We start from the raw sequence: 115,343 nt of genomic DNA, 5'->3' as shown, positions 1-115,343 counted from the left end.
GCCCGTCGATGGTGGTTGGCCTGCTGGGCATCCTCAAGGCTGGTGGCGCCTATGTGCCAGTGGACCCGAGCTACCCGGCCGAGCGCATCCGCCACATGCTCGTCGACAGCGCGCCACTGGCAGTGCTGGTGCACGCGGCCACCCGCGAGGTGCCGGGCGCGCTGGCCGTGCCGCAGATAGACCTCGACCAGGCGGGCTGGGAAAGCCTGCCAGCGACCGACCCACGGGTGGCCGGGCTGACCTCGCGCCACCTCGCCTATGTGATCTACACCTCCGGTTCCACCGGGCTGCCCAAGGGCGTGATGGTCGAGCACCGCAGCGTGGTCAACCTGGTGCACTGGAGCGCCGGGCTGTGCCCCGCGACTGCGGACGGCGCGGTGCTGCACAAGACTCCGATCAGTTTCGACGCCTCCGTATGGGAGCTGTTCTGGCCGCTGGGCAGCGGCCTGCGCCTGGTGCTGGCGCGGCCGGACGGCCAGCGTGACGCGGACTATGTGGCGCGGCGAATCATCGAGTCCAGGGTCAGCGTGGTGCAGTTCGTGCCGGCGCTGTTGCAGCAGTTCCTCGAACAGGCGCGCAGCGCGCAGTGCAGCAGCCTCACCGACATCGTCTGCGGCGGGGGCGAGCTGACCGAAGCCCTGGTGCGCCAGGTGCGCGAGCGCCTGCCGCAAGTGCGCCTGCACAACGTCTACGGCCCCACCGAAACCACGGTCGATTGCAGCGTCTGCACCCTGGAGCCTGATCAGCCCGTGCCGGAAGGCGCGCTGCCGATTGGCCGGCCGATCGACAACACCCGCCTGTACGTACTGGACGGCACGGACCAGCCGCTGCCCTGGGGCGTGGCCGGGCACCTGCACATCGGTGGCGTGGGCGTGGCGCGTGGCTACCTGGGCTTGGCCGGGCAACAGGCCGAACGCTTCATCGACAGCCCGTTCGTGCGCGGCGAGCGCCTGTACCGCAGCGGTGACCTGGTGCGCCAGCGCGCCGACGGTTCGTTGCAGTTCCTCGGCCGCAATGATCATCAGGTCAAGCTGCGCGGCCTGCGTATCGAACCGGGCGAGATCGAAGCCTGCCTGAACCGCGTGGACGGCGTGCGCGAGGCGCTGGTGCTGGTCCACGAGCACCCGCACAGCGGCCAGCGCCTGGTGGCTTACCACACTGGCCAGGATCACGCCGCGCAGTACCTGCGCGAGCGTCTGCTGGAGCAGTTGCCGGAGTACATGGTGCCGGCACTGTTCATCCACCTCGATGGCATGCCGCTGACGCCCAACGGCAAGGTCGACCGCAAGGCCCTGCCGACCCCCGAAGCGCCGGTGCGCCAGTACCAGGCGCCCCAGGGCCCGATCGAGACCGCCCTGGCGGCGATCTGGGCGGACCTGCTGGGTGTCGGGCCCGTGGGGCGTGACGACAACTTCTTCGAACTGGGCGGCCATTCGCTGCTGGCGGTCCGCCTGGTGGAGCGCATGCGCCAGCAGGCGCTGGAGGCCGATGTGCGGGTACTGTTCAGCCAGCCCACGCTGGCCGCGCTGGCGGCCTCGGTGGGGGGGCGGGCCGCTGTCGACGTGCCGGCCAACCGTATCCCGGCAGGCTGCACAAGGATCACCCCGGACCTGCTGCCCCTGGCCGACCTCGGCCAGGACGCCATCGACACGCTGGTGCGGCAGGTCCCCGGTGGCGTGGCCAACGTCCAGGACATCTACGGCCTGGCCCCGCTGCAGCAGGGCATTCTTTATCATCACCTGGCCAGCGAAGGCGCCGACCCCTATGTGGTGCAGGCGCGTTTCGCCTTTGCCGGGCAGGCCGAACTGGACGCCTTCGTCGCCGCGCTGAACCAGGTCATCGCCCGTCACGACATCCTGCGCACCAGCCTGCATTGGCAGGGCCTGGACGAGGCAGTGCAGGTGGTCTGGCGCGAGGCGCCGCTGCTGCTGAGCCCGGCGCTCGAAACACCGCGCCTCGACCTGGGCCAGGCGCCGTTGCTGCGCCTGAGCAGCCAGCGCCAGGCAGGGCGGCTGGAGGCGACCCTGCTGCTGCATCATATTCTTGTCGACCACACCGCCGTGGAGCAGCTGATGCTCGAGGTGGGGGCGTTGCTGCAAGGCTCCGCAGAGCTGCCTGCCAGCATCCCGTATCGCAACTACGTGGCCCAGGCACGTCTTGGCGCGGACCCGCAGGCCGACGAGGCCCTGTTCCGCGAGCTGCTGGGCGATATCGACGAACCGACCGAGGCGTTCGGCCTGCGCGAGGCCATGGCCGACACCCATTCGGTGGGTGAAAGCCGTTGGCCCTTGGAGCCGGCGCTGGTCGCACGCCTGCGCGGGCAGGCCAGGGCGCTGGGGGTCAGTGTCGCCAGCCTGGTGCACCAGGCCTGGGGCCAGGTGCTGGCGCAGATGTCCGGGCGCGAAGAGGTGGTGTTCGGCACCGTGCTGCTCGGTCGCCTGCTGGGCGGCGAGGGTGCCGATCGGGCGTTGGGCATGTTCATCAACACCCTGCCGCTGCGGGTCAGCGTGGGCAGCGGCGGTGTGGCCGAAGGCGTGCGCCTGACCCATCAGCGCCTGGCGCGCCTGCTGGCCCATGAACAGGCCTCCCTGGCCCTGGCCCAGCGCTGCAGCGGCGTGCCGGCGTCCCAGGCGCTGTTCAGCAGCCTGCTGAACTACCGCCACAGTGCCGGCCAGCCCGCGCAGGGGCCCGTCTGGCCGGGGATCGAACTGTTGGCCGCGCAGGAGCGCAGCAATTACCCGCTGGTGGTCAGCGTCGACGACTATGGGGATGATTTCCGGTTGACGGTGCAGGCCGTGGCGTCGGTCGATGGCGAGCGCGTCTGCCGCTTGCTGCAGTGGGCCTTGACGCAGTTGGTCACGGCGCTGGAGCAGACCCCGCAGGTCGCGCTGCACAGTCTGCATGGATTGCCCAGGGTCGAACGCGATTGCGTGCTGGGTCGTTTCAATGCCACGGCATGCGACTACCCGCGCGACTTGGCCGCCCACCGCCTGTTCGAAGCCCACGCCGCGAGCACGCCAGAGGCACTCGCGGTGATCCACGGTGAACGCCAGTGGAGCTATGCCCAGCTCGATGACCAGGCCAATCGCCTGGCCGTCTACCTGCTCGAGCAGGGCCTACGTGCCGGTGATCGCGTGGCCTTGTTGCTGCCACGCTCCTTCGACCTGTTGGCGGCCCAACTGGCGGTGAGCAAGTGCGCGGCGGTGTTCGTACCGCTGGACGGCAATGCCCCGGCTGAGCGCCAGGCGTTCATGGTCGGCGACAGCGGGGCGACGCTGCTGCTGACCCACAGCGATCAGCCTGAAGTGGCGGGAGCGCGCCGGGTCGAACTCGACCGGCTCGACCTGAGCACCTATGCGGCTGCGCCGCTGGGGCTGGCGGTGGACGCCGGCAGCGCGGCGTACATCATGTACACCTCCGGCTCCACCGGCATGCCGAAAGGCGTGCAGGTGCCGCACCGGGCCATCGTGCGCCTGGTGATCAACAACGGTTTTGCCGACTTCAATAGCCAGGACCGCGTGGCCTTTGCCTCCAACCCGGCGTTCGACGCCAGCACGCTGGAAGTCTGGGCGCCGCTGCTCAACGGTGGCGCGGTGGTGGTGATCGACCAGGACCAGGTGCTGTCGCGCCAGGGCCTGTGCGAAACGCTGCTGGAGCAGGGCGTCACGGTGCTGTGGCTGACTGCCGGGCTGTTCCACCAGTTCGCCGACGACCTGCTGCCGGCGTTCCGTGGCCTGCGCTACCTGATGGTCGGTGGCGACGTGCTGGACCCGGCGGTGATCGCCCGGGTACTGCGTGACGGCGCGCCGCAACACCTGCTCAATGGCTACGGCCCGACCGAGGCCACCACCTTCAGCACCACCCACGAGATCACCGCGGTGGGCGAGGGCAGCATCCCGATCGGCAAACCGATCGGCAACAGCCGCTGCTACGTGCTCGACGCCCGCCAGCAACTGCTGCCGGTGGGGGCGGTGGGCGAGCTGTATATCGCCGGTGACGGCGTGGCCCTGGGTTACCTGGGCCAGCCGGAGCTGACGGCCGAGCGCTTCCTGCCGGATCCGTTCAATAGCGGCACGATGTACCGTAGTGGCGACCTGGTCAGTTGGCAGGCCGACGGCACCCTGCGTTACCTGGGCCGCGCCGACCAGCAGATCAAGCTGCGCGGTTTCCGCATCGAACTGGGTGAAATCGAGGCGTGCCTGGGCGAATGCCCGGGCGTGCGCGACGCGGCGGTGATCGTGCGCGAGGACGCGCCGGGGGACAAACGCCTGGTGGCGTACTTCACCGGCGAGGCCCCGGCCATCGGCGAACTGCACGAGCGCCTGCAAGGCGTGCTGCCGGACTACATGCTGCCGTCGGCTTATGTACGTCTGGACGCGTTGCCCCTGACCGCCAACGGCAAGCTCGACCGCCGCGCCTTGCCGCAGCCGGGCAGCGAGGCCGTGGTCAGCCGCGCCTTCGAGGCGCCGCAGGGCGAGGTGGAGAGGGCACTGGCCGCGATCTGGGCCGAGGTGCTCAAGGTCGAGCAGGTCGGTCGCCACGACCACTTCTTCGAACTGGGCGGCCACTCGCTGCTGGCGGTGAGCCTGGTCGAGCGCATGCGCAAGGCCGGCCTGGCTGCCGACGTGCGTGTGCTGTTCGCCCAGCCGACCCTGGCCGCGCTGGCAGCGGCGGTGGGCGCTGGACGAGAAGTGGCCGTACCCGAGAACCGTGTCCCCCACGATGCGACCCGTATCACCCCAGAGATGCTCAGCCTGATCGAACTGGACCAGGCCAGCATCGACCGCATCGTCGCCAGCGTGCCGGGCGGCGCCGCCAACGTGCAGGAGATCTACCCGCTGGCACCGTTGCAGGCGGGCATCCTTTATCACCACCTGAGCGCCGAGCAGGGCGATCCGTACCTGCTGCAGTCGCGTCTGGCCTTTGACAGCCTCGAGCGCCTGCGTAGCTGGGCAGCGGCCTTGCAACAGGTCATCGACCGCCACGACATCCTGCGCACTTCGGTGGTCTGGGAAGGCCTGGCGGAGCCGGTGCAGGTGGTCTGGCGCCAGGCCAACCTGGCGCTCAGCGAAGTCACCGGCCTGGGTGAGGAGTCAGTGATCGAGCAGTTGCTGGCGCGTTTCGATGCCCGCCAGCAGCGTCTGGACCTGACCCGGGCACCCTTGCTGCGGCTGGTCTATGCCGAGGATCCGCGCCAGGGCGAGTGGGTGGCGCTGTTGCAGTTCCACCACCTGACCCTCGACCACGCCGCGATGGCCGTGGTCGGCGAGGAGATGCAGGTGCTGCTGGACGGGCGTGGCGCCACGCTGCCTGCCGCGGTGCCGTATCGCAATTATGTCGCCCAGGTCTGCCTGGGCGACGATCAGGCCAGCCATGAGGCGTTCTTCCGCGCCCAGTTGGGGGATGTCGAAGAACCGACCCTGCCCTTTGGCCTGGCCGATGTGCAGGGCGATGGCGGACGGGTCGAGCATGCCGCCCTGATGCTGCCTGAGGCCCTGGCCCAAGGCCTGCGCGAGCAGGCCCGGCAGCGTGGCGTCAGCGCCGCGAGCCTGGTGCACCTGGCCTGGGCGCGGGTAGTGGGCGTGCTGGCAGGGCGTCGCGATGTGGTGTTCGGCACCGTATTGATGGGTCGCCTGCAGGCCGGCGAGGGCGCCGACCGCGCCCTGGGCATGTTCATCAACACCCTGCCACTGCGGGTGGACACCGCCCTGCCGGTGGAGCAGGCCGTGCGCGTCACTCATCAGCGCTTGTCGGCCCTGCTCGGTCACGAGCATGCGCCCTTGGCGCTGGCCCAGCGTTGCAGCGGCGTGGCGGCTTCGGCGCCGTTGTTCAGTGCCTTGCTCAACTACCGGCACAGCGCCGAGGCGGCCCGGGACGGTGAAGGTATTTGGCAGGGTGTGCGCCTGCTGGGCGGCGAGGAGCGCAGCAACTACCCGTTGACCCTGAGCGTCGATGACCTGGGCGAGGGTTTCTCGCTGAGCGTGCTGGCCGCCGAGGGATTGCCTGCGGCGCAGGTCGGCACGTGGATGGTCAATACGCTAGGCCAACTGTTGCAGGCGCTGGAGCGGGCGCCGGGCCAGGGACTCGATCATCTGCCGATGCTGGATGACGAGGCTATGCGCCAGGTGGTGGAGGGCTTCAACGCCACTGCCGTCAATTATCCGCAAGGGCACACCGTGCATGCGCTGGTCGAGGCCCAGGCGCCCGAGGCGCTGGCCGTGGTGCAGGGCGAGGTGAGCCTGAGCCATGGCGAGCTGAACCAGCGCGCCAATCGTCTGGCCCATTACCTGATCAAGCGTGGCGTGGCACTGGGCGACCGCGTGGCGCTGTGCCTGCCGCGCGGTCCGCAGCGGCTGGTGGCGATGCTGGCCGTGCTCAAGGCCGGCGCGGCCTATGTGCCGGTCGATCCGGGTTATCCGGCGGAGCGTATTGCCTATCTGCTCAGTGACAGTGCGCCGACGCTGGTGCTGGTCGAATCGAGCACTGAGTCGCTGGTGGGCGAGGTGGCCAAGGTTGCGCTGGATGGCGATGACTGGGCTTATGAAGCCGACAGCAACCCCGTCGTTACCGGCCTGGACGAGCATCAGCTGGCCTATGTGATCTACACCTCCGGTTCCACCGGCCAGCCCAAGGGCGTGATGGTCGAGCACCGCACCCTGGCCAACCTGGTCCACTGGCATTGCCAGGCCTTCGACCTGGGCGCCGGCAGCCACACCTCCAGCGTCGCCGGCTTCGGCTTCGACGCCATGGCCTGGGAGGCCTGGCCGGCGCTGTGCGCCGGGGCGGTGCTGCACCTGCCGCCGGCGCACATTGGCGGCGAGCACGTGGACGAACTGCTCGACTGGTGGCTGCAGCAGCCGCTGCAGGTCAGCTTCCTGCCGACGCCGGTGGCCGAGCAGGCGCTGCGCCGCGAACGCCAGCACCCGACCCTGCGCACCTTGCTGGTGGGCGGCGACCGTTTGCGCCAGTTCGACCGCGATCCGGGCTTCGTGCTGGTCAACAACTACGGCCCGACCGAGACCACGGTGGTCGCGACGTCCGGTCAACTTCAGCCGGGTGGCGCGCTGCATATCGGCAAGCCGACCGCCAATACCCGCGTCTATGTGCTGGATGCGCAGCGCCAGCCGGTACCGGTCGGCGTGACCGGCGAGCTGTACATCGGTGGCGCGCAGGTCGCCCGTGGCTACTTCAACCGCCCCGACCTTACCGCCGAGCGTTTCCTCGACGACCCGTTCGCCGCTGGCCGGATGTACCGCAGCGGCGACCTGGTGCGCTGGAACGCCGACGGCACCCTGGAGTACCAGGGGCGCAACGATGACCAGGTGAAGATTCGCGGTGTGCGGGTCGAACTGGGCGAGATCGAGGCCGCGCTCAAGGCCCAGCCGGGCATCGCCGATGCCGTGGTGCTGGTGCGCGACGAGCGCCTGCTGGCGTGGTTCACCGAAGCGGCAACGGTCGATATCGAGCGCTTGCGCGAGGGCTTGCAGGCCAGCCTGCCGGCGCATCTGCTGCCGCAAGCCTTGGTCCGCCTGGACGCACTGCCACTGACCAGCCACGGCAAGCTGGATCGCAAGGCGCTGCCGCAACCGGCCATGCTCGCCGCCCAGGACTACGTCATGCCGCAAGGTCCTGTGGAAACCGCCATCGCCGGGCTCTGGGCCGAAGTGCTGGGTATCGAGCAGGTCGGTCGCCACGACAACTTCTTCGAACTCGGCGGCCACTCGCTGCTGGCGGTGACCCTCACCGCGCGCCTGCGCCAGGCCGGCCTGCAGGCCGACGTACGCACCTTGTTCGGCCAGCCGACGGTGGCGGCGCTGGCGGCGACCCTGGGCCAGGGCCGTCAGGTCGAGGTCCCGGCCAACCGGATCCCGAGCGGCTGCACCCGGATCACCCCGGACATGCTGTCATTGGTGGATCTTGAACCGGCCGCTATCGCGCGCATCGTCGCCACGGTGCCGGGCGGCGCGGCCAACGTGCAGGACATCTACCCGCTGGCGCCGTTGCAGGAAGGCATCCTCTACCACCACCTCAGCTCGCCGCAGCACGACCCCTATGTGCTGCAGTCGCCCATGGCCTTCGACAGCCTGGCGCGGCTCGAAGCCTTCGCCGCTGCGTTGCGCCAGGCCATCGCACGCCACGATGTGCTGCGTACCGCCGTGCTCTGGGAGGGCCTGGCGCAACCGCTGCAGGTGGTCTGGCGCGAGGCGCCGCTGCTGGTCGCACCGCTCGAAGAGCAGGACCTGCAACGCCTGGACCTGAGCCAGGCACCGCTGATTCGCCTGCTGTACAGCGCCGATGCCGGCAGCCAGCGGGTCGAGGCACTGCTGCAGTTCCACCATATCGTCCTCGACCACACCGCCCTGGAGATCATCGGCGCGGAACTGCTGGGCTACCTGCAAGGCACCACGGCACCGCTGCAGGCCCCAGTGCCTTACCGCAACTACGTGGCCCAGGCGCGCCTGGGCGTCAGCCAGGCCGAGCACGAGGCGTTCTTCCGCGAGCTGCTGGGCGATATCGACGAGCCGACGCTGCCCTACGGCCTGAGCGACGTGCAGGGCGATGGCCAGGCTATCGAGGAAGCCCAGCTGTGGCTGGACGAGACCTTGGCTGCGCGCCTGCGCCAACAGGCCCGGCAACTGGGCAGCAGCCCCGCGAGCCTGTTCCACCTGGCCTTCGCCCGCCTGCTGGCCGCCACCAGTGGCCGCGACAGCGTGGTGTTCGGCACCGTGCTGCTGGGCCGGCTGGAGGCCGGCGAGGGCGCCGAGCGGGCGCTGGGCATGTTCATCAACACGCTGCCGCTGCGCCTGGACCTGCAGGGCGCGGCCCTGCCCGAAGCGGTGCGCCAGACCCAGCAGCGCCTGAGCGCCTTGCTGGTCCACGAGCACGCGTCGCTGGCGCTGGCCCAGCGTTGCAGCGGCGTACCGGCGCCGGCGCCGCTGTTCAGCGCCATGCTCAACTACCGCCACGGCCAGGAGGCCAGCGAAGCCCGGCGCCTGGACTGGCAGGGCATCGAGTTCCTCGACGGCCAGGAGCGCAGCAACTACCCGTTGAGCCTCAGCGTGGACGACATGGGCCAAGGATTCCGCCTGGTGGCCATGACCCCGGCGACGGTTGGCGCCCAGCGGGTCTGCGGGCAGCTGCGGCAGGTACTGCTGGCGTTGGTCGAAGGCCTGGAGGCACAAACCGGGCAGACGGTGCTGCAACTGCCGGTGCTGCAGGACGAGGAACGCGCCTACCTGTTGCAGGGCTGCAACGCCACGGCGCGGGCCAATGATTCCGAGCAGCCGATCCAGGCACTGTTCGAGCGGCAGGCAGCACGCGCCCCGGAAGCGATTGCGGTGCACGCCGAGGCGGGGCAACTGAGCTACCGCGAGCTCAACATCCAGGCCAACCGCCTGGCCCATTACCTGATCGAACTGGGTGTGAAACCCGATGACCGGGTGGCGATCTGCGTCGAGCGCGGCCTGCCGTTGCTGGTCGGCCTGCTGGCGATCCTCAAGGCCGGTGGCGCCTACGTGCCGCTCGACCCGGACTATCCGGCCGAGCGCCTCGGCCACATGCTCGCCGACAGCCAACCGCGGGCGTTGCTGGTGCAACAGGCCACCCGCGCCCTGGTGAGTTCGTCGGCGACATTGGTCGACCTCGATCAGCCGACTTGGGGCGACCTGCCGGACAGCAATCCGCAGGTGCCTGGCCTGACCTCGCAGCACCTGGCCTATGTGATCTACACCTCCGGTTCCACTGGCGTGCCCAAGGGGGTGATGGTCGAGCACCGCAACGTGGTCAACCTGGTGCACTGGAGCGCCGGGCTGTTCCCGAGCGAAGGCGCGGTGCTGCACAAGACCCCGGTGAGCTTCGACGCCTCGGTGTGGGAGCTGTTCTGGCCGCTGTGCAGCGGGTTGCGCCTGGTATTGGCACGCCCGGATGGCCAGCGCGATCCGCAGTACCTGGCCGAGCTGATTGAGCGGCAACAAGTCGGCGTCGTGCAGTTCGTGCCGGCGTTGCTGCAGCAGTTCCTCGACGAGGACGCCAGCGCCGCCTGCGCCAGCCTCACCGACATCGTCTGCGGTGGTGGCGAGCTGACCGAAGCCCTGGCCCGCCAGGTGCGCGAGCGCTTGCCGCAGGTGCGCCTGCACAACGTCTATGGCCCCACCGAGACCACGGTGGATTGCAGCGTCTGGACCCTGGAGGCACGGGACCCGCTGCCGTCGGGCGCATTGCCGATTGGCCGGCCGATCGACAACACCCGCCTGTACGTCCTCGACGCCCACGACCAGCCCGTGCCGTACGGCGTTGCCGGTCAGTTGCACATCGGCGGGGCCGGGGTGACGCGGGGCTACCTGGGCTTGCCGGAGCAACAGGCCGAGCGTTTCATCGCCAGCCCGTTCGTCGACGGTGAGCGCCTGTACCGCAGCGGCGACCTGGTGCGCCAGCGTCCCGACGGCGTACTGGAGTTCCTCGGGCGCACCGACCACCAGATCAAGCTGCGCGGCCTACGTATCGAGCCGGGCGAGATCGAGGCCTGCTTGAACCGCGTGGCTGGCGTGCGTGAGGCGTTGGTGCTGGTGCACGAGCATCCGTACAGCGGTGCGCGCCTGGTCGCCTATCACCGGGGTGAACCGCAACAGGCCGACGCGCTGCGCCGGGCCTTGCTGGCACAGCTGCCGGAGTACATGGTGCCGGCGCTGTTCATCCATCTCGACAGCTGGCCACTGACCCCGAACGGCAAGCTGCAGCGCAAGGCACTGCCGCTGCCGGATCTGCAGGCGGGCGGCTACGAAGCGCCACAGGGCGACACGGAAACCCTGCTAGCCGAAATCTGGGCGCAGTTGCTGGGTGTCGAGCGGGTAGGGCGTCACGACAACTTCTTCGAACTGGGCGGCCATTCGCTGCTGGCCGTGAGCCTGACCGCGCGGCTGCGCCAGGCCGGCCTGCAAGCCGATGTGCGCACGCTGTTCGGCCAGCCGACGGTGGCGGCGCTGGCAACCACCCTGGGGCACAGCCGCCAGGTGCCGGTTGCGGCCAACCTGATCCCGGCCGATTGCACCCGTATAACCCCGGACATGCTGCCTTTGGTGGCGCTGGAGCAGGCCGCCATCGACCGTATCATCGCCACGGTGCCGGGCGGCGCGGCCAACGTGCAGGACATCTACCCGCTGGCACCGTTGCAGGAAGGCATCCTCTACCTGCACCTGAGCAGCGCGGACGCCGATCCATATGCCTTGCGCGCGCAATTGCGCTTCGACAGCCCGGCGCGCTTGCAGGCGTTCGCCCAGGCCCTGGAGCAGGTCATCGCCCGGCATGACATCCTGCGCACCGCGGTGCTCTGGGACGGCCTGGCGCAACCGGTGCAGGTGGTCTGGCGCCAGGCGCCGCTGCAACTGGCGCCGCTCGACGCGCAGCACCTGGCACGCCTGGACCTGGGCCAGGCGCCGCTGATCAGGCTGCTGCACCGCACCGTGCCGGGCAGCCAGCGGATCGAGGCGGTGCTGCAGTTCCACCATATCGTGCTCGACCACATCGCCATGCAGGCGGTGCAGGCCGAGCTGCGCGGCTATCTGTCGGGCCACGACGAGCCGCTGCCGCCGTCGGTGCCGTACCGCAACTATGTGGTGCAGGCGCGCCAGGGCGTCAGCGAGGCCGAGCATGAAGCGTTCTTCCGCGCCCGCCTGGGCGATATCGACGAGCCGAGCCTGCCGTTCGGCCTGCGCGAGGTACAAGGCGAAGGGCTGGCGCTCGATGAGGCCGAGGTCGAGTTCGAGGGGGCCCGCTATGGCCGCCTGCGTGACCAGGCTCGCCAGCTGGGGGTGAGCACCGCGAGCCTGGTGCACCTGGCCTGGGCGCGCCTGCTGGGCAGTGCCTGCGGCAAGGACCAGGTGGTATTCGGTACCGTGCTGTTGGGCCGTCTGCAGGGCGGCGAGGGCAGCGAACGGGCGTTGGGCATGTTCATCAATACCTTGCCGCTGCGGGTCGACCTGGGTGAGCTCGGCGTGCGCGAAGGCGTGCTGGCCACGCACCGCGAGCTTTCGGCGCTGTTGCTCCACGAGCACGCCTCGCTGGCCCTGGCCCAGCGCTGCAGCCAGGTGGCGGCGCCGCTGCCGCTGTTCAGCGCCTTGCTCAACTACCGCCAGAGCAGCCGGGCCGCGCCGCAGGCGCAAGCCTGGGAAGGTATCGAGGCGCTGGGCAGCGAGGGGCGCACCAACTATCCGCTGAGCCTGAACGTGGATGATTTCGGCGACGGCCTGCGCCTGGGCGTGCAGGTGTCTGCCCAGGTTGGCGCGCAAAGAGTCTGCACGCAGATGCTGCAGGTGCTCGACGGTCTGCTGCTGGCGCTTGAACAGCACCCCGAGGAGCAACTGCAGCGTCTGCCCGTGCTGAGCGCCGATGAACGGCGCCAGGTGCTGGGCGCTTTCAACGACACGACCCAGGCCTACGACCTCGACCAGACCCTTCACGGAATGATCGAGGCCCAGGTGCGGCGCACCCCTGATGCCGTGGCGGTAAAAGCAGAGGAGGGCGAGCTGAGCTATCGCCAGCTGGATGAACAGGCCAACCGCCTGGCCCATCACCTGATCGCCCTGGGCGTGAAACCCGACGACCGGGTGGCGATCTGCGTCGAGCGGGGCCTGGCGATGGTGGTCGGCCTGCTGGCCACCCTCAAGGCCGGTGGCGCCTATGTGCCGGTGGACCCGGAGTACCCGGCCGAGCGCATCCGGCACATGCTCGGCGACAGCGCCCCGCTGGCGGTGCTGGTGCACGCGGCCACACGCCATGTGCCGGCGGCCGGCGCGGTGCCGGTGATCGACCTCGACCTGCCGACCTGGCTGGAGCAACCGGCACAGGCGCCACAGGTGGCCGGGTTGACCCCGCGCCACCTGGCCTACGTGATCTACACCTCCGGTTCCACCGGCCTGCCCAAGGGGGTGATGAACGAGCACGCCGCAGTGGTCAACCGCCTGCTGTGGATGCAGGACGCCTATCGCTTGGGCGCTGACGACGTGGTACTGCAGAAGACCCTGTTCAGTTTCGACGTGTCGGTGTGGGAGTTCCTCTGGCCGCTGCAGACCGGGGCACGGCTGGTGATGGCGCGCCCTGGCGGGCACCGCGACCCCGAGTACCTGCGCGAGGTGATCCGCGCCGAGCAGGTCAGCACCTTGCACTTCGTGCCGTCGATGCTCGATGTGTTCCTCGCCCATGGCGATGTCCTGCCGCACCGCCTCAAGCGCGTGCTGTGCAGCGGCGAAGCCTTGCCCGGCAGCCTGGTGCGGCGCTTCCAGGCACAGCTGCCGACGGTCGAGCTGCACAACCTGTACGGCCCGACCGAAGCGGCGGTGGACGTCAGCGCCTGGCACTGTGTGACGGCGCCGGACAACACGCCGATCGGCAAGCCGATCGCCAATACCACGCTGTACGTGCTCGATGCCCACGGCCAGCCCGTGCCGCGGGGCGTGGCCGGCGAGCTGTATATCGGCGGCGTGCAGGTGGCGCGTGGCTACCTCAACCGCGAGCAACTGACTGCCGAGCGCTTCCTCGACGATCCGTTCGCCAGCCAGGCCGGTGGTCGGCTGTACCGCACGGGCGACCTGGCCCGGCATCTGCCCGACGGCAACCTGGAGTACCTCGGGCGCAACGACGACCAGGTGAAGCTGCGCGGCCTGCGCATCGAGCTGGGCGAGATCCAGGCCTGCCTGACCCGCGTCGACGGGGTCAAGGAAGCCGTGGTGCTGGCCCGCGACCAGCGCCTGCTGGCCTACTACACCGGCGCCCGGCAGGCGCCGGAGGCCTTGCGCGCGGCACTGCTCGGCCAATTGCCGGAGTTCATGGTGCCAGCCTCGTTCACCTACCTCGAGGCGCTGCCGCTGAGCCCCAACGGCAAGCTGGACCGCAAGGCGCTGCCGCAGCCAGAGGCGACGCAGCAGGTCTACGAGGCGCCGCAAGGCGAGGTCGAGACCCTGTTGGCGCAACTCTGGCGTGAGTTGCTGGGTGTCGAACCGGTCGGTCGCCACGACAACTTCTTCGAGCTCGGCGGCCACTCGCTGCTGGCCGTTACCCTGACCGCGCGCATGCGCCAGGCGGGCCTCGCGGCGGATGTGCGGGTGCTGTTCGGCCAGCCGACCCTGGCGGCGCTGGCGGCGGCGGTGGGTGGCGAAGTGGTGGTGGAGGTGCCGGCCAACCGCATTCCGGCCGATTGTCAGCGCATCACTGTCGATATGCTGCCACTGGCGAAACTGGACCAGGCGGCGCTCGACCAGGTCGTGCGGCAGATCCCCGGCGGCGCGGCGAATGTCCAGGATCTCTATGCCCTGGCGCCGTTGCAGCAGGGCATTCTCTACCACCACCTGGCCAGCGCCGAGGTCGACCCCTATGTGCTGCAACTGGGCTTCGCCTTCGCCGGCCAGGCCGAGCTGGACGCCTTCGTTTCCGCGCTGAACCAGGTCATCGCCCGTCACGACATCCTGCGCACCAGCGTGCACTGGCAGGGGCTCGATGAGGCCGTGCAGGTGGTCTGGCGCCAAGCGCGCCTGGACATCCAGCCGGCACTGGACAGCGTGCGCCTGGACCTGGGGCGCGCACCCCTGATGCACCTGAGCAGCAGTGTGGAGCATGGTCGATTGCAGGCAACCCTGCTGCTGCACCATATCCTCCTCGACCATGCCGCCATGGAGCTGCTGGTGGCGGAGGTCGGCGATGTGCTGCTGGGCCGCGAGCCTCAGGGCGACAGCGTGCCGTACCGCAACTATGTGGCCCATGCGCGACTGCGCGATGACAATCAGGCGCAGGAGGCAATGTTCCGCGAGCTGCTGGGCGATATCGACGAACCGACCGAGGTGTTCGGCCTGCGTGACGCGCTGGGCGATGGCAGCCATGTGCTCGACCATCGCCAGTACCTGGACGACAGCCTGGCGCAACGCTTGCGCGGTCAGGCGCGGGCGCTGGGGATCAGTGTCGCCAGCCTGGTGCACCAGGCCTGGGGGCAGGTGCTGGCGCAGCTGTCCGGCCGTGAGGAGGTGGTGTTCGGCACCGTGCTGCTTGGCCGCCTGCAAGGCGGCGAAGGGTCCGAACGGGCGCTGGGCATGTTCATCAACACCCTGCCGTTGCGGGTCAGTGTGGGTGACATGGACGTGGTCGCAGGCGTGCGCCTGACCCACCAGCGCCTGGCGCGCCTGCTGGCCCATGAACAGGCCTCCCTGGCCCTGGCCCAGCGCTGCAGCGGTGTTCCGGCCTCACAGGCACTGTTCACCAGCCTGCTGAACTACCGCCACAGCGCGGCTGGCGGCACGGAGCAGGCCCAGGCCTGGCAGGGGATCGAACTGCTGGCCGCCCATGAGCGCAGCAACTATCCGCTGGTGGTCAGCGTCGACGACCTGGGGGATGGGTTCGCCCTGACAGTGCAAGCGGTGTCGGCCGTGGACGGCGGCTTGGTCTGCCAGCTGTTGCAGGAGGCCCTGGCTCGCTTGGTCGAGGCATTGGCGGATACGCCGGCAACGCCACTGAGCCGGCTGCATGGCTTGCCGGCAGCCGAGCGCGAGCGGGTGCTGCGCCAATTCAACGCCAGCGGGCGCGACTACCCACGTGAGCTGCCCGTGCATGTGTTGTTCGAGGCGCAGGCCAAGGCCAGCCCGGATGCGCTGGCGGTGGCCCATGGCACAAGGCGCTGGAGTTACCAGGCCCTCGACCAGCAGGCCAATCGGCTGGCCGGGTATCTGCTGGAACTGGGCGTGCGTGCCGGTGATCGCGTGGCCTTGTTGCTGCCACGCTCCTTCGACCTGCTGGCGGCCCAGCTGGCGGTGAGCAAGTGCGCGGCGGTGTTCGTGCCGCTGGACGGCAATGCCCCGGCCGAGCGCCAGGCGTTCATGGTCGGCGACAGCGGGGCGGCGTTGCTGCTGACCCACCGCGACCAGCCCGAAGTGGCGGCGGTGCGCCGGGTCGAACTCGACCGGCTCGACCTGAGCACCTATGCGGCTGCGCCGCTGGGGCTGGCGGTGGACGCCGGCAGCGCGGCGTACATCATGTACACCTCCGGCTCCACCGGCATGCCGAAAGGCGTGCAGGTGCCGCACCGGGCCATCGTGCGCCTGGTGATCAACAACGGTTTTGCCGACTTCAATAGCCAGGACCGCGTGGCGTTCGCCTCCAACCCGGCGTTCGACGCCAGCACGCTGGAAGTCTGGGCGCCGCTGCTCAACGGCGGCGCGGTGGTGGTGATCGACCAGGACCAGGTGCTGTCGCGCCAGGGCCTGCGCGACACACTGCTGGAGCAGGGCGTGACGGTGCTGTGGCTGACTGCCGGGCTGTTCCACCAGTTCGCCGACGACCTGCTGCCGGCGTTCCGTGGCCTGCGTTACCTGATGGTCGGTGGCGATGTGCTGGACCCGGCGGTGATCGCCCGGGTACTGCGTGACGGCGCGCCGCAGCACCTGCTCAATGGCTACGGCCCGACCGAGGCCACCACCTTCAGCACCACCCACGAAATCACTGCGGTGGGCGAGGGCAGCATCCCGATCGGCAAACCGATCGGCAACAGCCGCTGCTACGTGCTCGATGCCCGCCAGCAACTGCTGCCGGTGGGGGCGGTGGGCGAGCTGTATATCGCCGGCGACGGCGTGGCCCTGGGTTACCTGGGCCAGCCGGAGCTGACGGCCGAGCGCTTCCTGCCGGATCCGTTCAATGGCGGCCCGATGTACCGCAGTGGCGACCTGGTCAGCTGGCAGGCCGACGGCACCCTGCGTTACCTGGGCCGCGCCGACCAGCAGATCAAGCTGCGCGGTTTCCGCATCGAACTGGGCGAAATCGAGGCGTGCCTGGGCGAGTGCCTGGGTGTGCGCGATGCGGCGGTGATCGTGCGCGAGGACGCGCCGGGGGACAAACGCCTGGTGGCGTACTTCACCGGCGAGGCCCCGGCCATCGGCGAACTGCACGAGCGCCTGCAAGGTGTGCTGCCGGACTACATGCTGCCGTCGGCTTATGTACGTCTGGACGCGTTGCCCCTGACCGCCAACGGCAAGCTCGACCGCCGTGCGCTGCTGCAGCCAGGCAGCGAGGCCGTGGTCAGCCGCGCCTTCGAGGCGCCGCAGGGCGAGGTGGAGACGGCACTGGCCGCGATCTGGGCCGAGGTGCTCAAGGTCGAGCAGGTCGGCCGCCACGACCACTTCTTCGAACTGGGCGGCCACTCGCTGCTGGCGGTGAGCCTGGTCGAGCGCATGCGCAAGGCCGGCCTGGCTGCCGACGTGCGCGTGCTGTTCGCCCAGCCGACCCTGGCCGCGCTGGCAGCGGCGGTGGGCGCTGGACGAGAGGTGGCCGTACCCGAGAACCGTGTCCCCCACGATGCGACCCGTATCACCCCAGAGATGCTCAGCCTGATCGAACTGGACCAGGCCCGCATCGACCGCATCGTCGCCGGCGTGCCGGGCGGCGCCGCCAACGTGCAGGAGATCTATCCGCTGGCGCCGTTGCAGGAAGGCATCCTCTATCACCACCTGAGTGCGGAGCAGGGTGATCCCTATCTGCTGCAGACCCGCCTGGCTTTCGACAGCCTGGAGCGGCTGCAAGCCTGTGCCGGTGCCTTGCAACAGGTCATCGACCGCCACGATATCTTGCGCACTTCGGTGGTCTGGGAAGGTTTGGCGGAGCCGGTGCAGGTGGTCTGGCGCCAAGCCCGCCTGGACGTGCACGAAGTCACTGGGCTGGGCGAGGAGGCGGTGATCGAGCGCCTGCACGATCATTTCGACGCACGTTCGCAGCGCCTGGACCTGACCCAGGCGCCACTGCTGCGCCTGACCTACGCCATGGACCCGGCCGGGCAGCGCGTGGTCGCCGTCCTGCACTTCCATCACCTGGCCCTGGACCACACGGCGATGGAGGTCATTGTCCATGAACTGCAGGCGTTGCTGTCTGGGCGCCAGCACCTGCTGAGTCCTCCTGTGCCGTACCGCACCTACGTGGCCCAGGTGCGCCTGGGCGCCGCGCAGGCGGGGCACGAAACGTTCTTCCGCGACATGCTCGGCGATGTCGAGGAGCCGACCCTGCCCATGGGCCTGGCCGATGTGCAGGGCGACGGGCGTGATATCGAGGAAGCCCGCCTGCCACTGGACCTGGCCTTGTCGCGCCGGGTGCGCGAACAGGCGCGGGCGCAGGGTGTCAGCGCCGCGAGCCTGATGCACCTGGCCTGGGCCCGCGTGGTGGGCGTGCTGGCGGGGCGTCACGACGTGGTGTTCGGCACCGTGCTGATGGGCCGCCTGCAGGGCGGCGAGGGCGCCGACCGTGCGTTGGGCGTGTTCATCAATACCTTGCCGTTGCGCATCGACACGGCCAAGGGGGCCAGTGACGCGGTGCGGCTTACCCACCAGCGGCTGTCGGCGCTGCTTGGCCATGAGCACGCGTCGCTGGCCTTGGCCCAGCGTTGCAGTGGCGTGGCGGCCTCGTCGCCGTTGTTCAGTGCGTTGCTCAACTACCGTCACAGCCCGGTTGATGTGACCGCGGCTGATAGCGACAGCTTCCAGGGCATGCATCAGCTGGGCGGCGAGGAGCGCAGCAACTATCCGTTGACCCTGAGCGTGGATGACCACGGCGAAGGCTTCACCTTCAGTGTGCTGGCCCTGTTGGGTATCGGCGCCGAGCGGGTCGCGGGCTGGATGAACTCGGCGGTGGCCGGGCTGGTCCTGGCGTTGGAGCAAGGTGGCGCGGTGCAGGTCGACACATTGCCCATCCTCGATCACACAGCGCAGGTCCAAGTGCTCGAAGGCTTCAATGCCACGGCTGCGAGCTACCCGAAAGGCCACACCGTGCATGCGTTGGTCGAGGCCCAGGCGCCCGAGGCGCTGGCCGTGGTACAGGGCGAGGTGAGCCTGAGCCATGGCGAGCTGAACCAGCGCGCCAATCGTCTGGCCCATTACCTGATCAAGCGTGGCGTGGTCCTGGGGGATCGCGTGGCGCTGTGCCTGCCGCGCGGTCCGCAGCGGCTGGTGGCGATGCTGGCCGTGCTCAAGGCCGGCGCGGCCTATGTGCCGGTCGATCCGGGCTATCCGGCGGAGCGCATTGGTTATCTGCTCAGTGACAGTGCGCCGACGCTGGTGCTGGTCGAATCGAGCACTGAGTCGCTGGTGGGCGAGGTGGCCAAGGTGGCGCTGGATGGCGATGACTGGGCTTATGAAGCCGACAGCAACCCCGTCGTTACCGGCCTGGACGAGCATCAGCTGGCCTATGTGATCTACACCTCCGGTTCCACCGGCCAGCCCAAGGGAGTAATGGTCGAGCACCGCACCCTGGCTAACCTGGTCCACTGGCATTGCCAGGCCTTCGACCTGGGCGCCGGCAGCCACACCTCCAGCGTCGCCGGCTTCGGCTTCGACGCCATGGCCTGGGAGGCCTGGCCGGCGCTGTGCGCCGGGGCGGTGCTGCACCTGCCGCCGGCGCAGATTGGCGGCGAGCACGTGGACGAACTGCTCGACTGGTGGCTGCAGCAGCCGCTGCAGGTCAGCTTCCTGCCGACCCCGGTGGCCGAGCAGGCGCTGCGCCGCGAACGCCAGCACCCGACCCTGCGCACCTTGCTGGTGGGCGGCGACCGTTTGCGCCAGTTCGACCGTGATCCGGGCTTCGTGCTGGTCAACAACTACGGCCCGACCGAGACCACGGTGGTCGCGACGTCCGGTCAACTTCAGCCGGGTGGCGCGCTGCATATCGGCAAGCCGACCGCCAATACCCGTGTCTATGTGCTGGATGCGCAGCGCCAGCCGGTGCCGGTCGGCGTGACCGGCGAGCTGTACATCGGTGGCGCGCAGGTCGCCCGTGGCTACTTCAACCGCCCCGACCTCACCGCCGAGCGTTTCCTCGACGACCCGTTCGCCGCTGGCCGGATGTACCGCAGCGGCGACCTGGTGCGCTGGAACGCCGACGGCACCCTGGAGTACCAGGGGCGCAACGATGACCAGGTGAAGATTCGCGGTGTGCGGGTCGAGCTGGGCGAGATCGAGGCCGCGCTCAAGGCCCAGCCGGGCATCGCCGATGCCGTGGTGCTGGTGCGCGACGAGCGCCTGCTGGCGTGGTTCACCGAAGCGGCAACGGTCGATATCGAGCGCTTGCGCGAGGGCTTGCAGGCCAGCTTGCCGGCGCATCTGCTGCCGCAGGCCTTGGTCCGCCTGGACGCACTGCCACTGACCAGCCACGGCAAGCTGGACCGCAAGGCGCTGCCGGATCCCGACCCCTCGGCCCTGGTTCGCCACGCCTATGTCGCGCCGACCGGTGCTTCCGAGGTGGCAATAGCCGCGATCTGGGCCGAAGTGCTGGGTATCGAGCAGGTCGGTCGCCACGACAACTTCTTCGAACTCGGTGGCCACTCGCTGCTGGCGGTGACCCTCACCGCGCGCCTGCGCCAAGCCGGTCTGCAGGCCGACGTGCGCACCTTGTTCGGCCAGCCGACGGTGGCGGCGCTGGCGGCGACCCTGGGCCAGGGCCGCCGGGTCGAGGTCCCGGCCAACCGGATCCCGGCCGGCTGCACCCAGATCACCCCGGACATGCTGCCACTGGTGGAACTGGAACCGGCCGCCATCGAACGCATCGTCGCCATGGTGCCGGGCGGCGCGGCCAACGTGCAGGATATCTACCCGCTGGCGCCGTTGCAGGAAGGCATCCTCTACCACCACCTCAGCTCGCCGCAGCACGACCCCTACGTGCTGGCCTCGCGCATGGCGTTCGCCAGCCACGAACGCCTGCACGCCTTCGTCGATGCCCTGGGCAAGGTGATCGCCCGCCACGACGTGCTACGCACCTCGGTGCTGTGGGACGGCCTGCCCCAGGCGGTGCAGGTGGTGTGGCGCCAGGCCGCTCTGGCGGTGTTCGAGGTGGAGGATGAAGCCGCGGTGCCCCACGCCCTGGCCCTGGAGCAGGCCCCGCTGGTGCGCCTGTACCACTGGTCGGACCCGCAAGGTCCAGGGTTGCTGGCCGCGTTGCAATTCCACCATATCGTCCTCGACCATACCGCTCTGGATGTACTAGGCCGCGAGCTGGTCGGTTACCTGCAGGGCGCAGCGGTGCCCGCCGGGCAGGGCGCGCCGTATCGCAACTACGTGGCCCAGGCGCGCCTGGGCGTCAGCCAGGCCGAGCACGAGGCGTTCTTCCGCGAGCAACTGGGTGATATCGACGAGCCGACGCTGCCCTACGGCCTGGGCGACGTGCAGGTCGATGGCCAGGGCATCGAGGAGGCCCAGCTGTGGCTGGACGAGACCCTGTGCGCAGACCTGCGGCAACAGGCCCGGCGGTTGGGTGTCAGCGTCGCCAGCCTGTTCCACCTGGCCTACGGCCGTCTGCTGGCCGCCACCAGCGGCCGCGACAGCGTGGTGTTCGGCACCGTGCTGCTGGGCCGGCTGGAGGCTGGCGAGGGCGCCGAACAGGCCTTGGGCATGTTCATCAACACCCTGCCGCTGCGCCTGGACCTGCGCGCCACGACCCTGCAGGAGGCGGTGCATCAGACCCAGCAGCGCCTCAGCGCCTTGCTCGCCCACGAACATGCGTCGCTGGCCCTGGCCCAGCGCTGCAGCGGCGTACCGGCGCCGGCGCCACTGTTCAGCGCGATGCTCAACTACCGTCACGGCACCCAGGCGGACGAGGCCCAGCGCCTGGCGCTGCAGGGTATCGAGACCCTGCAGAGCAATGAGCGCAGCAACTATCCGCTGAGCCTGAGCGTGGACGACATCGGTGCAGGCTTCCGTCTGGTGGCCCTGGCCCCGGCGGCGGTCGGCGCCGCGCGGGTCTGCGGGCAACTGCGGCAGGTGCTGCAGGCCATGGTCGAAGCGCTGCCACGCGAGCCACGCCAGGCGTTGCTGCAACTGCCGGTGCTGTCGCTCGATGAGCGCTGTCAGCTGGTGCACGACTGCAACCGCACGGCGCGGCCTCACGAACTGACCCAGACCCTGCAGGCGCTGTTCGAGGCCCAGGCCCTGGGTACGCCCGAGGCCGTAGCCATCTGCGCGGAGCAGGGTGAGCTGAGTTATGCCCAGCTCAATGCCGAGGCCAACCGCCTGGCCCATCACCTGATCGCGCTGGGTGTGAAACCCGACGACCGGGTGGCGATCTGCGTCGAGCGCGGCCTGCCGCTGGTGGTCGGCCTGCTGGCGATCCTCAAGGCCGGTGGCGCCTACGTGCCGCTCGACCCGGACTATCCGGCCGAGCGCCTCGGCCACATGCTCGCCGACAGCCAACCGCGGGCGTTGCTGGTGCAACAGGCCACCCGCGCCCTGGTGAGTTCGTCGGCGACATTGGTCGACCTCGATCAGCCGACTTGGGGCGACCTGCCGGACAGCAATCCGCAGGTGCCTGGCCTGACCTCGCAGCACCTGGCCTATGTGATCTACACCTCCGGCTCTACTGGCGTGCCCAAGGGCGTGATGGTCGAGCACCGCAACGTGGTCAACCTGGTGCACTGGAGCGCCGGGCTGTTCCCGAGCGAAGGCGCGGTGCTGCACAAGACCCCGGTGAGCTTCGACGCCTCGGTGTGGGAGCTGTTCTGGCCGCTGTGCAGCGGGTTGCGCCTGGTATTGGCACGCCCGGATGGCCAGCGCGACCCGCAGTACCTGGCGGGGCTGATCGAGCGGCAGCAGGTCAAGGTGGTGCAGTTCGTGCCGGCCTTGCTGCAGCAGTTCCTCGACGAGGACGCCAGCGCCGCCTGCGCCAGCCTCACCGACATCGTCTGCGGTGGTGGCGAGCTCACCGAAGCCCTGGCCCGCCAGGTGCGCGAGCGCTTGCCGCAGGTGCGCCTGCACAACGTCTATGGCCCCACCGAGACCACGGTGGATTGCAGCGTCTGGACCCTGGAAGCGCGGGATCCGTTGCCGACGGGTGCATTGCCGATAGGCCGGCCGATCGACAACACCCGCTTGTATGTGCTGGATGCGCATGACCAACCGGTGCCGTTCGGCGTTGCCGGTCAGTTGCACATCGGCGGGGCCGGGGTGACGCGGGGCTACCTGGGCTTGCCGGAGCAACAGGCCGAGCGTTTCATCGCCAGCCCGTTCGTGCCAGGTGACCGCTTGTACCGCAGCGGCGACTTGGTGCGCCAGCGTCCCGACGGCGTATTGGAGTTCCTCGGCCGCACCGACCACCAGATCAAACTGCGCGGCCTGCGCATCGAACCGGGCGAGATCGAGGCCTGCCTCACTCGTGTGGCCGGGGTGCGCGAAGCCGTGGTGCTGGTGCACGACACCCAGCCGGCCGGCCCGCGCCTGGTGGCCTATGTCACCGGCGACGTGCCGCCGGCCGAGGCCTTGCGCGAAGCGTTGCTCGGGCAACTGCCGGAATACATGGTGCCCGCACTGTTCATTCCGCTGCCGGCCCTGCCGCTGACCGCCAACGGCAAGCTCGACCGCAAGGCGCTGCCGGCAGCGGACCTGCCGAGCCGCGACTACGAGGCGCCGGCCGGCGATACCGAACAGCTGCTGGCGCGGATCTGGAGCGAGCTGCTGGGCGTGGAACGGGTAGGGCGCCATGACAACTTCTTCGAACTGGGCGGCCACTCGCTGCTGGCGGTGACCCTCACCTCGCGCCTGCGCGAAGCGGGCCTGGAGGCCGACGTGCGCAGCCTGTTCGAACACCCGACGCTGGCAGGCTATGCCGCCATCACAGACAGAATGGAGATCGTCCTGTGAGCATCAACGAACTACTGGCGACACTGACCGCCAACAATGTCCAGCTGGCCCTCAAGGATGGCCAACTGGTGGTTCAGGGCAATCGCCAGGCCCTGACCGACACGGCCCTGGTGGCACGCTTGCGCGAGCACAAGCCGGCGCTGGTCGCCCTGCTGGAGCGCGGTGAATACGTGGCGGCGCGCCAGGGCAGCGTCGAAGTGCCGGAGAACCGCATCCCCGCCGATTGCGAGCGCATCACGTCCGCCATGCTCAGCCTGGCCGACCTCGACCAGGACAGCCTCGACCAGCTGGTCGCGGCCATCCCCGGCGGGGCGGCCAACGTGCAGGACATCTACCCGCTGGTGCCGCTGCAACAGGGCATGCTGTTCCACCACGCCAGTGCCGGCGAGCATGATCCCTATGTGATGCAGGCGCGCTTCGTGTTTGCCGACAGCAGCCGGGTCGAGGCCTTCGCCCAGGCGCTGCAAGGGGTGATCGAGCGGCACGACATCCTGCGCACCTCGGTGCACTGGAAGACCCTGGAAACGCCGCTGCAGGTGATCTGGCGCAAGGCCCGGCTGCGTGTCGTGCAACTGGCTCCCGGCGCGTTGCCCGACACTGGCTTCGACCTGACCCAGGCCCCGCTGATCCGCCTGCAGTGCCAGGCGCCGGAGCCCGGCGGGCAGGTCCACGCCACCCTGCAGTTCCACCACGTGGCCATGGACCACAGCGCCCTGGAAGTGGTGCGCCACGAAATGCTCGCCTTCCTGCTCGGCGAGAGTGCCCATCTGGGCCGGCCGGTGCCGTTTCGCAACCACGTGGCCCAGGCCCTGCTGGGCGTGAGCGAGGCCGAGCACGAGGCGTTTTTCCGCGACATGCTCGGGGGCGTCGATGGGCCGACCCTGGCCTATGGCCTGGGCGATGTGCAGGGTGACGGCGCGGCGCTGGACGAGCACGCCCTGGATCTCGACCTGGCGTTGTGCCGCGACCTGCGCAGCCAGGCGCGCAGCCAGGGGGTGAGCGTCGCCAGCCTGTTCCACCTGGCCTGGGCACGGGTGCTGGGTGGCCTGACCGGGCGCGAGCAGGTGGTGTTCGGCACCGTGCTGATGGGGCGCCTGCAAGGTGCCGAAGCCACCGACCGGGCGCTGGGCATCTTCATCAATACCTTGCCGCTGCGGGTCGACCTGGATGCCGCTGACCTGGCCACGGCAATCAAGGCCACCCACCAGCGCCTGAGCACGCTGATGCGCCACGAGCATGCGCCCCTGGCCCTGGCCCAGCGCTGCAGCGGCGTGGCGGCACCGACGCCATTGTTCAACGCCTTGCTCAACTACCGCCACAGCGCGTCCTCGGGTTCCGAGGCGGTGCGCCGGGCAGGCTGGGCAGGTATCGAGATCGTGCATGCCGCCGAGGCCACCAACTACCCGTTGACCTTGAGCGTCGACGACTTCGGCGAAGCCTTCCGCCTGACCTTGCTGGCCAGCCCCGATGTGCCGGCGCAACGCGTCTGCGCCTATCTGGAGCAGACCCTGCGCAGCCTGCTCGCGGCCTTGGTGCAAGCACCCGCTGTTGCCGTCCGCGCGTTGCCGATGCTGCCGGACGAAGAGCGCGAGCACATACTGGGAGCCTTCAACCAGACCCCTGGCGCCACAGATACTCATGGGCCGTTGCACCGGCGCATCGAGGCCGTGGCCCAGGCCCATCCGCAGGCCCTGGCCGCCACCTGTGACGACCAGTCGCTGAGTTACCAGCAGTTGAATCGGCTCGCCAACGCCCTGGCCCATCAGCTGATCGGCCTGGGCGTGCGCCCCGACGACCGGGTGGCGGTGTTCGCCCGGCGCGGCCTGGACACCCTGGTCGGCCTGCTCGCGGTGCTCAAGGCCGGCGCCGCCTACGTGCCGGTGGACCCGGCACACCCCGACGAGCGCGTGCGTTACCTGCTGGATGACAGCGCGCCAGTGGCCGTGCTGACCCAGCAGGCGCTGCGCGGCCGCCTGGGCACAGGCGCGGTGCCGGTGCTGGCACTCGACCAGCCGGACTGGCCGGCGCGCTGTGACGATCCCCAGGTGAGCGGCCTGAGCCCGGCGCACCTGGCCTATGTGATCTATACCTCAGGCTCCACCGGCCAGCCCAAGGGGGTGATGGTCGAACACCGCAACCTGAACAACCTGGTGGACTGGCACTGCCGCGCGTTCGACCTGTGCCAGGGGCGTCACACCTCGAGCCTGGCCGGCTTCGGCTTCGACGCCATGGCCTGGGAAGTCTGGCCGGCGCTGTGCGCGGGGGCGACCCTGCACCTGGCCCCGTCCAGCGAAGGCCACGAAGACCTTGACGCGCTGCTGGCCTGGTGGCGCGCCCAGCCGCTGGATGTCAGTTTCCTGCCCACGCCGGTGGCCGAGTATGCCTTCAGCCACCAGCTCGAACACCCGACCCTGCGTACCCTGCTGATCGGCGGCGACCGCCTGCGCCAGTTCAACCGCACCCAGACCTTCGCCGTGGTCAACAACTACGGCCCCACCGAGACCACCGTGGTGGCCAGCTCCGGCGTGGTGGAGGCGGGCGGCGCCCTGCACATCGGCGGCGCCGTGGACAACGCCCGCCTGTACGTGCTCGATGCGTACCTGCAGCCCGTGCCCCTGGGTGTGCCCGGCGAGCTCTACATCGGCGGCGCCGGGGTCGCCCGCGGCTACCTGGACCGTGCGCAACTGACCCGCGAACGCTTCCTCGACGACCCGTTCAGCACGACACTCGGTGCACGCATGTACCGCACCGGCGACCTGGTGCGGTGGCTGGCCGACGGCACCCTCGATTACCTGGGCCGCAACGACGACCAGGTGAAGATTCGCGGCGTGCGCATCGAACTGGGTGAGATCGAAAGCCGCCTGAACGGCTTGCCGGGCATCGGCGAGGCGGTGGTGGTGGCCCGCGAGGACCAGCCCGGCCAACCGCGGCTGGTGGCCTACTTCACCGCCCAGGCGGGCCTGGAACCGGCCCAGCCTGAGCAACTGCGCGGGCAGTTGCTGGCCCATCTGCCGGAATACATGGTGCCGGTTGCGTATGTGTCGCTGGACGCACTGCCCCTGACCGCCAACGGCAAGCTCGACCGCCGTGCGCTGCCGGCGCCGGAACGATCGGCCCTGTTCGAGCACACCTACGTGGCTCCCGAAGGCAAACTGGAAGAGGCCCTGGCCCAGGTGTGGGGCGAGCTGCTGCACGTGGAGCGGGTTGGCCGGCATGACCACTTCTTCGCGCTGGGCGGGCATTCGCTGCTGGCCATGCGCATGGTTTCCCAGGTGCGGCTGCGCCTTGGCGTGGAACTGGCCCTGGCCGACCTGTTCGCCAATCCCGAGCTGGCGGCGGTGGCTCAGGTGCTGGCCGGCGCCGGGCGCAGCGAGCTGCCAGCGCTGGTCGCGGTGCCTCGGGAGCAACCCTTGCCGCTGTCGTTTGCCCAGCAGCGCCTGTGGTTCCTCGCTCAACTGGAAGGCGGCAGCCAGGCCTACAACGTGCCGCTGGCGTTGGGCCTGCGCGGAACACTGGATGCCGACGCGCTGGAGGCCGCCTTGCTGCGCATCGTCGCGCGCCACGAGAGCCTGCGCAGTCGCTTCGTGCCCTGTGGCGACAGTGCCGAGGTGATCATCGCCGCGCCCCCGCAACCCGGCTGGTTGCAGCGCCGGACGCTGGCACCGCAGGCACTGGCCGGGCACCTGCGCGACGAGGCCGCCGCCCCCTTCGACCTGACGACGGGGCCGTTGCTGCGGGCCAGCCTGCTGCGCCTGGGTGAGGCGCACCATGTGCTGCTCCTCACCGTGCACCATATCGTCGCCGATGGCTGGTCCCTCGGCGTGCTGACCCGCGAATTGAACGCGCTGTACCCGGCGCTGCGTGAGGGCAAGGACGACCCGCTGCCGGCGCTGGCCATCCAATATGGCGACTACGCCGTGTGGCAGCGGCGCTGGCTGGCCGGTGAGCAACTGCAACGCCAGGCCGACTATTGGCGCCAGGCCCTGGACGGCGCGCCGACGCTGCTGAGCCTGCCCAGCGACCGGCCACGACCGGCGCGCCAGGATTTCAGCGGCGCCAGCCTGGCGCTGCAGCTGGATGCGCGCCTGGGGGCCGGCCTGCGGGCCTTGGCCCAGCGACACCAGGTGACGCTGTACATGGTTATGCTCAGCGCCTGGGCCGCCACCCTGGCCCGGCTGTGCGGGCAGGCCGAGGTGGTGGTGGGCTGCCCGGTGGCCGGGCGCGGGCGCGCCGAACTGGAGCCGTTGGTCGGCCTGTTCGTCAATACCCTGGCCCTGCGTATCGATACCGCGGGCGCGCCGAGCACCGAGCGCCTGCTGGCGCAGGTCAAGGCCCGCCTGCTCGACGCCCAGGCGCACCAGGACCTGCCCTTCGAGCAGGTGGTGGAGATCGTCCGGCCGGCGCGCAGCCTCGGCCATACCCCGTTGTTCCAGACCACCCTCAACTGGCTGGCCACCGAGGGCGCCGCGCCGACCCTGGCGGGGCTGCAGTTGGAAGGCGTGGAACAGGTCGGCCAGGTAGCCAAGTTCGACCTGTCGCTGAGCATGGGCGAGCAGGGCGAGGCACTGGTCGGCAGCCTCGAGTACGCCACAGCACTGTTCGATGAAAGCACCGTGCGCCGTTTCGCCGGGTATCTGGACAGCATGCTGCGCGCCATGGTGGCCAATGACCAGGCGCCGCTGGCCGAGGTCGAACTGGTGGGCGGGGCCGAGCGCAAGCGCCTGCTGGACACCTTCAATCGCAGTGCCCTGGCGTTCCCGAACGGGCAGACCGTGCATGGCCTGGTCGAGGCCCAGGCGGCCCGCGCACCGCAGGCACTGGCCGCCAGCCAAGGCGACATGCCCCTCTCCTATGGCGAGCTGAACCTGCGCGCCAACGCCCTGGCCCATTACCTGATCGGGCAAGGTGTCGGCCCCGACGAGCGGGTGGCCGTGGTGGCCCGCCGAGGCCTCGACACCCTGGTGGCGTTGCTGGCGGTGCTCAAGGCCGGTGGCGCCTACGTGCCGGTGGACCCGGCGCACCCGGACGAGCGGCTGCGCTATCTGCTCGAGGACAGCGCCCCGGTGGTGGTGCTGGCGCAGCAGGCGTTGCTGGTGCGCCTTGAAGGGCTGGGCGTGGCGGCGCAGGCACTGGACAGGCCGCACTGGCCGGAGCGTGCGGACAACCCCGAGGTCGCCGGCCTGCAGGCCAGCCACCTGGCCTACGTGATCTACACCTCCGGCTCCACCGGCCAGCCCAAGGGCGTGATGGTCGAGCACCGCACCCTGGCCAACCTGGTGCACTGGCACTGCAAGGCCTTCGAGCTGGGCGCGGGGGATCACACCGCCAGCGTCGCCGGCTTCGGTTTCGACGCCATGGCCTGGGAAGTATGGCCGGCGCTGTGCGCCGGGGCGGTGCTGCACTTGCCACCAGCGCAGTTGGGCAACGAGCAGCTCGACGGTCTGCTGGCCTGGTGGCTGGAGCAACCCCTGAAGGTGGCGTTCCTGCCGACCCCGGTGGCCGAGTACGCCTTCACCCAGGGGCTGCGTCATCCGACCTTGCGCACCTTGCTGATCGGCGGCGACCGCCTGCGCCAGTTCACTAGCGACCCCGGCTTTGTCGTGGTCAACAACTACGGCCCCACTGAGGCGACCGTGGTCGCCACCTCGGGCCTGGTGCTGCCGGGCGGCGTGCTGGACATCGGCCGGCCGATCGCCAATGCCCGCGTGTACCTGCTGGATGATGCGCGGCAGCTGGTGCCGTGCGGTGTGGCCGGCGAACTCTACGTGGGCGGAGCCGGTGTGGCGCGCGGCTACCTGAACCGCGCAGACCTGAGCGCCGAGCGTTTCCTCGAAGATCCGTTCAGCGAGGTGCCCGGCGCACGCATGTACCGCACTGGCGACCTGGCGCGCTGGAATGCCGACGGCACCCTGGACTACCTGGGCCGTAACGACGACCAGGTGAAGGTGCGCGGCCTGCGCATCGAACTGGGGGAAATCGAGGCGCAGCTGCTCGCCCTGGAGGGGGTCGCCGAAGCGCTGGTGGTGGCCCGCGAGGACCAGCCCGGGCAGCCGCGGCTGGTGGCCTACTACATTGCCGGCGCCGAGGCGCAGCCGGTCGGTACCCTGCGTGCCGCGCTGCAACAACGCCTGCCGGCCTACATGGTGCCGGCGGCGTGGGTACAACTGGATGCCTGGCCACTGACCGCCAACGGCAAGGTCGACCGCCGGGCCCTGCCGTTGCCCGAGCGCGAAGCGGACAGCCAGGCCTACGAGGCCCCGGCAGGGGCCTTGGAGGTTGCCCTGGCCGAGCTGTGGTGCGAGCTGTTGCAGCTCAAGCGGGTGGGGCGTCAGGACCGCTTCTTCGAGTTGGGCGGTCATTCGCTGCTGGCCATGCGCATGGTGGGCCAGGTGCGCACGCGGCTGGGCCTGGAGCTGTCGCTGGGCGAGCTGTTCGCCGACGACCGCCTGCTGACGGTGGCGGCGACCCTGGCCGAGGATCGCCACGACGTGCTGCCGGCCATCGAGCCGGCGCCGCGCGGCCAGTCCCTGCCGCTGTCGTTCGCCCAGCAACGGCTGTGGTTCCTGGCGCAGATGGACGATGCCAGCGCCGCCTACCATATTCCCCTGGGCCTGGCCTTGCGCGGCCCGCTGGACCGCGAGGCCCTGGAGCGGGCGCTGGAGCGCATCGTCGAGCGCCACGAGAGCCTGCGCAGCCACTTCACCCAGACAGGCGCCGAGGCGCGGGTACGGGTGGCGCCCGGACGGGGCGGCTTCGCCCTGGCCTGGCATGACCTGCGCGGCGCGGCGCAGCAGTTGCCCGAGCTGATGCAGGCCGAGGCGATGCTGCCATTCGACCTGGCGCACCAGCTGCCGGTGCGCGGCCGCCTGCTGTGCCTGGCGGCGGACCACCATGTGCTGTTGCTGACCTTGCACCATATCGTTGCCGACGGCTGGTCGATGGGGGTGTTCACCCAGGAGCTGGCGACGTTGTACCAGGCCTTCAGCGAAGGCCGCGACGACCCGCTGCCGGCGCTGGCGATCCAGTACGGCGACTACGCCCTGTGGCAGCGTCGCTGGCTGAGCGGTGAGGCCTTGCAGCGCCAGGGCGACTACTGGAGCCAGGCCCTGGCCGGTGCGCCGGTGCTGCTGACCCTGCCCACCGACCGGCCACGACCGGCCCGTCAGGACTACCTGGGCGACCGCGTCGAAGTGCGCCTGGACCGGCGCCTGAGCGAAGATCTACGAGCGCTGTGCCTGCGTCATGGGGTCACCCCGTTCATGCTCTTCGCCGGCGCCTGGGCGGTGTTGCTGGCGCGCCTGTCCGGCCAGGCCGAGGTAGTGATCGGCACCCCGGTGGCCAACCGCCGCCAGGCTGAGGTCGAGGGGCTGATCGGTTTGTTCGTCAACTCCCTGGCGCTGCGTATCGATACCTCCGGCAGCCCCGATGTCGGCGCGCTGCTGGCCCGGGTCAAGGCCTGTGTGAGCCAGGCCCAGGATCATCAGGACCTGCCGTTCGAACAGGTGGTGGAACGCTTGCACCCGCCGCGCAGCCTGGCCCACACACCGCTTTACCAGGTATCGCTGGCGTGGAACGGTGTGCCGGGCGAGGCCCTGCGCCTGGGTGGGCTGCAGCTGGAGGCGCTGGGTGGCACGCAGACCTTCGCCAAGTTCGACCTGACCCTGAGCCTGGGCGAGACCGCCGACGGCTACGGCGGCGCCCTGGAGTTCGCCACCGCGCTGTTCGACCGGGCGACCATCGAGCGGCACCTGGGTTACCTGGAGCAACTACTCTGGGCGATGGCGGGCAGCGACCAGGCCGTGCCGGCGAAGGTCGAGCTGCTCGGCGCCGCCGAACGTCGCCAGGAACTGGTGGCCTGCAACGCCAGCGAACGGATCGGCGGCCTGCAGCAACCGCTGCACGCGCTGTTCGAGGCGCAGGTGGCGCGTACGCCGCAGGCCATCGCGGTGCAGGCCGAGGACGGGCAACTGACCTACGCCGAATTGAATGCGGCGGCCAACCGCTTGGCCCACCGCCTGATCGAACAGGGCGTGGTCGCCGACAGCCGGGTCGCCGTGTGCCTGGCGCGGGGGCCACGGTTGCTGGTCGGGCTGCTGGCGGTGCTCAAGGCCGGTGGCGCCTACGTGCCGCTGGATCCGGGCTACCCGGATGAGCGCCTGGCGTACATGCTCGAAGACAGCGCGCCGCTGGCGTTGCTGGTGGATGCCGCCAGCAACCGGCGCTTCAGCGACAGCCCGGTGGCGCGGCTGGACCTCGACCAGCCGGACTGGACCGAGCAGTCGCCGGACAATCCACAGGTGCCGGGCCTTGGCGCCCGCCACCTGGCCTACGTGATCTACACCTCCGGCTCCACCGGCACGCCGAAAGGGGTGATGGTCGAGCACCGCAGCCTGTGCAACCTGGTGCACTGGAGTTCGCGGCTGATCGCCCCGAGCGCATCAGGTGCGCTGCTGCACAAGACCCCGGTGAGCTTCGATGCGTCGGTATGGGAGCTGTTCTGGCCGCTGTGTGCCGGCCTGCGCCTGGTGCTGGCGCGCCCGGATGGCCAGCGCGACCCGGACTACCTGGCGGCGCTGATCCAGCGCCAGCGGGTCAGCGTGGTGCAGTTCGTGCCCGCGCTGCTACAGCAGTTCCTCGCCCTGGAGGCCAGCGCGGCCTGCGACAGCCTCACCGATGTGGTCTGTGGCGGTGGCGAGCTGACTTCGGCGTTGCTGCGCCAGTTGCGCGAGCGCCTGCCGCAGGTGCGGCTGCACAACGTCTACGGCCCCACCGAGGCCACCGTCGACTGCTGCGTCTGGACCCTCGAGCCCCGGCAACCCGTGCCCGAAGGGGCGCCACCGATCGGTCGGCCGATCGCCAACACCCGCCTGTATGTGCTCGACAGCCATGGCCTGCCGGTACCGCGGGGCGTGGTGGGCGAGCTGTACATCGGCGGCGTCGGCGTGGCGCGTGGCTATCTGGGCCTGCCGGCGCTGGAGGCCGAACGTTTCGGTGCCAGTCCGTTCGTGGTCGATGAGCGCCTGTATCGCAGCGGCGACCTGGTGCGTCGTCGCGCTGATGGCGAGCTGGAATTCCTTGGTCGCAACGATTTCCAGGTGAAACTGCACGGTCTGCGCATAGAGTTGGGCGAGATCGAGGCCTGCCTGGCCAGCCATCCGGGTGTGCGCGAAGTGGCGGTGCTGCTGCGCGGTGAGCGCTTGGTCGCCTGGTTCACGGCCGACGATGCCGTGCCGGGCGTGGCGGCATTGCGCAAGCATGCCCAGGCGCGCTTGCCGGACTACATGGTGCCGTCGGCCTATGTGGCATTGCCGGCCATGCCATTGACGGCCAATGGCAAGCTCGACCGCCAGCGTCTGCCCGACCCTGGTGCCGACGCGGTGCTCAGCCGTGCCTACGAGGCGCCGCAAGGCGAGGCCGAGCGCCATCTGGCGGCGCTATGGGCCGAGTTGCTCAATGTGCCCAGGGTAGGGCGCCAGGACCATTTCTTCGAGCTCGGTGGCCACTCGCTGCTGGCCGTGACCCTGATCGCCCGCTTGCGCGCCGAGGGCCTGGACGCGGACATCCGCGTGCTGTTCGCCGAACCGACCCTGGCCGCCGTGGCCGCGACCCTGGGCCAGCATGGCGGAAGCCGGGTGCCGACCAACCGCATCGGCAGTGATTGCCGGAGCATCACGCCGGACTTGCTGCCGTTGGTGGCGCTGGAACAGTCGCACATCGAGCGGATTGTCGACCAGGTGCCTGGCGGTGCCGCCAATGTGCAAGACATCTACCCGCTGGGGCCGTTGCAGGCGGGGATCCTCTATCACCACCTGGCCAGCGAGGGTGACGATCCCTACCTGCTGCAGGCGCGTTTCGCGGTGGCCGATCAGGCCCGGTTGGAGGCGTTGCGCCAGGCGCTGGACCAGGTGATCGCCCGGCACGACATCCTGCGTTCTTCGTTGTACTGGGAAGGTCTGGCGCAGCCGGTGCAGGTGGTATGGCGCCAGGCGGCGTTGCCCGTGCAGGAACTGGCCGCGGATGAGCCGATCAGCCTGCGCCTGGACCTGACCCGCGCGCCGCTCCTGCGCCTGGTGCACCGCCAGGACCCGAGCAGCGGGCGGATCACCGCCACCTTGCTGTTCCACCACCTGGTCATGGATCACGTGGCCCAGGACGTGTTGCGCGCCGAACTGGAGGCCTGCCTGCTCGGCGAGCAGCTGCGCTTACCGCCGCCGGTGCCGTACCGCAACTACATCGCCCAGGTGCTGCAGGGTGCCGGCGAGGCCGAGCATGAGGCGTACTTCCGCGAGCAGTTGGGTGATATCGACGAGCCGACCCTGGCCTACGGTCCGCATCCGCTGGCCCACGCCGACGCCGTGGCCGAAGCCCAGCACTGGCTGGACGACGAGCTGGCGCGGCGGGCCCGCGAACAGGCGCGGCTGCTGGGTGTCGGCGCGGCCAGCCTGATGCACCTGGCCTGGGGCCTGGTGCTGGGGCAGTTGTCGGGGCGCGACAGCGTGGTGTTCGGCACCGTGCTGCTTGGTCGCCTGCAGGGCGGTGAAGGCATGGAGCGGGCCTTGGGCGTGTTCATCAACACCTTGCCGCTGCGCCTGGACGTGGGCCGCCTGCCGGTACGTGAGGCGCTGCTCGACACCCACCGCCGGCTGACCGGGCTGTTGGTGCACGAGCATGCGCAACTGGCCCTGGCGCAGCGCTGCAGTGCCTTGCCGCCCGGTGCGCCGCTGTTCAGCGCCTTGCTCAACTACCGCCACAGTGCCGCCGCGCTGGCCCATGACACTGCCAGTGGGCGTGCCTGGCAGGGCATCGAGCTGCTGCATGCGCAGGAACGCAGCAACTACCCGCTGGCCCTGAGCATCGACGACCTCGGGGAGCGCTTCAGCCTGACCGCGCAGTGCGCGGCGGGCCTGGACGCCCGGCGTCTGTGCGGTTACCTCGAGCAGGCTCTCGCACACCTGGTTGAGGCCCTGGCACATGATCCCGAGCAAGGCCTGGAGCGGCTGGACATCGTGCCGGCCGAGGAGCGTCGCCGATTGCTCGGCTACAACGCCACGCAACGCGACTACCCCAGGTCGGTGCCCGTGCACCGCCTGTTCGAGCAACAGGTGGCGCGCCATCCGTTGGCGCTGGCGGCGCTGCATGATGAGCGCCAGCTGAGTTACGCCGAGCTGAATGAGCAGGCCAACCGCCTGGCGCACTGGCTGATCGGCGAGGGGGTGGCGGCCGGCGATCATGTGGCGATCCTGCTGCCTCGCTCGCTGCCTTTGCTGGTCGCGCAGTTGGCCGTGCTCAAGTGTTCGGCGATCTACGTGCCGCTGGACATCAACGCCCCGGCCGAGCGCCAGGCGTTCATGGTCCAGGACTGCCAGGCGGTGATGCTGCTGACCCTCGGCAGCCTGGCGGCCGATTGCGAGACGCGGCGCATCGACCTGGACTGCCTGGCGCTGGACGAGCAGCCCACGCACAACCCGGGCCTGGCCCAGGAGGCCGACGCGGTGGCGTACGTGATGTACACCTCCGGCTCCACCGGCACGCCGAAAGGGGTGCGGGTGACCCATCGCGGCATCGCCCGGCTGGTGCTGAACAACGGCTATGCCGACTTCAACGCCACGGACCGTTTCGCCTTCGTCGCCAACCCGGCGTTCGACGCCGCGACCATGGATGTCTGGGGCGGCCTGCTCAACGGCGGCCAGGTGCTGGTGATCGACCACCAGACCCTGGTCGAGCCGGCGCAGTTTGCCGCCGCCCTGCGCCAGGGCGGCGCCAGTGTGATGTTCGTCACCACGGCGCTGTTCAACCAGTATGTGCAACTGATCCCCGAAGCCCTGGCCGGGCTGCGCATCCTGCTGTGCGGCGGCGAGCGCGGCGAGCCCGCCAGCTTCCGCGCCTTGTTGGCCCGGGCGCCGCAGTTGCGCCTGGTGCACTGCTACGGGCCCACCGAGACCACCACCTTCGCCACCGCCAGCACGGTGCGGGCGCTGGTCGACGGCTGCGAGCACGTGCCCATCGGTGGCCCGATCGGCAACACCACGGCCTATGTCCTCGATTGCCACGGGCGCTTGCTGCCCGAGGGCGTCACCGGCGAACTGTACATCGGCGGCGACGGCGTCGCCCTCGGCTACCTGAATCGTCCGCAGCTGACCGCCGAACGCTTCCTCGACGATCCATTCGCCGCAGGTGCCGGGGCGAGGTTGTACCGCACCGGTGACCTGGGCCGCTGGCGCGAGGATGGCCAGTTGGAATGCCTGGGCCGCACCGACGACCAGGTGAAGATCCGCGGCTTTCGCATCGAGCTGGGCGAGGTCGAGCAACACCTCACCCAGTGCCCGGGCCTGGAAGAGGCCGTGGTCATGGCCCTGCGCCTGGAGCAGGGGCCGTTGCGCCTGGTGGCGTGGTACACCCGTACCGACATGGCCCTGGACGGTGCGGCGCTGCGTGCTTTCCTGCGCGATCGGTTGCCGGAGTACATGCTGCCGGCGGCGTTCGTCGCACTTGAGGCGCTGCCGCTGACCAACAACGGCAAGGTCGATCGTCGGGCCCTGCCACTGCCGGGCGCGCAGGACCTTGCCGTGGCGGTGTTCGAGGCGGCGGTGACTCCGGTGGAGCAGGCCTTGGCGGCGCTGTGGGCGCAGGTGCTCGAGGTCGAGCGAGTCGGGCGGCATGACAGCTTCTTCGAGCTGGGCGGGCATTCGCTGTCGGCGATCCGCCTGGTGGGCGAGATGCGCCAGGCTGGCCTGCACACGACCCTGGCCCAGTTGTTCCAGCACCCGACCATTGCCGCCCTGGCGCCGCTGCTCGACGAGGTGACGGCCGAGGACGAGGCGCAAGGCCTGCTCACGGTGCGTGCCGCAGGCAGCCAGCCTGCGCTGTTCCTGATCCATGAGTTCAGTGGCCTGGACCTGTATTTCCCGGTCCTGGGGCGGCATATCGAAGGTGATTTCCCTATCTATGGGCTGGCCGGCGTCGCCGTCGGGCAGGTGCAATTGAACACCATGGAGTGCCTGGCGGCGCGCCTGGTGCGGCAGATTCGCGCCGTACAGCCACACGGGCCGTATCGCTTGGCCGGCTGGTCGTTCGGCGGTGTGCTGGCCTACGAGGTAGCGGCGCAATTGCTGGGTGCGGACGAGCCGGTGGCCTTCGTCGGCCTGATCGACACCTACGTGCCGCGCCTGAGCGACCAGGGCAAGACGCGCTGGCAAGGGCCGCACCTGGTGCAAGCGCAGTTGCTGCTGCATTGCCGCGTGCACTGGCAGGCGCAGGGCGAGGCGGGGACTACGCAACTGGCCGAGATCGAGGCGTTGCAGCCGGGCGCATTGCCCTTCGAGGCACTGCTTGCCCACTGCCGTGAGCGGCAGTTGCTGGTGCCCGGCCTGGCCCAGGCCAGCGATGGACAGTTGCGTCACTTCTTCGAGCGTCACCTGGCCCATGGCCATGCCCTGGCTCACTATCGCCTGGCGCCGTTGCCGGTGCCGCTGCACTTGTTCATCGCCGAACAGCGCAGCGCCGGTATCGTCACCGACAGCCCGAGCCTGGGCTGGGCCGAGGCCTTGCCTGGGCAGGAGCTGAAGTGCCTGAGCGTGCCGGGCGATCACCAGAGCATGGTGCAGGACCCGCAAGCCGCCGTGCTCGGCCAGGCCATCGCCCAGGCGATGCAGGCCGCGTCGGCGCTCGCGCCGGCGGCGCACCAGCCGCTACTGGCAATCCAGAGTGGCGTGCCGGGCCATGTGCCGGTGTTCTGCGTGCCGGGCGCCGGCGACAGCGTGACCAGCTTCATCGGCCTGGCCGAGGCGCTGGGGCCGGACTGGCCGGTGCATGGCCTGCAGGCGCGTGGCCTGGCTGCGGGTGAAGTGCCCCATTGCTCGGTCGAGGTGGCCGCAGCGTGTCATGTCCAGGCCATCGAGGCGTTGTATCCCGAAGGGCCGTTGAACCTGGTCGGGCACTCGTTCGGTGGCTGGGTGGCCCATGCCATGGCGATACGCCTGCAGGCCAAGGGGCGCGAGGTGCGCTCCCTGACCCTGATCGACAGCGAGGCGCCGGGGGCGGGGGGTAGTTGCGGCAAGCCGTACACCTTTACCCAGGCCCTGCAGCGGCTTGTCGGGTCGTTGCAACTGTCCACCGGCAAGACGTTGGGCATCGAACCTGTAGCCTTCGCTGAAACCGACGATCAGGAACAGCTGCGTCAGTTGCACGCGGCGATGGTACGGGGCGGCCTGATGCCGTCGCGCTCTTCGCCGCAGGCGCTTGAGGGCGTGGTGCGAACCTTCGCCACGGCGCTGCGCACGGTGTATCGCCCCGAGGGTGGATTCGATGGTCTGGCGCGGCTGGTGCTGGTGACCGATCCGAGCCTGGACGCGGCCGGCAACCAGGGCGAGCAACAGGTGATGGAAGACGGCTGGCGTGAATGGCTGCCGCAGTTGGAGGTGTGGCAGGGGCCAGGCAACCATTTCAGCATCCTCAAGGTGCCGGATGTGTTCAGCCTGGCCGCCTGGTGGCATGACGGGCAGGCCCTGTATCGCAGCAGGGTGAAGCAGTAACACCGTCGTGAGAGCGGGCTTGCAAAGTGATGGCGTCACCTTGGAGTGGCGTTATCGCGGGGCAAGCTTGCTCCCACGGGACCTCATCAGCTTCAGGAAGAACGGTTTTATGGAAAAGACGAAGTTTCGCAAGATCACCCTCGGTGTCGCCGCGGCCCTGGTCGCCGGCATCGTGCTGTACGCGGTGCAGGCCCCGGCCAAGCCGCCGCAGTACATCACCGCCACGGTCGAGCGTGGCGATATCGAAAACGCGGTGCTGGCCACCGGCACCCTGGAAGGTATCCGCCAGGTGGACGTCGGCGCCCAGGTCTCAGGGCAACTCAAGTCGCTCAAGGTGAAGCTTGGCGACAAGGTCGCCGAAGGCCAGTGGCTGGCCGAAATCGACCCGCTGGTGCCGCGCAACTCGCTGCGGCAGGCCGAGGTCGACGCCGAGAAGCTGCAGGCCGAGCGGCGCTCGGTGCAGGCCAAGCTCAAGCAGGCCAAGCGGGTGTACGAACGCTACGACGTGCTCCAGGCCGACGAGTCGATCTCGCGCCAGGACTTCGAGAACGCCGAGTCCGAGTTCGAGGTGCAACAAGCCAACCTGCGCTCGCTGGACGCGCAGATCAAGAGCGCCCAGGTGCAGATCGACACGGCCCGGGTCAACCTCGGCTACACCCGTATCGTCGCGCCGATCGATGGCCATGTGGTGGGTATCGTCACCCAGGAAGGGCAGACGGTGATCTCCAACCAGCTGGCGCCGGTAATCCTCAAGCTCGCCGACCTCGACACCATGACCATCAAGGCCCAGGTGTCCGAAGCCGATGTGATTCATATCAGCCCCGGCCAGCAGGTGTACTTCACCATCCTCGGTGACGACAAACGTTACTACGCCAAGCTGCGCGGCACCGAACCTGCGCCGCAGAACTACCTGGAAAGCAGCGACAAGAGCGGCGGCGCCGCCAAGCAGGCCAGCGCGGTGTTCTACAACGCGTTGTTCGAGGTGCCCAACCCCGAGCACCGGCTGCGCATCTCGATGACCGCCCAGGTGCGTATCGTCCTCGACACCGCCCTGGGCGTGCTCACCGTGCCGGTGGCGGCGCTGGGGCCGCGTGACGCCGACGGCAGCTTCCCGGTGCGGGTGCTCGACGGCAAGGGCTTCGCCCAGGTGCGCAAGGTCCAGGCGGGGATCAACAACAACGTCAAGGTGCAGGTCAAGGACGGCCTGGCCGAAGGCGACCGCGTGGTGATCGGCGAGCCGGTGTCGGGCGAGGCGGGGGCGTGAGCATGAACATGAACGTGGAACTGTCGCCGGCACGGGCGGTGTCGGCGCTCGAGGAGCAGCCGTTGCTGCGCCTGGACGGGGTCAGCCGCAGCTTCATGGCGGGCGACCGCGAGTTCCTGGCGCTCAAGGGCATCGACCTGGAGATCCATGCCGGCGAGCTGGTGGCGATCATCGGCGCCTCGGGTTCGGGCAAGTCGACGCTGATGAACATCCTCGGTTGCCTGGACCATGCCAGCGCCGGCAGCTACCAGGTCAGCGGCCGGGAAACCCGCGATCTCGACGACGACGCCCTGGCCGCGCTGCGGCGTGACCACTTCGGTTTCATCTTCCAGCGCTACCACCTGTTGCCGCACCTGGATGCCCTGCGCAATGTCGAGATCCCGGCGGTGTACGCCGGCGTGGCGCAGGCCGGACGCCATGCCCGGGCGCGGGAGCTGCTGGGCCGCCTGGGCCTGGGCGGACACCTGGCGCACCGGCCCAGCCAGCTGTCGGGGGGCCAGCAGCAGCGGGTCAGTATCTGCCGGGCGCTGATGAACGGCGGCGAGGTGATCCTCGCCGACGAGCCGACCGGAGCGCTCGATACCGCCAGCGGCAAGGAAGTGATGAACATCCTGCTGGAACTGCACGGCGCCGGGCACACGGTGATCCTGGTGACCCACGACCCCAAGGTCGCCGCCCACGCCGAGCGGATCATCGAGGTCAGCGACGGGCAGATCGTCAGTGACCGGCGCACCCGCGCCGAGCCCACTGCACCGGCCGCCGAGGCGGCGCCCGCTCGCGAGCAGGCGCCACGGCGGCTGGTGGCCAGCCTCGGGTTGTTCCGCGAGGCCTTCAAGATGGCCTGGATCGCCCTGGTCTCGCACCGCATGCGCACCCTGCTGACCATGCTCGGGATCATCATCGGCATCACTTCGGTGGTGTCGATCTCGGCCATTGGCGAGGGCGCCAAGGGCTACGTGCTCAAGGACATCCAGGCGATCGGCAGCAACACCATCGACATCTACTCCGGCACCAGTTTCGGCGACAGCCGGGCCAAGGCCATCGAGACCCTGGTGCCGGCTGACGTGACCGCGCTCAACGAACTCTACTACGTCGACAGCGCCACCCCGGTGATCGGTCAGAGTTCGCTGGTGCGCTACCGCAACATCGACGCCGATGTGCAGCTAAACGGTGTCAGCGAGCAGTACTTCCAGGTGCGCAACATCCCCTTGGCCGCAGGGATCGTGTTCAGCGCCGATGATGCCCGGCGCCAGGCACAGGTGGTGGTGATCGACCACAACACGCGCAAGCGCCTGTTTGGCGATGGGATCAACCCGCTTGGGCAGGTGATCCTGGTTGGCAACTTGCCGTGCACGGTGATCGGCGTGACCGCCGAGAACAAGAACCTGTTCGTCGCCGGCAACACCCTGAACGTGTGGATGCCCTACGAGACCGCCGCCGGGCGCGTGCTTGGCCAGCGCCACCTGGACAGCATCAGTGTGCGGATCAAGGACGGCATGCCGAGCAAGCGGGTGGAGGAGGAGGTCAACAAACTGATGCTGCAGCGCCACGGCACCAAGGATTTCTTCACCAACAACCTCGACAGCATCATGCAGACCGTGCAGAAGACCAGCCGCTCGCTGACCCTGCTGCTGTCGCTGATCGCAGTGATTTCGTTGGTGGTGGGGGGGATCGGGGTGATGAACATCATGCTGGTGTCGGTTACCGAGCGCACCCGCGAGATCGGCATCCGCATGGCAGTGGGGGCGCGGCAGTCGGATATCCGCCAGCAGTTCCTGGTGGAGGCGGTGATGGTCTGCCTGATCGGCGGGGTGATCGGGATCGGGTTGTCCTATGGGATCGGGTATCTGTTCGCGCTTTTCGTCAAGCAGTGGGAGATGGTGTTCTCACTGGGATCGGTGGTCACGGCGTTCGTCTGCTCGACCTTGATCGGCATCGTGTTCGGCTTCGTGCCGGCGCGCAATGCGGCGCGGCTGGACCCTATCGAGGCGTTGGCACGGGACTAGGCCTGAGCGCTCGGGATCGAGCGCCGCTTCCGCGGTGCTCGATCTTGCGTGCCTGTGGGCATTCGGTCTGGCTAGTGTGGTGTTTTGCAAATACGACCAATAACTCGCGAGCGATTTTTGCGCTCAGGCAAGGCGTCGCGACGAGTCGTAGCCCAGCTACGGCGAGGAGCGACAACGCGGCATGAGCGCAAAAAGCGCCGCGAGTTATGGTCGTTATTTGTGAAACACCACACTAGATCTCTGCATACATCCAGCGCATCAGCGAGTGGCGGCCGCTGATGCCCAGCTTGATCGCCGCCCGGCGCAGGTAACTTTCCACCGTATTGACCTTGAGCCGCAGATGCTCGGCTTGCTGCGGCGCCGTGCGCCCGGCCAGCAAGCCCTCGCACACTTGCATCTCACGTTCCGACAGGCGGATGCCGGTCTGACGCAGGCGTTCGAGAAAACGCTGTTCGAGGCTGTCAGGGTCTGCGGGTACCGGCGCGGCAGGCTGCAGGGCATTGATGTGTTTTTCCAGCATGGGCAGCAGCAAGGGCGAAATGTCCTCCAGCCGGCTGCGATCGGTAGCTGAGAAACCAACGCGGGTGTCGGCCCGCAAGACCGTGATTTCGTAGCGGAAACCATCCTTGCGCCGGGCCAGGTGCAGGCGCGCCGGGTCGTCGAAGCCGTCACCCGTATCGCCGGCGCTGAACACCGTCTCGCTGATCAGGGTCGCGTCTGGCTGGCTGGCGCAGGCCGGGTCGATGCGCAGTTGGCGGATATGCGTGGCGTCGATGGTCAGGTGGGTCTGGATCAGGTCGTGCAGGTGCCGGGGGAAATGGCGGCTGCCGGTACTGGCTATGACTTTACCGATCTGCGGAAAAAGCAGGTGCGAATTCATCGTGTCATCCATGATAGGCGGTGGAACGGAGGCCCTTGCGCCAGCAACCAGCATCCTTGACTGTCGGCCGGGCCATCGGGGCTGCTAGCTATCCTAGTACAACGAATCAGTGACGGTTAAATGAAGCGGCGATAATGGCATAACAATATCATGGGTGGCGCCGCAGGTGTGTCCGCGCACGACTCGGGTATGATGCGCATCCCATCCCACAACGAGACCGCCCCATGTCCCTGAGCGCTGAACAGATCGGCGAATTCCGCTCTTTCTCCGAGCAACTGGCCGATGCCGCCGCGGCGGCGATCCAGCCTTACTTTCGTGCCAGCCTGGATGTCGAGGACAAGGGGGGGCGCCTGTACGACCCTGTGACCATCGCCGACAAGGCCGCCGAAGAGGCCATGCGCGCGCTGATCCAGGCCCGCTATCCCACCCACGGCATACTGGGTGAAGAGCAGGGCGCGGCACTGGGCAGCAGCCCGCTGACCTGGGTACTCGACCCGATCGATGGCACCCGCGCCTTCATCACCGGCCTGCCGCTGTGGGGCACGCTGATCGCTCTCAACGACGGTACCCGCCCGGTGCTCGGGGTGATGAACCAGCCGTTCACCGGCGAACGCTTCATCGGCACCCCGCACGGCGCCTGGCGCAATGGCACGGCGCTTAAGACCCGCGCCTGCGCCGACCTGGCGTCGGCCACGCTGATGTGCACCACCCCCGACATGTTCGACACCCCGGCGCGCAAGGCGGCGTTCGAGGCGGTCGCCGGCAAGGCCCGGCTGATGCGTTATGGCGGTGATTGCTATGCCTACTGCATGCTGGCGTCCGGATTCGTCGATGTGATCGTCGAGGCCAGCCTGCAGCCGTACGACGTGCAGGCGTTGATGCCGATCATCGAAGGCGCGGGTGGGGTCATCACGTCCTGGGATGGCGGCTCGGCCCAGGACGGGGGCTGCGTGGTGGCGTGTGGCGATCCGGCGTTGCATGCGCAGGTACTGGCAATGTTGCGTCACGCCATCTGATAGACCCTGCACGAGACGTTTGCCGTGGACTCAATCACCCAAGCCGTGCTCGGCGCGGCCCTGCAAGGCGCCGTACTGGGCCGTATCCAGGGCCGCCGCTCGCTGATCTACGGCGCCGCCCTGGGGACATTGCCCGACCTGGATGTGGTGATCCGCTACGCCGACCCGGTGTCGCAGATGACCTTCCACCGTGGCTTTTCCCATTCGATCTTCGTCCTGACCGGCCTGGCCCTGTTGCTTGCCTGGCTGGTCGCCTGGCGTTGGCCAGGCCGAGGCTATACCCCAGGCAGGCTGTTCCTGGCCTTCTGGCTGGCGCTGGTCACCCACCCGGTGCTCGACGCCTTCACCGTTTATGGCACCCAGCTGTTCTGGCCCCTGCACCTGACGCCGGAAAGCTGGGCGGCGGTGTTCATCATCGACCCGGTGTATACCGTGCCGTTGCTGCTGGCGGTGGGCTATGCGGCGATCAGGGGCCTGAAAGGCAGGGCGACCGCGATGCTGTGCCTGGCACTGGGATTTAGCACGCTCTACCTGGGCTTCGGCCTGGCCGGGCGCATGGCCGCCGAGCAACGTTTTCACCTGGCCTTGCAGGCGCAGGGGGTCGAGGCCAGTGAGGTCCGCGCGGTGCCCATCGCCTTCAACAGCCTGATCTGGCGGGTGCTGGCGAAAACCCCGGATGGCGGTTACTACGAGGGCGTGAGCAGCGGGTTCGATCGCGAACCTCCGGAGATGCTGCACCAGTCGCGCAATCTGGAGGCTGCCAAGGTACTGGCGGGCTCGCCACTGTACGAGCGCCTGCGCTGGTTCACCGATGACTGGCTGCGCTACGACATCATGGGTGACTCGCTGGTGGTCACCGACCTGCGCATGGGCATGCCAGGCAACTACAGTTTCCGCTTCGAAATGGCCCGGCGTGATGCCGCAGGGCAATGGACGGTGATCCAGCCCAGGGGCTGGATTGGTGGCGGTGCCGCCTCCCTGTTCGATGGCGAGCGGTTGAGTTTGATCTGGCGCCGTATCCTCGACCAGCAACCGCCACTGCCACTTGCCGTGTGGGCGGGGCACTTGTAGGCGGCCGGTTGGCGAGCAAAAAAAAGCCCGCCGGGTGGCGGGCTACAAGGGCTTAGGGAGCAACACACAACAAATTCGGGGTCAGGCGACCCAGGTCTGGTCGAGCAAGCGGCCGGCCAGGGTCTCGGCGCAGCGGCGGCTGGTCAACGGGCCACTGATGGCTTCACCGTCGCGCAGCAGGTACCAGCAGGCCAAAAGGCCCTGTTGGCGCAGGCTGCTGGGGACTGCGCTGCCGACAACGGACATGATCTGGATCGGGGCCATGGCGGATCTCCTCTCGAACATGGCCCTACCTTACCCAGGCGTCTTCAGGGTTTGAAATCAATGCCCTCGATAGTGGTCATTGCTTTTATCAACTATGCCGCTTACCAGCGCGGCGGGCCGTAGTACACCGGCGGCGGGCCATAATAGCGGCGGTAGACCGGCGGCGGGGCGGGCACATAGCGCTCGACCACATAGGGCTGGTAATACACCGGCGGTGGCGGCGCCTGCACATAGACCGGTGGCGGTGGATAGTAGGCCGGCTGGCGTTCGACGTAGACAGTGCGGTCGTGGCCGCCCGATACGGCCGCCCCGACCACCGCGCCCACCACGGCCGCGCCGATCACCGGCCCCGGGCCGTACCAGCCGCCACCATGGGCCGAGGCTTGCCCGCTGATTGCCAGCGCGCCGACCAGCAGGGCGATTCCGGGGATGAAACGCTTCATGGTGACACCTCGCAAGACAACCCCACGTTCGGGGTCTGTCTACTATGACCGCAGCCTCGGTCAACTGCGCACTGGCAAAGGGTAAAGGTTGTGTAAGGGGCGACCGGCGGCGGGGTCTGGTACGCTGGCGCAATCGATTCAGCCATGACAGAGGAACCGCGATGAGCCATTCACCGAGCAGGGACACCGTGTTGTGCATTTCCCTGGCCGGGCGCCCCGGTACGTTCGGCGTACGCTTTCACAACCATCTGTATCAGCAGTTGGGCCTGGACTATTACTACAAGGCCATGACCACCCAGGATCTGCCGGCCGCCGTGGCCGGCATCCGCGCCCTGGGTATTCGCGGTTGCGGCGTATCGATGCCCTACAAGGAAGCCTGCCTGGCCCTGGTGGACGAGGTCGACCCCTCGGCGGCGGCCATCGACTCGGTGAACACCCTGGTCAATACCGCAGGCCATCTGAAGGCCTACAACACTGACTACCTGGCGGTACGGCAGCTACTGGCCGAGCGGCGGGTCGACCCGGCGACCGGCTTCGCCCTGCGTGGCAGCGGTGGCATGGCCAAGGCGGTGGCCAGCGCGCTGCGCGACGCTGGTTTTCGCGACGGCATCATCGTCGCCCGCAACGAGCAGGCCGGGCGGCAACTGGCGGATGTTTGCGGCTACCGCTGGCTGCCTGAACTGCAGGACCGTTGCCCGCCGATGCTGATCAACGTCACGCCGATCGGCATGGCCGGAGGCCCGGAGGCCGACCAGCTGGCTTTCAGCGAAACCGCCATCGCGGCGGCCGAGCGGGTATTCGATGTGGTTGCCCTGCCGGCACGCACACCGCTGATCCGCGCCGCCGCGGCGCTGGGCAAGCCGGTGATTACCGGCCTCGACGTCATCGCGCTTCAGGCGCTGGAGCAGTTCGTGTTGTACACCGGGGTCCGGCCGACAGCCGAACAGGTGGCGGCTGCCGTGGCGTATGCCCGTGAAGGATGATTGGGTATAGAAGGGCGCCGTATCGCCGGCAAGCCGGCTCCCACACTGTTCGCTTTGCCTGTGAGCGAAGCGCAATCTCTGTGGGTGCTGGCTGCTGGCGTGGGGTTATCAGAACACCCGCTGATCCTTCTCATCCAGCTGCTGGTCAACCAGCGCCCGGCCATGGGCCAGGGACACGTGCTGGGCATTCTCCAGGTCGGCGAAGAACTTCATCGGCATCGATAGTCGCCTGCTGCTGTGGCCGGCAGGGTCGGTGATCACGCAGCCTGCAGCATAGGGCAGGGGAGAGTCGGGGTGGGGCATCACGCTGGCGGTGATGGTGTGGTCGCGGTATTCACAGTGAAGGGTTTGCATCGTCCTTACCTCGCTGTGGCTTGGAACAGGCGTTACTTCCATATACCACAGCGAGGGGCCGGGAGTTCCCGGCCCGACGAGCGCGACCGGTGGGTATCAGCCCTTGAGTTCGGTCGGCTGGATGACCTCGACCCAGTAGCCGTCGGGGTCCTTGACGAAGGCCAGGTGGTTCATGCGGCCATCCTGCAGGCGCTTCTGGAACGGGACGTCCAGCGCCTCGAAGCGGGCGCAGGCAACACGTACGTCCGGTACCGAAATGCAGATGTGGCCGAAGCCGCGCGGGTCGGTGTTGCCATTGTGGTAGGCGAACCCGGGGTCGTTCTCGGTGCCGTGGTTGTGGGTCAGCTCGAGTACGCCGGGGATCGATTTCATCCACTGATGGCGCTCGGCGTCATCGGCAGGAATCTGCGCCGGGTCGACCAGGGCCAGGAAATACAGGCTGAAAGCCGCTTCCGGGAAGTCGCGCTTGTCCACCAGGCGAAAGCCCAGCACGCGGGTGTAGAAGTCCAGGGACTTCTCGATGTCCTTGACCCGCAGCATGGTGTGGTTGAACACGAATTGGGCGGTGGCAGTGTCTGGTTGGGCGGTCACGCCGGGGAGGGTTTGCAGATCGTGCAGGCTCATGGGTACTCCGGAATCAGGGCCTTGAATAGGTTTGCCATGATACGGAAGTCAACCAGCAGCGCAAATGAAAGCGCCCCGCACGAGTGCGGGGCGCCGGAATTAGAGGCCCGCATGTGCGGGCGCGTGATGGGGTCGCTAGTCCTTTAGCTGGTTCGATACTGAGCCTGCGGGTGTGAAAAAAGTGTGAAGCAGGTGTCGAGGTTTCATCAGCGCACCCAACTTTCCACCGTCTGCGCCCCGTACTGTTCCTTCCAGGCTTTCAGCCCGCGGTGGTTACCGCCCTTGGTCTCGATCCGCTCGCCGGTATGGGGGTTCGCGTAGACCTTCACCACCCGCGGGCGGCGTTGCTGCTTGACCGCGGCCGGGGCGCGGGTCACGGCTTTCGGGTCGAGAATGGCGATGATATCGCGCAGGCTCTTGTCATAGCTTTTCATCAGGCCGACTAGTTTCTGCTCGAATTCGATTTCGCGTTTAAGGCCGGCATCCTTTTTCAGCGCTTCCAGTTGTGCCATCTGTTCCTTGAGCGCTTTTTCGGCAGCACGAAACTCTGCAAGTCTGGACACTGTCTTCACTCCTGTAAGTCTGCCGTGGCGGGACGTGACGAACATGAAACCAGACTGAACGCCGGCCACGTGGATGGGTAAAGCTGTTCGCTAAGCGAGAGTGTAGTAGTCGCTTGCGAGTGGGTAAACAGCAAACTTTCTATCAATTACTCGGGAACTTTGCCGATTTTTTACGCGTTATTCGAAAAGACCCGGCCAACCACCTTAGACCATGGTCCCATGGCTTAGGCTAGAGCCCTTGGCGGAAAATTATGGATGATGGTCGAAGTGTATTCGTTCATCGCGTAGTGCCGGTGCAGATGACTGCCCGGATGGTTTTTCGTCTTTCTTCTGGATGTTCCTTCGCATGTTTGCCCCTTTCCCCCTCGCCCCCGGGCGCCGAGTTGCCGGCTTGTTCTTCCTGTGTGCCGGTGTCAACGCCCAGGCCGCCGGTTTTCTTGAAGACAGCAGTGCCAAGGTCGAAGCACGCAATGTCTATTTCAACCGGGACTTCCGTGACGGCCACACCAGTTCCAAGCAAGGCGCGTCGAAGCGCGAAGAGTGGGCGCAGGGCTTTATTCTCAATGTTCAGTCCGGTTATACCCAGGGACCGGTCGGATTCGGCGTGGATGCGCTGGGGATGATTGGTTTCAAGCTCGACTCCAGTCCCGCCGACAGCAATAGCGGCCTGTTGCCGTCGTCCGGGCACGACCCGCGCCATTCCGCCGACCAGTACGCCAAGATGGGCATCGCCGGCAAGGTGAAGGTGTCCAACACGGTATTCAAGTACGGTTCGATGATGCCGGACGTGCCGCTGCTCAAGTACAACGACGGGCGCCTGCTGCCGACCATGTTCCATGGCGCCTGGTTGACCTCCGAGGAAGTGCGCGACCTCAAGTTCACCCTGGCACGCCTGAACCAGTACACCGCGCGTGATTCCACCGACCGCCAGGACATCCGCGTGCACTGCAAGAACAAGCGCTATGCCTGCGATATCGAGGCCGATCATTTCGACCTGGCCGGCGTCGACTACCGCTTCAACGACCGCGTCAGCGCGCAGTACCAGGTGTCCAAGCTGGAAAACATCTACCGCCAGCACTTCCTCGGGCTGGTCGCCAGCCAGCCGCTGGAAGTCGGCACGCTGTCGGCGGACCTGCGGGTGATCAAGAGCGACGACATCGGCAATGCCCGTGCCGGGCGCATCGACCACCGCGCCTTCAGCGGCATGCTTGGCTACAGCCTGGGTGGGCACAAGCTCAGCGCCGGCTGGCAGCGCATGTACGGCGACAGCGCCATGCCGTACCTCGACGGCACCAACCCCTACCTGGTCAACTATGCCCAGGTCAACGACTTCGCCGCCGCCCAGGAGCGCTCCTGGCAGGTGCGCTACGACTACGATTTCAAGGCCCTGGGCGTGCCCGGCCTGACCTTCTTCACCCGCTACATCAATGGCGACAATGTGAAGGTCCCTGGCAGCAACGCCGAAGGCAAGGAATGGGAACGCGACAGCGAGCTGAAGTACCAGGTGCAGAGCGGCACCTTCAAGGACGTCAGCGTGCGCCTGCGCAACTCCACCTACCGCAGCAACTACGAGAAGTGGGCGCGTGACATGGATGAAACCCGGGTCATTGTCAGCTACAACTTCTCGATCTTCTGACCCGCTTTGCCAAACGGCCGGTGGTCGGTCGACAATGACCACCGGCAACCAGGCAGGGCAGGCGATGAAACAGCTTCTACTGATCGGCATCGGACCGGGCGATCCTCGCCAGGTCACTTACGAGGCGGTGGAGGCGTTGCGGCGCGCCACGGTGTTCTTCGTGCTCGACAAGGGCAGCGACAAGGACGAACTGGTGCGCCTGCGCCGGGCCATCCTCGAGCGCTACCTGCCCGAGGGCGGTTACCGCCTGGTGCAGGTCGAGGACCCGCGCCGGGACGGCCAAGCGCCGGATTATGTCGGCGCCGTGCAGGACTGGCACGCCCAGCGCGCCGCATTGTACGCCCGGCTGATCGAGGATGAGCTGGGCAGCGATGATGTCGGCGCGTTCCTGCTTTGGGGCGAGCCGGCGTTGTACGACAGCACCCTGCGTATTCTCGACCTGGTCCGCGAACGCGCCCTGACGCTGGCCTTGCAGGTGATTCCCGGCATCAGCAGCATCCAGGCGCTGGCCGCCCGTCACCAGATCCCGCTCAACCGTATCGGCGAGCCGCTGACCGTGCTGCCGGGGCGACGCCTGGGCGAACAGACGCGGATCGACAATGTGCTGGTGATGCTCGACGGCCAGTGCGCGTTCGCCGCCCTGGATGATCCGCAACTGGTGATCTACTGGGGCGCCTACCTGGGCACGCCGGACGAGCTGCTGGTGAGCGGGCCGTTGCAGGCGGTGAAGGGGCGCATCCTTCAGTTGCGCGATGAGGCGCGGCGGCGCAAGGGGTGGATCATGGATACCTATCTGTTGCGCCGTGAAGAGTAACCCGGGGCAGCTTATCCGAAACGCCTGTCAGGCACTTCAAGGCCGCTGTGGCACCACCGAACTGCCAAAGCTGTTGCCCATGCGCGTCGAGGTCGCTGCCGGAGTCGCCAAGCCCATCTGGTTTGGTGCCCTGCGCTGCATCTGCTTGACCGGGTCGAGCTGATCTCGCAGGCCCTTGGCGGCGCGCGGATCGGCCCCTTGCAGCTGTCGGGTCAGACAGTCGTAGGCCAGCGCCCGCGATTGCCCGACCTGCACGTCGATGCAGCCCTTGGGCGGTTCGGCCAGCGCCGGCAGGGTGCAGGCCAGCAGCAGGGGCAAAGTGATCAGCGGCAGTCGGGCCATGATGCTTCTCCGTGCAGTCATTCCTTGCGCCAGTCTATCCGCTGCCGGCAGGGGACGGGGTGAAGCTTTGATTGCCGAGGCCTGTCACCACAGCGTCATACACAGGCCCCAGGATGACGTTTCCCCGGCGACGGCGGCCAGCAAGGAGGCCTGATCTCCCGTGCGTGCATTGCTTGTGGTCGGCGCGCTGATACTGGCCTGGTTGGTGGCGGCGCCAGGGGCGCGTGGCCAGTCGTTACTGACCTTCGATCTACCGGCGCAGGCGCTGGACCGGGCGCTGGACAGCTTCGGCCGGCAGAGTGGCCTGGCGGTGCTGGTCGACCAGGCGTTGCTCGCCGGCCAGCGCTCCAGCCCACTGCGCGGCCGCTACACGGCGCGCGAGGGTTTGCAGCGCTTGTTGCAAGGGACCGGCCTGCAGGCGCGCCACGGCAGTGGTGGATTCACCCTGCAACCGTTGCGCCTGCGCACAACGCCGGGGCGTGGCCGGAGTGAAGGCCCGGCGTCGGGCAGTTATGCGGTGGCATTGCAACACGCGGTCGAGCGCGCTCTGTGCGCTTGGCCGTCGACCCGCCCGGGCAGCTACCGGGCGGCCGTGCAGGTCTGGATCGATGCCAGCGGGCAGCTGGTGCAGAGCCGGCTGCTGGCCTCCACGGGCGACTTTGCCCGCGATGCCGCGCTGGTCGAGCGGCTGCGGGCGGTGCGCCTGGAGCAGGCGCCGCCGACTTCACTGGCACAGCCGCTGACCCTGTTGCTGCGCCCAGAACCTATGGATTGCCCTCTTTCGCAAGGAGCTGCGGCGGCATGAACAAACCTCGGGACAGTGCGCTGGTCAAGCTGTTTCTGACCTCCTACGACACCTTCAGGGTCCGCCTGAGGCGCCGGCTCGGCTCGGATGACCTGGCCAACGATGTGCTGCAGGAAACCTACCTGCGGGTGGATCGCATGGACGCCGCGCACGACCTGCACAAGCCTGGTGCCTACCTGTACCGCATGGCCTTGAACGTTGCCGCCGACCGCCGCGAGGCCGATGCCCGGCTGCTCACCGGCGCCGAGATCGAAACGCTGCTGCAGGTGGCCGAGGACCAGGACCCGGCCCGCATCGTCGGCGGCCAGCGCGAGATCCAGAGCCTGCTGGGCGCGCTCTACGAACTGCCAGCCCGACGTCGGCGGATCTTCATCGCCGCGCGGCTGGAAGAGGCCTCGCACCAGGAAATCTCCCAGCGTTTCGGCATTTCCACACGCACCGTGGAAAAGGAACTCAAGGCGGCGCTGGGGCATTGCGCGATGCGTCTGGACAGAAAAGTGTTTCAGCGCTTCGGTCCCGGCGCGGGAAAACCGTCTTGAACGATAGTCGACCTCTTCATGTGAGCACCATGCCCCAGATTCCGCCCGATCCCGACTTGCAGCGCCAGGCCCAGGGCTGGCTGTTGCGGCTGACCTCCGGCCAGGCCACCCAGGCCGATGCCCGGGCCCTGCACCAGTGGTGCGCGCGCAGCCCGGCGCACGCCGAGGCGTTCGCCCAGGCGCGTCAGCTCTGGTGTTTGCTCGGGCCAGCGGCGCAGCAAGCCAGCCAGGCGCCATCGGCGCCGCTGCTCGGGCGCCGGGCGTTGTTGGGCGGGGCGCTGGCCGCGTCACTGGCGGTGGTTGCCTGGCGTGGCGGCTGGCTGGACGAGGCCATGGCGCCGCCTGCGGCGTTCGCCACCCAGGTGGATGAGCAGCAGCGGGTCGAACTGGCGCCTGGCATCGAACTGGAGCTGAATGTACGCACACGCGTCAGCCGCGAGGCACAGGGTATCGCCCTGCTGGCAGGCGAAATCGAAGTGCAGGCCCGCCAGCCCATGCAGGTGCGGGCGCAGGAAGGGGTGATCAGTACCGAGCAGGCCCGATTCAATGTGCGCGAGGACGACGACAGCGTATGCGTCACCTGCCTGAGTGGCGAGCTGCGCATCTTTGCCCAGGGCCGGCTCGAGGCGCTGCCGGCCGGCCGCCAGTTGCGTTATGGCGCGCAAGGCGTCGGCGTGCCCGAGGCCTTCGACATTGGCCAGGTGACGGCCTGGCGCGAGCGCATGCTGGTGTTCCGTGATGCACCATTGACCCAGGTAATCGACGAGATCAACCGCTACCGCCCCGGGCGCCTGGTACTGCTCAACCCGTCACTGGGGCGCCGCCGGGTGCAGGCGCGGTTCAGTTTCGATCAGTTGCGCCAGGCCGCCGAACTGATCCGCGTCGCCTATGGCGCGCGCTGCCTGGAACTGCCCGGCGGGGTGGTGCTGGTCAGTTGAATGGCCCCAGCACCTGGCGGTAGTGTTCCTCGCCCTGGGGACCGCGCCGGTTCAGGCGCACCTCGAGCCCGATGGGGTTGTCGTCGGCCTCGCTGGCCGGGGAGCGCCAGCCGCCCTTGGCCTGCCAGGTGCGCAGGCTGAATGCGCTGACGTTGTCCAGCACCGCCACCGCGGCTTTCGGCGCGGGCAATGGGAAGCCTTCGCGCAGTGGCGCGGCGGCGCGGTACAAGGTGCTGCCGCGCACATACCAGCGCACCCGCTGCAGGCCGCTGCCAGACACGGCACCGGCGCGCACCAGCTCCAGGCGCTCGGCGCGGGCGCGCATGGCGGGTAGCAAGGGCTTGCCCGGCGGCTCGTGGCCGGGCAACACCGGCTCGACCAGTTCCACCGTGGCGCGCAAGGCCAGGTCGCGCTCCAGCTGTTGCAGTACACGCATCACCGCCTGATGGTCATCGCTGGCCTGGCGCAGGTGCTGGTCGGCGCGGCTGACGCTGTCCAGGCCACGCCAGGCGATCAGGCTGACCACCGCCATCAGCAGGATGGCGATCATCACTTCGATCAGGGTAAAACCGCGTTGGCGGGTCATGGCTGGCTCACCCGCACCTGCCCGGCGGCGTTGCGCGCCAGTTCCAGCCGCAGCGTGCCGCTGTGCAGGCGCAGTGTCAGGGGGGCGCCGATCCACTCGCCATCGAGCCACACCGCGCCACGGGGCTCGGCCTGCACCTTCACTGTCTCGGCCTGCCAGCGGCGCGGCTTGAGTGGTCCCTCCGCCAGCACCTGGCCATCGGCGCGCACGAAGCGGTAGCCGTCGCGGTCGCTCTGCCAGTGCAGCGGCTGACCGTCAGCCTGGGCTTCGCTTTGCGCCAGCTCCAGCAAGCGCGCCAGGCGCTCGCCGTCTGCGCGCAACTGCTTGCCCGGATCGGGGCGAATGTTCAGGCTGATGGCGGCGCTGGCGATGCCGACGATCACCAGCACCACCATCAGTTCGATCAGGGTGAAACCACGTTGTCCGTTCACGGGGCGCTCCTTGTCCTGGCAAGGCAGCTTGCCCGAGCAAGATGATCGGCGTGTGAAACAAAACCGTGAGAATCACCCGGTATGCTTGGGCGCAGGCACACAAGGAGCGCGTGACCATGCGTATCGTTCGTCCCGACTTGTCACTCGGGCTGTTGTTGCAGGCGCTGGGGCTGCTGGTCGCCATGGCCGGGCTGGCGACCTGGGGGCAACTGTTGTGGCCGCCAGCGGCGGGTCAGGCCACGGTCCGGGCTGCCGATGCCCCGGTAGTGGCCGGAACACCGGCCGGGCGATGGTTTGCCGATATTCCCCTGCAGGTGCAGATCCAGGTCAGCGGGGTGATGACCGGCAGCCAAGGCGCCGTGGCCATCGTCAGCCTCGATGGTGGCCCGGCACGCGCCGTGCGCAGTGGCGAGGAGCTGGCTCGCGGGGTGCGCCTGGTGGCCATCGAGGGGCGCGGCCTGGTGATCGAGCGCGGCGGCCAGCGCAGCCGCGTCGAGGTGCCGGTACTGGCCCAGGCGTCGTTCTGGGGCGAGGCGCCTCAGCCCTCGGCGAACTGACGCAGGCGCTCGCCGTCGAGACGATAGCGGATCCACTCGTCCTGAGGCTCGGCACCCAGCGACTGGTAAAAGCCGATGGCCGGTTCGTTCCAGTCCAGCACGCTCCACTCCAGGCGCCCACAGCCGTTTTCCACCGCCTCGCGGGCGATGTGCCGCAGCAGCTTGCGCCCCGCGCCGTCACCGCGTTGCTGCGGGGTGACGTAGAGATCCTCGAGGTAGATACCGTTGCGCCCCAGCCAGGTGGAGTAGCTGTAGAAATACACGGCGAACCCGATGGCCTGGCCGTCGCGCTCGCAAATCAGGCTGCGCACTGTGCTGCCCGGGTCGAACAGGCTGTGCTCGATGTCGGCGAGGGTCGCCACCACTTCGTGGCGGGCGCGCTCGTAGTCGGCCAGCTCGGTGATGAAGGCCAGGATCTGGGTGGCGTCGGCCAGGACTGCGGGGCGGATGGTCACGGGCATGATGGGGCTTCCTTGTGCGGGATAGGGTGCGAAGGCTTCAGTAGTGTCAGGTAGGATGAGGGAAGACCGCCAGGTGTCTGGCGGAAGATTCGCCGCAGCTTTGCTGCGACGATGGCGTGGAGGCACGCAATTGAGTGAAACAGAAATGTGTATTCATTCAATTCTGCGTAACTGTACCGGTCATTTCCTACAAGCCTCCGCTACCGTGGCATTTCGATAATCAGAAAAGCCGGAACTGCCGCCATGCTTGCCTCGCTCGATCTGCTCAGCGCGTTCGTCCTGTTCGCCTTCGTCTCTTCCATTACTCCCGGTCCGAACAACACCATGCTGCTGGCCTCGGGGGTCAATTTTGGCGTGCGCCGCACGATTCCCCACGCGCTGGGCATCAGCGTCGGCTTCATGGTGATGGTGCTGGCGGTTGGTCTTGGGCTTGGCGAGGTGTTCAAGGCTTGGCCACCGTTGTACAGCATCCTGCGCTACGCGGGCGCGGCCTACCTGTTGTACCTGGCCTGGAAGATTGCCACCTCAGGGCCGATGTCCGGCGACACCAATGGCAGCCGCAAACCGCTCGGATTCTGGGGAGCCGCGGCGTTCCAGTGGGTCAACCCGAAGGCCTGGGTGATGGCGATCGGGGCGATCACCACCTACACCCCGGCCCAGGGCTACGTGTTCAACGTGATCGTCATCGCCACGGTGTTCGCCCTGGTGAACCTGCCCAGCGTCGGCATCTGGGTGATGTTCGGCAGTGCCTTGCGCAACCTGCTGCGCAATCCGCGCGCGGTGGTGCTGTTCAATGTCCTGATGGCCCTGCTGCTGGTGATTTCACTGTATCCGCTGCTGTTTGTAGAATCGGCGTTTTCCTAGAACCGATGAGTGCAGTCGATGGAGTTGATTCCCTGGTCCCATGAATGCGCCGAAGGTTTCACCCTGCGCGGATGGCGCACCCCCGCCAGTGGCAGGCCGCTGCTGCATTTCCTGCATGGCAATGGCTTCTGCAGCCTGGCCTACCAGCCCATGCTGATGCGCCTGGGCGAACATTTCGACCTGTGGCTGAGCGATGTCCAGGGCCATGGCGACAGCGACCATGGTGGCGTGTTCCTTGGCTGGAACCGCACCGCAGCGCTGGCGGTGGAGGCCTTCGAGGCCGGCCGCGGCGACTATGGCGACGTGCCGCGCTTTGCCTTGGGCCACAGTTTCGGTGGCGTGCTCACTGGCTTGATCCTGGCTGCCGAGCCGCAGTTGTTCCAGCGTGCGGTGCTGCTGGATCCGGTCCTGTTCAGCAGGCGCATGATCGGGGTGATGGGCGCCGCTGCCATGGTCGGCCTGCATCGGCGTCATGCCCTGGCGCGCAAGGCGGCCACCCGCCGCAGCCATTGGCCCGACCGTGAGGCGGCCCAGGCCTCGCTGCAGGGGCGCGGTATCTTCAAGGGCTGGACCGATGCGGCCTTGCAGGCCTATGTGGAGCACGCCATAGGCGATTGCGGGGAGGGGGTGGTGCTCAAGTGCCGGCCCAGCCGAGAGGTGGAGATATTCAGCTCGTTCCCCGAGCGCATGTGGCAGCAACTGAGCCGTGTCCAGACGCCGACGCGGATCCTGTACGGTGAGCAGACCTATCCGTTCGTGCCGCACTCGGTGCAGCGCCTGGTGGCACTCAATGGCCAGGTGAGCGCGCAGCAGGTAGCGGGGGGACACTGTTTCATGCAGGAAGATCCGATAATGGCCACAGAGCAGGTAGTGGCGTTCTTGCAACATTGAAAGCGGTCCGCTCGCAGGGTTGATCTGCTGTCCATTTTGCGACGATTGAAGGCCTGTTCGCGAGCGAACGACAATCTCAGATTCCGTACTCTGGCGCTCCCCCCCACCGGATGGAGCCCAGCATGAACCAGGCGGTCAGCCCAGATCCCCAGCACACCCTCGAGCAAATTCGCGCCCGGCGCCGTCAGCGCCTGCTGCGCTTCGGCCTGGCCGGGGGCCTGGGTTTGCTGGTGGCGGCCTATGGCGCCTACTGGTGGCTCGACGGGCGTTTCCTGGAACAGACCGACGACGCCTACGTGCGCGCCGACTGGGCGCCGATCAGTGCTCGGGTCAGTGGTTACGTGGCCGAGGTAGCAGTGGCGGACAACGCCACGGTCAAGGCCGGCGACCTGCTGGTACGCCTGGACGCGCGCGATTTTCGCGACCGCCTGCGCAAGGCTGAGGCGCACCTGGCGGTGAGTGAGGCGGCATTGCAAGTACAGCGCATGCGCCTTCGCGCCTTCGTCGCCGAGCAAGACGAGCAGACCCACGCCATCGCCCGCGCCGATGCCGAACGCGGCGGTAGCCGAGGCGAGGCGCAGCGGGCCGAGGCCGACTGGCAGCGTTACCAGCACCTGGCGCAATGGCAGGCGGTCAGTGTGCAGCGGATGGAGCAGGCCCGCGCCACCCGCATCCAGTCTCAGGCGCTGCAGCGCGCCGCTGATGCCGAACTGGCCCGCCAGCACGCACGCAAGACGATGCTGGAGCAGCAGGGCAAGCAGCTGGAGGCCGAGTTGCTGCAGCGCCAGGCCGACCTCGACCAGGCTGCTGCCGAGGCCGACCTGGCCCGCAGCGCCCTGGCCGACACCGAAATCCGCGCGCCCTTCGATGGCGTGGTCGGCCAGCGCAAGGTGCGCCAACAGCAGTACGTCACCCCCGGCCTGCCGCTGCTGGCTGTGGTGCCGGTGGCGCAGGCGTACGTGGTCGCCAACTTCAAGGAAACCCAGCTGGCGCACATGCGTCCCGGCCAGGCGGTGACACTGGAAGTGGACACCTTCGGCCAGCACTGGCGCGGTACCGTGGACAGCGTCTCGCCGGGCTCCGGTGCCGTGTTCGCCTTGCTGCCGCCAGACAACGCCACCGGCAACTTCACCAAGATCGTCCAGCGCTTCCCGGTGCGTATCCACCTCGACCCAGAGGGCGATGACAGCCCACGGTTGCTGCCCGGCATGTCGGTGATCGCCACCGTCGACACCCGGCAGGCCCGCCATGAGCGCTGAGGACAAAGTCTCCCTGCGTGCCTGGGTGGCGGTTATCGGCGGCTTGTTCGGCTGCTTCATGGCTGGCATGAACGTCCACGTCACCAGCGCTGCCTTGCCCGAGATCGAGGGCGCGCTGGGGGCCAGCTTCGAGGAAGGGTCCTGGATTTCCACCGCCTACCTGGTGGCCGAGATCAGCATGATCCCCTTGACCGCCTGGCTGGTGCAGGTGTTCTCGCTGCGCCGGGTGATGCTGGTGGGCTCGGCGGTGTTTCTGGTCAGCTCGGTGAGCTGCGCGATGGCCGGTAGCCTGGAGGCGATGATCGCCTTGCGGGTGATCCAGGGCGCCTCGGGCGCGGTGCTGATCCCGCTGTCGATGCAACTGATCATCACCGAGCTGCCGGCCAGCCGCCTGGCGCTGGGCATGGCGCTGTTCAGCCTGTCCAACAGCGTGGCCCAGGCCGCCGGCCCGTCGATCGGTGGTTGGCTCACCGACATGTATTCCTGGCGCTGGATCTTCCTGCTGCAGTTGCCGCCGGGGGTGGCGCTGCTGACGGCGGTGGCCTGGTCGATCAAGGGCCAGGCCGGAGACCGCGGCGCTTTGCGCCAGGCCGACTGGCTGGGCATTGTGGCCATGGCGCTGGGGTTGGGGGCATTGCAGGTGGTGCTGGAGGAGGGGGGGCGCAAGGACTGGTTCGAGTCCCGCTTCATCGTCGGCTTCAGCCTCGTCGCAGTGATCGCCCTGGCGCTGTTCATCCAGCGTCAGTTGTGGGGCGCGCGGCCGTTCATCAACCTGCGGCTGTTGGGCAGCTACAACTTCGGCGTGTCGAGCCTGGCCATGGCGGTGTTCGGCGCGGCCACCTTCGGTCTGGTGTTCCTGGTGCCCAACTACCTGTCGCTGGTACAGGGCTACAGTGCCAGCGAGATCGGCAAGAGCCTGATCGCCTACGGCATGGTCCAGCTACTGCTGGCGCCGCTGCTGCCCCGGCTGATGCGCTGGCTCAACGCCAAGCTGCTGGTGGCCAGCGGCTTCGCCATCATGGCCCTGGGCTGTTGGCTGGGGTCGACGCTGACAGTGGACTCGGGCAGTAATGTGATCATCCCCTCGACCGTGGTGCGCGGCATCGGCCAGCCGCTGATCATGGTGGCGCTGTCGGTCCTGGCGGTGAAAGGCCTGGACAAGGCCCAGGCCGGCTCGGCCTCGGCGCTGATCTCGATGCTGCGCAACCTCGGCGGCGCGCTGGGCACGGCGTTGCTGACGCAACTGGTGTCGCAGCGCGAGCGCTTTCATTCGGTGCGGGTCGGCGAAGGGCTGACGCTGTTCGACGGCGCGCTGCAACAGCGCCTGCCGGGCGGCATGGTCGACCCGCAGTCGCCACAGGTCATGCAGACGCTGGCGTTGATCGACCAGAGCGTGCGCGAGCAGGCGTACCTGATGGCCTATTCGGATGCGTTCTACCTGTCGTGCGTGGCGCTGCTGGCCTGCGCCGCGGCGTCGCTGCTGCTGCGCAGCCGCTGAGCTTTACGGCTGGCGTTCGGCCACGGCGCGCAGGGTGCGCAGGGTGACCATCGGCGCATCCACCACGAAGCGGTTGGCCAGCCAACCCGGCACATCACCGGCCGGGTCGGCACGCAGCTGGTAGGTGACCTCGGTATCGCGCTCGCCCAAGGGGCGCATGATCCATTCGCCGCTGAGCCGGCGCACGCGGATCAGCCCGGGTTCGGTCGGTACCCGCCCGGGCTCGGCGCTCAGGTGGCGGACCAGGGAGTCGTCGTCCAGGCGCTCGGTACGCACCTTGAGCACCATGTCCCTGGGTTTGGCCGGCCAGGGCAGGGCGGTGGTCAGGTAGACCCAGGTGGTATCGCCGTCCACTTCCAGCAGGCGCATGTCGGCGCAGGCGTACAGCCATTTGCAGGCCACGCGCAGGTTTTCCTGCAGCTCGCTCAGGGTACGGACGCTGGCCTTGATCCGGGTGACGCCGCGAAACTGCTGGTAGGCCGAACCGCTGACGTTTGCCAGGTAGACGTCGATGCCGTCTTCCTGGTGCGCGAGTTGCCAGTCGTCTGCCCACGGCAATGCGCCCGGCAGTAGGAGCAGCAGGGCAAGTAGAAGGCGATGGAAGGTCATGGCGGGAGGCCGGGAAGGGGCTGTCCGCTCAGTATGGCTCAAGACTGCAGGAGCGACGGGCTGCCGCTCCTGCAAGGTCATCAACGCTGCGGGTTGAGCGTCAGGTGCACGTGACGGTTGACGTCCTTGTACAGCAGGTAGCTGAACGGACCCGGGCCGCCGGAGTAGCAAGCTTGCGGGCAGAAGGCGCGCAGCCACATGAAGTCACCGGCCTCGACCTCGACCCAGTCCTGGTTCAGGCGGTATACCGCCTTGCCTTCCAGGACGTACAGGCCGTGTTCCATGACGTGGGTCTCGGCGAACGGTATCACGCCGCCAGGCTGGAAGGTCACGATGTTCACGTGCATGTCATGGCGCATGTCGGCCATGTCGACGAAGCGGGTGGTCTTCCAGGCGCCTTCGGTGCCCGGCATCTCGATGACGGTGGCGTTGTCGCGGTGGGTGACGAACGACTCGGGAACCGGCAGGCCCTCGACCTTCTGGTAGTGCTTGCGCAGCCAGTGGAAGGTGACGTTGGCCTTGCTGTTGTTGCGCAGGCTCCAGTCGGCGCCGGGGGCGAGGAAGGCGTAGCCGCCCGGCACGAGGGTATGGTGCTTGCCTTCGACGGTGACGTCGATCTCGCCTTCAACCACGAACAGCACCGCTTCGGCGTTCGGGTCCAGTTCAGGGCGCTCGCTGCCGCCTTCGGGGGCGACTTCTACGATGTACTGCGAGAAGGTCTCGGCGAAACCGGTCAGCGGACGGGCGATGACCCACATGCGCATCTTGTCCCAGAACGGCAGGTGGCTGGTGACGATGTCACGCATCACGCCCTTGGGGATGACGGCATAGGCTTCGGTGAACATGGCACGGTCAGTCAGCAGCTCGGTCTGAGCCGGGTGCCCACCGTGGGGGGCGAAGTAGGAAGGTTTCGACATGAACGGTCTCGACTTTGTTGTTCTCTCCCCATGCCTTGGACCACACCGGCCGGTGCGTGCAGGGGATGCCGGGACAGCATAGGGGGCGGGCGCTGTCATCCACAAATTAAATGTTGAAATACCCGGTATCCATTTACTGAATGATGTGTGCAGGAAAACGCCTGGAAATCGTGGCGTCGACATTTTTTTCACATCACCTTGCTAGCATCGCCCGCACTTTCCAGGAGCCGACTTGATGACGCATGTGCTACCCAAACGCGGTGTCCGCCTCGCCCTGGCGGCCACCACGGGCCTGGCGGCCTGTGCCTTGGGCTTTTTCGCCTGGCAGACCTTCTACCCGGTACAGGCCGCCGAGGGCTGGAACGTGCAGGTGCTGCATAACTCGGTGACCCGGGCCGCTTCGCTGCTGCCTCAGGACGACGGCAGCCTGCTGGTCAGCCGCGAGCTCAACGGCGGCAAGGGCAGCATCCTGCGTATTACTGCCGAGGGGGACCGCGTGGTGGTGCTCGAAGGCCTGTCCAAGCCGGACGGCATGGTCGCCGTCAACGGTGGCTGGGCGTTCAGCCAGGAGGTCGGCGGGGCACCGGTCAGCGTGTCGCGCGATGGCCAGGTCAGTCAGCTGTTCGACGGCAACAACGTGCAGGGGTTGTACAACGATGGCCAGCATCTTTACGCCATCGAGGACCGCAAGGGGGATGGGCGGTTGATGCGATATGACTGGCAGAGCGGCGAGCTCGACGTGTTGCGCTCAGGGCTTACCGAAACCGAGGGCCTGACCCGTTGCGCCGACGGGCGTCTGCTGTATACCGAAAAGGCCACCGGCAAGATTCGTGCGTTGAGCGAAGGCGGGAATGACCCGGTGGTGATCGAAGGTCTGCGCAACCCGACCTTCCTGCTCTGCGACCAGCGCGGGCTGTGGATCAGCGAGGATTCGACCCATCGCGCGAGGCTGTTGCGTATCGACGGTGATGGTACGCGCCATACGGTTCTCAGCTACCTGAAGGCACCGCAGGCCATCGTTCCGGATGGCAAGGGTGGATACCTGCTCGCCGAGGGCGGCCGCGACCGGGTGCTGCGCCTGACGCCACCGGCCAAGGGCAGGACTGTGCAGGCCGAGGCCTCGTCGCGAGGGCCTGAAGCCTGAGTCATACCCTGCGAGCGGTTTTTGCCTTCTTAATGCCCGCGTGTTAAGGAAGGTCGCCATAAAGGTCATCCCTTTCAAGGTCTTTTGGTTTTGGCGGCCTTGATGACCCGATCCGTCGAAACATGAGCATGTACAGCGGTCCCTTGCACCCAGGCCTTCGCTTTGGGCACCTTGGGACCTCGTGGGCTTTTCGCAACCTGTCTGGGCTGGATGTTTCTGGCCAGCTCCAGCAGGCGCTGAGCCAGGTTTTCCATCGGAACAACGGGCATGTACTCGGATGGCAGGGCAATCTGCATGCCTTCGTAACCCCCTCTGATCTGCACCGCCAAGTGATAGATCGAGGCTTCCCAATTCTCGGGCAAGGCATCGCGGTGAGCCTGTTCAACACTTCGCTTGAGCAAGGCCAGAACGTTGTATGCCAGCACGGCAGTGGTGAATCCAAGCAAGGCGGCTCGCGGACTGCCGAGGGTTTCAATTTCACTTTCCAGAATTGCTTCCAACCGCTGGAACATCCCTTCAATGCTCCAGCGGCGCCGATAGAAGTCTGCGATCTGTTGCGCACTGATGCTCTCGGGCAGGTTGCTCCAGAACATCAAGCTGTTATCACCTGAGTCGTTTGGTGAATGAAGCGTTAACTCGACACGTCGCCAGCGGTGCCCGCCTTTTACTTCGATGGATTGCTCGCGCACAGTGCCTGTGGCGACGGGCATCGGTGCTTGCCACTCACCTTCCTGGATCAAGCGTGGATGCTTGGCCTGCTGGCGAATGACAAATGATGTATTCACCTGTTCGCACGCCTCCATTACAGGCAGCGTGCAGTAGAGACGGTCAGCGATCCAAACCTGATTGGTCTTTGCTTCAGCCAGCAACGGCAAAACACAAACTCGTTCGCTTGCGTAGGCGTCCTCGCACGGCTGGAGGTCAATTACCTGATCCAGGTCGGGGTCGTAAACCACCACCGAAAACCCGGGGCGAGCCGCTCCGCGCTCTTGGCGCAGCGCGCCAAGACGCTTTTCGGTAGAGGCCAAGTGGCTGCCATCGACCACCCGAACTTGCCAATCAGGAAGCATGGCTGAGCAGCCCAACTCATGGATTGTCGGCGCCAAGCGCTGCGCGCAGCCTGTCACCAGAGCACGCAACAGGGCAGGTTCGGTTCGACTGATCTTGTCGTACAGAGCTGCCAGGCTGACGGGAAGGTCGTCCAGTTGTCTTGCCGCAGCATGCAGCGATGGCTTCAAGCCCAATGAAACAAGCGACATCAACTTGATAATGGTCGAGAACAGCAGCTCGCGAGAATACTGCCGTTGGCGGTGCTCCTCGAAAACCTGATCGACCCACTCCGGCGCAATGGCCTGCTCCAAGGCAAGTTTGGCCATTACGCTGGCGGGTGCTTTTTTCTCGAATCGCGCTAGTACATCAGCCCACATCGCTCGGGTCTTCCTGACTGGATTTCAGCGAATTCTACCGAAGACCTTGAAAGGGATGGCCATAAAGGTGAAAAGGTGACTTTGCGTCGACATCGCAAATGAATGCACTTACAACTATAAGAACCGATGCCGACTGACTTTGACTTACACAGCGTGTGTCTCGAAAGTTATATACGCATTCAATTGCGATGGTGACGCATAATCACCTTTCCGCCCTTACGGCGGGTCCCTTTTTGAAGCATCAAAAAGGAACCAAAAAATGCTCGCTCCATTCATCCGGCCCCTACGCTTCGCTCCGGGGTCCCCTCACTCCGGCCTTGCTCCCGGGAGGACCGCGCTGAACGCCCCATCCTGGGGCGTAGCGCTTGGCAAGACCTGCGTTCGGCCTCCTGAAGTCGCGAAGTAACGGGCGGCGCCTGGGATGACGCAGCTGTCGCTAGCTGGGTAGGGCGCTAGACTCTTGATCGGCAACGGCAACGGCAACGGCAACGGCAACGGCAACGGCAACGGCTCGAACGCTCGCAGGACTCAACTCGACCTACCGCGCAATGCCAGAAGCAGCAATCGTTCAGGCCGTGGCCTGCATCCGCGCGATGATGTCCCACAACCGCGGATCGTCATAGTCCTCGATCACCAACCGCGCTCCGGCCTCCAGCAGTCGTTCGGCCGGCTGGGTAGTGGCCAGGCCCACGGTAAAGATGCCTGCATCGACAGCCGCCTTGACGCCAGGCAGCGAGTCCTCGAAGGCCAACGCCTGCCCGGCCTGGGCCTGCAGGCACTGCAGCCCGGTGAGGTAGGGCAGGGGATCGGGTTTGGGCCGTGCCAGCTCATCGGCGACCAGAACCTGAGCGAAACGCTCGCCAACGCCCATGGCCCCAAGCATGTGCTCGGCGTTCAGGCGCGGCGCGTTGGTCACCACGCACATGCCGATGCCGTGCCGCTCGGCATGTGCCAGCAGGCGCAGCAGGCCGGGCATTGGTGTCAGGGTTGGCGACAGTTCGCGGAACAACGCCTCCTTGCGCTCGGCCAGGGCCTGGCGGTGGGCGGCATCGGCCTGAGGGAACAGCTCGGCGAACAACAGGCCGTTGGAGCGTCCGCTGACCTGGGTGTTGAACTGTTCCTGGGTCAGCTCGCGGCCATCGTGGTCGTGCAGCAGCTGGCGGAAGGCTTGCAAGTGCAGGGTGTCGGTATCGGTGAGGGTCCCATCGAGATCGAACAGCAGGGCGGTCAGCATCGGGCATCCTTAAGGGGAGAAACCATTCAGCAGCATCTTATGCCATCAGCATTGGAAAGTGCAGTTGGCCGGTTCTTTCACGTTTTCGGCACAAGGCTCACAGGCGCGGGGCTGCCAAGCAAACGCTCCAGCCCCAAGAGACCCTGAACGGTTACTATCGGCTGCCAGGCATCCACTGCACGGAGCAATCACCCCATGCCTTTCGTCACCACCCGCAAGATCCTGTTCGGCGATTGCGACCCTGCCGGGATCGTCTATACGCCGCGTATCAGTTACTTCGTCATCGAGGCGATCCACGAGTTTCTCTCCCATCGGCTGGGCGGCGAAGGTCTGCGCAAGCTGTTCGCCATGGGCGTCATGCCGCCAGCGCGGGCATTGTCCATCGAGTTTCTGGCGCCGATGGCCTGGGACGACCTGATCCGCGTGCACGTCAGCAGCGGGCCGCTCGGCCGCACATCGTTCAGCTTCGCCGTGGAAGGGTTCGGAGCCAGTGGCGAGGCATGTTTCCGCGCCAGCATGACCCAGGTATGCGTCTGCCCCGAAAGCAAGCAACCGGTTGAGCTGCCCGAGGCACTGCGCCAGGCACTGAGCAGCACCACAGACTGATGTGCATCACCACGGATAGATATTTCATCAACCAACAAACGTTTCAGCATCAATTGGATATAAAGTCCAAACGTGACCGGTTATTCAGTTGTGTTTTTCCGTTTAATTGAGGCTGTTGGCACTGGTTGCTTCTGGTGAAAGCTGTTAGCTTTCGCCCCGCTCCGGAATTAAACAAGCAGGCCTGCAACGCGCCGCTTGCGGCCACCCGAAAAACTACGGGTGGCCGAACAGGGAACGATAATAAAAATCCTAGGGAGGGATAACCGGATGAATCTCTACATCCGTCTGTTGCTGGCTGTTCTGCGCGGTTTCTTCAAGCCGCCGATGGCCCTGACCGACACGCTGCAGCGAACGCTGCGGGTCTGGCCAAACGATATAGACATCAATAAACACATGAACAATGGCCGTTACATGACGATTGCCGATCTGTTCATGCTGGAACTTTGCCTGCGCGCGAAAATCCTCATTCCTGCCTTCAAGTTGGGCTGGAAGCCCATGCTCGGCGGTAATCTGGTCGTCTATAAAAAGCAACTTTCCATGTTCGAGCAGTATACCGCCGAGTTCAGCATCTGCTGCCTCGACGAGAACTGGACCTACTTCCAGTACACCTTCTTCAACCGTGCCGGTGAAGTGGTGGTGACTGGCTATTCCAAGGGCGCCTGGGTCGGTCGCAAAGGCCTGGTCGCCAACGCGGTGATCGCCGAAAAGCTCAAGGTCGAACCCACTACCGCGCCAATGCCCGAAGCCATCAGGAAATGGCTTGAGGCTGAGGCCCACGTGCTCGGCAAGGCCTGAGCCAGGCCGCGTCGCGGCCCACTTGGCAAACCCCACACCCACGTAATCCGTCCATTGCTCCACGGCACCGGGCCTCTGGCCTGGCGCCGCGCGCGGCAGGCTTTGCCGTGCCCGGCATTCGCGCCTGCCCCACGTCGATCCATGAATGAGTAGGGAAACACCTCATGCCGAACACCTTGTTGTTGATGCTGGTTCTTTTCGCAGTTTTTCTATTGGTCGCCGAGCTGTTCAGGCGCTACCGCCTGGTGGGCCTGACCTTCTTCGTGCTGTCGCTGCCGGCGTTGCTGGTGCCGAACGCCAACCTGTTCATGCGCATCAAGACCATCAGCGTGCTGCTGCCCATGTGCTTCCTGGCTTACGCCAGGTACAGGCCGAAAATGGAAGGTTTCATCTACAAGCTCATCTACGTGGTGATCGTGCTCAACATCATCGAAGCCTCGGTGATCGACTGGCAAACCGGCAACGTCCTCAACATCGTCGCCGCCGTGGGCCTGATCCTGTGCCTGCCGTACTCCCGCCAGCACTGGGAGATCTCTGGCCGCCACAGTGATTTCGTGGTGCACGTTCCTGCCTACTGGCCCTACCTGTACACCACCTGGAACCTGTGCTTCCTGTACTCGGCGCGGATCACCACCTTCGGCTACGCACTGCCGTTGTTGCTGGCGCCGGTGGCCTACGCCTTGCTCCTGCGCCGCTCCGACCTGTACTTCCAGGCCCGTGCCTACACCTTCGGCTTCTACCTGTTTGTGCGCACCATCGCCGGCGACACCCCGCTGATGAACCTGCCGGCCTTCGACCTGACGACCTGGTACAGCCCCGACGCCGCGCTCGCCTGGAGCGTCGTCAACGTGATTTTCACAGGCGCCTGCCTGTACAGCTACGGCGCAAGCCGCAAGAAGAACAAAGCGATCGAACAAGGAGTGTGAAGCATGTTGGAAGTTATCCTGCTGGCGTTTTTCATCACCGCCAGCCCGGTGATCCTGTTGATGAGCAAGACCCGCGCCGAGCCATTGAAGCATGTGTACATCGGCCTGTATTACGTAAAGTTCGTACCGTTGCTGCTGTCGTTGTACGCGATCAACCTCAGCGCCAGCTTCCTGGCCTGGAAGTGGGTGCAGCTGAAATGGCTGCTGCCTCGCTACTTCGGCTATCGCCACTACAACCGCGATTCCATCTCGATGGAGAGCACGCCGATCCCGGGCACTGACTACCACATGGGCTACATCCCCAAGAAACTGCCCGCCGAACTGGTCTATCGCTGGAGAAAAGACAAGGTCTACCACAACTACATCCAGTCGATCATCAAGGCCAACCGCGACTACTACAAAGTACCGCTGGGCCAGTTCCCGCAACCGACGGCGATTTCCGACGAGGACCTGAAAGTCTTCCTGATGTCGTCGCAGATCACCCACTACCTGCAGACGGTCGATGGCGTGTCGACCTTCGACATGCGTGATTTCACCCGCGAGATCCGCCTGTCCAGCTCGGTGTTCGACGTGGCCAGCATTTCCATCGCCCAGGACTTCGCCACCGACAGCATGCGCATCACCCTGCGCGACGGCTTCAGCGTCGGCCCGGGCGAGCCGCACTGGGACCTGGCCAAGGTGTACTTCATGTCGAACACCATGGTGTTCTTCATCCTCGGCGCGCACCTGCACCACCACCTGTTCTTCGCCGAAATGGGCGCGGCGTTCCTGTTCAACCTGGTGCCCAAGGATTCCAACTTCCACAAGCTGATGGACCCGCACACCGCCTATATCCTGATGCTCAACCACCAGTTCAAGGAGTCGCCGCTTTCGTTGCGCGAAACCACCGGTATCGCCGACAAGTTCCTCTACAGCTGCATCGGCTACTACTCGGCGCAGACCTTCTACAAAGTCGGTTATGAAAACGCCCTGAACATGTACAACAAGCGCGACACCGAAGACCAGGCGCTGACCCAGAAATTCGAGATCAAGTTCGCCATCCCGTTCGACCAGTACCTCAATGGCCAGCACGCACTCAACGCCCAGTACCGCGACTACTATGCGGCGGTGCTGAAGTTCGTCACGGCCAGTTACGACGACCTGCTGCGCGACGGCTCCGAGCCCTATATCAACAACTGGGTCGCCGAGCTGTGCCGCTATGTCAACCTGCCGTGCCAGGCCAATGACAAGGCCTTCAACATCGAAGTGATCGCCACCTATATCTGGTACGTGTCGTTCGTCCACTCCCTGGAGCACTACCAGTTCCACAAATACAAGATGAACTATTGCCTGCTGACCCGGCTGCCGTTCGCGGTCGCCAAGCACTTGCCAGCGGACCAGGTGTTCAGCCAGTACGACATCTGGAAGTCCAAGCACATCGTGCACACCTTCGGCAAGAACCACCTCAATGCCGGTGTCTCGGAAAGCTATGCCGACCTGGACTACAAGTTCCGCGACCTGCCGCTGATCGACAAGCAGACGCAACTGAAGAAGGACGTACTCGCGTTACTGGAGAAACACCAGACGCCAAACGAGGCGATCGCCTTGTCCATTCGTTACTGAGCCTGGGCGAGGAAGGCCGGCGACGAAGGGGTCTGTTCAGTTTTCTCAGAAAGGAGTACAAATGTACTCCATGGACAATCTATCCCCCAAACGCCGCGCCATCCTCGAATTCATCCGCGAGCGCATCACCGATCAAGGTCAGCCGCCGTCGCTGGCCGACATCGCCGAGCGCTTCGGTTTCGCCTCGCGCAGCGTGGCGCGCAAGCACATCACCGCCCTGAGCCAGGGCGGCTTTATCGACGTCACGCCCAACCAGGCGCGGGGTATCCGCCTGGCCGAGCCGTTGCGTCGGCCCGAGATCCTCGAAGTGCCGGTGCTCGGCCAGGTTGCCGCCGGTGCGCCGATCGGACCCGACCTCGATATCCACGAGCAGGTGCTGCTCGACCCCAGCCTGTTCCGGCGTACTCCCGACTACCTGCTCAAGGTGCGCGGCGACTCGATGGTCGACGACGGCATCTTCGATGGCGACCTGGTCGGCATTCGCCAGCAGGGCGAGGCGCGCGACGGGCAGATCGTGGTCGCCCGGCTCGACGGCGAGGTGACCATCAAGCGCCTGCAGCGCACCCGCGACGGCTATCGCCTGCTGCCGCGCAACCCCGCCTATGCCCCCATCGACGTGAGCCCCGAGCGCGAGTTCTTCATTGAAGGCGTGTTCTGCGGCTTGCTGAGGCGTGACTGATGGGCGCGGTGGTCGAGCTCGACCGGCTGCTCGACCAGCGCCAGGTATGGCGCGGGCGGCAGGCCCAGGCGCGTCCGCAGGGCCTGCAGCCCACCGGGCATGCCGCCCTCGATGGTCGGCTGCCGGAAGGCGGTTGGCCGGCGGCGTCGCTCAGCGAGCTGCTGCTGGCCAGCCCCGGCTGCGGTGAGTTGCAGTTGCTCTGGCCCACGCTCGCCCGGCTGAGCGGGGAAGGGCAGAGGGTGGTGCTGGTGGCGCCGCCGTTCATCCCTTATGCGCCGGCCTGGCAGGCCGCCGGGGTGGACCTGCGCTGGCTGGTGCAGGTTGACGCCGAGGCCGGCGATGCCCTGTGGGCAGCCGAGCAGTGCCTGCGCTCGGGCAGTTGCGCGGCGGTGTTGTGTTGGCCGGAGCGTGCCGATGATCGGGCGCTGCGGCGTTTGCAAGTGGCCGCGGAAACCGGCAACGCGCTGGCATTCGCCTGTCGTCCGCGGCAGGCCGCGCTGAACCCATCGCCTGCCGCCCTGCGCATCGCCCTCGACCTGCGCCCGGCACAATGGCGCGTGCTCAAGTGCCGGGGTGGCCTGCCACCTGCCGCACCCATCGCCTGCCCTGGGCAGGGGTGATGCACCATGCTCTGGGCCTGCATCCTGTTACCCCAGCTGGCGCTGGACACTGTCCTGCGCGAACGTGACGACCCCGAGGCGCCGCTGGTGCTGCTCGGCGGGCCGCCCCAGCGCCGCGTGCTGCGGGCGGTCAACCCGGCGGCCAGTGCGCTGGGCTTGCGCGCCGGGCAGGCCCTGACCGCCGCCCGCGCCCTGGCCGACGGTTTCACCTGTGTCGAGGTCGAGCCGGCGCGTATCGAGCAGTTGCAGCAGCTGCTCGCGGCCTGGGCCTACCGTTTCAGCGCCCAGGTCAGCCTGCACTATCCCCGTGCGCTGCTGCTGGAGGTAGGCTCGAGTCTGCAGCTGTTCGGCCCGTGGCCGTCGTTCGAGGCGCGCCTGCGCCAGGAACTGGCGGCACTCGGCTTGCGCCAGCGCATCGTGCTGGCTAGCAACCCGGTGGCGGCGAGAATGCTCGCCAACGGCCATGATGGCCTGGCGCTGAGCTGCCCGCAGGCGACCCGCGCCGCCTTGCTCGACATGCCCGTCGAGCGTGTCGGCCTGCCCAGTGAGGCAGCCGAAGCCTTCATCCGCATGGGCCTGCGCCGCCTCGGGCAGGTGCTGGCGCTGCCCCGTGATGCCTTGGCCAGGCGCTTCAGCGCCCAGGTGCAGTTGCACCTGGACCAACTGCTTGGTCTGCGTAGCCTGGGGCTGGATTTCTACCAGCCTCCCGACCGTTTCGAGGCGCGGCTGGAGCTGAACTTCGACGTCGAATCACACCAGGCCCTGCTGTTCCCCCTGCGTCGTCTCATTCACGACCTGGCGGCATTTCTCGCCGGGCGTGACTGTGGCGTGCAGCGTTTCGAACTGCACCTGGAGCATGCCGAAGGCGCGGACACCGTGCTCAAGGTCGGCCTGTTGGCTGCCGAACGCGACGCCTCGCTCTTGTTCGAGCTTGCCCGTGGCCGCCTGGAGCCGCTGCGCATCCCGGCGCCGGTGCGCAACCTGCGGCTGCTGGCTGCCGACCTGCCACCGTTCGTGCCCCAGCACCAGGCGCTGTTCGACCCGCGTGCGCAGCAGGCCCAGCCTTGGGACCAGCTGCGCGAGCGCCTGCGCGCGCGGCTGGGCGATGATGCGGTCAAGGGCTTGCGCGCCGAGGCCGATCATCGCCCCGAGTGTGCCTGGCAAGGGGTGGAGCAGGGTGGGCAGGGCCATTTGGTGATGGCCCCTGGTCGGCGCCCCGGTTGGTTGCTGCCGGTGCCTCAGGCGTTGTCCGAGACCGGCCTGCAACTGCTCGGACAGGCCGAGCGCATCGAGTCCGGCTGGTGGGACGGTGGTGATGTGCGGCGCGACTACTACCGCATCGAAACCCGTGATGGCCTGCGCGGCTGGGCCTTCCGCGACCTCGCGGCCCCGGGGCCGTTGTGGCTGCAAGGCTGGTTCGCATGAGCGCCCCGGGCTACGCCGAGCTGCACTGCCTGTCGAACTTCAGCTTCCAGCGTGGCGCCTCCAGTGCCGACGAGCTGTTCCGCCGCGCCCGCGAGCAGGGTTACCAGGCCCTGGCGATCACCGACGAATGTACCCTGGCGGGTATCGTCCGGGCCTGGCAGGCGGCAAAGCAGCATCAGGTGCGGTTGATCGTCGGCAGCGAGGTGCGGGTGCACCAGGGACCGAAGCTGGTCCTGCTGGCACAGGACCTTGCTGGCTACCAAAACCTCTGCGCCTTGATCACCCGCGCCCGGCGGCGTTCGCAGAAGGGCAGCTACCAGTTGCTCGTCGAGGACCTCCAGGCCCATCACCAGGGCTTGCTGGCGCTGTGGGTAGCCGAGCCGGATGACAGCGCCGGGGCCTGGTTGCAGCCCCTGTTCGACGGGCGTCTGTGGCTGGCGCTGCACCTGCATCGCGGGGCCGATGACGCCCAGCGCCTGGCCCACCTGCGCGCGCTGGGGGCGCGGCTCGATCTTCCGCTGGTGGCCTGCGGCGATGTGCACATGCACGTGCGCGGACGGCGGGCGCTGCAGGACTGCATGACCGCCATCCGCGAACATTGCGCGGTCGCCGAGGCGGGGCGCTTTCTGTTCGCCAATGGCGAGCGTCACCTGAGGTCGCTCCACCAGTTGCACGAGCTGTACCCCGACGATCTGCTGGCGCAGACCCTGCAGGTTGCCGAGCGCTGCACCTTTGATCTGTCCCAGCTGAACTACCAGTACCCACGGGAACTGGTGCCCGAGGGGCAGACCCCGGCCAGCTGGCTGCGCGAGCTGTGCCGGCGAGGGTTGCCGGAGCGCTGGCCCCAGGGCCCGAGCGACCAGGTCCACGCGGTGCTGGAGCGGGAGCTGGCGCTGATCGAGGAACTGGGCTACGAGAGTTACTTCCTCACCGTCCACGACATCGTCGCCTTCGCCCGCCGCCAGCGCATCCTCTGCCAGGGGCGCGGCTCGGCGGCCAACTCGGTGGTGTGCTTCGTCCTCGGCATCACCGAGCTCGATCCCATGGAACACCGCCTGCTGTTCGAGCGCTTCCTTTCCCGCGAGCGCAACGAGCCGCCGGACATCGACGTGGATTTCGAGCACGAGCGCCGTGAAGAGGTGATCCAGTACGTGTTCCAGCGCTACGGCCGGCACCGGGCGGCGCTCACCGCGGTGGTCAGCAGCTACCACGCCGCCGGCGCGGTGCGCGACGTGGCGCGGGTGCTCGGCCTGCCGCCCGACCAGGTGGACGCCCTGGCCAAGTGCTGCGGGCGCTGGAGCGATCGCATCCCGGATGCCGCTCGCCTGGCTGAGGCCGGGTTCGATGCGCACAGCCCGTCGCTGCGGCGCATCCTGGTGCTGGCGGGGGAGCTGATCGGCTTTCCCCGGCACTTGTCGCAACACCCGGGAGGCTTCGTCATCTCCGAGCAGCCGCTGGACCAGCTGGTACCGGTGGAGAACGCGGCGATGGCCGAGCGCACGGTGATCCAGTGGGACAAGGACGACCTGGACATGGTCGGCCTGCTCAAGGTCGACGTGCTGGCGCTGGGCATGCTCAGCGCGCTGCGCCGCTGCTTCGACCTGATCGCCCGGCACCGGGGGCGCGAGTACACGCTGGCGACCCTGCCCAAGGAAGACCCGGCCACCTACGCCATGATCGGCCGCGCCGAGACCATGGGCGTGTTCCAGATCGAGTCGCGGGCGCAGATGGCCATGCTGCCCCGGCTCAAGCCGGTGAAGTTCTATGACCTGGTGATCGAGGTGGCCATCGTGCGGCCCGGGCCGATCCAGGGCGACATGGTCCACCCCTACCTGCGCCGCAGGCTCGAGCAGGAGCCGGTCACCTACCCATCGGAAAAACTCAAGGCCGTTTTCGAGCGTACCCTGGGCGTGCCGCTGTTCCAGGAGCAGGTGATGGAACTGGCCATGGTCGCCGCCGACTACAGCCCCGGCGAGGCCGACCAGCTGCGCCGCAGCATGGCCGCCTGGAAGCGCCATGGCGGCCTGGAACCGCACCGCGAGCGGCTGATCGCGGGCATGCTGCGCAATGGCTACGAACGGGCCTTTGCCGAGCGTATCTTCGAGCAGATCAAGGGCTTCGGCAGCTACGGCTTCCCCGAGTCCCACGCCGCCAGCTTTGCCCTTTTGTGCTACGCCAGCAGTTGGCTCAAGTGCCATGAGCCGGCGATCTTCATCTGTGCGCTGGTCAACAGCTGGCCGATGGGCTTCTACAGCCCCGACCAGTTGCTGCAGGAGGCGCGCCGCCAGGGCATAGAGGTGCGCCCGGTGGATGTGTTCCATAGCGAGTGGGATTGCACCTTGGAGGCACTGGGCGAGAACGAACTGGCCATCCGCCTGGGCCTGCGCCAGATCCGCGGCTTCAGCGAAGACGATGCCCGGCGCCTGGAGCAGGCGAGGGCGCAGCGCCCCTGGCGGGATGTCGAGGACTTGTGCCTGCGCGCCGGGCTTGATGGCCGGGCCCGGGCGCGCCTGGCCGACGCCGGGGCATTGCGCGGGCTGGCTGGCGACCGCCACCAGGCGCGCTGGCAGGTGGCGGCGGTGCAGGCGCAACTGCCGTTGTTCGCCGAAGTCGGATCGACACTTGAACAGGCGGTTGCCTTGCCTGCACCAAGCATTGCCGAAGACCTGGTCGCCGACTACGACACCCTGGGCACCACCCTCGGGCCGCATCCCCTGACCCTGCTACGGACACGCTTGCGCGCGCTGGGGTGTCGCAGTTCAAGGGAGCTGGCAGGGGTCGAGCATGGCGACAGCATCGCCGTCGCCGGCATCGTGGTCGGGCGCCAGCGACCACAGACCGCCAGTGGCGTGACCTTCGTCACCCTCGAGGACGAGCATGGCATGGTCAACGTGGTGGTCTGGCGCGACCTGGCCGAGCGCCAACGGCGAGAGCTGGTAGGTTCGAAGTTGCTCAAGGTGAGCGGGCGGCTGGAGCAGGAGAGCGGGGTGCGGCACCTGATCGCCCGGCGCCTGGAAGACATCAGCCCGCTGTTGCAGGGGCTTGATGTGCGCAGCCGGGACTTTCATTAAGCCTCAGACCATCGCCAGTCGCTGCTTGCGTGTCGGCGCCGGGAACGCCTGCTCGATGGCTTGCAGGTCCTCTTCGGCAAGCACCAGGTCGGCCGCCGCCGCATTCAAGCGCACATGCTGCGGATCCACCGCCTTGGGGATCGCGATCACCCCATCATTGCGCGTGACCCAGGCCAGGCTCACTTGTGCCGGCGTGGCGCCATGGCGTTCGGCGATCTGCGCCATCACCGGGTGTCGCAGCAAGCGCCCGGCCTGGGCCAACGGGCAGTAGGCCATGGTCGGCAAGCCCTGCTCGCGGCTCCACGGCAGCAGGTCGAACTCGATACCACGTTCGGCCGGGTTGTACAGCACCTGGTTGGTGGCGCAGGCGCTGTTATCCAGTTCGCGCAAGTCGTCGAGGTCGAAATTGGACACGCCCCAGCGGCGAATCTTGCCCTGCTCGATCAGCCGCTCGAAGGCTTGCACCGTTTCGTCCAGCGGGTACTGACCGCGCCAGTGCAGCAGGTACAGGTCGATGCAGTCGGTGCCCAGGCGCTGGAGGCTGCGCTCGCAGGCGGCCGGTACACCGCGTCGGCTGGCATTGTGCGGATAGACCTTGCTGACCAGGAACACCTGGTCGCGGCGCCCGGCGATGGCCTGGCCGACCACCTGCTCGGCGCCGCCCTCGGCGTACATTTCCGCCGTGTCGATAAGGCCAAGGCCCAGGTCGATGCCTTGTTGCAGGGCCGCCACCTCGGCGGCCCTGCGGCCCGGGTCCTCGCCCATGTACCAGGTGCCCTGGCCGATGGCCGGAACGCGGGAGCCCGCCAGATTCACGTAACGCATGTCACCTCCTGTGGGTGGGTATGGGTCAGCAGTACATCGAGCAGCGCCTCGGCGGCCTTGGACAGCTTGTGATCACCCAGGGCGATCACACCGATGCGCCGCTCCACGGTGGGATCGACCAGCGGCACGCAACGGGCGCCGAGCTCCTGCATCTGCTCGATGCACAGCGCCGGCACCGCGCTGACCCCCAGGCCACTGGCAACCATGCGGCCGATGGTCGACAGCTGATGGCTCTCGAAGGCCACCGCCAGCTTGCCATGGTTGGCGGCCAGGTGCTGCTCGAGCAGCAGGCGCACCGCCGATGGCCGCTGCAGGGCGATGAAGTCCTCGGCCAGCAGCTCCTGCCAGCGCACCTGGGGCTGTTGGGCAAGGGGCGAGTCGGCCGGCACCACGGCGACGAAGCGGTCCATGTACAGCGGGTGGAAGCGCAGCGCCTCGCTGCTTTCCGGCTCGAAGCCGATGCCCAGTTCGACGCGGCGATGGCGCACCAGTTCCAGCACCTGCTCGTTGATCACGTCGTGCACGGTGACATTGACCTTGGGGTAGCGTTGGCGAAACACCTTCAGCGACCGTGGCAGCAGGTTGCCGGCGAAGGCCGGCATGGCCGCCACCGACACCCGACCCAGTTGCAGGGTGAAGCGCTGGCGCAGCATCTCCTCGGTATCGTCCCAGTCGGCGAGCAGGCGCCTGGCCAGGGGCAGCAGTACCTCGCCCTCGGGGGTCAGGCTGACGCTGCGGGTGGTGCGGGTGAGCAGGGCGCCGCCGAGGTTGTCCTCCAGGGCCTTGATGGTCAGGCTCAAGGCCGGTTGCGACACGTGCAGGTGCTCGCCGGCCTGGGCGAAGCTCTGGTACTTGGCCACGGTAACGAAGGCACGCAGCTGCTTGACGTTCATGAGGGGCTGACCCTTTGTTTTGGAAAAGTTATCAATCGATGACGAAAACAAAATTAACAAATCAGTCGACTACAGTGAAGATGACCGTACGGTTCCAACAACTACAAAAGGCGACTGAGCATGGCCGGACTGGACAAGCGTGTAGCAACTTATGAAGAGGCCCTGGCGGGCCTGACCGACGACATGACCGTGCTGGCCGGCGGCTTTGGCCTGTGCGGCATCCCCGAGAACCTCATCGCCGAAATCAAGCGCCTTGGCGTCAAGGGCCTGACCGTGGTCTCCAACAACTGCGGCGTCGACGGCTTCGGCCTCGGCGTGCTGCTCGAGGACCGGCAGATCCGCAAGATGATCGCCTCCTACGTTGGCGAGAACGCCGAGTTCGAGCGCCAACTGCTCAGCGGCGAACTGGAAGTGGAGCTTACCCCGCAAGGCACCCTGGCCGAGAAGATGCGCGCCGGCGGCGCCGGCATCCCGGCCTTCTTCACCGCCACCGGCTACGGCACCCCGGTTGCCGAAGGCAAGGAAGTACGCGAGTTCAACGGCCGCAAGTACATCCTCGAAGCGTCCATCACCGGCGACTTCGCCATCGTCAAAGGCTGGAAGGCCGACCACTACGGCAACGTGGTGTACCGCAACACCGCGCAGAACTTCAACCCGCTGGCCGCCACCGCCGGCAAGATCACCGTGGTCGAGGTCGAAGAGATCGTCGAGCCCGGCGTGCTGCTGCCCAGCGAGATCCACACCCCGGGCATCTATGTCGACCGGGTCATCGTCGGCACCTTCGAGAAGCGCATCGAAAAGCGCACCGTCAAGGCCTGAGCGCCGCCCTCAAGAACAACAAAGAGATCCTGACCATGGCATTGACCCGCGAACAAATGGCGCAACGCGTCGCCCGTGAACTCAAGGACGGCTACTACGTCAATCTCGGCATCGGCATCCCCACCCTGGTGGCCAACTACGTGCCCGACGGCATGGAAGTGATGCTGCAGTCGGAGAACGGCCTGCTGGGCATGGGCGAGTTTCCCACCGAAGCCACCATCGACGCCGACATGATCAACGCCGGCAAGCAGACCGTTACCGCCCGCCGTGGCGCGTCGATCTTCGATTCGGCGCAATCCTTCGCCATGATCCGTGGCGGCCATGTCGACCTCACCGTGCTCGGCGCCTTCGAGGTGGACGTGGAAGGCAATATCGCCTCGTGGATGATCCCCGGCAAGCTGGTCAAGGGCATGGGCGGCGCCATGGACCTGGTGGCCGGCGCCGACAACATCATCGTCACCATGACCCATGCCTCCAAGGACGGCGAGTCCAAGCTGCTTCCCAAGTGCAGCCTGCCGCTGACCGGTGCCGGCTGCATCCGCAAGGTGCTGACCGACCTGGCCTACCTGGAGATCGAAAACGGCGCCTTCATCCTGCGCGAGACCGCGCCGGGCGTGAGTGTCGAGGAAATCGTCGCGAAGACTGCCGGCAAGCTGATCGTGCCGGACGACGTGCAGGAAATGACCTTCTAAGCAGCACCGTTGCAAGCGCCCCATCGCGGGGCAAGCCCGCTCCCACTAGGGTTTGTACGAAAAGTCGCCGAGCGGCGATCAGGCAAGGCGAAAACAGGCGAGGAACGGCCGGGGTCGCGCCCGACTTGACTGGTTGTCAATGAGCATTCCGAGCCTGTTTTCAACGCAGCATGATCGTCGCGCAGGCACTTTTCGTACAAAGCCTAAGGACCACGCATCCTTCGTGGGAGCGGGCTTGCCCCGCGATGGGGCGACGCCGTTTCAGTCCTATAAAAATCAGAAAAAGGAAAACATCGTGGCCGCTGATATCCAAGACAGCCGCTCCGCCCGCTTTGCCCTGCGCTGTTCCAACTGGGCCGAACGCTGGTTCCCCGATTCCTGGGTGTTCGCCGCCCTGGCCGTGATGCTGGTGGCCCTCGGCGCCCTGGCCATGGGCGGCAAGCCCACCGACACCGCCAAGGCTTTCGGTGACGGCTTCTGGAGCCTTATCCCGTTCACCATGCAGATGGCCTTCGTGGTCATCGGCGGCTATGTGGTGGCCAGTTCGCCACCTGCCGCCCGGCTGATCGACCGCCTGGCGCGGCTACCGAAAAACGGCCGCTCGGCGGTGTGCTGGGTGGCGCTGATCTCGATGCTCGCCTCTTTGCTCAACTGGGGCCTGTCGCTGGTGTTCGGCGGCCTGCTGGTGCGCGCCCTGGCGCGCCGCACCGACCTGAAGATGGACTACCGCGCCGCCGGCGCCGCCGCCTACCTGGGCCTGGGCGCGGTGTGGGCGCTGGGCCTGTCGTCGTCGGCCGCGCAGTTGCAGGCCAACCCGGCCAGCCTGCCGCCGTCGATCCTGTCGATCACCGGGGTGATCCCGTTCACCGAGACCATCTTCCTCTGGCAGTCCGGGGTGATGCTCGCCGCGCTGGTGATCGTCTCGCTGATCGTCGCCTATGCCACCGCGCCTGGCCCGAACAGCGCCCGCAGCGCGCAGGACTGTGGAGTGGACCCGAGCTTCAGCGCACCGCCTTCGCCCCAGCGCACGCGCCCGGGTGAATGGCTGGAATACAGCCCGATCCTGATCCTGCTGCTGGTGGCCCTGGCCGCCGGCTGGCTGTACCAGGAGTTCGCCACCAAGCCGGCGATCACCGCGATTTCCGGGCTGAACACCTACAACCTGCTGTTCATCATGCTCGGTGCCTTGCTGCACTGGCGCCCGCGCAGCTTCCTCGATGCCGTGGCCCGCGCCGTGCCGACCACCACCGGGGTGCTGATCCAGTTCCCGCTGTACGGCTCGATCGCCGCCATTCTCACCCAGGTCAAGGGCGCGGACGCCCAGACCCTGGCTCACCATATCTCGCTGTTCTTCACCCAGATCGCCACCCATGACACCTACGCCTTGCTGATGGGCGTGTACTCGGCGGTACTCGGCTTCTTCATCCCGTCCGGCGGTGGCAAGTGGATCATCGAGGCGCCGTACGTGATGCTGGTGGCCAACGACCTGCAATACCACCTGGGCTGGGCGGTGCAGATCTACAACGCCGCCGAGGCGCTGCCGAACCTGATCAACCCGTTCTACATGCTGCCGCTGCTGGGGGTGCTGGGGCTCAAGGCGCGTGACCTGATCGGCTTCTCGTTCGTGCAGTTGCTGGTGCATGTGCCGCTGGTGCTGGTGTTGCTGTGGGCGCTGGGCACCACGTTGCACTATGTCCCGCCTGTAATGCCCTGATCAGGCAGATCCATCAGACGCCTGCCTGGAAGGGAGTCTGATGAGCGCACAAGCGCCATGGATCGGCGCTTGTGCAGCCTCCTACCGGGATATCCGAAAAAGCTGAATGATGGCAAATTGACGTCAATATGCTGGCCACTTACTATGCGCGCCACTTTGCGTTGATCACCAGGGACAGGTATGCCGGTACGTCTTCACTCAGCGCGCAATTATGCGCGCTTCGCATTTGTTGCAACATTGTGCAGCCCGTTGGCCTGGGCCGTTTCACCGGGTGACCAGGACCTGATCCGCGAACGCCAGAACCGCCTGCTGGAAGAGCAGCAACGGCGCCTCGAGGACCTGCGCAACCTGCCTGGCGAAAGCGTACAACCTACCCAGCAGCAACGGCCCGAAGACACCCGCTGCTTCGATATCCACACCATCGAGCTCAAGGGCGCCGACAACCTGTCCGCCGCTGACCGCGACAGCCTGCTCAAACCCTTCATCGACCAGTGCCTGGGCGTCACCCAGCTCAATGCCTTGCTCAAGGCCATCACCGACCATTATTTGGGCCGTGGCCTGGTCACCAGCCGCGCCTACCTGCCGCAGCAGGACCTGTCCTCGGGCCACCTGCAGGTGCTGGTGGTGGAAGGGCGCCTGGAAGGGCTGCGCCCGGACCCGGCCAGCGGCCTGAGCGAGCGCGAACTGGCCATGGTGTTCCCCGGCGAAGTCGAGCAGCGCCTGAACCTGCGCGAAGTCGAGCAGATGGTCGACCAGCTCAACCGTCTGCCGTCGAACAAGGCGCAGATGGAGCTGACCCCTGGCAAGGCCGTCGGCGGCAGCGAAGTGCTGGTGCGCAACACCCAGCAGAAACCCTGGCGCGCCTCGCTGTCGCGTAACAACGAAGGCCAGCGCAGCACCGGCGAGCAGATGCTCAACCTCGGCCTGGAATGGGACAGCCCGCTGGGGCTGGCCGACCAGCTGATGCTGCGTGGTGGCCACGATGTGGTCAGTGATCACACCCAGGGCTCGAAGAACGGCGTGCTGTTCTACAACCTGCCGTGGGGCTGGTGGAACTTCACCTACAGCTACAGCGAGAGCGAATACCGCTCCCTGGCCCAGGCCAACGGCTTTGCCTTCAAGCAGACCGGCGACAGCCAGAGCCACCAGCTGCGCGCCGAGCGCGTGGTACATCGCGATGCCACCAGCAAGACCTCGCTGAATGCCGGTGTGGCCCACCTGCGCACCAACAACTACATCGAGGACAGCCGCCTGGAGGGCAGCAGTAACCGCCTGAGCGAGGCGCAGTTCGGCATCAACCACGGCCGCCGCCTGGGCAATGCCTTCGTCAACATCGACCTGGGCACTCAGGAAGGCATCGGCGCCTTCGATGCCCAGGACAATGCCCACCCGCGTCCGGGCCAACCGGTGGCGCGCTACCGCAAGTACAGCGCCACGGTCAGCTATGTGCAGGGCTTCGAACTGTTCGGCGAGCGCCTGAGCTTCACCAGCCTGGCCACCGGCCAGCGCAGCGAAGACGTGCTGTTCAGCCCTCAGCGCATCAGCCTTGGCGGGCTGTCGTCGGTACGCGGCCTGAAGGACCAGTCGTTGTCCGGCGACAGCGGTGGCTACTGGCGCAACGACCTGCGCTGGACCCGCCCGGTTAACTGGCCGCTGCTGCAGCCGTTCGTGGCCGAGTATGGCCTGGGCCTGGGCTACGACCTCGGGGTGATCCGCAACGATCGCTACAACGGCGAGTATCACGGCCGTGCCAGCAGCCACTCGCTGGAGCTGTTCGCCCGCGGCCAGCACATGGCCGCCAGCGTGACCTTCGCCCACAGCCTGGAACGCCCCGACGTGCTGACCGAAAAGGAACGCCCGGTGTATTTCCGCCTCGACTTCTTCCTCTGACTCACCCGACTCATCCCCGCCTTACCCACGAGATTTCACATGGACGTCCGTCTATTCGCCTTCCTGGCCCGCCAACGCTCGGCCCTAATTCAGCCACGTGAACGCTTTTGCGGCCTGCCCAAGCGCGGCCTGGCGTTCCTGCTGGCCAACGTCATGTTCTGGCAGCCGCTGTGGGCCCAGGCCGCCGAAGGCGTGGTGGTCAGCGCACCAGGCACCAGCCTCGGCCAGGCAGGCAACGGCGTGCCCATCGTCAACATCGCCGCGCCCAACGGCAGCGGCCTGTCGCACAACCAGTTCAGCGACTACAACGTCGGCCAGCAGGGGCTGATCCTCAACAACGCCACCGGGCGCACCCAGGGCACTGAGCTGGGCGGGATCATCCTTGGCAACCCGAACCTGCAGGGCACGGCGGCCCAGGCAGCGGTGGACATATGTGGCCAGGACAGGAAGGGAAGACAGTTTTCCCTGAAAGTTGGTCAGGAGATAAAATAATCGACGCGGTCGGTGATATCACGACATCTCCGAACACTAAGTGGTACGCGCAAACTGGAACCGGGGGTGTTTATACCGCCAAAGGAGATGCTGCTAAATGGGTTGCTTATGAAACTCGTGATGGCGTGCGAGTGCGAGTTGTATATCAGCCGGCTACGGGAAAGGTTGTTACTGCATTTTCTGATGAGGCGCCAATTCCACCTTACAAAGCAATTAAGTAGGATTTATGTTTGCGGATCGCATTATTAAGTTTGGGAAAAAATTTGAAGGTAGATTGAACTCCGATCTTCTTCAAGGGGCCTTGGACTATGTCGCGTACAGTGAAGAGGGTCTAGCCTTTGAGATATTGTGTGATCATATCTGTGAATATGATGTTTCCATAAGCGATGAAGAGTATAGAGAGGCTGTTCTGCTGGTTTTAGATATGGGGCTTGACTTGGGTAAGGGGCCGTTTAAGCATTTGCTGGGGGTGAAGAGATAAAAGAATAGTAAACATAAGCGAAAGAGTAGGGGTAAGTATATTTTTCTACTCTATTTTCCGCAGTTATCACTGGTGAGAGCATGAAGTGGCGTAGGCGGAGCGCGTTGAAGTTAAAGTATGGAAATTAAATCTGTCAGCTTTCGGTCGATGCCCTGCAGAAAAAGGGGGCAACAGAAAAAGGCAGAAAAAGAGGACAGATTTATTTTCCTACTCTAATTTCTATCTTTGCATGGCCAAGACGACGTTGAAGCCCGTTGCTTAAGGTGTCTGTGAGGAAAACACGTGCTGGGAACCGGGGCGTCAAAATTAGAGTATGGAAAATAAATCTGTCCCCTTTTTCCTATCTGAAAATGTTTCATCGGTATTTTGGTTGGTGTGAGGTCCTAAAGGACGGCGCTTATGTAACGCCGGGAAATTTTTGGGATGAAGAATGAGTTGGGTGCGGTGCAAATGTACATCAAGTGACATTTAATCGAGGGGGTAAGTCTTGGCCTAAAATATGCACTTGAGGACCTTGGCAGAGGGAGTGAGTATGAGTGAGGTGGCGCTGCCTTATGTTAGTCTGATGGAAGAGTATTTATCGGACAAATGTACCTTGGGCTAGTTTGTTGAGGTGTTTTTGGGCGGTTCAAGAATGAGTCGCGGGTGTTGCCCGAGGATGTCTATCTTGTGCTGGACGAATTGTTCGGCAATCTTGACGCTTTTACAGAAAATGAGGATTTATTGCGCGGCGATCCCGATTATTATCTCAGCACGGAGCAGGTGGATCATTGCATTCGGTGCGCTTGCGAATCTCTTAAGAAGTGAATGTTTTGCAAATACTCCTCGTAGGCCGAAAGAGGGACTGTCGTGTACGAAGTCATGTTGGAACACGTGCCGGATGTGGCGTTGCAAGCTGTCCTCAAGGTGATCGTGGCTTCGGCGAAAACGCATTCTGATCTTTCGCTGTCGGCAGACTCCGAGGTTCAAGGAGGGGAGAGCCTGGAGGCAGTGACGCAGCGATTGCGCGGTAGTGGTGAGTCGGTATGTCTGAGCCTGCGGCTCTGGGAATTCAATGTATCCAATAAGGTGAGCCTGCCGTTGGTGCTGCTACGAGTCATCAAGTGGGAAGATCGCCTCGATATTGAACTCTCCTTCAACAGCACGTCTGCTGACGACTTGAGCGATATCATGCACTCGTTGCATGCATATGCGTCGGGCTTGGCAGGTCGTTTCTCGATACCTGTATTTTATGGCGGGATGGAGCCCGCGATGGATAAGGATACGCGGTACTTTACTAACGAAACGCTTGGCCCGCTTTAAACTGGTCGGGCGGCACAAGGCCGCTCCTTGCAGGCTTATTCTTCTGCCTGGCATGACAGATATACCGGCGGCACCTGGTCTACCAGCCAGACACCGTTGTCCGCTTGATAGAACACTGCTCCCGCTGCGCACATGGCCTGGGTATCGACCGTGAGCAGCACCGGCTGGCCATAGCGCTTACCCACCGTCAACGCAGTCTGCGGATCCTCGCTCAGGTGCACATGGTGACGGCTGCCTGGGATCAGGCCCTGTGTTTCGATGGAGGCCAGGAAGCGGCTGGCGGTGCCGTGATAGAGCAGGACGGGTGGCGCCTTGGCGACGTGTCGCACTTCGACCTGGTTGCTGCTGTGGCCTTGGGCGGCGCGGATGCGGCGGCCATCGTCGGAAAGGGTGAAACGGCGCTTGTCATTGGTCTCGACCACTTCACGCAGGGCGTGCAGGTCGAAGGCATGACCTTGCCGGCCGGCGCCGTGGATCAGCGCATCGACATCGGCCCAGCCGTCGCGGTCGAGGGACAGGTCGATAGATTCGGGGGCGTGGCGCAGTACGTAGCTGAGGAACTTGCTGAGGGCGTCGCGTTGTTTCTGGTTCACTGGAAAGGTCCTTTTCCATGGCTTCTGGTCGTTTGGGTTGGGGCATTCTCCGGGTTTGGGGTTGGCTTCTCAAGCGTGTGCAATGACCTGTGGAAGCGTACTCCCACAGGTGCGTTGGTTACATCAGTCCTGACGCAAAGCGTCGAGCAGCGTCTTCAGCTGGTCGCGGCCCCGGGCATCCAGCCCGAACACCGGCCGACGCGGTTCGCCTACCGGTAGCCCGGTCATCTCAAGGCCAGCCTTGATGGTCGCCGGCAAGCCGCCCTTGAGGATGAAATCGAGCAACGGCAGCTGGCGGTAGAACAGCGCCTTGGCCTGTTCCAGCTCACCGCTCTGCACCGCCTGGTACAGCCGCAGGTTCAGTTCGGGAATCAGGTTGGCCGCCGCCGTGCACCAGCCCGTGGCACCGGCAACGAAGGCTTCCAGCGCCAGCGGGTTGCAGCCGTTGTAGAACGGCACCTGGCCCTCGCCGAGCAGTTGCAGCTTGTGCATGCGCTGGATGTCGCCGGTGCTCTCCTTGACCATGGTCACGTTGTCCACCTCGCGCACGATGCGCAGGATCAGTTCCACCGGCATGTCGGTGCCGCTGGTGGCCGGGTTGTTGTAGAGCATGATCGGGATGTCGATGGCCGCGCCGATGGCGCGGTAGTGCTGGAGGATCTCGGCTTCGCTGAGCTTCCAGTACGCGGCCGGCAGCACCATTACCGCGTCGGCGCCGTGCTGCTGGGCGAAGCGGGCGCGGCGCACGGCGCCGCCGGTGGTCAGGTCGGAGACACTGACGATGCTCGGCACGCGCTTGGCAATGCGCTCCAGGCTGTACTGGGCGACCTGCTGCCATTCGCTGTCGCTCAGATAAGCGCCTTCGCCGGTGCTGCCCAGCGGGGCGATGGCGTGGGCGCCGCCTGCGATCAGGCGGTCGATGGACTGGCCCAGCGCGGGCAGGTCGAGCTGCTCGCCGTCGGCGCTGAACGGGGTGATGGTGTAGCCGATGATGCCGTGGAATTGATTAGTCATTGTGCAAGGCTCCGCAAGCAAGGCGTAAAGGGATCAGTTCAGGCAATCGGCGTGGCTGCGCAGGGCCTGCCGGGCGTAGTAGTTGAAGGCGGCGCCGTGGCGCTTGGGCCGGTCGATCCAGTCGTGGGCGTCGCGGCCCAGCTCCGGGGCGATCGGCTTGATGGTGCCGGCGGCCATCGCCAGCAGTTGCAGGCGCGCGGCGCGCTCGATCAGCTGGGCGTAGACGCAGGCCTGCTCGATGCTGGTGCCGGTGGACAGCTGGCCGTGGTGCGAGAGCAGGATGGCGCGCTTGTCGCCCAGGGCGGCGCTGATGATCTCGCCTTCCTCGTTACCCACCGGCACGCCCGGCCAGGCTTCGAGGAATGCGCAGTCTTCGTACAGCGGGCACAGGTCCATGTGTGAGACCTGCAGCGGCACTTCCAGCATCGACAGCGCGGCGACGTGGGTAGGGTGGGTGTGGATGATGCAGTTGACGTCGGGGCGGGCGCGGTACACCCAGCTGTGGAAACGGTTGGCCGGATTGGGCATGCCTTCGCCTTCCAGCACTTCGAGGTCTTCGTTGACCAGCAGCAGGTTGCCGGCGGTGATTTCGTCGAAGCCCAGGCCCAGTTGCTGGGTGTAGAAGGTGCCCGGTTGCGCGCCACGGGCGCTGATCTGTCCGGCCAGGCCCGAGTCGTGGCCGTTATCGAAGAGAATTCGGCAGGTCAGGGCCAGCTTTTCGCGCACAGTCCACGTATTATCGGCAAGCGAGCCTTGCATCTGTGTCAGTGCCTTTTGCACCAGCTGGTCTTTGCTGAGGGTAAGGGTATTGGCCATGGGGATCTTTCCTCTGTGGCGTGATGACGGATGTCAGGGCTGGCTCGCCCCCGAGCTTTGGACGGTGAGGGGGCGAACCATCAAATGACACAAATAATCCTATATGACACAAAGTGTCATGCGCAAGTGCGTTTGTTCGGGAAACCTGCTTCACATGTCTATCCGACTGAAACTGCTGAGAAAGAAACTGGGCATCACCCTTGAGCAGCTGGCCGAGAAGTCCGGCATGACCAAGAGCTATCTGTCCAAGGTCGAGCGTGGCCTCAACACGCCGTCGATCGCCGCGGCGCTGAAGCTGGCGCGGGCGTTGAACGTCAATGTCGAGGAACTGTTCGACGGCGAGCATGACGGCCAGGCGCGCTACAGCCTGGTGCGCCGCGGCGAGCGCCAGGCGCTGGTGGGCGGTGGCGAGGGGCCGGGCTATGCGGTGCTGACCTCGCAGGTCGGCCAGCGCAGCCTGTTGCCGTTTCTGATCCAGCCGCCGACCGAGTTCAGCGACCCGACCTTCAAGGAACATGAGGGCGAGGAGTTCCTGTTCGTCCACGAGGGGCAGGTGGAGGTCGACTTCATGAGCGAGCGGGTGCTGCTGGAGGCCGGCGACGCCTTGCATTTCAATGCCCAGACCCCGCACCGCCTGCGTTCGGTCGGCGAGCGCCAGGCGCAGTTGCTGGTGGTGGTGCAGGGCGGCGAAGGGTGAGGGCGGGGCGATGATCGAGGTCTCGCGGTTCTGGCGTGATCCGGCATTGCCCTTCGTCGAGGCCCGTCTGGTCGGGGATGGCCGCCAGGTGTGCTACACCGCGCATTCCCACGCGAGCTTTTCCATCGGCGTGATCACCGGCGGGCGCAGCACTTACTTGACCGGTGATGCACGGCATGAGGTGGCCGTGGGGACCACGGTGCTCATGAACCCAGGAGTGGTGCACACCTGCAACCCCATCCTGGGCGAACCTTGGTCCTACCTGATGCTGTTCGTTGATTTGCCGTGGTTGCAGGCCCGAGGGTTCGAACTGCCGGCAGCGACATTGAGCACGTCACCTGCGCTGTACGGGCGGTTGCTCGACCTGTTCGCCGGGCTGCTCGACACCGAGGCGCTGGACAAGGCCGAGCGGCTGGCGACGTTCTTCGCAGAGCTGCCAGGTTATCTCGAGGGCGGCGCGGCGCGTCACCCACAGGCGCATCCACGCCTGGAAATGGCTGCCGCGTTCATTCGCACCCACCGTCTGGATCCGCTGACCCTGGAGGACATCTGTGCTGCGGCAGGTTTGTCACGGGCCTACCTGACCCGCGTATTCGGCAAGCGCTTCGGGCTATCGCCGCACGCCTACCTGCTCGACCAGCGGGTGCAGCATGCCCGGGCGCAATTGCGCGCAGGCAGGGCCATCGCCGAGGTGGCGCTGGAAGCCGGCTTTGCCGACCAGGCGCATCTGCAGCGGGCTTTCAAGCGGCACCTGGCGACCACGCCGGGGCACTATCGTAATGGCTGAATAGCACGTGGGAGCGGGCTTGCCCCGCGATAGGGCACGAACCGTCAACCTCATACCATCAGGTACACCGCGCTCGCCACCAGCAACCCCGCCAGCACCCGATTGAGCAGACGCATCCGCCACGGCTCGGCCAGGTACTGGCGGATCACGCTGCCGGCCCAGGCCCAACTGGCCACGGAGACGAAACAGATCGGCCCGTAGATCCAGGTGAACAGCCACAACAGCTGTTGCTCGCCGCCGGTATAGGCGCCGATGCCAGCCACGGCCGCCAGCCAGGCCTTGGGGCTCAGCCACTGCATGGCCGCGCCGTGCCAGGCGCTTGGCGCCCGCTGGCCATCCTCGGCGCCCAGCGCGCCGTCGTCGCTGGCCAGCTTCCATGCCATGTACAGCAGGAACAACACCCCGCCCCAATGCAACAGCTGCCCCAGCAACGGCCAGCGCAGCAGCAGCTCATGCACGCCCAGCCCGACCAGCACCAGCAGCAGGCAGAAACCCAGGGTGGCACCGGCCGCATGCCCGATGCTGGCCCGCAGGCCATGGCGCGCGCCGCTGCCGAGGGCGACGATGTTGACCGGGCCGGGGGAGATGGAGGCGGCGAGGGCGAAGGCCGCCATGGACAGTGTCAGGCTCATCGGGCGTTTCCTTGTGGCGAGGATAGTGCGGCTATCCTGCCCGAGGCCGCGGCGCGGGTATTGAACAAAAATGCCCAAGGGGCCTATCAGCTGGAGGGTGTGTTGGCGTTGTCCTGGGTCTGCTGTGCTTGCTGCTGGGCGGGTGACTGGGCGTCACCCTTGGCGATCTGCTCGGCCTGCTGGCGTTGCAGCGCCCATTGGTCGCTGCGTTCCTTGAGGCGGTCGGCGCCGCCTTCGGCAAAGGCCGAGGTGGCCGAGATCGTTGCCAGCAGGGCGAGTGCACAGGTTAGGGCTTTCATCACTGGGGTCTCCATCGATTGACCTAAAAACGGCCGCCAGGCGGCCGGGTTGAGGCAAGGATGGCGTGCGCGGATTTCCCCAGGATTAACACCGCGATCAGTTGGCCAGCAGTTGCTCGTGGACCCAACCTTGTTCCGTGAGCACCATGGCGCGGGTTTCCTCCAGCGGCTTGGCGGCACTGGCGGCTGCCTGGCCGAGGCCTGCGATGCCGGCCTGGACCGCCGCGTCGCTGGCCCAGCTCGGCAGTTCCTTCACCTGGTAGCTGTAGCTCACCTGCGACTGCTTGCGCCCATCATGTTCGGTAGGCTTGCCGACGCTGTTGATGGCGGTGACCTGGGCCTTGCCGAAGCACAGCCCGCCGGTGCTGGCGCCGTTTGCCTTGCGCCCTGCATCGGCCTTGTAGTAGCGGCGGCCCTCGTCGGTGAGGTCGTAGGCGTAGTAGATGTCGGTGCGCGCCGGCTGCCACAGGCGCTCAGGGACTTCGGTACGGGCAACTTCCCGTTCGCTGACCACGCCGACCTGGGCCAGGGCGTGCAGGGCCTGGTTGATTCCTTCGACGTCGAAGTCACGGGTGCGGGTGGGGAAGGCACTGATCACGAAACAGTGCGGGTACTGGCTGTCGAGGTAGGCTTGGGCAGCCTGGCGCAGGTCGGCTTCACGGGGCTGCTGGTTGTCCGAGCAGCCGACCAGGGTCGCCAGAAACGCCAGCGGTATGATCTTCCTGTCCATCGTAAGGCTTCCTTGTATTGCCAATTGCTGGGTGGAGCGCAGGGCAGGATTAGAACCCGCGCGCCAGAGCGGCCGCAATCGTGGCACGACGACATATCGCCCGTGCTGTGCGCTGTTTGGCAAAGCCTGTTCCTGGCAACGACCGGCGGCCAACCGGCAAATGGTGGGTGTTCAGCCATACTCTGCTGGTTCCGCCCCGGCGCCGTCGGGGCGACCTGAAGCGGGCAGAGAGGAGCAGGCAATGGCCAAGGGCAAGCGCAAGGGTGAGGTCGACGAGAAGCTTGGACGCAAGACCTACGAGGCGGAACTCAAGCGCCTGCATGTGGAGCTGGTCAAACTCCAGCAGTGGGTGGTGGAGAAGGGCCTGAAGGTGTGCATCGTCTTCGAAGGCCGCGACGGCGCGGGCAAGGGCGGCACCATCAAGGCCATCACCGAGCGCGTCAGCCCGCGGGTGTTCCGCGTGGTGGCGTTGCCGGCGCCCACCGAGCGCGAGAAGACCCAGATGTACGCCCAGCGCTACCTGACCCACCTGCCGGCGGCCGGCGAGGTGGTGATCTTCGACCGCAGCTGGTACAACCGCGCCGGGGTGGAGCGGGTGATGGGCTTCTGCACCGAAGAGCAGGCGCACAAGTTCCTCACCGTGGTGCCGATGTTCGAGCGGATGATGGTCGAGTCGGGGATCATCCTCATCAAGTACTGGCTCGAGGTCAGTGCCGAGGAACAAACCCGCCGGCTACAGGACCGCATCAGCGACGGGCGCAAGTTGTGGAAGCTGTCGCCGATGGACGTCAAGTCCTACAACCGCTGGGACGCCTACACCCGCGCCCGCGACGACCTGTTTGCCGCCTCCGATACTTCCTGGTCGCCGTGGTACATGGCGCGCTCCGAGGACAAGCGCAAGGCGCGGCTGAATATCATCAGCCACCTGTTGCAGCAGATCCCTTACAAGGACCTCAGCCGGGAGCACAAGGTGACGCTGCCCAAGCGCGGCAAGATCGGCAAGTACAAGGCGCAGCCGTATCCGTTCAAGATGGTGGCGGAGCGGTTCTGATGCCAATGCGAAGTCAAATCGGCAGCGTCTAGGGGCCGCAGGTAATGGCCAAGCGCATGGCACAGCGATCGGTCAGGCCGTGGGCCAGCTCGCTGGAGATGATCGTCTGCAGGCGATGATCCAGCTGTCGCACCGCCAGACGTTCGAAGCCGTAGCGCTGATAGAACGGGGCATTCCAGGGGACATCGTCGAAGGTGGTCAGGGTCAGCCAGGCCAGGCCCTTGTGGCGGGCGGCATCAAAGGCCTGGTCCAGCAGACGCCGGCCCAGGCCTTGGCCCTGGGCCTCTTGCCGCACGGACAGCTCATGGATGTGCAAGGCGTCATCGGCAACGCTGGCGCAGAGAAAGCCCAGTGCCTGGTCCTGATCATCCACGGCGACCCAGCTGCAACCTTCGCTCACGAATGCCAGGTGCTGGGTTTCATCCATCACGTCGCTGTCGGCCAGCCAGGCGAGGTGCGGCAATTGCCGGAATGCCTGGGCGGCGGAGCGTTCCAGGGCCGGGAGCAAGGGAACATCCTCGATGCGGGTGAGGCGGACAAGCATGGTGGAGACAAGACCTATGGGCGTGGCGTCGCTGCGCAAGAAGACGCAGTTTGCCAGATCGACGCGGGAAGGTGTTGCAATGTAATTGTTATAACGTAACATTTGCAGTCTTCCTCCAGGCAGGACCTCATCGTGATCCGCAGAAACCCCTCCGGCCATCTCCCGCAAATCGCCGAATCGGCCTATATCGACCACACCGCCATCATCTGCGGCAAGGTGATCATCCACGACAACGTGTTCGTCGGCCCCTACGCGGTGATCCGCGCCGACGAGGTGGACGCCGACGGCGACATGCAGCCGATCGTCATCGGCGCCAATTCCAATATCCAGGATGGCGTGGTGATCCACTCCAAGTCCGGCGCGGCGGTACGCATCGGCCAGTACAGCTCGATCGCCCATCGCTCCATCGTCCACGGCCCGTGCGAAGTCGGCGACCGGGTGTTCATCGGCTTCAACAGCGTGCTGTTCAACTGCAAGGTCGGTGATGGCAGCGTGGTGCGGCACAATTCTGTGGTCGACGGCCGCGACTTGCCGCCACGCTTTTACGTGCCGCCCACCGAGCACATCGGTCCGCATACCGACCTGGAGCGCTACCCGCCGGTCAGCGTGTCGGCCTCGGAGTTTTCCGAGGACGTGGCGCGCACCAATATCGACCTGGTCCAGGGCTACAAGGCCTTGCAGAATGAGTTCTGAGCATGGATACGCTATTGGTGCGCAATGCGCGGCTGGTCAATGAGGGGCGTGAATTCGAAGCCGATCTGCTGGTGCGCCATGGGCGCATAGAACGGATCGCCGGCAGCCTCGACAACGCCCGTGCGGCACTGGAGATCGATGCCAAGGGAGCTTGGCTGCTGCCGGGGATGATCGACGACCAGGTGCACTTTCGCGAGCCGGGGGCGCCGCACAAGGGCAGCATCGCCAGCGAGTCGCGGGCAGCGGTGGCCGGGGGTATCACCAGTTTCATGGACATGCCCAACACCAACCCGCCCACGTTGACCCTGGAGGCGCTGGCCGACAAGAAGCGCCGGGCGGCGGCGGGCTCACGGGCCAACTATGGCTTTCATTTCGGCGTTAGCCGCGACAACCTCGACACCATTGCCGCCCTCGACCCGCGCGATGTTGCCGGGATCAAGGTGTTCATGGGCGCGTCCACTGGCGACATGCTGGTGGACGATCCGCAGGTGCTGGAAAAACTCTTCGTCTATGCGCCGACCATCGTCCTGGCCCATTGCGAACACACGCCGAGCATTCTGCAGAACGAGGCTTGGTGGCGGGCGCGCCACGGCGAGTTCATCCCCCCGGCCGCGCACCCGCTGATCCGCGATGCCGATGCCTGCTACCGTTCCTCGAGCCTGGCCGTGCAACTGGCCCGGCGTTTTGGCACGCGCCTGCATGTGCTGCATCTGACCACGGTACGCGAGCTGGCGTTGTTCACGCCCGGCCCGGTGAGCGGCAAGCGCATCACTGCTGAGGTGTGCTTGCACCACTTGCTGTTCGACGACAGCGACTACGCCAGCCTCGGCCATCTGATCAAGTGCAACCCGGCGATCAAGACTGGCACCGACCGTGACGCCTTGCGCAAGGCCCTGGCCCGTGACCGTATCGATGTGATCGGTACCGACCACGCGCCGCATACGCTGGAGGAGAAACGGCGGGTGTATGCACGCGCACCGTCAGGCCTGCCGCTGGTGCAGCATGCCCTCCCGGCGGCGCTGGAACTGGTCAGCGAAGGAGTGCTGAGCATGGCCCAGGTGGTGACCAAGACCAGCCACGCGGTGGCCGAGCTGTTCGCCATTCGCGAACGCGGTTTTCTGCGCGAGGGGTACTGGGCAGACTTCGCCATCGTCGAGCGTCTGGCCAGGCCACGGGCTGTGGCGGACGACCCGATCCTGGCGCGCTGCGGCTGGACGCCGTTCCAGCAGCGCGCTTTTCACCATGTGGTACGTACCACGGTGGTGTCGGGGCAACTGGCCTGGCACCAGGGCCAGGTGCGCGACCCGTGCCAGGGACTGCCCTTGATGTTCGACCGTTGATTGAGCCAGGGGCCGCTGCGCAGCCCCTGTGGGAGCTGGCTTGCCAGCGAAAGGGGCGCGACGCGCCCCCAGCATTTCGGAACCTTGCCATGACTGAAGAGCAATTGTTGCAACAACCTGCCGCCGCCTACATGAACGAACCGCAGCGGCAATTCTTCCGTAACCTGCTGCTGGCCCAGCGCGGCGAGCTGCAGGGCCGTATCGAACAGGAGTTCCGTGCCCTGCGCGAGCAGGAAGTGCACAGCGACCCCGCCGACATCGGCAGCGCCGAAGAAGAGCGCCACTGGCAACTGCGCTCGCTGGAGCGGGAAAAGAAGCTGCTGGACAAGATCGACCAGGCGCTGGAGCGCCTGGCCCGGGGCGACTACGGCTGGTGTGAGGAAACCGGCGAGCCGATTGGCCTGCGCCGCCTGCTGCTGCGGCCCACCGCGACCTTGTGCGTCGAGGCCAAGGAGCGCCAGGAGCTGCGCGAGCGGCATGTGCGCGACAGCGTCTAGGCCCTGTACGACATGTATCTGCACTCGCCCTACTGCGTTGAAACGGGGCTCGGAATGCTCATGTACTCCAGTACACTGCGCTTCCTCCCCCGTTTCGCCTTGTCTGGCCTTTGCGCAGACACATTTCGTACAGACCCTAATCGATGTTCAGGCCCTGAGCCTGCAACTGCCAGCGCACCGAGCTGACGCCTTTCTCCAGGCTCACCCGGCCGACCAGGCGCTCCAGCTGGGTCGGCGCCTGGGGCGTGCCGAGCAGTTCGGCGCGTACTTCCAGGCGTGCCGGGTCGGCCAGGTCCTCGCTGTGCAGCGACTGCAGGCGCAGGCCCGGGTCGCTGAGGCTGTGCAGCATCAGGCTGCGTACCTGGATTTCGTCCTCGGCGCGGCAGACGATGCGCACCTCGTAGCGCTGCTCGACCTCGCTGGCCGGCAGCACGTCCTGGCGGTCGAGGCGCTGGGCGAGGTCGCGCAGCAGGATGTTGGCGCACAGCACCACCAGGCTCCCCAGCGACGCCTCCAGCAACAACCCGAGGCTGCACAGCACGCCGACCGCGGCGGTGCACCAGAGGGTGGCGGCGGTGTTCAGGCCACGCACGTTGAAGCCGTCGCGCATGATCACGCCGCCGCCGAGAAAGCCGATGCCCGACACCACATAGGCGGCGATGCGCGAGGCATCGGTGGGCGCCATGCCCGGCACTGCCTGGGTCATCAACACGAACAGGCAGGCGCCGGTGCTGACCAAGGCGTTGGTGCGCAGGCCCGTCAGGCGCTGGCGCAGTTGACGCTCGGCGCCGATCAGGGCACCGAGCAGCAGGGCCACGCTGACGCGCAGCAGGAAGATTTTCCAATCCATAGCGAACTCCGTTCTGCGGGCGATGGCCCGCATGGGCGCCGACTTGAGACGGCGCGATTGCAAACGAGGAATGCGCAGGACCACGCGCCATGCCGGGTGGCAGGGCTGGGAAGCAAGGAGGAATGTTCAGCCAGGGAGGGCCGAAGGAAACCACCGTCTACCGAGTACGGCGAGACAGTGGCAGGAACGCTGCCGGACTAGCTCGCCGTGTGGGCCTGTCGCAATCGACTGGGGCTACTGTCCAATGCAGGGGTCTCCTGGGTGAGGGATGCTTGAATGCGCGGCGGACCATACGCCTCGACCCGCGCGGGGTCAAGGCATGAATCATGACAATCCTGTTACGGCAGGCGCTGGCAGACGTAGGCCTGGGTGCGGTAAGGGAAGGCGATGCGCTCACGGCCCCTGAGGTCCGGATGGTTGTCGATCAGGCTTTGCAACTGGTCCATGACCTCGTCTTGTTCGGCCTGGGGCAGGGCGGCGATGAAGCTCACCGAGCGCAGGCGTTCGAGGATCACGGTCTGTGGGTCACCCTCATGGACATGGGGCAGGGTGGTCAGTTGCGGAGTGCTGAAGCGGCTCCCTGCGAGGGCTTCGCGCCAGCGCCCGGTGTGAAAACGTGGCGTGTCGCCCTCGTAAGGGGTGATGATTTCGGTGATCCGCGCCACCCAGTCCACTGTTTCGTCTCGCACGTTCCAGATCAGACCCAGACGGCCGCCGGGGGCCAGCACCCGGTGCATCTCCTCCAGGGCGGCGGCATCGGCGAACCAGTGGAAGGCCTGGGCGCAGACCAGCACCTGCTGGCTGGCCTCGGCCAGCGGGATGTGCTGTGCGGTGCCCTCGAGCACGGGGATGTCGGGCAGCCGTTCGTGCAAGCGTGCGCGCATGGCGGCGACCGGTTCCACTGCCGTCAGGCGCGGTGCCAGCATGCTGAGCAGGCGGGTGAACTTGCCGGTGCCTGCGCCCAGGTCGAGCACCGGGGCGCCGGCGCCGATACCCAGGGTGTCGCGTAACCAGTCCTGCAAGGCGACGGGGTAGTCCGGACGACCTTGCTCGTAGTTGCCCGACTGGCGTGTGTAGCCGGTGCTGGCCGAGGCGTGCACATCCTTCATGGAAAATCCCTCTGAATGACCTGGCGGCAATGGTACGCTTGCGCCTTTCGCTGCCAACCCCCTTCGGACCGATACATGTTGTTCAATCTCGCCGTGCTGTTCGGCACCCTGGTGGCCATGGAGGGCGTCGGCACGCTGGCCCACAAGTACGTCATGCACGGTTGGGGCTGGTGGCTGCACCGCTCGCACCACGAGCCGCAACTGGGCATGCTGGAAACCAACGACCTCTACCTGCTGGCGCTTGGGCTGATCGCCGCTGCTTTGGTGATGCTGGGCAAGGCCGGGCATGCGCCGCTGCAATGGGTTGGTGGCGGCGTGGCGGGCTATGGGCTGGCCTACGTGCTGGCCCACGATGGGGTGTTTCACCGGCACTGGCCGCGGGCGCCGAAACCGGTCAACCGCTACCTCAAGCGCCTGTACCGGGCCCATCGCCTGCACCATGCGGTGAAGGGCCGCCAGGGCAGCGTGTCGTTCGGGTTCTTCTATGCGCCGCCGTTGCGGGTGTTGAAGCAGCAGCTGAAACGGCGACGGGGTTGATTGCTTGGCGCCTCATTTGCTTGTTGGGCTGGATACGGCTCAACCGTGCCGCTTGAGGGGCTGCGATGGCAACCCTCGGCTGCCGATACTAGCGGACGCGGCTCATTGCACCGGCAGGAAATTCATCAACAGCAGGCTTTGCGCGTAATTCAGGCCGATCCGTCGATAGCGCTCGTCAAGCATCTGCGCCAACAGGTCGAGGCGGGCGACGACCTTGCCGAACTCCACGGCGAAGCTGAGGTTGCTGCCTTGCTCGGAAATTTCGTTGGAAAACAGCAGGAGCACGCCATTGGCATCCTGGCGCTGGCCGAGCATCCAGGTGGCCTTCTCGATGTTGCGCGCGGCATTGTGGATGAACAACGGGTCGAGGGTGTCGGTCATATAGAACTCGGTGCGCCCGCCGTGGGCGGTGACCAGCATGCTGCCGATGGCGTAGATGAAGGCACCCACCCGGTCGCCGCGAAACTCCGGGCTCAGGGCGTAGCTCAAGGCCGCCAGGTCGCGGCGCTCCCCCAACTGCGCCAGCGGCTGGCGCTGTTCGATGGCGATGCGGATCTGCCGCGCCGCGGTGGTAGCGTCGAGGTAGCCCGATTGCCGCCACTGGTTGGGGTTGCGCAGGTACAGCTTGTTCATCAGCAGGTACAGGCTTTGCAGGTTGTCACGCATGGCCAGGGTGGCCATGCGGTCGACACTGGTCTGGAACAGCTCGTCGGGCTTGCCGTTGCCGAACTGGGTGAGCATGTCGCGCCCCTGCTGCTGGGTACAGGCGACCAGGCACGCGAGGCTGCCGGCCATCAGCAGTAGGAGAGGAAACGGAAAGCGTCTTCGTGCGGCCATCGGCACCGGTTGGAAAAGGCGGTCCCACCGGGGATCGGTGGGACCTGGCCATGCATAGAGCGCACAAACGCGAAAAAGTGCGATAGCGGCCTGCGCCGGCAAGCCGGCCAAGGACGATCAGGCCACATCGACCAGCACGATTTCGCTGTCTTCCAGCGCCGTCACCTTCAGCAGCGTTTCCTGCTCGATCGCCACACCGTCACGGGCCTTGGCTGGCACGCCGTTCACCTCGATCCGTCCCTTGGCCGGTACGAGGTAGCCGCGACGCCCCTCATCGAGGCGGTACTCGGCGCTTTCACCGGCGCGCAGGGTCGCGGCCACCAGGCGGGCGTCGGTGCGGATGCGCAGGCTGTCGTCATCGCCTTCGCGGCCGCTGGCCAGGGTCACGAAGCCTTCGCCACGTTCACCGTTGGGGAACGGGCGGGTACCCCAGGAGGGCGCGTCACCGACCTTTTCCGGGATGATCCAGATCTGGAAGATCCGCGTGTCGACCTTCTCCAGGTTGTACTCGCTGTGGACGATGCCGCTGCCAGCGCTCATGACCTGCACGTCGCCGGCCTCGGTACGGCCCTTGTTGCCCAGGCTGTCCTGATGGGTAATGGCGCCTTCGCGAACGTAGGTGATGATCTCCATGTCACGGTGCGGGTGCGGTGGGAAGCCTGCACCGGCGGCGATCAGGTCATCGTTCCATACGCGCAGGTTGCCCCAGTGCATGCGTGCCGGGTCATGGTACTCGGCGAAGGAGAAGTGATGATGGGCGTCGAGCCAGCCATGGTTGGCGTGACCAAGGCTTTCGAAGGGTCGCAGTTGCAGCATGGTGGTGCTCCTCTGATTCGCTGGAATGGCGCCATGATGCGCGTCGTAAGTATCGATAAAAAGCGTAAATATCGGCTCTTTAATATCTATAAATACGATATTCAATTGTGCTAATCCGCATGCGGTTCATCGCCTAATCCCATGATCCTTAAGCATTCGCTGGCACTTTTACGCGGATGAGGCGAACATGCCGGCTGTTCCGATTTTCAATGGAGTGACCGTGCCGCACGAGCATCCCCGGGCCCCGGCCGACTTGACCCCTCCCGCCCAGTTGCCCTGGCTGCGCCGCCTGGCCGCCCGCCTGTTGGGGCGAGGCTTGTCGCGCCTGCAGGCGCAGCACCGCGACTCCTGGTTCCTCGGCCACGCCACGGGGCAGCGCAACGGCCATGCCGATGGCTTGCGTGAGGGCTACGAGCAGGGCCGGGCCGCTGGTTTCGAGGCCGGGCGCCAGGTCCTGGTAATTCGCGATACACGCCCGGAGAATGCCGGTGTACCAGGCCAGGACGACAACCTGTTCGACGACTGGCGCCTGCCGTTGACCGCCGAGCTGAAAAAGCGCTTCAAGGCTGATGTCGCCAGGCGTCTGCCTGCCGAGGCGCAACCGAGCGCAGCACAATGGAAGCTGATCTTCAGCGACACGCCCTCGACCTGCGTCGTGGCCGGCGCCGGGGCCGGCAAGTCGACCTCGCTGGTGCTGCGCATCCTGCTGCTGCGTCACTACCTGGGCTTCGAACTCGATGCCCTGACCGTGGTGACCTTCACCCGCGAGTCGCGCCGTGACTTCATCCAGCGCCTGCTGCAGGTGTTTGCCCTGTGGCAGCTCGAGCTGTCGCCTGCCCAGGGGCGGGAGCTGGTGCGTACATTCCACTCGCGCATCCTGCCGCTGGTGCGCAGCCTGCCGGGTTTTGCCCAGGTGCGGGCGTTCGAGACCCTGGGCAACGAGATGCCCGCAGGCGGCGAAGCGAACGCTGACAGCAACCCGTTCGACCTGCGCCTGAACGATGCTCAGCGCCAGCAGCTCAACCAGTGCTATAGCGACCTGATGGGCCAGAACCCGCGTTTCGCCCAGTTGGTTGGCGCGTTGCGTCAGGAGGCGCTGCTGCTCAAGCCGCTGGACCCGGACCACCCGGATGTGCAGAAGCGTGTGCAGGTAACCCAACTGGCCGCCCAGCGCGACGAGGAACTGTGCGATGTGATCGAGGACCTGTGGTTCGCCGCCGGTGCCTGGCCGATCAAGGGTATCGAGCCGTGCCGGGACACGGTGCAGATCCGCGGCAGCCGCTTTCATGTCCATGGCCGCCTGGAAGGGCTGGACGCCTGGGTGGTGCTGGGTTTCGACCCGTCCGAAAGCGCCCAGTACCAGCGCCCGGGAGCCAAGCTGGCGGTGCGCGCGGAATGGGCGGTAAAGCGCACCCTGTTTCAAGCTTTCTGTGATAAACAATTGATATGGCTTGATAATTACTCTTCGGCAAAACGGCTTGCAACGTCCTTGGCGGGGGATGCCGTGGCCGGCCCGGGCTTCGAGTACAAGGTCAAGGGCGAGCTGGCCCCGGCGCCGTTGCTCGACGCCTTCGTCACTGCTGCGAGCTTCATCGAGAACCTCGGCCTGGACGTCAACAACGCCGTGGCCGCCATGAGCTTCCCTTCTGGCGATAGCGACGCGGCATTCTTCGAGGCCCTGGCGCTGTTCTGGAAGGCACTGGAAGCACACCTGCTGGCGCAGTCGCCGCCGGTGATGACCTACAACCGCATGTTCGCCCTGTTCGGCGAGAACAACCCGGAGAACCTCGGGTTGCTGCCCGACCCCTTGCTGCGCCCATTGGCGCACCTGATGATCGACGAATTCCAGGATGTCTCGCCGCAGATCGTCAGCTGGCTGCGTGCTTGCCTCGCCGAAATCCGCCGCCGTGGGCCGGCCATGCACAGCGGGCGGGTGGCGCAACATTCATCGCTGATGTGCGTGGGCGACGACTGGCAGTCGATCTACGGTTGGCGCGGCAGTTCGCCGAAATACTTCATGGAGTTCGCCAAGGCCTTCCCGTCGCCGGCCAACACGCGGGTGATGCTGGTGGAGAACTACCGCAGCCAGCAGTACATCATCGAGGCCGCCGAGCATCTGGTCAAAGGCGCGCCGGCCATCACCGGCAAGAAGGCCAGGGCCAGCGGGCTGGCGGCCGAGCTGCCGTTGTCGCCGGTGAAGGTCTTCGACCGGGACGAGGCGGCACTGGCCGAAACCGTGATCGAGCATTATCAACGGGGTGAAACAGTCATGATGCTGTTTCGAAAATCCAGTGATAAGTTATTGATTGAAAAGTATTTACTACCAATAGTTAAAGTTGATTCTAGCTTGCCGCCCGGCCAGCGCCGCCTGCGTCAGCTGACCTATCACAGCGCCAAGGGACTGCAAGCAGATGCGGTGTTCATGCTCGGCGATTGCCACTACCTGACCAGCTCGCCCTACAAGAACCAGGCGTATCGCTTGGCCGGCTTGGGCAAGCCAGGGGACGCCCAGGCGTTCGATACGGCGCAGAAGGAAGAGGTGCAGCGCCTTGCCTACGTGGCGGTGACGCGTGCGGTTCGGCACTGTTACTGGCACGTGGAACGAGCCAGCGGCGAGGCTGCCGCGCAGCCGCGTGCGTCAAGCCAGGTACAGGGACGGCAGGCCTTCTTCGAAGACCTGCGCGGCCAGTAGGCTCAGTTGTTGGGGTCGCGGCGGCGGGTCAGGCGCAGATAGAGGGCGTCTTCGTCCTGTTCCAGGCCCAGCGCCATGCGGTTCATGCCCGCGACGTAGCGGTCGCTGGAAATGGGCTCGCGCAGGGGCTGGCCATCCTCGGCCAGCGGGCTGCGACCCAGGGCCTGGGTCAGCGCTTCGATCACCGGCGGTTCCAGCGGGCCGTTGAGGTCGCTGCCGTCGAGGTAGTCCATGCCGGTGTCCCAGCGTGTTCTGAGCGTCGCGAAGCGGGCACTGTTCTGCCGGCGCAGCAGGCGTCGCCAGCCCGGTTGCCGGGCGATCCACTGGCGGCGCGCCTCGGCGTCCTGGTCCCGGGCATCGACCTCTTCGAGCACCGCTTCCTCGGTCCTTGGCGAGATTTCAGCCGTGTGCCGGTACAGCATGGCCTGCTGGGGTTCGGGGAAGTCCAGGCGGCTGGCCAGGCCGCTGCGCAGGGCGAGGCGGATCTCGATCAGGTCCAGGCCTTCACCGAGGCCATTGTGCAGCACGTCGTCCGACAATGTGTCGAAGCGATGCAGGGCAGGCAGCACGGGCCTGGCGCCGCGCTCGGCCAGCGGCCGGGCGGCCCAGGCATCCAGTGCGCGCAGGGCATCGCGCCGGGCCACGCGGGCGTTGAACAGGTCCTGGGCCAGCGTATTCACCTGGTCCCGGCGGAACAGGCGCCGAAAGAACTGGAACAGCGGCGGCGTGGCTACCTCTGCGCCTGCGGCCTCATCGTAGGCCATCACTTCGATCTGCAAGGTGCCGAAACCATCGGCGCCAGCATCGCCACAGCTCACCGGGAACTCGCCGGCCACTTCGTCCAGACGCGCGCGCAGGCGGGTGCTGGTGCTCGCACGCTCGAGCAGCGTCCATACTTGACGAGCAAATGCTCGGGGCTGGCGACGGGCACTGGCCGACATACCCGCCTGTTCGACGACCTGGCGCAGGCTGGCATTGCCGTCTGCGTCGAACAGCGCTTCCCAGGTTGCCCGCTGTTGCCGGCTGGCGTTTTGCAACCAGTCGATTCGCGCTGGTGGCGCGCTGGCGTCGATGCCCTCGACACGTTGTTCGACCGACGCGCCGACAATCTGCAGGCTTTCGCGGGTGGCCTCGTCCAACGGGTTGTAGTTGAACCGCCAGCGGTACTGCGCACGCCTGGCCAACAGTTCACCCAGGTAGGGGGATGACAAGAGCGCGGGCAACCCCGGTACCTGGTCGATGTTGTTCATGCTCAGGTCCACCACCCGCAATATGCAGGGATTGCGTTGCATCAGGCCGCTCAAACCAGTGGGCCACTGGCGCAGTTGGCTGTTGTCCAGGCGCAAGGTGGCGAGGTTGTCCAGGTCAGCCAGGTTGGGGCTGACGGCGAGGGGATTGTTGCTCAGGAGCAGGTTGCGCAGTGTTCGCATCGAACTGAACGTATTCGCCGTGTCGGCGTCCAGCGCAATGCGATTGGCGCGCAGGTCCAGGGTTTCCAACGGCAGGCCGGTGAGCATTCGCAGGTCATGCAAGGTGAGCGTCATCCGATGATGTGGCATTTCCAGGCTACGCAGGTCTCGCAGCGTGGGGAGCACTTCATGGGCCACGGCGGGCAGCTCGCCCAGGTGCGTGCCGCTCAGGCGAAGCTCCTGTAACCGTGGGGCGTTGCGCAGTGCTTGCAGGACCGAGCTGACGCTTAATTGGGGGCTGGTTCGTACATCGAGGCGCCTGAGCGCCGGGAAGGCCTGCAGGAAGTCGGCGGGCATCTCGATCACATTGAGATTCTCCAGCGACAGCGTGGTGATGTGGTCGAAGCGTGCCGTGAGTGTCGGCAGGGCGTCGAGGGCGACATTCGAAAGGCTCAGCATGTCGCCGTCCAGGCGTTGCCACGCCCGGACGAGTTGGTCGGCGGTCCTGGTGTAATAAGCACCGACTTCCTCACCCCAGTCGTGGGCGCCTCTGGTAGCCCAGGCGTGAAGCTGGTCGCGCAGCGAGGACAGTTGGGTGCGCAGTGCCTGTATCTGTTCGGTCACATTTCCCCGGACACGCAGAGTGACCAGCAACTGGCGGACCTCGCGACCGTTCATCCCCGGATACAGGGCATGCAGCTCGCGCTCTGCCCGTGAGGCGAATATACCGGGGCTAAGGGGATATCCGTATCGCCCTTCGCTCAGGCGCAAGGGTGAGCGCCAGCCCGGCCGTACGGGTCGCTGGCCGAGCAGGCGTGCGGTCGCCGTGCGGTTGGCCAGTGCGGCGTGATAGCGCTGTTCGGGCGTCCATTGTGGGTGTGCGGCCAACAGGCTATCGCTGATGAGCCGGCTGTCGTCATTGGCCAGGCTGGGGCGGTACAAGCCCAGAATCGCCCGGTCCAGTCGGAACCGGGCTTGCATCAGTCGCGCCTCTTCGGCCAGTCGCAGAGGAACCCGTCCGCTGTTCAGGGCTTGCCGTTCAGCGCTGTTGGCCGCGCCCACCAGCTCTTCGAGTGCTTGACTGGGCAGGCCGGGGAACGCGCGCCCGATCATCAGCGCCGGAGCGGAAGCTGGCGTGGCTGGATCGAGATGGATGCGGTCGGCCTTGATGCGCCGAATGGCGTCCTCAAGCAGTGCGGGAGGGCGCCTGCCATCGACGTGGACCTGCTCGAGCACACCGCGTTCCAGGTCGGTACTGTCGAGTACTGCAATCAGCTCCTCATCGGTCAAGCCGTTGGCAAGCGGGCCTAGCCGGCGCATCAGCTTGACCCGCCCCCAGGCCTGTGGCCGCTCGTGCGCCATGCGCCAGGCCCCGCTGCCATTGCCGTGCAGCCGTGGCTGATGCGCCCGTGGGTCGGCCGGGTGAACAACCCGCCAGTGTCCCTCGGTGTCTTGACGGATCTCGTGGAGCGTATTGTCCAGGTCGACGAAATGCCGGTTGTCATGGCGAAAGATACCTTGCTCGTCCGGCTGCAGGTCCGCCGGCAACTCGACCGGGCTGCGGTATTGGTCAAGCTGGGGGTGCCATAGCCGCTCTTCGCCATCCAGCCAGAAGCTTTGCATCCCGTCAACGAAGCCGGAGGCCTTGGCCAGCTTGGCGGCACCGGCAATGGTGGCCATGCTGCCCAGGTTGAGCAGCAGTGACTCGACCTGGTTCACCGCTTCGGCGTTGTCACCTTCGGACCAGGCTTCGAAGCCGTGGAAAATGCTGGCCATGACCTGGCCCGCGCCCACGGCCAGCATGGCGACGTCCAGGCCGGGGACGAACATGGCCGCCACCCCGAGCAGGGTCAGGCCACGCTCGCCCCACAACGCCAGGCGCTCACGCCTGGCCTTGGCATCGATGTCCGCCGTTGGCACCGCAATGCAGCGCGCGTCCTCCTGCAGGCGCTGGACATGGTCATTGAACAGCTTGGGCCACATCGGAAAGTCGACAGCCACCGCATGGATCGCCAATGCCGGGAAGCGCGTGGGGCGGGGCGAATCCTGTTCCGGTCGCGAGGTGGTGGTCGGCAACCCTTGCCAGGGGTGTGTGCCAGGTTCGGTTTCGGCGAACGCGGGGGACGGTGTTTCCAGTGGGCGCACGCCGCCCGTGGTGACTTCGAACAGTCTGGCCTTGAGCTTGCTCGCCATTCCAGGGCGGTCCTTAAGGGCGACATGCTCCAGCAAGCGTTCGCGGTAGGCGGGCTCCAGCAAGCGACGGCGCAGGTACCTGCCGAAAGCCAGGCGGTTGTTGAACTCCTGCACCGGTTGCGCGTCGTCGAAAGGCAGGTAGGCGATGCACGATGGCGTGGACTGCCTGGTGGATGTCAGCAGCAACAGATCGTGCAACTGGATATCCAGCATGCGCAAGACCGCTACCTTGGCCGGTGCTCCTCGGTAGCAGGGCGTCGAGCCCGTGCTACAGAGCTGTTGCAGGGCCTGGAGGCCGTCGTCTGTCAGGTGTCCGCGCATTCGCGCGATCAATGCCTGCACCGTGAGTTCATCGCGTCGGGCCTGGCTCCACAGGCCGCGCAACAGCGCTTCACGCTGGCCGCCGTAGATATCCTGCAGGTGCTCCTGATAGCGCCGACCCAGGTCGAGTGCACGGCAGTGGGTGACAAACGCAGTGGTACTCAGGCCGGGTAGTGCGCTGCTGTCGTCGACACTGACTTGCAGGGTGCTGAAAGGGCCGACCTCGGTCATGCCTTCAAAATTGTGCAGGGCCGCCTCGAGCAGGCTGGTGAGACTGGCTGTGCCGGCAGGTTCCTCGATCGAGGCCGGAGTGCGGGGGGCATGATGGGACGCGTCCGGGTCGGGGAATTCGCCGCCCAGGCTCGAAGTGTACGGCTGATGCCTGAACTGGGCCTGTGTCAGCGCCAACTGAATGCCCAGCCGTGCCTGCAGCAGTGGCTCGCAGAACTCGGTGATACCACGCAAATCTTGTAGTGCCTTGGCCAGTGCCTGGTGGCTCGTCGCGCGCTGCTTGAAGGCCTGGCGCAACTCGGCCTGGCGGGCGCTTGAGGCCTGGGCGAACCAGGGGGCTGGCTGCCCGTCCTGCTGGATATGCTCGCGGTGGGCACGCCGCAGCAGTCGACTGGCGTGGTGGGGATGCAGATGCCTGGTCCAGCCTGGCAGGCTGCGCAGGATCTGTTGCTGGTGGTAGGGCGGTTCGCTGTGGTGCATGGTCGCATTCCAAAGGGGGGGGAGCGGCCATTCAAGGGCAGGGGGTGGCGCCTGGGGCGGTACATGATTGTCGCCGCCACCAGGGCAATGGCTGACACGTCAACGGCCGTTTGCCCCACAGCGGCTGCTGTGTACCGGCCGTCGGTCATTGACGCCAACGACCTAGGGTGTCTTCACAGGTCGGCTGCTATGGTCTAGGCAAAGCCTGATCGTGGAGCTTCGCCATGCCAGCTTTCGCCATACTACGCATCGACCATGTCGTCCTGCGCGTCAGCGACCTGACTCGCAGCCTGGCTTTCTATCACGAGCTGCTCGGCTGCCCGGTGCGCAAGCGCCGGGACACGCTGGGGATGATCCACCTCGGCGCCGGTGACGGTCTGATCGACCTGGTGGCAGTCGACGGCCCGCTGGGGCGCCAGGGCGGCGAGGCGCCCGGCCAGTGTGGGCATAATGTCGATCATGTGTGCCTGCGCATCGAGCCGTTCGACGAGCAGACGCTGCGCGTACTGCTGGGCGAGGCCGGGGTAAGGGTAGAGGCTGCCGAAAAACGTTATGGGGCCGAGGGAGAGGGGCTGTCGCTGTATTGCTTCGACCCGGACGGCAACCGGGTCGAGCTCAAGGGGCCGCCATTGCCGGGTTGACCCTTAGGCTCTGTACGAAAAGTCTTGAGACGCAGGTCAGGCAAGGCGAAAACAGCCGAGGAAGCGCAGTGTACTGGAGTACATGAGCATTCCGAGGCTGTTTTCAACGCAGCATGAACAAGTATCAAGGCTTTTCGTACAGAGCCTAGTGTGGTGTTTCACAAATAACGACCATAACTCGCGGCGTTTTTTGCGCTCATGCGGCGTTGTCGCTCCTCGCCGTAGCTGGGCTACGACTCGTCGCGACGCCTTGCCTGAGCGCAAAAAACACTCGCGATTTATTGGTCGTATTTGCAAAACACCACACTAGGCGTCGCCCGTCCCCAGCAGCAACCCAACTTGCTGGCGCCTTGGCAAGCGTCGCACCACCAGCTGGTGCGAGCGGCGCAGCAGGTCGCTCAGCTCGTCGCGGCCCATGGGGTAGGGTGGCAGCATGCTGATCCACTTCGCCCGTGCCAGATAGGGGGCCGGGCGCACCCCAGGGCGGTCGCAATAGCCCAGGAACAACTCATCGGCCACCTTGAACGACAGGCCCGCGCCGCCCAGGTCCTGCACGGCGAACATCTTGTTGCCCGCCACCGAGAACACGCGGATACCTCCCCACTTGTAGTCTTCCTGCGCGCCCGGCAGGGCCAGGCACAGCGCGGCCACTTGCTCCTCGGTCATCCTTTTCTCAGACATAACGCTCTCCACAGGCCTCGAACGAGGTCGCCAAGTGATCGATCCATGCGCGTACCGCCGGCAGCAGGCCGCGCCGGTGCGGGTAGACCGCCTGCAGGTTGCCGCCAGGCAGCGACCAGTCTGGCAGCAGGCGCACCAGTTCGCCACGGGCCAGCTCCTCTTCGCAGAACATCGACGGCAGGGCGGTAAAGCCCAGGCCGGCGCGTACCGCGGCATTGCGCACGACGAAGTCATCGATGGCCAGGCGCGGCTCCAGGGCGATTTCCTCCTGCTGGCCGTTGGGGCCATGGAGGCGAAAATGCACCAGCCGGTCGGCCTCGGCCGCGCCCAGCACCGGCAGGGTCGCCAGTTGTGCGGGGGCGCGGATATGGTCGGCAAAACCTGGCGCGGCCACCAGTTGCATCTGCGCCTGGCGCAGGCGTCGGGTGACCAGGGCCGGGTCCTCATCACCCAGGTCACGCACACGCAGGGCCACGTCGATGCCTTCGGAGATCAGGTCTACCCGGCGGTTGAGCAGCACCATGTCCAGTTGCACCAAGGGGTACTGGGCGAGGAAGCGGCTGATGATATCCGGCAGGAATGTATGGGCCAGGGCGACGGGGCACGATACGCGCAGCCGGCCGCGGGGCTCGCTGGACATGCTGGCCACCACTTCGTCGGCCATCTCCGCCTCGAGCAGCATCGCCTGGCAATGGCTCAGGTAGCGCTCGCCCACGGCGGTGAGCTTGAGTTGCCGGGTGGTGCGCTGCAAAAGGCGCGTGCCCAGGCGCTCCTCCAGCTCGGCGATGCGCCGCGACAGGCGCGACTTGGGTATGCCCAGCTGGCGCCCGGCGGCAGCGAAGCCACCGGCTTCGACCACCCGGGCGAAGTAGAAGAGATCGTTGAGGTCTTGCATTTGACAGTCTCATTGTTCCATCAGTGGAACAAACTAACGCGTTTTTGCCGACTTATCAGCTATTCGATGTGCCGATAGGATTCTCTCCATCGTGATCGCCCACCGCCGCGGTCTTCATTCACAGGAGAGTCCCATGAAACTGTTGCATATCGATTCGAGCATCCTGGGCGACAATTCCGCCTCCCGTCAGCTGAGCCGCGAAGTGGTCGAGGCCTGGAAGGCCGCCGACCCGAGCATCGAAGTGGTTTACCGCGACCTGGCCAGTGACGCCATCAGTCACTTCTCCGCCGCCACCCTGGTGGCTGCCGGTACCCCCGAGGAAATGCGCGATGCCGCCCAGGCTCATGAAGCCAGCCTCAGTGCCGAGACCCTGGCAGAATTCCTCGCCGCCGACGCGGTGGTAATCGGTGCGCCGATGTACAACTTCACCGTGCCGACCCAGCTCAAGGCCTGGATCGACCGCGTGGCAGTAGCTGGCCAGACCTTCCGCTACACCGAAGCCGGCCCTGAAGGCCTGTGCGGTGACAAGAAAGTGATCCTGGTGTCCACCGCCGGTGGCCTGCACCAAGGCCAGCCGACCGGTGTCGGCCATGAGGACTTCCTCAAGGTGTTCCTCGGCTTCATCGGCATCACCGACCTGGAAATCGTCCGCGCCCACGGCCTGGCCTATGGCCCGGAGCACCGCGCCAAGGCCATCGATGCCGCCCAGGCGCAGATCGCCAGTGAGCTGTTCGCCGCTGCCTGATCGTTGCCATCGATTCAAAGCCGGCTGTCGCCTCGTGCGCCAGCCGGCTTTTTTCATCCAGTTTTCATGTGGCGCCAGCGCACCGGGTTCTATGCTGGCATCCATACCCGTATACCGCGCAGTGCCTTGAATCTGGGAGCGCCCTGCGATGAAGCGAAGCAGCCTGCTGATGGCGCTATTCCTGCTGGGCGGCCTGTTGGCCCGCGCCGATGCAGCGCCGTGGGTGGCCGGATTGCACCGGCTGACCCTGGTCGACCCGGTGGACGCCAAGCCCATGCAGGCCCTGGCGTTCTACCCCTCCAGCGGCGAGGCGCGCCCGCTGCGCATCGAGGGCTACCAGACCCGTGTCGCCGAAGAGGCGCCGGTAGCCATGGGCCAGTTCCCGCTGCTGGTAATCTCCCATGGAAACACCGGCAGCCCGATGGCCCTGCATGACCTGGCCAACGGCCTGGCCCGACAGGGCTTCGTGGTGGTGGCGGTGGTCCATCCTGGCGACAACAACCGCGACCATAGCCGCCTGGGCACCCTCAGCAACCTCTATGGCCGGCCGCTGCAGATCAGCGCCGCGATCACAGCGGCGCGAAACGACAGACTGCTCGCGCCGTACCTGAATGATGGCAAGGTCGGAGTGATTGGCTATTCCGCCGGCGGCGAGACCGCGCTGATCCTTTCTGGCGCGTGGCCCGACCTCGATCGCCTGCGCCGCTACTGCGAGCAACGCCCCGGTGACGCCGACGCCTGCAAGACCCATGGCGTGCTGATCGCCGACCACAGTGAACTGGCGCCCCGCGCCGATGCCAGGGTGGGCGCGGTGATGCTGATGGCACCGCTGAGCCTGATGTTCGGTCGCCACGCCCTGGCCGGCGTGCAGGTGCCGGCGCTGATCTACAGCGGCGACAACGACCAATTACTGGCCCTGGAGCACAACGCTGATGCCCTGGCGCGCAAGCTGCCGGTAACACCTGACTACCGCCTGCTGGCCGGTGCCGGGCACTTCGTGTTCATGGCCCCCTGCGACGATGAGCAACACCTGCGCATGCCGGTCCTGTGCAAGGACGCCGAGGGTGTCGACCGTCGACATATCCATCGCTCGCTGCGCAGCGAGACCACGGCCTTCTTCAGCCAGGCACTGGGTGCACCGGAGCCCGCCGAACGTTCAGCCGCGGCGGGCCAGCAACAGGGTCAGGCCCACCCCTGACAAGGCGAGCAGGGCGGCGACAGCGAAGATCGAGGCATACCCCAGGTGTACTGCCACCGCGCCCATCACTGGGCCGGCGATGGCCAGCGCCAGGTCGAAGAACACCGCGTAGGCGCCCAGCCCGGCGCCACGGCTGCTGCTGGGCACCTGGCGGATCGCCTCGACCCCCAGGGCCGGGTATACCAGCGACAGACCGAAGCCGGTCAGCCCGGCGCCGAGCATCGCCCACAGCGGCGAGGGCGCCAACCATAGCAAGGTCAAACCCAGGACCTCGGTGGCCATGCAGACAATGGCCACGTTGTAGCCGCCGAAGCGGTTGACCGCGTTGACGAACAGCAGCCGCGACAGGATGAAGCACAGGCCGAAGGCGCTCAGGCACCAGGCTGCGCCGACCCAGCCGCGTTCCAGGTAGTACAAGGTGACGAAGGTAGTCAGGGTGCCGTAGCCGATCGACGCCAGGGTCAGCCCCAGGCCGCAAGGCGCCACCCGCCCGAACGCCGACCAGAACGGCAACCGCTCACCCCGCATCACCACCACGTCAGGTCGCGTGCGCAGCACCAGCAGGGCCAGCAGCGCCAATCCCAGCAGCGCTGGCCCGAGCACGGCGAAGCTCAGGCCGTCCACCAGCAGCACGCCGGCCGGCGCGCCGATAGCGATGGCGCCATAGGAGGCAATGCCATTCCAGGAAATGACCCGGGCGGTATGCTCCGGCCCCACCTGGCCGATCCCCCAGCTCAGGGTCGCAACGCCGATCAGCCCCTGGGCGATGCCTAGCAGCAGCCTGCCGCCCAGCAGCAGCGCCAGGCTCAGCCAGGGCAGGGCGAGGGCCCAGGCCGACAGTAGGGTCAGTACGCCGCAGCCGGCGATGCCGTACAGGCCATAGCGGATGGCGCGCTTGCCGCCCAGTGTGTCTGCCACCCGCCCGGCAAAAGGCCGGCTGAGCAGGGTGGCCAGGTACTGCAGGCCGATAGTCAGGCCAGCGATCACCGCGCCGAAACCCAGCTGATCGTGCACATGGCCAGGCAGCACCGCGATCGGCAGGCCGATGCAGAGGAAGGCGATGAAGGTGTAGAAGACGATCGAGAGGATCTGCAGGGTGACACTGGAAGCGTGAGGGGCTGTCATGGGCTCGTTCGCGGGCGGGCGGTGGGGCTGTGCCCATCATGGCTGCGACGCGAGGGAAAAGGAAGCAGGCTAACTAATTAAACGCAGCGTGGGGCAAGCCTGCTCCTGCGAAAGCCGTGAAGGCATTGCAGGAGCGGGCTTGCCCCGCGATGAGGATGACTCAGCGTTGGATCAGACCACTACACCCTGGCTGCGCAGGTAGTCGTCATAGGTGCCGCTGAAGTCCACCACGCCTTCGGGCGTCAGCTCGATGATGCGGGTAGCCAGCGACGACACGAACTCACGGTCGTGGCTGACAAACAGCAGGGTGCCCGGGTAGTTTTCCAGCGCCAGGTTCAGCGCCTCGATCGATTCCATGTCCAGGTGGTTGGTCGGTTCGTCCATCACCAGTACGTTGGGCTTTTGCAGGATGAGCTTGCCGAACAGCATGCGGCCCTGTTCACCGCCGGAGATCACCTTCACCGACTTGAGGATCTCGTCGTTGGAGAACAGCATGCGCCCCAGGGTGCCGCGGATCACCTGCTCGCCGCTGGTCCACTGGCCCATCCAGTCGAACAGCGTCACGTCGTCCTCGAAGTCGTGGGCGTGATCCTGGGCGTAGTAGCCCACTTCGGCGCTGTCGGTCCACTTCACCGCGCCCGCGTCCGGCTTCATTTCGCCGACCAGGGTGCGCAGCAGGGTGGTCTTGCCGATACCGTTGGGGCCAATGATCGCTACGCGCTCGCCGGCTTCGATGGTGAAGCTGAAGTCCTTGAACAGCACCTTGTCGTCGAAGGCCTTGGCCATTTTCTCGACGATCACCGCCTGGCGGTGCAGCTTTTTCGTCTGCTCGAAGCGGATGAACGGGCTGACACGGCTCGATGGCTTGACCTCGGCCAGCTGGATCTTGTCGATCTGCTTGGCACGCGAGGTGGCCTGCTTGGCCTTGGAGGCGTTGGCCGAGAAGCGGCTGACGAAGGTCTGCAGCTCGGCGATCTGGGCTTTCTTCTTGGCGTTGTCCGACAGCAGTTGCTCGCGCGATTGAGTGGCCGCGGTCATGTACTCGTCGTAGTTGCCCGGGAACAGGCGCAGCTCACCGTAGTCCAGGTCGGCCATGTGGGTGCAGACGCTGTTGAGGAAGTGACGGTCGTGGGAAATGATGATCATGGTGCTGTTGCGCGCCGTGAGGATCGTTTCCAGCCAGCGGATGGTGTTGATGTCCAGGTGGTTGGTCGGCTCGTCGAGCAGCAGCACGTCCGGGTCGGAGAACAGCGCCTGGGCCAGCAGCACACGCAGTTTCCAGCCTGGCGCCACTTCGCTCATCGGGCCGAAGTGCTGTTCCAGGGGAATGCCCAGGCCCAGCAGCAGCTCGCCGGCGCGGGATTCGGCGGTGTAGCCGTCCATCTCGGCGAACTCGGTTTCCAGCTCGGCGACGGCCATGCCGTCTTCCTCGGTCATTTCCGGCAGCGAGTAGATGCGATCGCGCTCGGCCTTGACCTTCCACAGCTGCTCGTGGCCCATGATCACGGTGTCGATCACGGCGAACTCTTCGTAGGCGAACTGGTCCTGGCGCAGCTTGCCCAGGCGAGTGTTGGGCTCGAGCATCACCTGGCCGCCGGACGGCTCAAGGTCGCCGCCGAGGATCTTCATGAAGGTCGACTTGCCGCAACCGTTGGCGCCGATCAGGCCGTAGCGGTTGCCGTTGTTGAATTTGACCGAGACGTTTTCGAACAGGGGCTTGGAGCCGAACTGCATGGTGATATTAGCGGTGGAGATCAAAGCGCTTACCTATCAGTAACTTACGCGGCTGGATTCTCGGCTGATACCAATTTGATACCAATCTTGAGCTTTTCCAGCTCGCTCCAGTCGGAGCTTGAGTTGAGCCAACGCGCATACGTCGACAGCAGCATTTGCACGCTGTGACCCAGCTGTTGGGCGATAAAATGCGGGGTTGAGGCCAGACATTAAGCATATTGTCGCATAGGTGTGACGACAGTTGTATGGGGGCCTCCTTCTGATCCCCGGCTCATTCAGCACCGGAACCCGCTGTTTGTGCACGTCCGACGTCTGTTTGACGTTCTCGCTTCCCTTTGACGGGGAAACACGTAGGGCGTTTTGGCCGCTAAACTCTTCCCTGGCTTTCGCAGCTCGGCGTACTCCCTGTCGTACTGCAGCGCGCCAAGCCCTCTGGTTCAGCAAAACGAACCTATCCCTGCCTGTCTGCGTCCTTTCCTCAACCTCGCACAAGGCCTTGGCGATGGTCCGCTCGATGCGAGATGCCAGCTCGGCGTTTACCTCTGCCTTGGCCAGGCTCTCAGCGGTGCCCTTGGTACGGTGCAGGGCCTCGTAGCGACGGAGTGTCGCTTGCATCACGGGCGGCGGCGCGGCCTGAACAGCTTAGGATAGTCTTGCTGCACAGGCGGTGCAGAAACATGGTGGATCCTCGCCGGGTCGGCGTTATCGTTGAATAGGGGAAGGCGCTGGCGGGCAGCACCGGGCAATAATTCTCGCTGAGCATTCCGACCGGGCTGGCGCACCAGGCTGTTTTCAACGCAGCATCACCGAGTATCAAGGCTTTTCATACAGAGCCTAGCGCTGGCCTTCGTGCCTGCGCTGCTCCCGGTGCGGCCGGTTGATACCGAGGAACTCGTGGAAGTCGCAGTTTCACTCTTCGTCGTAGTAACGGTCATAGTTGGCGCGGCGCGGTGCCTTTGGCAGTGCGCCAGCGCCGCCCTCCGTACTGGTGGCGGCGTGGTGGTGAATGAACTTTTTAGGGCAACGTCGTCTACATTGGAGGGGGTTCCCTTTTTATGAGAGAACGGACATGCTCAAATCAAAAACCTTGATCTCATTGCTCGCAAGTGCTGCCCTTGTTACGGGCTCAATAAGTGCCGCTGCTGATCCCGGCAATGGAAAAGGGCAGGGGCACGGAAAGGGTAACTCGCAGAATATTCAAGGCCATGGGGCAGCGGGTGGCGGGGCGAAGGGAAAGAGTTCAGGCCATAATGGCTGGGATGACGGCCCAAGAATTGATCGTGGCAGCGTCCTAAACGTACTGAGTAGTTACCACAACTACTGGAGTCCAGGGCCAGCCTTGCCGCCCGGCATCCAGAAGAATTTGGCACGAGGAAAACCGCTCCCTCCTGGCATCGCGAAAAAGCTCGATGGGAGACTTCTGGGTCATCTGCCGCGCTACGATGGTTATGAGTGGCAACAGGTCGGAACGGACTTAATTCTCGTTGCGATTGCCACCGGCATAATCTACGAGGTGCTCAATGGGGCGTTGGACTAGGTGCGAGGTATCTCGACAAAGATCACGGAAATGATGCAAGGCTTGGCTATCACCTGGCTGTGGTAGAGTTTGACCTCTTACACGCCCCCGACATACACCGAGCTCAGTGATGGTCGGCTTACTGGCGGCTTCACCACGGGTGAGCCTTTCAGGCCTGGTGGCCCGCTGGTCATCTTGTATTCGGACGACTTCGTGGATGCCCAGGGCAAAGTGGCATGCAGAATGACTGGCATTGTGCAGCATGCCAGTCATTCTGAAGTTGACATCTGATACTGGTGTTACATGCTATTTACTGCGTACAGCGGATTAATAGTTTGACCGTGGTCTTTCACAAGGTTGTCTTCAACAACGATCTTGCTGGCTTGAGAAATATAGTAGGTTTTTACTTGGGATTTCATTTTTACCGCCATCAAGTACCCTCTGGCGTCGCTGCGGTCCCAGGTATCAGACTCTCCTTGAGCTATCGAGTAGTAACTGTCATTGCCGTCGTTACGCCATGCACTCACTGCAATATCAATCGATGTGCTTGCGCCATTGGTGATCGTGAGCTTCATATTTTAAGTCCCTTTGGGTTGTAGATTCCATGACTCGGCTCCCTATTTGGAATTTGCAGACTTGCCACTGCTACTTGTGATTAGTAGTTAGGTTAGCTCATGGGCTGTAAGAAAAATCATGCCTTTTCCAGTATGGGTTGTTGTGCTACGCAGTTAAGACCATGGAATAATTAACGCAAGTAGTTCGATGGCTTTTTCCAGTTCCGAAATTTGACCTATTTACTCGCACGGGCTGATGCTCAAGCGTGAACAAGGATTGCTTTACAGGGAAGTGCAGGGGCACGAGCGAAGGGGCGGCACGTTGGGGGTGACAAGGACTTCCAAAGCCGAACTGAAACCGCAGGCTTCCTTTGATGATGGCATGTTGCTACATTGCGCACCGCCCATTTCCAAGGATTGATGCTCGATATGAAACACGTTATTTTTCTGGCACTTATCGCTGCTAGCGCCACTCTGAGCGGCTGCGTTGTCCAGAGTTCGTACAGCAAGACCATTTCCGTCACCAAAGATGCCCAGGGAAAGGTCGTGCAGACCGTTGAAACCGAGACTGTGGTCCAGCCTGGCCAGGGCTACCCAATGCGTCTTCAGTTGATCAAAGGCATTCAGACAAACTGATCCCGCGCCTCAGGCAGAGAGCCCGCCATCTGGCGGGCTTTTTCGTCTGAAAGACTTCCCGGGTGATCGGCGGGCGGCATTAGCCGCCTGGCTGTCACCTGCGCGTACGTATCCATTCATCCGCGACATCACCCATGGTGGAGGGGGCTCCGCTCTTGATCCAGGCCATGAAGGTCCGGTCGAACCTGAACGCCGCGCCGCATTCACCGAGCAGGAACTGCCGGACCTTCTGCGTATTGCGGTAGTTCTTGTCGAGCTGGGTCGTGCGGGTGATAGGTCCAGCGTGCCAGTCGAAGCTCATTTCCACTCCCTTGGATGGCCAGGTTCGCTGGAGCCTAGCATCCCTTGTTGATGTCTGGCGCCTTTCCGGCGGCCATGCGGCTTTCGTCGTGCCGGGCCCATCGACACGGCTCAACGCCTTCAATTCGCTGGGCGGCAGGTGCACATGCAGCTGCCGACGGCGCTGCTGGATAATTTTCTGGATGCGTCTCATCGGGGCACACCTCGATTGGCATCCTTGCGTAGAGCCGGAGTGAGTGATCAGTAAGCGCCTGTTTGCGCGATACACCCACCACGTCTGACCAATGGACATGTTCCTGAAGCGGGCAGGCTGGAACGGGAGTTGCTTGAGTCAAGCAAACCCACCACGCGGGAGTGCAGACATGTTCCAGGATGACTTCTATTTCATGAGTTTCGTCGTGGCCGTCGTGCTGGCCGTGGATGTGGTGGCGGTTTTCGTGTTCCTGCAGGCCAGCGCCTGATCCCACGCCTGGGGATATGTCCCCTGAACCGGGGCCGGGCGCAGGCGTATTGTTTGGTTCGCTGGCGGTGATAAGCTTCGCCGTTTGCCAGACAGGGAGTGTTGTATGGGCTTGCGTGAACGGCATGCAGCGTTGCTGAAGTGGCTGACGCCCCGGCGCAGATGCCAGATAGGTGGAGGCTTGGCTGCCGTCTGGGTGGCAGGTCTTTTGGTGCACCCAGGGCAGTACCTGACCTATATCGTAATCGTTGCCAGCGTCATCCTGACGGGG

Annotated in this window: 79 protein-coding genes and 4 pseudogenes (1 of these 83 only partly in view); 48 read left to right on the top strand and 35 right to left on the bottom strand. The window is 66.1% G+C overall.

The window, feature by feature from the left end:
* The 4 genes from KHO27_RS26335 to KHO27_RS10335 form a co-directional block, all read left to right on the top strand.
* Positions 1 to 23,636: the 3' portion of a non-ribosomal peptide synthase/polyketide synthase gene (locus KHO27_RS26335; RefSeq protein ID WP_214501735.1), read on the top strand. It extends 1,810 nt beyond the left edge of the window; 23,636 of the gene's 25,446 nt are visible here — the last part of the coding sequence; its start codon lies off the left edge, out of view; the stop codon is at positions 23,634 to 23,636.
* Positions 23,633 to 38,167 carry a non-ribosomal peptide synthetase gene (locus KHO27_RS10345; protein ID WP_214501734.1) on the top strand — a complete coding sequence of 4,845 codons (14,535 nt, stop codon included), beginning with the start codon at positions 23,633 to 23,635 and terminating at the stop codon, positions 38,165 to 38,167. The genes KHO27_RS26335 and KHO27_RS10345 overlap by 4 nt, the downstream gene beginning before the upstream one ends.
* A gap of 109 nt (positions 38,168 to 38,276) precedes the next feature.
* The gene (gene macA, locus KHO27_RS10340; protein ID WP_110701405.1) at positions 38,277 to 39,431 is read left to right on the top strand and encodes a macrolide transporter subunit MacA; all 1,155 of its coding nucleotides are present in this window, start codon (positions 38,277 to 38,279) and stop codon (positions 39,429 to 39,431) included.
* Positions 39,432 to 39,433: 2 nt separating this feature from the next.
* On the top strand, positions 39,434 to 41,437 hold the full coding sequence (locus tag KHO27_RS10335) for a MacB family efflux pump subunit (protein WP_110701403.1): 2,004 nt from the start codon (positions 39,434 to 39,436) through the stop codon (positions 41,435 to 41,437).
* 232 nt (positions 41,438 to 41,669) lie between these two features.
* Here the strand turns inward: KHO27_RS10335 and KHO27_RS10330 are convergent, their stop codons facing one another.
* Positions 41,670 to 42,317 (bottom strand): helix-turn-helix transcriptional regulator, encoded by a 648-nt coding sequence (locus KHO27_RS10330; protein ID WP_214501733.1) that lies wholly within the window; start codon positions 42,315 to 42,317, stop codon positions 41,670 to 41,672.
* A 224-nt stretch (positions 42,318 to 42,541) separates the two neighbouring features.
* On the opposite strand from KHO27_RS10330, the gene hisN reads away from it, so the two are divergent.
* Together hisN and KHO27_RS10320 are read left to right on the top strand one after the other, a co-directional pair.
* A complete protein-coding gene (hisN, locus tag KHO27_RS10325) occupies positions 42,542 to 43,333 on the top strand; it encodes a histidinol-phosphatase (RefSeq protein ID WP_110701399.1) in 792 nt (263 codons plus the stop codon).
* Between the two features lie 24 nt (positions 43,334 to 43,357).
* Entirely contained in the window at positions 43,358 to 44,404 is a 1,047-nt protein-coding gene (locus tag KHO27_RS10320) for a metal-dependent hydrolase (protein WP_111532763.1), read from the top strand.
* An 81-nt stretch (positions 44,405 to 44,485) separates the two neighbouring features.
* Here KHO27_RS10320 and KHO27_RS10315 read toward each other — a convergent pair whose 3' ends face one another.
* Both KHO27_RS10315 and KHO27_RS10310 read right to left on the bottom strand, forming a co-directional pair.
* Positions 44,486 to 44,668 (bottom strand): hypothetical protein, encoded by a 183-nt coding sequence (locus KHO27_RS10315; protein WP_102683888.1) that lies wholly within the window; start codon positions 44,666 to 44,668, stop codon positions 44,486 to 44,488.
* Between the two features lie 101 nt (positions 44,669 to 44,769).
* Positions 44,770 to 45,111: a hypothetical protein gene (locus KHO27_RS10310; RefSeq protein ID WP_038706052.1), complete on the bottom strand. Its 342-nt coding sequence runs from the start codon at positions 45,109 to 45,111 to the stop codon at positions 44,770 to 44,772.
* Positions 45,112 to 45,272: 161 nt separating this feature from the next.
* Here KHO27_RS10310 and KHO27_RS10305 point away from each other — a divergent pair, with 161 nt between their 5' ends.
* A complete protein-coding gene (locus tag KHO27_RS10305; RefSeq protein ID WP_214501732.1) occupies positions 45,273 to 46,094 on the top strand; it encodes a shikimate 5-dehydrogenase in 822 nt (273 codons plus the stop codon).
* Between the two features lie 108 nt (positions 46,095 to 46,202).
* Here KHO27_RS10305 and KHO27_RS10300 read toward each other — a convergent pair whose 3' ends face one another.
* The 3 genes from KHO27_RS10300 to KHO27_RS10290 all read right to left on the bottom strand — a co-directional run bounded on the left by KHO27_RS10300 (position 46,203) and on the right by KHO27_RS10290 (position 47,635).
* A complete protein-coding gene (locus KHO27_RS10300; protein ID WP_046855428.1) occupies positions 46,203 to 46,448 on the bottom strand; it encodes a hypothetical protein in 246 nt (81 codons plus the stop codon).
* Between the two features lie 96 nt (positions 46,449 to 46,544).
* Entirely contained in the window at positions 46,545 to 47,072 is a 528-nt protein-coding gene (gene gloA, locus KHO27_RS10295; RefSeq protein ID WP_110701391.1) for a lactoylglutathione lyase, read from the bottom strand.
* Between the two features lie 206 nt (positions 47,073 to 47,278).
* On the bottom strand, positions 47,279 to 47,635 hold the full coding sequence (locus tag KHO27_RS10290; RefSeq protein ID WP_046855429.1) for a histone-like nucleoid-structuring protein, MvaT/MvaU family: 357 nt from the start codon (positions 47,633 to 47,635) through the stop codon (positions 47,279 to 47,281).
* 346 nt (positions 47,636 to 47,981) lie between these two features.
* Here KHO27_RS10290 and KHO27_RS10285 point away from each other — a divergent pair, with 346 nt between their 5' ends.
* Both KHO27_RS10285 and cobF read left to right on the top strand, forming a co-directional pair.
* Positions 47,982 to 49,271 (top strand): OprD family porin, encoded by a 1,290-nt coding sequence (locus KHO27_RS10285; protein ID WP_111532766.1) that lies wholly within the window; start codon positions 47,982 to 47,984, stop codon positions 49,269 to 49,271.
* Between the two features lie 64 nt (positions 49,272 to 49,335).
* Entirely contained in the window at positions 49,336 to 50,085 is a 750-nt protein-coding gene (cobF, locus tag KHO27_RS10280; RefSeq protein ID WP_214501731.1) for a precorrin-6A synthase (deacetylating), read from the top strand.
* A 36-nt stretch (positions 50,086 to 50,121) separates the two neighbouring features.
* Here the strand turns inward: cobF and KHO27_RS10275 are convergent, their stop codons facing one another.
* Positions 50,122 to 50,427, bottom strand: a complete 306-nt coding sequence (locus tag KHO27_RS10275; RefSeq protein WP_250888438.1) for a hypothetical protein — start codon at positions 50,425 to 50,427, stop codon at positions 50,122 to 50,124.
* A 160-nt stretch (positions 50,428 to 50,587) separates the two neighbouring features.
* Between KHO27_RS10275 and KHO27_RS10270 the strand changes: the two genes are divergently transcribed.
* The 3 genes from KHO27_RS10270 to KHO27_RS10260 are packed head-to-tail and all read left to right on the top strand — an operon-like array spanning position 50,588 to position 52,709.
* The gene (locus tag KHO27_RS10270) at positions 50,588 to 51,232 is read left to right on the top strand and encodes a secretin and TonB N-terminal domain-containing protein (RefSeq protein WP_250888437.1); all 645 of its coding nucleotides are present in this window, start codon (positions 50,588 to 50,590) and stop codon (positions 51,230 to 51,232) included.
* Positions 51,229 to 51,771 (top strand): RNA polymerase sigma factor, encoded by a 543-nt coding sequence (locus tag KHO27_RS10265; RefSeq protein ID WP_102683893.1) that lies wholly within the window; start codon positions 51,229 to 51,231, stop codon positions 51,769 to 51,771. The genes KHO27_RS10270 and KHO27_RS10265 overlap by 4 nt, the downstream gene beginning before the upstream one ends.
* Before the next feature lie 29 nt (positions 51,772 to 51,800).
* Positions 51,801 to 52,709 carry a FecR family protein gene (locus tag KHO27_RS10260; protein ID WP_214501729.1) on the top strand — a complete coding sequence of 303 codons (909 nt, stop codon included), beginning with the start codon at positions 51,801 to 51,803 and terminating at the stop codon, positions 52,707 to 52,709.
* On the opposite strand, the gene KHO27_RS10255 is transcribed toward KHO27_RS10260, so the two are convergent.
* Together KHO27_RS10255 and KHO27_RS10250 are read right to left on the bottom strand one after the other, a co-directional pair.
* Positions 52,702 to 53,295, bottom strand: a complete 594-nt coding sequence (locus KHO27_RS10255) for a type II secretion system protein GspJ (RefSeq protein WP_102683895.1) — start codon at positions 53,293 to 53,295, stop codon at positions 52,702 to 52,704. The genes KHO27_RS10260 and KHO27_RS10255 overlap by 8 nt on opposite strands.
* Positions 53,292 to 53,726 (bottom strand): GspH/FimT family pseudopilin, encoded by a 435-nt coding sequence (locus tag KHO27_RS10250; RefSeq protein ID WP_214501728.1) that lies wholly within the window; start codon positions 53,724 to 53,726, stop codon positions 53,292 to 53,294. The genes KHO27_RS10255 and KHO27_RS10250 overlap by 4 nt, the downstream gene beginning before the upstream one ends.
* A gap of 116 nt (positions 53,727 to 53,842) precedes the next feature.
* On the opposite strand from KHO27_RS10250, the gene KHO27_RS10245 reads away from it, so the two are divergent.
* Entirely contained in the window at positions 53,843 to 54,283 is a 441-nt protein-coding gene (locus KHO27_RS10245; RefSeq protein WP_214501727.1) for a general secretion pathway protein GspC, read from the top strand.
* Here the strand turns inward: KHO27_RS10245 and KHO27_RS10240 are convergent.
* Positions 54,265 to 54,744 (bottom strand): GNAT family N-acetyltransferase, encoded by a 480-nt coding sequence (locus KHO27_RS10240; RefSeq protein WP_110701378.1) that lies wholly within the window; start codon positions 54,742 to 54,744, stop codon positions 54,265 to 54,267. The two genes, KHO27_RS10245 and KHO27_RS10240, sit on opposite strands and share 19 nt — an antisense overlap.
* 243 nt (positions 54,745 to 54,987) lie before the next feature.
* Here KHO27_RS10240 and KHO27_RS10235 point away from each other — a divergent pair, with 243 nt between their 5' ends.
* From KHO27_RS10235 to KHO27_RS10220, 4 genes are all read left to right on the top strand, one after another.
* The gene (locus KHO27_RS10235) at positions 54,988 to 55,608 is read left to right on the top strand and encodes a LysE family translocator (RefSeq protein WP_110701376.1); all 621 of its coding nucleotides are present in this window, start codon (positions 54,988 to 54,990) and stop codon (positions 55,606 to 55,608) included.
* An 18-nt stretch (positions 55,609 to 55,626) separates the two neighbouring features.
* A complete protein-coding gene (locus KHO27_RS10230; RefSeq protein ID WP_110701374.1) occupies positions 55,627 to 56,499 on the top strand; it encodes an alpha/beta fold hydrolase in 873 nt (290 codons plus the stop codon).
* A gap of 122 nt (positions 56,500 to 56,621) precedes the next feature.
* Positions 56,622 to 57,758: an HlyD family secretion protein gene (locus tag KHO27_RS10225; RefSeq protein ID WP_102683899.1), complete on the top strand. Its 1,137-nt coding sequence runs from the start codon at positions 56,622 to 56,624 to the stop codon at positions 57,756 to 57,758.
* Positions 57,748 to 59,256 (top strand): MDR family MFS transporter, encoded by a 1,509-nt coding sequence (locus tag KHO27_RS10220; protein WP_214501726.1) that lies wholly within the window; start codon positions 57,748 to 57,750, stop codon positions 59,254 to 59,256. Before KHO27_RS10225 ends, KHO27_RS10220 begins: the two co-directional genes overlap by 11 nt.
* Before the next feature lie 3 nt (positions 59,257 to 59,259).
* Here the strand turns inward: KHO27_RS10220 and KHO27_RS10215 are convergent, their stop codons facing one another.
* Both KHO27_RS10215 and KHO27_RS10210 read right to left on the bottom strand, forming a co-directional pair.
* A complete protein-coding gene (locus tag KHO27_RS10215) occupies positions 59,260 to 59,865 on the bottom strand; it encodes an START domain-containing protein (RefSeq protein ID WP_110701370.1) in 606 nt (201 codons plus the stop codon).
* An 80-nt stretch (positions 59,866 to 59,945) separates the two neighbouring features.
* Complete coding sequence (locus KHO27_RS10210) at positions 59,946 to 60,782, bottom strand: bifunctional allantoicase/(S)-ureidoglycine aminohydrolase (RefSeq protein WP_023630973.1); 837 nt, start codon at positions 60,780 to 60,782, stop codon at positions 59,946 to 59,948.
* A gap of 235 nt (positions 60,783 to 61,017) precedes the next feature.
* Here KHO27_RS10210 and KHO27_RS10205 point away from each other — a divergent pair, with 235 nt between their 5' ends.
* On the top strand, positions 61,018 to 61,926 hold the full coding sequence (locus KHO27_RS10205; protein WP_110701366.1) for an NHL repeat-containing protein: 909 nt from the start codon (positions 61,018 to 61,020) through the stop codon (positions 61,924 to 61,926).
* A 74-nt stretch (positions 61,927 to 62,000) separates the two neighbouring features.
* On the opposite strand, the gene KHO27_RS10200 is transcribed toward KHO27_RS10205, so the two are convergent.
* Together KHO27_RS10200 and KHO27_RS10195 are read right to left on the bottom strand one after the other, a co-directional pair.
* Positions 62,001 to 63,302, bottom strand: a complete 1,302-nt coding sequence (locus KHO27_RS10200; protein ID WP_214500505.1) for an IS4-like element ISPpu8 family transposase — start codon at positions 63,300 to 63,302, stop codon at positions 62,001 to 62,003.
* A gap of 619 nt (positions 63,303 to 63,921) precedes the next feature.
* Entirely contained in the window at positions 63,922 to 64,587 is a 666-nt protein-coding gene (locus tag KHO27_RS10195; RefSeq protein ID WP_110701364.1) for an HAD family hydrolase, read from the bottom strand.
* A gap of 195 nt (positions 64,588 to 64,782) precedes the next feature.
* Here KHO27_RS10195 and KHO27_RS10190 point away from each other — a divergent pair, with 195 nt between their 5' ends.
* The 8 genes from KHO27_RS10190 (at position 64,783) to KHO27_RS10155 (ending at position 74,311) form a co-directional block, all read left to right on the top strand.
* On the top strand, positions 64,783 to 65,193 hold the full coding sequence (locus tag KHO27_RS10190) for an acyl-CoA thioesterase (RefSeq protein WP_110701362.1): 411 nt from the start codon (positions 64,783 to 64,785) through the stop codon (positions 65,191 to 65,193).
* Positions 65,194 to 65,460: 267 nt separating this feature from the next.
* The gene (locus KHO27_RS10185) at positions 65,461 to 65,988 is read left to right on the top strand and encodes a thioesterase family protein (protein WP_052752599.1); all 528 of its coding nucleotides are present in this window, start codon (positions 65,461 to 65,463) and stop codon (positions 65,986 to 65,988) included.
* A 164-nt stretch (positions 65,989 to 66,152) separates the two neighbouring features.
* Positions 66,153 to 66,914, top strand: coding sequence for a hypothetical protein (locus tag KHO27_RS10180; protein ID WP_110701360.1), 762 nt, complete (start codon positions 66,153 to 66,155; stop codon positions 66,912 to 66,914).
* Between the two features lie 3 nt (positions 66,915 to 66,917).
* Positions 66,918 to 68,516: a hypothetical protein gene (locus tag KHO27_RS10175; protein ID WP_111532772.1), complete on the top strand. Its 1,599-nt coding sequence runs from the start codon at positions 66,918 to 66,920 to the stop codon at positions 68,514 to 68,516.
* A gap of 70 nt (positions 68,517 to 68,586) precedes the next feature.
* The gene (lexA, locus tag KHO27_RS10170) at positions 68,587 to 69,195 is read left to right on the top strand and encodes a transcriptional repressor LexA (protein ID WP_102685457.1); all 609 of its coding nucleotides are present in this window, start codon (positions 68,587 to 68,589) and stop codon (positions 69,193 to 69,195) included.
* Positions 69,195 to 69,815, top strand: a complete 621-nt coding sequence (imuA, locus tag KHO27_RS10165; protein WP_094012626.1) for a translesion DNA synthesis-associated protein ImuA — start codon at positions 69,195 to 69,197, stop codon at positions 69,813 to 69,815. The genes lexA and imuA overlap by 1 nt, the downstream gene beginning before the upstream one ends.
* Before the next feature lie 6 nt (positions 69,816 to 69,821).
* The gene (locus KHO27_RS10160; protein ID WP_111532773.1) at positions 69,822 to 71,240 is read left to right on the top strand and encodes a Y-family DNA polymerase; all 1,419 of its coding nucleotides are present in this window, start codon (positions 69,822 to 69,824) and stop codon (positions 71,238 to 71,240) included.
* Positions 71,237 to 74,311, top strand: a complete 3,075-nt coding sequence (locus tag KHO27_RS10155; RefSeq protein ID WP_214501725.1) for an error-prone DNA polymerase — start codon at positions 71,237 to 71,239, stop codon at positions 74,309 to 74,311. Before KHO27_RS10160 ends, KHO27_RS10155 begins: the two co-directional genes overlap by 4 nt.
* 3 nt (positions 74,312 to 74,314) lie before the next feature.
* On the opposite strand, the gene KHO27_RS10150 is transcribed toward KHO27_RS10155, so the two are convergent.
* The gene (locus KHO27_RS10150; protein WP_214501724.1) at positions 74,315 to 75,136 is read right to left on the bottom strand and encodes an aldo/keto reductase; all 822 of its coding nucleotides are present in this window, start codon (positions 75,134 to 75,136) and stop codon (positions 74,315 to 74,317) included.
* The gene (locus KHO27_RS10145) at positions 75,124 to 76,029 is read right to left on the bottom strand and encodes a LysR family transcriptional regulator (protein WP_038706217.1); all 906 of its coding nucleotides are present in this window, start codon (positions 76,027 to 76,029) and stop codon (positions 75,124 to 75,126) included. The genes KHO27_RS10150 and KHO27_RS10145 overlap by 13 nt, the downstream gene beginning before the upstream one ends.
* A 120-nt stretch (positions 76,030 to 76,149) precedes the next feature.
* Here KHO27_RS10145 and KHO27_RS10140 point away from each other — a divergent pair, with 120 nt between their 5' ends.
* The 8 genes and pseudogenes from KHO27_RS10140 (at position 76,150) to KHO27_RS10105 (ending at position 83,419) form a co-directional block, all read left to right on the top strand.
* Positions 76,150 to 76,848, top strand: a complete 699-nt coding sequence (locus KHO27_RS10140; RefSeq protein WP_110701348.1) for a CoA transferase subunit A — start codon at positions 76,150 to 76,152, stop codon at positions 76,846 to 76,848.
* Positions 76,849 to 76,883: 35 nt separating this feature from the next.
* Positions 76,884 to 77,540 (top strand): CoA transferase subunit B, encoded by a 657-nt coding sequence (locus KHO27_RS10135; RefSeq protein ID WP_110701346.1) that lies wholly within the window; start codon positions 76,884 to 76,886, stop codon positions 77,538 to 77,540.
* A gap of 295 nt (positions 77,541 to 77,835) precedes the next feature.
* Entirely contained in the window at positions 77,836 to 79,254 is a 1,419-nt protein-coding gene (locus KHO27_RS10130) for a short-chain fatty acid transporter (RefSeq protein WP_110701344.1), read from the top strand.
* A gap of 180 nt (positions 79,255 to 79,434) precedes the next feature.
* Entirely contained in the window at positions 79,435 to 81,144 is a 1,710-nt protein-coding gene (locus KHO27_RS10125) for a ShlB/FhaC/HecB family hemolysin secretion/activation protein (protein ID WP_214501723.1), read from the top strand.
* A gap of 39 nt (positions 81,145 to 81,183) precedes the next feature.
* Positions 81,184 to 81,565, top strand: a pseudogene (locus KHO27_RS10120) (two-partner secretion domain-containing protein); the annotation flags it as partial.
* Positions 81,558 to 81,857: pseudogene (locus KHO27_RS26385) on the top strand (EndoU domain-containing protein); the annotation flags it as partial. The pseudogenes KHO27_RS10120 and KHO27_RS26385, both read left to right, overlap by 8 nt.
* Before the next feature lie 5 nt (positions 81,858 to 81,862).
* Positions 81,863 to 82,117 (top strand): MafI family immunity protein, encoded by a 255-nt coding sequence (locus KHO27_RS10110; RefSeq protein WP_214501721.1) that lies wholly within the window; start codon positions 81,863 to 81,865, stop codon positions 82,115 to 82,117.
* An 849-nt stretch (positions 82,118 to 82,966) separates the two neighbouring features.
* The gene (locus tag KHO27_RS10105; protein ID WP_111532780.1) at positions 82,967 to 83,419 is read left to right on the top strand and encodes a Cdi1I family immunity protein; all 453 of its coding nucleotides are present in this window, start codon (positions 82,967 to 82,969) and stop codon (positions 83,417 to 83,419) included.
* 35 nt (positions 83,420 to 83,454) lie between these two features.
* On the opposite strand, the gene KHO27_RS10100 is transcribed toward KHO27_RS10105, so the two are convergent.
* The 3 genes from KHO27_RS10100 to KHO27_RS10090 form a co-directional block, all read right to left on the bottom strand.
* Positions 83,455 to 84,012 (bottom strand): RNA 2'-phosphotransferase, encoded by a 558-nt coding sequence (locus tag KHO27_RS10100; RefSeq protein WP_214501720.1) that lies wholly within the window; start codon positions 84,010 to 84,012, stop codon positions 83,455 to 83,457.
* 123 nt (positions 84,013 to 84,135) lie between these two features.
* Positions 84,136 to 85,026 carry a dihydrodipicolinate synthase family protein gene (locus KHO27_RS10095; RefSeq protein WP_214501719.1) on the bottom strand — a complete coding sequence of 297 codons (891 nt, stop codon included), beginning with the start codon at positions 85,024 to 85,026 and terminating at the stop codon, positions 84,136 to 84,138.
* A 33-nt stretch (positions 85,027 to 85,059) separates the two neighbouring features.
* Positions 85,060 to 85,842 carry an aldolase gene (locus tag KHO27_RS10090; protein ID WP_110701327.1) on the bottom strand — a complete coding sequence of 261 codons (783 nt, stop codon included), beginning with the start codon at positions 85,840 to 85,842 and terminating at the stop codon, positions 85,060 to 85,062.
* A 154-nt stretch (positions 85,843 to 85,996) separates the two neighbouring features.
* Here KHO27_RS10090 and KHO27_RS10085 point away from each other — a divergent pair, with 154 nt between their 5' ends.
* Both KHO27_RS10085 and KHO27_RS10080 read left to right on the top strand, forming a co-directional pair.
* Entirely contained in the window at positions 85,997 to 86,539 is a 543-nt protein-coding gene (locus KHO27_RS10085) for a helix-turn-helix domain-containing protein (RefSeq protein ID WP_038706211.1), read from the top strand.
* A gap of 10 nt (positions 86,540 to 86,549) precedes the next feature.
* Positions 86,550 to 87,326 carry a helix-turn-helix transcriptional regulator gene (locus tag KHO27_RS10080; protein WP_110701325.1) on the top strand — a complete coding sequence of 259 codons (777 nt, stop codon included), beginning with the start codon at positions 86,550 to 86,552 and terminating at the stop codon, positions 87,324 to 87,326.
* A 50-nt stretch (positions 87,327 to 87,376) separates the two neighbouring features.
* Here the strand turns inward: KHO27_RS10080 and KHO27_RS10075 are convergent, their stop codons facing one another.
* The 3 genes from KHO27_RS10075 to KHO27_RS10065 form a co-directional block, all read right to left on the bottom strand.
* A complete protein-coding gene (locus KHO27_RS10075; RefSeq protein WP_111532784.1) occupies positions 87,377 to 87,958 on the bottom strand; it encodes a LysE family translocator in 582 nt (193 codons plus the stop codon).
* An 86-nt stretch (positions 87,959 to 88,044) separates the two neighbouring features.
* Entirely contained in the window at positions 88,045 to 88,257 is a 213-nt protein-coding gene (locus tag KHO27_RS10070; protein ID WP_214501718.1) for a hypothetical protein, read from the bottom strand.
* Between the two features lie 97 nt (positions 88,258 to 88,354).
* Positions 88,355 to 88,987 carry an SEN1982 family lipoprotein gene (locus KHO27_RS10065; protein WP_214501717.1) on the bottom strand — a complete coding sequence of 211 codons (633 nt, stop codon included), beginning with the start codon at positions 88,985 to 88,987 and terminating at the stop codon, positions 88,355 to 88,357.
* A gap of 241 nt (positions 88,988 to 89,228) precedes the next feature.
* On the opposite strand from KHO27_RS10065, the gene ppk2 reads away from it, so the two are divergent.
* On the top strand, positions 89,229 to 90,038 hold the full coding sequence (gene ppk2 / locus KHO27_RS10060) for a polyphosphate kinase 2 (RefSeq protein ID WP_214501716.1): 810 nt from the start codon (positions 89,229 to 89,231) through the stop codon (positions 90,036 to 90,038).
* Positions 90,039 to 90,066: 28 nt separating this feature from the next.
* Here ppk2 and KHO27_RS10055 read toward each other — a convergent pair whose 3' ends face one another.
* Positions 90,067 to 90,582 carry a GNAT family N-acetyltransferase gene (locus KHO27_RS10055; protein ID WP_110701317.1) on the bottom strand — a complete coding sequence of 172 codons (516 nt, stop codon included), beginning with the start codon at positions 90,580 to 90,582 and terminating at the stop codon, positions 90,067 to 90,069.
* A gap of 132 nt (positions 90,583 to 90,714) precedes the next feature.
* Here KHO27_RS10055 and KHO27_RS10050 point away from each other — a divergent pair, with 132 nt between their 5' ends.
* The 3 genes from KHO27_RS10050 to dksA all read left to right on the top strand — a co-directional run bounded on the left by KHO27_RS10050 (position 90,715) and on the right by dksA (position 93,112).
* Positions 90,715 to 91,275 carry a gamma carbonic anhydrase family protein gene (locus tag KHO27_RS10050; protein WP_102684245.1) on the top strand — a complete coding sequence of 187 codons (561 nt, stop codon included), beginning with the start codon at positions 90,715 to 90,717 and terminating at the stop codon, positions 91,273 to 91,275.
* Between the two features lie 2 nt (positions 91,276 to 91,277).
* Positions 91,278 to 92,615, top strand: a complete 1,338-nt coding sequence (locus KHO27_RS10045; RefSeq protein WP_214501715.1) for a dihydroorotase — start codon at positions 91,278 to 91,280, stop codon at positions 92,613 to 92,615.
* Positions 92,616 to 92,704: 89 nt separating this feature from the next.
* Positions 92,705 to 93,112: an RNA polymerase-binding protein DksA gene (gene dksA, locus KHO27_RS10040; RefSeq protein ID WP_102684247.1), complete on the top strand. Its 408-nt coding sequence runs from the start codon at positions 92,705 to 92,707 to the stop codon at positions 93,110 to 93,112.
* Between the two features lie 136 nt (positions 93,113 to 93,248).
* Here the strand turns inward: dksA and KHO27_RS10035 are convergent, their stop codons facing one another.
* Complete coding sequence (locus tag KHO27_RS10035; RefSeq protein WP_110701311.1) at positions 93,249 to 93,962, bottom strand: MgtC/SapB family protein; 714 nt, start codon at positions 93,960 to 93,962, stop codon at positions 93,249 to 93,251.
* 338 nt (positions 93,963 to 94,300) lie between these two features.
* Entirely contained in the window at positions 94,301 to 95,071 is a 771-nt protein-coding gene (locus tag KHO27_RS10030; protein ID WP_214501714.1) for a class I SAM-dependent methyltransferase, read from the bottom strand.
* Between the two features lie 75 nt (positions 95,072 to 95,146).
* On the opposite strand from KHO27_RS10030, the gene KHO27_RS10025 reads away from it, so the two are divergent.
* Positions 95,147 to 95,608, top strand: a complete 462-nt coding sequence (locus tag KHO27_RS10025) for a sterol desaturase family protein (RefSeq protein ID WP_214501713.1) — start codon at positions 95,147 to 95,149, stop codon at positions 95,606 to 95,608.
* Positions 95,609 to 95,710: 102 nt separating this feature from the next.
* On the opposite strand, the gene KHO27_RS10020 is transcribed toward KHO27_RS10025, so the two are convergent.
* A complete protein-coding gene (locus KHO27_RS10020) occupies positions 95,711 to 96,403 on the bottom strand; it encodes a hypothetical protein (protein WP_023631093.1) in 693 nt (230 codons plus the stop codon).
* Positions 96,404 to 96,562: 159 nt separating this feature from the next.
* A complete protein-coding gene (locus KHO27_RS10015; RefSeq protein WP_110701303.1) occupies positions 96,563 to 97,261 on the bottom strand; it encodes a pirin family protein in 699 nt (232 codons plus the stop codon).
* Between the two features lie 187 nt (positions 97,262 to 97,448).
* Here KHO27_RS10015 and KHO27_RS10010 point away from each other — a divergent pair, with 187 nt between their 5' ends.
* Positions 97,449 to 99,953: a UvrD-helicase domain-containing protein gene (locus KHO27_RS10010; RefSeq protein WP_110701301.1), complete on the top strand. Its 2,505-nt coding sequence runs from the start codon at positions 97,449 to 97,451 to the stop codon at positions 99,951 to 99,953.
* Between the two features lie 2 nt (positions 99,954 to 99,955).
* Here the strand turns inward: KHO27_RS10010 and KHO27_RS10005 are convergent, their stop codons facing one another.
* The gene (locus KHO27_RS10005) at positions 99,956 to 104,587 is read right to left on the bottom strand and encodes an NEL-type E3 ubiquitin ligase domain-containing protein (protein WP_214501712.1); all 4,632 of its coding nucleotides are present in this window, start codon (positions 104,585 to 104,587) and stop codon (positions 99,956 to 99,958) included.
* A gap of 224 nt (positions 104,588 to 104,811) precedes the next feature.
* Here KHO27_RS10005 and KHO27_RS10000 point away from each other — a divergent pair, with 224 nt between their 5' ends.
* Complete coding sequence (locus KHO27_RS10000; RefSeq protein ID WP_110701297.1) at positions 104,812 to 105,228, top strand: VOC family protein; 417 nt, start codon at positions 104,812 to 104,814, stop codon at positions 105,226 to 105,228.
* A gap of 306 nt (positions 105,229 to 105,534) precedes the next feature.
* On the opposite strand, the gene KHO27_RS09995 is transcribed toward KHO27_RS10000, so the two are convergent.
* Entirely contained in the window at positions 105,535 to 105,909 is a 375-nt protein-coding gene (locus KHO27_RS09995; protein ID WP_110701295.1) for an MmcQ/YjbR family DNA-binding protein, read from the bottom strand.
* Positions 105,902 to 106,804, bottom strand: a complete 903-nt coding sequence (locus KHO27_RS09990) for a LysR substrate-binding domain-containing protein (RefSeq protein ID WP_214501711.1) — start codon at positions 106,802 to 106,804, stop codon at positions 105,902 to 105,904. Before KHO27_RS09990 ends, KHO27_RS09995 begins: the two co-directional genes overlap by 8 nt.
* Positions 106,805 to 106,937: 133 nt before the next feature.
* On the opposite strand from KHO27_RS09990, the gene KHO27_RS09985 reads away from it, so the two are divergent.
* A complete protein-coding gene (locus KHO27_RS09985; RefSeq protein WP_214501710.1) occupies positions 106,938 to 107,549 on the top strand; it encodes an FMN-dependent NADH-azoreductase in 612 nt (203 codons plus the stop codon).
* 148 nt (positions 107,550 to 107,697) lie between these two features.
* Complete coding sequence (locus tag KHO27_RS09980; RefSeq protein WP_214501709.1) at positions 107,698 to 108,747, top strand: alpha/beta hydrolase family protein; 1,050 nt, start codon at positions 107,698 to 107,700, stop codon at positions 108,745 to 108,747.
* Here KHO27_RS09980 and KHO27_RS09975 read toward each other — a convergent pair.
* The 3 genes and pseudogenes from KHO27_RS09975 to KHO27_RS26225 all read right to left on the bottom strand — a co-directional run.
* The gene (locus KHO27_RS09975) at positions 108,706 to 109,872 is read right to left on the bottom strand and encodes an MFS transporter (RefSeq protein WP_214501708.1); all 1,167 of its coding nucleotides are present in this window, start codon (positions 109,870 to 109,872) and stop codon (positions 108,706 to 108,708) included. The genes KHO27_RS09980 and KHO27_RS09975 overlap by 42 nt on opposite strands.
* Before the next feature lie 171 nt (positions 109,873 to 110,043).
* Entirely contained in the window at positions 110,044 to 111,630 is a 1,587-nt protein-coding gene (locus tag KHO27_RS09970) for an ABC-F family ATPase (protein ID WP_046855494.1), read from the bottom strand.
* 20 nt (positions 111,631 to 111,650) lie between these two features.
* Positions 111,651 to 112,107 (bottom strand): annotated as a pseudogene (locus KHO27_RS26225) (site-specific integrase); the annotation flags it as partial.
* A 568-nt stretch (positions 112,108 to 112,675) separates the two neighbouring features.
* Here KHO27_RS26225 and KHO27_RS09965 point away from each other — a divergent pair.
* Positions 112,676 to 113,143, top strand: a complete 468-nt coding sequence (locus KHO27_RS09965; protein WP_110701285.1) for an anti-virulence regulator CigR family protein — start codon at positions 112,676 to 112,678, stop codon at positions 113,141 to 113,143.
* A gap of 87 nt (positions 113,144 to 113,230) precedes the next feature.
* Positions 113,231 to 113,356: pseudogene (locus KHO27_RS26220) on the top strand (VOC family protein); the annotation flags it as partial.
* 65 nt (positions 113,357 to 113,421) lie between these two features.
* Here KHO27_RS26220 and KHO27_RS09955 read toward each other — a convergent pair.
* Complete coding sequence (locus KHO27_RS09955; protein WP_110701283.1) at positions 113,422 to 113,697, bottom strand: hypothetical protein; 276 nt, start codon at positions 113,695 to 113,697, stop codon at positions 113,422 to 113,424.
* Between the two features lie 408 nt (positions 113,698 to 114,105).
* Between KHO27_RS09955 and KHO27_RS09950 the strand changes: the two genes are divergently transcribed.
* Entirely contained in the window at positions 114,106 to 114,312 is a 207-nt protein-coding gene (locus KHO27_RS09950) for a hypothetical protein (protein ID WP_102684281.1), read from the top strand.
* A gap of 94 nt (positions 114,313 to 114,406) precedes the next feature.
* On the opposite strand, the gene KHO27_RS09945 is transcribed toward KHO27_RS09950, so the two are convergent.
* Positions 114,407 to 114,613 (bottom strand): DUF6434 domain-containing protein, encoded by a 207-nt coding sequence (locus KHO27_RS09945; protein WP_110701281.1) that lies wholly within the window; start codon positions 114,611 to 114,613, stop codon positions 114,407 to 114,409.
* Positions 114,614 to 115,343: the final 730 nt, after the last annotated feature.

The organism is Pseudomonas sp. RC3H12 (assembly GCF_018596375.1).
GTDB lineage: Bacteria > Pseudomonadota > Gammaproteobacteria > Pseudomonadales > Pseudomonadaceae > Aquipseudomonas.
This window is presented reverse-complemented; position numbering and strand designations above follow the sequence as displayed.

Coding starts and splice junctions, on each gene's coding strand:
- macA (WP_110701405.1), top strand. CDS start 38,277: ATGGAAAAGACGAAGTTTCGCAAGATCACCCTCGGTGTCGCCGCGGCC.
- KHO27_RS10335 (WP_110701403.1), top strand. CDS start 39,434: ATGAACATGAACGTGGAACTGTCGCCGGCACGGGCGGTGTCGGCGCTC.
- KHO27_RS10330 (WP_214501733.1), bottom strand. CDS start 42,317: ATGAATTCGCACCTGCTTTTTCCGCAGATCGGTAAAGTCATAGCCAGT.
- hisN (WP_110701399.1), top strand. CDS start 42,542: ATGTCCCTGAGCGCTGAACAGATCGGCGAATTCCGCTCTTTCTCCGAG.
- KHO27_RS10315 (WP_102683888.1), bottom strand. CDS start 44,668: ATGGCCCCGATCCAGATCATGTCCGTTGTCGGCAGCGCAGTCCCCAGC.
- KHO27_RS10310 (WP_038706052.1), bottom strand. CDS start 45,111: ATGAAGCGTTTCATCCCCGGAATCGCCCTGCTGGTCGGCGCGCTGGCA.
- KHO27_RS10305 (WP_214501732.1), top strand. CDS start 45,273: ATGAGCCATTCACCGAGCAGGGACACCGTGTTGTGCATTTCCCTGGCC.
- KHO27_RS10300 (WP_046855428.1), bottom strand. CDS start 46,448: ATGCAAACCCTTCACTGTGAATACCGCGACCACACCATCACCGCCAGC.
- gloA (WP_110701391.1), bottom strand. CDS start 47,072: ATGAGCCTGCACGATCTGCAAACCCTCCCCGGCGTGACCGCCCAACCA.
- KHO27_RS10285 (WP_111532766.1), top strand. CDS start 47,982: ATGTTTGCCCCTTTCCCCCTCGCCCCCGGGCGCCGAGTTGCCGGCTTG.
- cobF (WP_214501731.1), top strand. CDS start 49,336: ATGAAACAGCTTCTACTGATCGGCATCGGACCGGGCGATCCTCGCCAG.
- KHO27_RS10275 (WP_250888438.1), bottom strand. CDS start 50,427: ATGGCCCGACTGCCGCTGATCACTTTGCCCCTGCTGCTGGCCTGCACC.
- KHO27_RS10265 (WP_102683893.1), top strand. CDS start 51,229: ATGAACAAACCTCGGGACAGTGCGCTGGTCAAGCTGTTTCTGACCTCC.
- KHO27_RS10260 (WP_214501729.1), top strand. CDS start 51,801: ATGCCCCAGATTCCGCCCGATCCCGACTTGCAGCGCCAGGCCCAGGGC.
- KHO27_RS10255 (WP_102683895.1), bottom strand. CDS start 53,295: ATGACCCGCCAACGCGGTTTTACCCTGATCGAAGTGATGATCGCCATC.
- KHO27_RS10245 (WP_214501727.1), top strand. CDS start 53,843: ATGCGTATCGTTCGTCCCGACTTGTCACTCGGGCTGTTGTTGCAGGCG.
- KHO27_RS10240 (WP_110701378.1), bottom strand. CDS start 54,744: ATGCCCGTGACCATCCGCCCCGCAGTCCTGGCCGACGCCACCCAGATC.
- KHO27_RS10235 (WP_110701376.1), top strand. CDS start 54,988: ATGCTTGCCTCGCTCGATCTGCTCAGCGCGTTCGTCCTGTTCGCCTTC.
- KHO27_RS10230 (WP_110701374.1), top strand. CDS start 55,627: ATGGAGTTGATTCCCTGGTCCCATGAATGCGCCGAAGGTTTCACCCTG.
- KHO27_RS10225 (WP_102683899.1), top strand. CDS start 56,622: ATGAACCAGGCGGTCAGCCCAGATCCCCAGCACACCCTCGAGCAAATT.
- KHO27_RS10220 (WP_214501726.1), top strand. CDS start 57,748: ATGAGCGCTGAGGACAAAGTCTCCCTGCGTGCCTGGGTGGCGGTTATC.
- KHO27_RS10215 (WP_110701370.1), bottom strand. CDS start 59,865: ATGACCTTCCATCGCCTTCTACTTGCCCTGCTGCTCCTACTGCCGGGC.
- KHO27_RS10210 (WP_023630973.1), bottom strand. CDS start 60,782: ATGTCGAAACCTTCCTACTTCGCCCCCCACGGTGGGCACCCGGCTCAG.
- KHO27_RS10205 (WP_110701366.1), top strand. CDS start 61,018: ATGACGCATGTGCTACCCAAACGCGGTGTCCGCCTCGCCCTGGCGGCC.
- KHO27_RS10200 (WP_214500505.1), bottom strand. CDS start 63,302: ATGGCCAAACTTGCCTTGGAGCAGGCCATTGCGCCGGAGTGGGTCGAT.
- KHO27_RS10195 (WP_110701364.1), bottom strand. CDS start 64,587: ATGCTGACCGCCCTGCTGTTCGATCTCGATGGGACCCTCACCGATACC.
- KHO27_RS10190 (WP_110701362.1), top strand. CDS start 64,783: ATGCCTTTCGTCACCACCCGCAAGATCCTGTTCGGCGATTGCGACCCT.
- KHO27_RS10185 (WP_052752599.1), top strand. CDS start 65,461: ATGAATCTCTACATCCGTCTGTTGCTGGCTGTTCTGCGCGGTTTCTTC.
- KHO27_RS10180 (WP_110701360.1), top strand. CDS start 66,153: ATGCCGAACACCTTGTTGTTGATGCTGGTTCTTTTCGCAGTTTTTCTA.
- KHO27_RS10175 (WP_111532772.1), top strand. CDS start 66,918: ATGTTGGAAGTTATCCTGCTGGCGTTTTTCATCACCGCCAGCCCGGTG.
- lexA (WP_102685457.1), top strand. CDS start 68,587: ATGGACAATCTATCCCCCAAACGCCGCGCCATCCTCGAATTCATCCGC.
- imuA (WP_094012626.1), top strand. CDS start 69,195: ATGGGCGCGGTGGTCGAGCTCGACCGGCTGCTCGACCAGCGCCAGGTA.
- KHO27_RS10160 (WP_111532773.1), top strand. CDS start 69,822: ATGCTCTGGGCCTGCATCCTGTTACCCCAGCTGGCGCTGGACACTGTC.
- KHO27_RS10155 (WP_214501725.1), top strand. CDS start 71,237: ATGAGCGCCCCGGGCTACGCCGAGCTGCACTGCCTGTCGAACTTCAGC.
- KHO27_RS10150 (WP_214501724.1), bottom strand. CDS start 75,136: ATGCGTTACGTGAATCTGGCGGGCTCCCGCGTTCCGGCCATCGGCCAG.
- KHO27_RS10145 (WP_038706217.1), bottom strand. CDS start 76,029: ATGAACGTCAAGCAGCTGCGTGCCTTCGTTACCGTGGCCAAGTACCAG.
- KHO27_RS10140 (WP_110701348.1), top strand. CDS start 76,150: ATGGCCGGACTGGACAAGCGTGTAGCAACTTATGAAGAGGCCCTGGCG.
- KHO27_RS10135 (WP_110701346.1), top strand. CDS start 76,884: ATGGCATTGACCCGCGAACAAATGGCGCAACGCGTCGCCCGTGAACTC.
- KHO27_RS10125 (WP_214501723.1), top strand. CDS start 79,435: ATGCCGGTACGTCTTCACTCAGCGCGCAATTATGCGCGCTTCGCATTT.
- KHO27_RS10110 (WP_214501721.1), top strand. CDS start 81,863: ATGTTTGCGGATCGCATTATTAAGTTTGGGAAAAAATTTGAAGGTAGA.
- KHO27_RS10095 (WP_214501719.1), bottom strand. CDS start 85,026: ATGACTAATCAATTCCACGGCATCATCGGCTACACCATCACCCCGTTC.
- KHO27_RS10090 (WP_110701327.1), bottom strand. CDS start 85,842: ATGGCCAATACCCTTACCCTCAGCAAAGACCAGCTGGTGCAAAAGGCA.
- KHO27_RS10085 (WP_038706211.1), top strand. CDS start 85,997: ATGTCTATCCGACTGAAACTGCTGAGAAAGAAACTGGGCATCACCCTT.
- KHO27_RS10080 (WP_110701325.1), top strand. CDS start 86,550: ATGATCGAGGTCTCGCGGTTCTGGCGTGATCCGGCATTGCCCTTCGTC.
- KHO27_RS10075 (WP_111532784.1), bottom strand. CDS start 87,958: ATGAGCCTGACACTGTCCATGGCGGCCTTCGCCCTCGCCGCCTCCATC.
- KHO27_RS10070 (WP_214501718.1), bottom strand. CDS start 88,257: ATGAAAGCCCTAACCTGTGCACTCGCCCTGCTGGCAACGATCTCGGCC.
- KHO27_RS10065 (WP_214501717.1), bottom strand. CDS start 88,987: ATGGACAGGAAGATCATACCGCTGGCGTTTCTGGCGACCCTGGTCGGC.
- ppk2 (WP_214501716.1), top strand. CDS start 89,229: ATGGCCAAGGGCAAGCGCAAGGGTGAGGTCGACGAGAAGCTTGGACGC.
- KHO27_RS10055 (WP_110701317.1), bottom strand. CDS start 90,582: ATGCTTGTCCGCCTCACCCGCATCGAGGATGTTCCCTTGCTCCCGGCC.
- KHO27_RS10045 (WP_214501715.1), top strand. CDS start 91,278: ATGGATACGCTATTGGTGCGCAATGCGCGGCTGGTCAATGAGGGGCGT.
- dksA (WP_102684247.1), top strand. CDS start 92,705: ATGACTGAAGAGCAATTGTTGCAACAACCTGCCGCCGCCTACATGAAC.
- KHO27_RS10035 (WP_110701311.1), bottom strand. CDS start 93,962: ATGGATTGGAAAATCTTCCTGCTGCGCGTCAGCGTGGCCCTGCTGCTC.
- KHO27_RS10030 (WP_214501714.1), bottom strand. CDS start 95,071: ATGAAGGATGTGCACGCCTCGGCCAGCACCGGCTACACACGCCAGTCG.
- KHO27_RS10025 (WP_214501713.1), top strand. CDS start 95,147: ATGTTGTTCAATCTCGCCGTGCTGTTCGGCACCCTGGTGGCCATGGAG.
- KHO27_RS10020 (WP_023631093.1), bottom strand. CDS start 96,403: ATGGCCGGCAGCCTCGCGTGCCTGGTCGCCTGTACCCAGCAGCAGGGG.
- KHO27_RS10015 (WP_110701303.1), bottom strand. CDS start 97,261: ATGCTGCAACTGCGACCCTTCGAAAGCCTTGGTCACGCCAACCATGGC.
- KHO27_RS10010 (WP_110701301.1), top strand. CDS start 97,449: ATGCCGGCTGTTCCGATTTTCAATGGAGTGACCGTGCCGCACGAGCAT.
- KHO27_RS10005 (WP_214501712.1), bottom strand. CDS start 104,587: ATGCACCACAGCGAACCGCCCTACCACCAGCAACAGATCCTGCGCAGC.
- KHO27_RS10000 (WP_110701297.1), top strand. CDS start 104,812: ATGCCAGCTTTCGCCATACTACGCATCGACCATGTCGTCCTGCGCGTC.
- KHO27_RS09995 (WP_110701295.1), bottom strand. CDS start 105,909: ATGTCTGAGAAAAGGATGACCGAGGAGCAAGTGGCCGCGCTGTGCCTG.
- KHO27_RS09990 (WP_214501711.1), bottom strand. CDS start 106,804: ATGCAAGACCTCAACGATCTCTTCTACTTCGCCCGGGTGGTCGAAGCC.
- KHO27_RS09985 (WP_214501710.1), top strand. CDS start 106,938: ATGAAACTGTTGCATATCGATTCGAGCATCCTGGGCGACAATTCCGCC.
- KHO27_RS09980 (WP_214501709.1), top strand. CDS start 107,698: ATGAAGCGAAGCAGCCTGCTGATGGCGCTATTCCTGCTGGGCGGCCTG.
- KHO27_RS09975 (WP_214501708.1), bottom strand. CDS start 109,872: ATGACAGCCCCTCACGCTTCCAGTGTCACCCTGCAGATCCTCTCGATC.
- KHO27_RS09965 (WP_110701285.1), top strand. CDS start 112,676: ATGCTCAAATCAAAAACCTTGATCTCATTGCTCGCAAGTGCTGCCCTT.
- KHO27_RS09955 (WP_110701283.1), bottom strand. CDS start 113,697: ATGAAGCTCACGATCACCAATGGCGCAAGCACATCGATTGATATTGCA.
- KHO27_RS09950 (WP_102684281.1), top strand. CDS start 114,106: ATGAAACACGTTATTTTTCTGGCACTTATCGCTGCTAGCGCCACTCTG.
- KHO27_RS09945 (WP_110701281.1), bottom strand. CDS start 114,613: ATGAGCTTCGACTGGCACGCTGGACCTATCACCCGCACGACCCAGCTC.